Annotated in this window: 87 protein-coding genes and 2 pseudogenes; 42 read left to right on the top strand and 47 right to left on the bottom strand. The window is 65.4% G+C overall.

What is annotated here, in order from left to right; all coding sequences use genetic code 11:
* The first annotated feature begins 697 nt into the window (after positions 1 to 697).
* Together CXY78_RS21465 and CXY78_RS21460 are read left to right on the top strand one after the other, a co-directional pair.
* On the top strand, positions 698 to 931 hold the full coding sequence (locus tag CXY78_RS21465; protein WP_233197175.1) for a hypothetical protein: 234 nt from the start codon (positions 698 to 700) through the stop codon (positions 929 to 931).
* Positions 928 to 1,353, top strand: a complete 426-nt coding sequence (locus tag CXY78_RS21460; protein WP_233197174.1) for a hypothetical protein — start codon at positions 928 to 930, stop codon at positions 1,351 to 1,353. The genes CXY78_RS21465 and CXY78_RS21460 overlap by 4 nt, the downstream gene beginning before the upstream one ends.
* A 154-nt stretch (positions 1,354 to 1,507) precedes the next feature.
* Here CXY78_RS21460 and heR read toward each other — a convergent pair whose 3' ends face one another.
* The 4 genes from heR to CXY78_RS02760 all read right to left on the bottom strand — a co-directional run bounded on the left by heR (position 1,508) and on the right by CXY78_RS02760 (position 3,371).
* Positions 1,508 to 2,311 carry a heliorhodopsin HeR gene (gene heR, locus CXY78_RS02775; RefSeq protein ID WP_092341726.1) on the bottom strand — a complete coding sequence of 268 codons (804 nt, stop codon included), beginning with the start codon at positions 2,309 to 2,311 and terminating at the stop codon, positions 1,508 to 1,510.
* 265 nt (positions 2,312 to 2,576) lie between these two features.
* Positions 2,577 to 2,759 (bottom strand): hypothetical protein, encoded by a 183-nt coding sequence (locus tag CXY78_RS02770; protein WP_092341725.1) that lies wholly within the window; start codon positions 2,757 to 2,759, stop codon positions 2,577 to 2,579.
* On the bottom strand, positions 2,756 to 2,947 hold the full coding sequence (locus tag CXY78_RS02765) for a hypothetical protein (protein WP_104087927.1): 192 nt from the start codon (positions 2,945 to 2,947) through the stop codon (positions 2,756 to 2,758). The genes CXY78_RS02770 and CXY78_RS02765 overlap by 4 nt, the downstream gene beginning before the upstream one ends.
* Positions 2,910 to 3,371 (bottom strand): trans-aconitate 2-methyltransferase, encoded by a 462-nt coding sequence (locus CXY78_RS02760; protein WP_158252746.1) that lies wholly within the window; start codon positions 3,369 to 3,371, stop codon positions 2,910 to 2,912. The genes CXY78_RS02765 and CXY78_RS02760 overlap by 38 nt, the downstream gene beginning before the upstream one ends.
* 48 nt (positions 3,372 to 3,419) lie before the next feature.
* Between CXY78_RS02760 and CXY78_RS02755 the strand changes: the two genes are divergently transcribed.
* Positions 3,420 to 3,995 (top strand): helix-turn-helix domain-containing protein, encoded by a 576-nt coding sequence (locus tag CXY78_RS02755; protein WP_092341723.1) that lies wholly within the window; start codon positions 3,420 to 3,422, stop codon positions 3,993 to 3,995.
* Positions 3,996 to 4,025: 30 nt separating this feature from the next.
* Here the strand turns inward: CXY78_RS02755 and CXY78_RS02750 are convergent, their stop codons facing one another.
* The 6 genes from CXY78_RS02750 to CXY78_RS02725 all read right to left on the bottom strand — a co-directional run bounded on the left by CXY78_RS02750 (position 4,026) and on the right by CXY78_RS02725 (position 9,705).
* A complete protein-coding gene (locus tag CXY78_RS02750; protein ID WP_092341722.1) occupies positions 4,026 to 4,832 on the bottom strand; it encodes a thioesterase family protein in 807 nt (268 codons plus the stop codon).
* A 110-nt stretch (positions 4,833 to 4,942) separates the two neighbouring features.
* Entirely contained in the window at positions 4,943 to 5,941 is a 999-nt protein-coding gene (locus CXY78_RS02745) for an ABC transporter substrate-binding protein (RefSeq protein WP_092341721.1), read from the bottom strand.
* On the bottom strand, positions 5,938 to 6,801 hold the full coding sequence (locus tag CXY78_RS02740; RefSeq protein WP_092341720.1) for an ABC transporter permease: 864 nt from the start codon (positions 6,799 to 6,801) through the stop codon (positions 5,938 to 5,940). Before CXY78_RS02740 ends, CXY78_RS02745 begins: the two co-directional genes overlap by 4 nt.
* Positions 6,798 to 7,586 carry an ABC transporter ATP-binding protein gene (locus CXY78_RS02735; protein ID WP_092341719.1) on the bottom strand — a complete coding sequence of 263 codons (789 nt, stop codon included), beginning with the start codon at positions 7,584 to 7,586 and terminating at the stop codon, positions 6,798 to 6,800. The genes CXY78_RS02740 and CXY78_RS02735 overlap by 4 nt, the downstream gene beginning before the upstream one ends.
* 32 nt (positions 7,587 to 7,618) lie before the next feature.
* Positions 7,619 to 8,455 carry an NAD(P)-dependent oxidoreductase gene (locus CXY78_RS02730; RefSeq protein WP_104087925.1) on the bottom strand — a complete coding sequence of 279 codons (837 nt, stop codon included), beginning with the start codon at positions 8,453 to 8,455 and terminating at the stop codon, positions 7,619 to 7,621.
* Positions 8,452 to 9,705 carry an FAD-dependent oxidoreductase gene (locus CXY78_RS02725; RefSeq protein WP_199182568.1) on the bottom strand — a complete coding sequence of 418 codons (1,254 nt, stop codon included), beginning with the start codon at positions 9,703 to 9,705 and terminating at the stop codon, positions 8,452 to 8,454. The genes CXY78_RS02730 and CXY78_RS02725 overlap by 4 nt, the downstream gene beginning before the upstream one ends.
* Before the next feature lie 120 nt (positions 9,706 to 9,825).
* Here CXY78_RS02725 and CXY78_RS02720 point away from each other — a divergent pair, with 120 nt between their 5' ends.
* On the top strand, positions 9,826 to 10,914 hold the full coding sequence (locus CXY78_RS02720) for a LysR family transcriptional regulator (protein WP_104087923.1): 1,089 nt from the start codon (positions 9,826 to 9,828) through the stop codon (positions 10,912 to 10,914).
* Here the strand turns inward: CXY78_RS02720 and CXY78_RS02715 are convergent.
* The gene (locus CXY78_RS02715) at positions 10,812 to 11,555 is read right to left on the bottom strand and encodes a DUF429 domain-containing protein (RefSeq protein ID WP_092341715.1); all 744 of its coding nucleotides are present in this window, start codon (positions 11,553 to 11,555) and stop codon (positions 10,812 to 10,814) included. The two genes, CXY78_RS02720 and CXY78_RS02715, sit on opposite strands and share 103 nt — an antisense overlap.
* A 56-nt stretch (positions 11,556 to 11,611) precedes the next feature.
* Entirely contained in the window at positions 11,612 to 11,830 is a 219-nt protein-coding gene (locus tag CXY78_RS02710) for a hypothetical protein (protein WP_092341714.1), read from the bottom strand.
* Positions 11,831 to 11,952: 122 nt separating this feature from the next.
* Here CXY78_RS02710 and CXY78_RS02705 point away from each other — a divergent pair, with 122 nt between their 5' ends.
* Entirely contained in the window at positions 11,953 to 12,723 is a 771-nt protein-coding gene (locus CXY78_RS02705; protein ID WP_104087921.1) for a hypothetical protein, read from the top strand.
* Here the strand turns inward: CXY78_RS02705 and CXY78_RS02700 are convergent.
* Entirely contained in the window at positions 12,716 to 12,928 is a 213-nt protein-coding gene (locus tag CXY78_RS02700; protein WP_092341712.1) for a hypothetical protein, read from the bottom strand. The two genes, CXY78_RS02705 and CXY78_RS02700, sit on opposite strands and share 8 nt — an antisense overlap.
* A 571-nt stretch (positions 12,929 to 13,499) precedes the next feature.
* Between CXY78_RS02700 and CXY78_RS02690 the strand changes: the two genes are divergently transcribed.
* A complete protein-coding gene (locus CXY78_RS02690; protein WP_092341710.1) occupies positions 13,500 to 13,844 on the top strand; it encodes an HPF/RaiA family ribosome-associated protein in 345 nt (114 codons plus the stop codon).
* A 132-nt stretch (positions 13,845 to 13,976) separates the two neighbouring features.
* Here the strand turns inward: CXY78_RS02690 and CXY78_RS02685 are convergent, their stop codons facing one another.
* From CXY78_RS02685 to CXY78_RS02670, 4 genes are all read right to left on the bottom strand, one after another.
* A complete protein-coding gene (locus tag CXY78_RS02685) occupies positions 13,977 to 15,188 on the bottom strand; it encodes a Dyp-type peroxidase (protein ID WP_092341709.1) in 1,212 nt (403 codons plus the stop codon).
* A complete protein-coding gene (locus tag CXY78_RS02680) occupies positions 15,188 to 15,703 on the bottom strand; it encodes a copper chaperone PCu(A)C (protein ID WP_104087918.1) in 516 nt (171 codons plus the stop codon). The genes CXY78_RS02685 and CXY78_RS02680 overlap by 1 nt, the downstream gene beginning before the upstream one ends.
* Positions 15,700 to 16,335 (bottom strand): copper resistance CopC family protein, encoded by a 636-nt coding sequence (locus tag CXY78_RS02675; protein WP_158253249.1) that lies wholly within the window; start codon positions 16,333 to 16,335, stop codon positions 15,700 to 15,702. Before CXY78_RS02675 ends, CXY78_RS02680 begins: the two co-directional genes overlap by 4 nt.
* 153 nt (positions 16,336 to 16,488) lie before the next feature.
* Complete coding sequence (locus CXY78_RS02670) at positions 16,489 to 17,088, bottom strand: hypothetical protein (RefSeq protein WP_104087915.1); 600 nt, start codon at positions 17,086 to 17,088, stop codon at positions 16,489 to 16,491.
* A 194-nt stretch (positions 17,089 to 17,282) separates the two neighbouring features.
* Here CXY78_RS02670 and CXY78_RS02665 point away from each other — a divergent pair, with 194 nt between their 5' ends.
* The 3 genes from CXY78_RS02665 (at position 17,283) to CXY78_RS02655 (ending at position 20,926) form a co-directional block, all read left to right on the top strand.
* On the top strand, positions 17,283 to 19,640 hold the full coding sequence (locus CXY78_RS02665) for a trehalase-like domain-containing protein (RefSeq protein ID WP_104087914.1): 2,358 nt from the start codon (positions 17,283 to 17,285) through the stop codon (positions 19,638 to 19,640).
* Between the two features lie 90 nt (positions 19,641 to 19,730).
* Positions 19,731 to 20,396, top strand: coding sequence for a TetR/AcrR family transcriptional regulator (locus CXY78_RS02660; RefSeq protein ID WP_092341704.1), 666 nt, complete (start codon positions 19,731 to 19,733; stop codon positions 20,394 to 20,396).
* A gap of 11 nt (positions 20,397 to 20,407) precedes the next feature.
* Complete coding sequence (locus tag CXY78_RS02655) at positions 20,408 to 20,926, top strand: CarD family transcriptional regulator (RefSeq protein WP_092341703.1); 519 nt, start codon at positions 20,408 to 20,410, stop codon at positions 20,924 to 20,926.
* 98 nt (positions 20,927 to 21,024) lie between these two features.
* Here the strand turns inward: CXY78_RS02655 and CXY78_RS02650 are convergent, their stop codons facing one another.
* Entirely contained in the window at positions 21,025 to 22,302 is a 1,278-nt protein-coding gene (locus tag CXY78_RS02650; protein ID WP_092341702.1) for a hypothetical protein, read from the bottom strand.
* Positions 22,303 to 22,598: 296 nt separating this feature from the next.
* Here CXY78_RS02650 and CXY78_RS02645 point away from each other — a divergent pair, with 296 nt between their 5' ends.
* Positions 22,599 to 23,084, top strand: a complete 486-nt coding sequence (locus tag CXY78_RS02645; protein ID WP_092341701.1) for a hypothetical protein — start codon at positions 22,599 to 22,601, stop codon at positions 23,082 to 23,084.
* Between the two features lie 61 nt (positions 23,085 to 23,145).
* On the opposite strand, the gene CXY78_RS02640 is transcribed toward CXY78_RS02645, so the two are convergent.
* From CXY78_RS02640 to CXY78_RS02600, 10 genes and pseudogenes are all read right to left on the bottom strand, one after another.
* The gene (locus CXY78_RS02640) at positions 23,146 to 24,204 is read right to left on the bottom strand and encodes a YihY/virulence factor BrkB family protein (RefSeq protein WP_092341731.1); all 1,059 of its coding nucleotides are present in this window, start codon (positions 24,202 to 24,204) and stop codon (positions 23,146 to 23,148) included.
* A 173-nt stretch (positions 24,205 to 24,377) separates the two neighbouring features.
* The gene (locus CXY78_RS02635; protein WP_104087911.1) at positions 24,378 to 24,812 is read right to left on the bottom strand and encodes a DUF3618 domain-containing protein; all 435 of its coding nucleotides are present in this window, start codon (positions 24,810 to 24,812) and stop codon (positions 24,378 to 24,380) included.
* Positions 24,809 to 25,225: a phage holin family protein gene (locus tag CXY78_RS02630; RefSeq protein WP_104087909.1), complete on the bottom strand. Its 417-nt coding sequence runs from the start codon at positions 25,223 to 25,225 to the stop codon at positions 24,809 to 24,811. The genes CXY78_RS02635 and CXY78_RS02630 overlap by 4 nt, the downstream gene beginning before the upstream one ends.
* Positions 25,209 to 25,475, bottom strand: a complete 267-nt coding sequence (locus CXY78_RS02625; protein ID WP_104087908.1) for a hypothetical protein — start codon at positions 25,473 to 25,475, stop codon at positions 25,209 to 25,211. Before CXY78_RS02625 ends, CXY78_RS02630 begins: the two co-directional genes overlap by 17 nt.
* 83 nt (positions 25,476 to 25,558) lie before the next feature.
* Positions 25,559 to 25,732: pseudogene (locus CXY78_RS02620) on the bottom strand (CsbD family protein).
* A gap of 78 nt (positions 25,733 to 25,810) precedes the next feature.
* Positions 25,811 to 26,416: a hypothetical protein gene (locus tag CXY78_RS02615; RefSeq protein ID WP_104087906.1), complete on the bottom strand. Its 606-nt coding sequence runs from the start codon at positions 26,414 to 26,416 to the stop codon at positions 25,811 to 25,813.
* The gene (locus CXY78_RS02610; RefSeq protein WP_104087905.1) at positions 26,413 to 26,997 is read right to left on the bottom strand and encodes a DUF6286 domain-containing protein; all 585 of its coding nucleotides are present in this window, start codon (positions 26,995 to 26,997) and stop codon (positions 26,413 to 26,415) included. Before CXY78_RS02610 ends, CXY78_RS02615 begins: the two co-directional genes overlap by 4 nt.
* Entirely contained in the window at positions 26,994 to 27,431 is a 438-nt protein-coding gene (locus CXY78_RS02605) for a hypothetical protein (protein WP_158253248.1), read from the bottom strand. Before CXY78_RS02605 ends, CXY78_RS02610 begins: the two co-directional genes overlap by 4 nt.
* A gap of 2 nt (positions 27,432 to 27,433) precedes the next feature.
* Positions 27,434 to 27,628 (bottom strand): DUF2273 domain-containing protein, encoded by a 195-nt coding sequence (locus tag CXY78_RS20630; protein ID WP_134505367.1) that lies wholly within the window; start codon positions 27,626 to 27,628, stop codon positions 27,434 to 27,436.
* The gene (locus CXY78_RS02600) at positions 27,625 to 28,104 is read right to left on the bottom strand and encodes an Asp23/Gls24 family envelope stress response protein (protein WP_092341694.1); all 480 of its coding nucleotides are present in this window, start codon (positions 28,102 to 28,104) and stop codon (positions 27,625 to 27,627) included. Before CXY78_RS02600 ends, CXY78_RS20630 begins: the two co-directional genes overlap by 4 nt.
* A gap of 122 nt (positions 28,105 to 28,226) precedes the next feature.
* On the opposite strand from CXY78_RS02600, the gene CXY78_RS02595 reads away from it, so the two are divergent.
* The 4 genes from CXY78_RS02595 to CXY78_RS02580 are packed head-to-tail and all read left to right on the top strand — an operon-like array spanning position 28,227 to position 30,397.
* Positions 28,227 to 28,802 (top strand): RNA polymerase sigma factor, encoded by a 576-nt coding sequence (locus tag CXY78_RS02595; RefSeq protein ID WP_092341693.1) that lies wholly within the window; start codon positions 28,227 to 28,229, stop codon positions 28,800 to 28,802.
* Positions 28,799 to 29,446, top strand: coding sequence for an Asp23/Gls24 family envelope stress response protein (locus tag CXY78_RS02590; protein ID WP_140425635.1), 648 nt, complete (start codon positions 28,799 to 28,801; stop codon positions 29,444 to 29,446). Before CXY78_RS02595 ends, CXY78_RS02590 begins: the two co-directional genes overlap by 4 nt.
* Positions 29,446 to 29,775: a hypothetical protein gene (locus tag CXY78_RS02585; RefSeq protein ID WP_092341691.1), complete on the top strand. Its 330-nt coding sequence runs from the start codon at positions 29,446 to 29,448 to the stop codon at positions 29,773 to 29,775. The genes CXY78_RS02590 and CXY78_RS02585 overlap by 1 nt, the downstream gene beginning before the upstream one ends.
* A gap of 40 nt (positions 29,776 to 29,815) precedes the next feature.
* Positions 29,816 to 30,397: a hypothetical protein gene (locus CXY78_RS02580; RefSeq protein WP_104087900.1), complete on the top strand. Its 582-nt coding sequence runs from the start codon at positions 29,816 to 29,818 to the stop codon at positions 30,395 to 30,397.
* A gap of 1 nt (position 30,398) precedes the next feature.
* Here the strand turns inward: CXY78_RS02580 and CXY78_RS02575 are convergent, their stop codons facing one another.
* Positions 30,399 to 30,884 carry an Lrp/AsnC family transcriptional regulator gene (locus tag CXY78_RS02575; protein ID WP_092341689.1) on the bottom strand — a complete coding sequence of 162 codons (486 nt, stop codon included), beginning with the start codon at positions 30,882 to 30,884 and terminating at the stop codon, positions 30,399 to 30,401.
* A 148-nt stretch (positions 30,885 to 31,032) separates the two neighbouring features.
* Between CXY78_RS02575 and ald the strand changes: the two genes are divergently transcribed.
* Positions 31,033 to 32,148: an alanine dehydrogenase gene (gene ald / locus CXY78_RS02570; protein ID WP_104087899.1), complete on the top strand. Its 1,116-nt coding sequence runs from the start codon at positions 31,033 to 31,035 to the stop codon at positions 32,146 to 32,148.
* Between the two features lie 106 nt (positions 32,149 to 32,254).
* Here ald and CXY78_RS02565 read toward each other — a convergent pair whose 3' ends face one another.
* Positions 32,255 to 32,695 carry a MarR family winged helix-turn-helix transcriptional regulator gene (locus CXY78_RS02565; protein WP_092341687.1) on the bottom strand — a complete coding sequence of 147 codons (441 nt, stop codon included), beginning with the start codon at positions 32,693 to 32,695 and terminating at the stop codon, positions 32,255 to 32,257.
* 58 nt (positions 32,696 to 32,753) lie between these two features.
* Here CXY78_RS02565 and CXY78_RS02560 point away from each other — a divergent pair, with 58 nt between their 5' ends.
* The 3 genes from CXY78_RS02560 to CXY78_RS02550 all read left to right on the top strand — a co-directional run bounded on the left by CXY78_RS02560 (position 32,754) and on the right by CXY78_RS02550 (position 35,434).
* Positions 32,754 to 32,996: a hypothetical protein gene (locus CXY78_RS02560; RefSeq protein ID WP_092341686.1), complete on the top strand. Its 243-nt coding sequence runs from the start codon at positions 32,754 to 32,756 to the stop codon at positions 32,994 to 32,996.
* Positions 32,997 to 33,061: 65 nt separating this feature from the next.
* Positions 33,062 to 34,018: an aldehyde dehydrogenase family protein gene (locus CXY78_RS02555; protein ID WP_199181840.1), complete on the top strand. Its 957-nt coding sequence runs from the start codon at positions 33,062 to 33,064 to the stop codon at positions 34,016 to 34,018.
* Positions 34,019 to 34,147: 129 nt separating this feature from the next.
* Positions 34,148 to 35,434: an ATP-binding protein gene (locus CXY78_RS02550; RefSeq protein ID WP_092341685.1), complete on the top strand. Its 1,287-nt coding sequence runs from the start codon at positions 34,148 to 34,150 to the stop codon at positions 35,432 to 35,434.
* An 83-nt stretch (positions 35,435 to 35,517) separates the two neighbouring features.
* Here CXY78_RS02550 and CXY78_RS02545 read toward each other — a convergent pair whose 3' ends face one another.
* Entirely contained in the window at positions 35,518 to 35,982 is a 465-nt protein-coding gene (locus CXY78_RS02545; protein WP_104087897.1) for a hypothetical protein, read from the bottom strand.
* 275 nt (positions 35,983 to 36,257) lie between these two features.
* Between CXY78_RS02545 and CXY78_RS02540 the strand changes: the two genes are divergently transcribed.
* From CXY78_RS02540 to CXY78_RS02530, 3 genes are read left to right on the top strand one after another with little or no spacing between them, the layout of a single operon-like run.
* Positions 36,258 to 37,364 carry an ATP-binding cassette domain-containing protein gene (locus CXY78_RS02540; protein ID WP_104087896.1) on the top strand — a complete coding sequence of 369 codons (1,107 nt, stop codon included), beginning with the start codon at positions 36,258 to 36,260 and terminating at the stop codon, positions 37,362 to 37,364.
* A complete protein-coding gene (locus CXY78_RS02535; protein WP_104087894.1) occupies positions 37,361 to 38,251 on the top strand; it encodes an ABC transporter permease in 891 nt (296 codons plus the stop codon). Before CXY78_RS02540 ends, CXY78_RS02535 begins: the two co-directional genes overlap by 4 nt.
* A gap of 30 nt (positions 38,252 to 38,281) precedes the next feature.
* The gene (locus tag CXY78_RS02530) at positions 38,282 to 38,674 is read left to right on the top strand and encodes a VOC family protein (protein WP_104087893.1); all 393 of its coding nucleotides are present in this window, start codon (positions 38,282 to 38,284) and stop codon (positions 38,672 to 38,674) included.
* A 5-nt stretch (positions 38,675 to 38,679) separates the two neighbouring features.
* On the opposite strand, the gene CXY78_RS02525 is transcribed toward CXY78_RS02530, so the two are convergent.
* The gene (locus CXY78_RS02525) at positions 38,680 to 39,528 is read right to left on the bottom strand and encodes a LysR family substrate-binding domain-containing protein (RefSeq protein ID WP_104087891.1); all 849 of its coding nucleotides are present in this window, start codon (positions 39,526 to 39,528) and stop codon (positions 38,680 to 38,682) included.
* A 76-nt stretch (positions 39,529 to 39,604) separates the two neighbouring features.
* Here CXY78_RS02525 and CXY78_RS02520 point away from each other — a divergent pair, with 76 nt between their 5' ends.
* Positions 39,605 to 40,045 (top strand): DUF5997 family protein, encoded by a 441-nt coding sequence (locus CXY78_RS02520; RefSeq protein ID WP_092341680.1) that lies wholly within the window; start codon positions 39,605 to 39,607, stop codon positions 40,043 to 40,045.
* A 46-nt stretch (positions 40,046 to 40,091) separates the two neighbouring features.
* Here CXY78_RS02520 and CXY78_RS02515 read toward each other — a convergent pair whose 3' ends face one another.
* Positions 40,092 to 40,766, bottom strand: coding sequence for an alpha/beta hydrolase (locus CXY78_RS02515; protein ID WP_104087890.1), 675 nt, complete (start codon positions 40,764 to 40,766; stop codon positions 40,092 to 40,094).
* A 117-nt stretch (positions 40,767 to 40,883) separates the two neighbouring features.
* On the opposite strand from CXY78_RS02515, the gene CXY78_RS02510 reads away from it, so the two are divergent.
* The gene (locus CXY78_RS02510) at positions 40,884 to 41,468 is read left to right on the top strand and encodes an NUDIX hydrolase family protein (protein WP_092341678.1); all 585 of its coding nucleotides are present in this window, start codon (positions 40,884 to 40,886) and stop codon (positions 41,466 to 41,468) included.
* 36 nt (positions 41,469 to 41,504) lie between these two features.
* Here CXY78_RS02510 and CXY78_RS02505 read toward each other — a convergent pair whose 3' ends face one another.
* The 5 genes from CXY78_RS02505 to CXY78_RS02485 all read right to left on the bottom strand — a co-directional run bounded on the left by CXY78_RS02505 (position 41,505) and on the right by CXY78_RS02485 (position 46,431).
* Positions 41,505 to 42,494 carry a nucleoside hydrolase gene (locus tag CXY78_RS02505; RefSeq protein ID WP_104087889.1) on the bottom strand — a complete coding sequence of 330 codons (990 nt, stop codon included), beginning with the start codon at positions 42,492 to 42,494 and terminating at the stop codon, positions 41,505 to 41,507.
* A 100-nt stretch (positions 42,495 to 42,594) separates the two neighbouring features.
* Positions 42,595 to 43,086 (bottom strand): GNAT family N-acetyltransferase, encoded by a 492-nt coding sequence (locus CXY78_RS02500; RefSeq protein WP_092341676.1) that lies wholly within the window; start codon positions 43,084 to 43,086, stop codon positions 42,595 to 42,597.
* A 106-nt stretch (positions 43,087 to 43,192) separates the two neighbouring features.
* A complete protein-coding gene (locus CXY78_RS02495) occupies positions 43,193 to 44,803 on the bottom strand; it encodes a DEAD/DEAH box helicase (protein ID WP_104087887.1) in 1,611 nt (536 codons plus the stop codon).
* A 382-nt stretch (positions 44,804 to 45,185) separates the two neighbouring features.
* A complete protein-coding gene (locus CXY78_RS02490; RefSeq protein ID WP_092341674.1) occupies positions 45,186 to 45,824 on the bottom strand; it encodes a DUF1684 domain-containing protein in 639 nt (212 codons plus the stop codon).
* A 46-nt stretch (positions 45,825 to 45,870) separates the two neighbouring features.
* Entirely contained in the window at positions 45,871 to 46,431 is a 561-nt protein-coding gene (locus CXY78_RS02485) for a hypothetical protein (RefSeq protein ID WP_199182567.1), read from the bottom strand.
* A gap of 44 nt (positions 46,432 to 46,475) precedes the next feature.
* On the opposite strand from CXY78_RS02485, the gene CXY78_RS02480 reads away from it, so the two are divergent.
* Together CXY78_RS02480 and CXY78_RS02475 are read left to right on the top strand one after the other, a co-directional pair.
* Positions 46,476 to 46,916, top strand: coding sequence for an EVE domain-containing protein (locus tag CXY78_RS02480; protein WP_104087885.1), 441 nt, complete (start codon positions 46,476 to 46,478; stop codon positions 46,914 to 46,916).
* A 37-nt stretch (positions 46,917 to 46,953) separates the two neighbouring features.
* A complete protein-coding gene (locus tag CXY78_RS02475) occupies positions 46,954 to 48,213 on the top strand; it encodes a hypothetical protein (RefSeq protein WP_104087884.1) in 1,260 nt (419 codons plus the stop codon).
* A 17-nt stretch (positions 48,214 to 48,230) separates the two neighbouring features.
* Here CXY78_RS02475 and CXY78_RS02470 read toward each other — a convergent pair whose 3' ends face one another.
* The 3 genes from CXY78_RS02470 to CXY78_RS21455 all read right to left on the bottom strand — a co-directional run bounded on the left by CXY78_RS02470 (position 48,231) and on the right by CXY78_RS21455 (position 50,292).
* Positions 48,231 to 48,725, bottom strand: a complete 495-nt coding sequence (locus CXY78_RS02470) for a SprT-like domain-containing protein (RefSeq protein ID WP_092341671.1) — start codon at positions 48,723 to 48,725, stop codon at positions 48,231 to 48,233.
* Positions 48,725 to 49,888, bottom strand: a complete 1,164-nt coding sequence (locus CXY78_RS02465) for a sorbosone dehydrogenase family protein (RefSeq protein ID WP_092341670.1) — start codon at positions 49,886 to 49,888, stop codon at positions 48,725 to 48,727. Before CXY78_RS02465 ends, CXY78_RS02470 begins: the two co-directional genes overlap by 1 nt.
* 191 nt (positions 49,889 to 50,079) lie before the next feature.
* Positions 50,080 to 50,292 carry a hypothetical protein gene (locus CXY78_RS21455; RefSeq protein WP_233197172.1) on the bottom strand — a complete coding sequence of 71 codons (213 nt, stop codon included), beginning with the start codon at positions 50,290 to 50,292 and terminating at the stop codon, positions 50,080 to 50,082.
* On the opposite strand from CXY78_RS21455, the gene CXY78_RS21450 reads away from it, so the two are divergent.
* A complete protein-coding gene (locus CXY78_RS21450; RefSeq protein WP_233206061.1) occupies positions 50,287 to 50,625 on the top strand; it encodes a hypothetical protein in 339 nt (112 codons plus the stop codon). The genes CXY78_RS21455 and CXY78_RS21450 overlap by 6 nt on opposite strands.
* A gap of 223 nt (positions 50,626 to 50,848) precedes the next feature.
* Here the strand turns inward: CXY78_RS21450 and CXY78_RS02455 are convergent, their stop codons facing one another.
* Positions 50,849 to 51,736, bottom strand: a complete 888-nt coding sequence (locus CXY78_RS02455; RefSeq protein ID WP_092341668.1) for a spermidine synthase — start codon at positions 51,734 to 51,736, stop codon at positions 50,849 to 50,851.
* A gap of 285 nt (positions 51,737 to 52,021) precedes the next feature.
* Here CXY78_RS02455 and rpoB point away from each other — a divergent pair, with 285 nt between their 5' ends.
* The 3 genes from rpoB (at position 52,022) to CXY78_RS21445 (ending at position 60,922) form a co-directional block, all read left to right on the top strand.
* Complete coding sequence (gene rpoB / locus CXY78_RS02450; protein ID WP_092341667.1) at positions 52,022 to 55,513, top strand: DNA-directed RNA polymerase subunit beta; 3,492 nt, start codon at positions 52,022 to 52,024, stop codon at positions 55,511 to 55,513.
* A 55-nt stretch (positions 55,514 to 55,568) separates the two neighbouring features.
* Entirely contained in the window at positions 55,569 to 59,492 is a 3,924-nt protein-coding gene (locus CXY78_RS02445) for a DNA-directed RNA polymerase subunit beta' (RefSeq protein WP_092341666.1), read from the top strand.
* A gap of 257 nt (positions 59,493 to 59,749) precedes the next feature.
* A complete protein-coding gene (locus tag CXY78_RS21445) occupies positions 59,750 to 60,922 on the top strand; it encodes an ATPase, T2SS/T4P/T4SS family (protein WP_369827226.1) in 1,173 nt (390 codons plus the stop codon).
* On the opposite strand, the pseudogene CXY78_RS22025 reads toward CXY78_RS21445, so the two are convergent.
* The 5 genes and pseudogenes from CXY78_RS22025 to CXY78_RS02410 form a co-directional block, all read right to left on the bottom strand.
* A pseudogene (locus tag CXY78_RS22025) lies at positions 60,806 to 61,423 on the bottom strand (PAS domain-containing protein); the annotation flags it as partial. The gene CXY78_RS21445 and the pseudogene CXY78_RS22025 sit on opposite strands and share 117 nt — an antisense overlap.
* Positions 61,424 to 61,556: 133 nt before the next feature.
* Positions 61,557 to 62,060 carry a hypothetical protein gene (locus CXY78_RS02430; protein ID WP_092341664.1) on the bottom strand — a complete coding sequence of 168 codons (504 nt, stop codon included), beginning with the start codon at positions 62,058 to 62,060 and terminating at the stop codon, positions 61,557 to 61,559.
* A 116-nt stretch (positions 62,061 to 62,176) separates the two neighbouring features.
* Positions 62,177 to 62,680 (bottom strand): hypothetical protein, encoded by a 504-nt coding sequence (locus CXY78_RS02425; RefSeq protein WP_092341663.1) that lies wholly within the window; start codon positions 62,678 to 62,680, stop codon positions 62,177 to 62,179.
* Positions 62,677 to 63,498 (bottom strand): hypothetical protein, encoded by an 822-nt coding sequence (locus CXY78_RS02420; RefSeq protein WP_104087879.1) that lies wholly within the window; start codon positions 63,496 to 63,498, stop codon positions 62,677 to 62,679. The genes CXY78_RS02425 and CXY78_RS02420 overlap by 4 nt, the downstream gene beginning before the upstream one ends.
* A gap of 903 nt (positions 63,499 to 64,401) precedes the next feature.
* Entirely contained in the window at positions 64,402 to 64,665 is a 264-nt protein-coding gene (locus CXY78_RS02410) for a hypothetical protein (protein ID WP_134505369.1), read from the bottom strand.
* Between the two features lie 220 nt (positions 64,666 to 64,885).
* Here CXY78_RS02410 and CXY78_RS02405 point away from each other — a divergent pair, with 220 nt between their 5' ends.
* The 13 genes from CXY78_RS02405 to CXY78_RS20930 all read left to right on the top strand — a co-directional run.
* Positions 64,886 to 69,406: an FtsK/SpoIIIE domain-containing protein gene (locus tag CXY78_RS02405; protein ID WP_233206063.1), complete on the top strand. Its 4,521-nt coding sequence runs from the start codon at positions 64,886 to 64,888 to the stop codon at positions 69,404 to 69,406.
* Positions 69,407 to 69,512: 106 nt separating this feature from the next.
* Complete coding sequence (locus CXY78_RS02400) at positions 69,513 to 69,809, top strand: WXG100 family type VII secretion target (RefSeq protein ID WP_092341660.1); 297 nt, start codon at positions 69,513 to 69,515, stop codon at positions 69,807 to 69,809.
* Positions 69,810 to 69,842: 33 nt separating this feature from the next.
* A complete protein-coding gene (locus CXY78_RS21440; protein WP_092341659.1) occupies positions 69,843 to 70,085 on the top strand; it encodes a hypothetical protein in 243 nt (80 codons plus the stop codon).
* 13 nt (positions 70,086 to 70,098) lie between these two features.
* Entirely contained in the window at positions 70,099 to 71,175 is a 1,077-nt protein-coding gene (locus tag CXY78_RS20935) for a hypothetical protein (protein WP_158252742.1), read from the top strand.
* Positions 71,175 to 71,729 carry a hypothetical protein gene (locus CXY78_RS02385; protein ID WP_104087876.1) on the top strand — a complete coding sequence of 185 codons (555 nt, stop codon included), beginning with the start codon at positions 71,175 to 71,177 and terminating at the stop codon, positions 71,727 to 71,729. The genes CXY78_RS20935 and CXY78_RS02385 overlap by 1 nt, the downstream gene beginning before the upstream one ends.
* Positions 71,730 to 72,073: 344 nt before the next feature.
* A complete protein-coding gene (locus CXY78_RS02375) occupies positions 72,074 to 72,349 on the top strand; it encodes a hypothetical protein (protein ID WP_104087873.1) in 276 nt (91 codons plus the stop codon).
* A complete protein-coding gene (locus CXY78_RS02370) occupies positions 72,346 to 72,909 on the top strand; it encodes a hypothetical protein (protein ID WP_104087872.1) in 564 nt (187 codons plus the stop codon). Before CXY78_RS02375 ends, CXY78_RS02370 begins: the two co-directional genes overlap by 4 nt.
* Before the next feature lie 158 nt (positions 72,910 to 73,067).
* Positions 73,068 to 74,213: a serine/threonine-protein kinase gene (locus CXY78_RS02365; RefSeq protein ID WP_104087871.1), complete on the top strand. Its 1,146-nt coding sequence runs from the start codon at positions 73,068 to 73,070 to the stop codon at positions 74,211 to 74,213.
* Positions 74,213 to 80,221, top strand: coding sequence for an Ig-like domain-containing protein (locus tag CXY78_RS02360; RefSeq protein ID WP_104087869.1), 6,009 nt, complete (start codon positions 74,213 to 74,215; stop codon positions 80,219 to 80,221). The genes CXY78_RS02365 and CXY78_RS02360 overlap by 1 nt, the downstream gene beginning before the upstream one ends.
* A 28-nt stretch (positions 80,222 to 80,249) precedes the next feature.
* Positions 80,250 to 81,215, top strand: a complete 966-nt coding sequence (locus CXY78_RS02355; protein ID WP_104087868.1) for a MoxR family ATPase — start codon at positions 80,250 to 80,252, stop codon at positions 81,213 to 81,215.
* Positions 81,212 to 82,600, top strand: a complete 1,389-nt coding sequence (locus CXY78_RS02350; protein ID WP_092341652.1) for a DUF58 domain-containing protein — start codon at positions 81,212 to 81,214, stop codon at positions 82,598 to 82,600. The genes CXY78_RS02355 and CXY78_RS02350 overlap by 4 nt, the downstream gene beginning before the upstream one ends.
* The gene (locus tag CXY78_RS02345; RefSeq protein WP_104087866.1) at positions 82,597 to 85,206 is read left to right on the top strand and encodes a transglutaminase domain-containing protein; all 2,610 of its coding nucleotides are present in this window, start codon (positions 82,597 to 82,599) and stop codon (positions 85,204 to 85,206) included. The genes CXY78_RS02350 and CXY78_RS02345 overlap by 4 nt, the downstream gene beginning before the upstream one ends.
* Positions 85,207 to 85,830 (top strand): DUF5684 domain-containing protein (locus CXY78_RS20930; RefSeq protein WP_233206060.1); only part of this gene is annotated, 624 nt, incomplete at its 3' end.

Genomic DNA, 85,830 nt, shown 5'->3' with positions numbered 1-85,830 from the left:
CGAACCTCATCTGGGTATTTCTTGGGCATAACCGAATCCTTTCACTAGAAAGAAAGCGGCAAGAAATCAGGGACGGTTCACAGTGTCATTTGCCGGAGAGGTAGTTCACCTTGGTGTTGATTCGGCCGAAGCGCATCGTCGGGGTGCTGGTGAGTGAGCGGGTGCTCGACACTCCTACGCTGGGGCGCATGCCACATTTTGCCCACACTTGAAAAAATTCGGCGTGATTCACTAGGCGGTACAGTGACCCAAAATCGTTGATTTTGCGGGGAAGTTGACCTCTCACCAGGCGGTGATTGGGCGGGACTTTGGGTTCAAATCCCACCGGTACCGCCCTTTTTATCCCTGATCAGAGGGACTTCTGCTCACTGTGGAGTGCTGTTTTGCCCACAATTCACCCACATCATGGTGATTGACGGGCAGCCGTCCGGTCGCAATCCTTCATCCGTGAGCATCCAGGCGAGGGCTATTTGTTGGCACTGCCTCGCTCGCCATCGCGACTCAAACAAGCATTTTCCTGCTTCGCTCAAACATTCCTCGGCTGGCCCAGTTGACGTGAAACACCCTCTCCTGTCGAATGACCACAGAAGGGGAGTAATCCTCGCTCCGCACCGTCAATATGTTCCCGCCGCGGGTTCCGGTGCGCAGGGCCGCAAGGCCGATGAGACCTTCACGAAAATTTCGTGGAGGTCGTGTCATGACTGTCCCCCTGTGGGCGTGGTTCGCTGTCCTGGGTGTGATCCTGCTGATGCTCGCCGTCGACCAAGTCGCCCACCGCAGAGCTCACGTGATCGGTGTGCGGGAAGCCGCCGTCTGGTCGATCGTGGGGGTGACTCTCGGTGTCGCATTCGGCGTGCTGGTGTGGACGCTGACCACGTCCACCCCGAGAAATCCCGCATTCTCAAGGTGTTTCGTCGGTTCGTGCCGATGACCGACGCGTACCCTGCGCTGAGGTTTCTGATCCGCAAGGCAGGAATCGCGGTGGCGACCCCCTTGCTGGCCGTGCTGGTGCTGGTGGAAATCACGGACGTCATCTTCGCCGTTGACTCGATCCCGGCTATCTTCGCCCTCACTAGCGAACCGTTTCTGATCTGGGTGGGTATTAAAATGCTGCTCTTGGATGTCTTCTACATCCCGACCACGATGAGCCTGGCAGTGGTCGTGACCATCATCACGGTGTCCATGGTGGCCAGCCTCCGAGCCACCCGCGGTCAAGGCCGAAGCGAAGTGCATACCGAGCCTGCAGGGGTGTTCCGGATCGCCGCCGACGAGGAACTTGCAGCGGTCGAGCCGGTTTACCGCCGCCGTGGACGAGTGCCTGCCGGCAGCGGGAGGGATCGCTCCGATGAGTGACGCTGATCCCTCGGTGGACATGGCCCCTGATCCCCACACAGCTTCGATCAGGGGCCGGCTCGACAGTGCGGACGCCTCGGCCGACTCCGCAGGGCAGCAAGTCGCGCGCTGCGGGTACGCTCGGGCAGTGAGGCCGCTCCCGGTGTGGAGCGGCCTAGCTAGCGATCGCCGGGATGATGGCACCCGAGAAGACTTGCCAGGCCAGCGCGGTCTTCGCCACCAGGCTCAAGGTGATGTAGGTGCGTTCGCCCTGCAGGTAGCTTTTCCATTTGCCGACCTGCTTGTACTGCAGCCACTGGTTGACAGCAAAGGTATTGAAAAACAGGAACAGCGAAATCACGATGCCGACGACGAAGCCGGGGGCCGCGACGTCACTGACGCTGCCTGGACGCAAGAAGTAGATCAGAATCAGGATCCACGGCACGATGCCGACCATCGACCCAAAGATGAAGGGCAGCAGCCCGCCCGAGCCGGGCTGTTCGTATTTCTCCTGCAGAGCACCGAACAGGATCATGGCCGCGTTGACGGCGAAAACGGCGAACAACGCACCGATATCGGTGACCCCGTTGATCGCCAGGATGAGCCAGATCATGATCGACGAGCTGAGGGAGTACTCGACCCATCGAAAGTAGTTGTGGTTGTTTTGCAACCCATTCTTGTAGCGCGCAAAGAACCAGGGACTTGAGATAAGGAAGTGGAAGAAGGCGCTAAGGGCCAAGAACGCGACGACGCCGACACCGATGTTCACTTCGAAGAGGATGACCCGTTCCGGTGGAATCGGAACTCCGGGAGGGCCAGCCAGGTAGTCCGCCGTCACGGCGAACAGAACCTGCGAGCTCAGCATGGTGAGAATCACCGCAAATCCGGCGGCTTGGAGCAGGTGCAGACTTCCGGCGACAATGTTATAGATCCGCAGCCGATCGATCTGCTCGTCGGGTGAGTAGACCCTCTTGGGCATGGGGCGGCTCCTTCGTTCGTGGGGGCGAGTGCCCTTGAGAACATCCTGGCACCGCCGAATCCACTGTCGGGTTCGACGAGTGAAAACCGGGATGAGGATGGCCATTTTTCCAGCTGTGGCGTGCGCCTTCCCCGCGAGCGATCGGAGTCGGCCCCGAAGGTTAACGGCTGCTCTGCCGCCGAGCCGTGCAGGCTTCTACGCACGCGTCCAAGACCGCGATCGCTGCAATCCGGCTCACTTGTCGTCCACGACAGCACTCTGCGTGTCACCGCTCCATGAGCGACACGAGTGATGGTCGCCCGTGCGGCCGGAAGCACCGCAAGAATGCGGACACGCCGGACACGCCGGTTGCAACTCCGGACACGATGCGGATGCCATAGATCGCGGCCGCGAGGCCAGCCGGGCCGCCTCCGACCACAACGACATCGGCCTGGAGCGTGTCGGTCACCGGCTGTCTCCCTGCGCGCCGGTGTCGTGCTGGTTTGACCCCGTTGTGATCGGTCGGAAGGCGATCCAGCTGAAGCGCCCCGACGTCATCACGACCTCTGACGTTCCTGCCACGAGGGCGGTGATCGCGGCCTCGAGGGCCGTGAGATCGTCAGCGGAAAGGTCTTCGGTTAGACGAGCCAGGCTCATAGTGAGCTGCAAGGCCAGGCGCGGCCCACGCAAGGTCGGCCTCGTGGGGCAGCACGGCGGGCCAGTCGCCGTCGAGGTCGACCACGTGCGTTTCAATGCGGTCGTCGACGTCTGCGGTCGCCGCTGCTGCGGCTAGCCGGTCCAGCATCGACGGCGAGGCATCGAGGCTGTGAATTTGCGCGTTTTGAAACTGCGCCACCAACGCCAGGGTGCCGGTTCCTGTTCCGGCGCCGAGGTCGACGACGGTTCGGGGAGCGGTTCCGAGCGCACCGGCAGCGGCGTTGAGCGCCGCAGCCAAGACCGGGGCTCCGAGCACGCCGTCGAGGTTGAGGAACTCAGCGAGGTTGCTGTCATCTCCCAGCGCGGGACCGTGGCCGGGCCGATCGTGGTGCGAGTGGTTCGCGGGAGTGTGGGTCGGTGTCATGCCTACTACGCTATGCGGTTCATTCGCTAATGGCATAGACTCTTGCGTATGACGCAAGAAATAGTCGAGAACGTCGTTCGCCAACGCATTCGCAGCCTGCGCGTGGCCCGAGGGTGGACGCTGGACGCACTCGCTGCTCGCTGCTTCCTGTCGGCCTCAACGCTCAGTCGCATCGAGACGGGTCACCGCCGCATCGCCCTCGACCAGCTGGTGCCCATAGCTCATGCGCTGGGCACGACGATCGACCGGCTCGTCGAGCCCGACGGCGACGACGACGTTGTCATCCGCCCGGAGCCGGAGACGATGGCCGGATCGACCCTGTGGATCCTGTCGCGCGAGCGCGACCGCCGCGGCGTCACGATCGCCAAGATGCGCATCACGCCCAACCGTGTGATCAGCGAGACGAAGGTGCACCCCGGCTACGAGTGGTTCACGGTGCTGAGCGGCACGGTGCAGCTACGGCTCGGCGAGCGAACCATCCTCGTGCGCGAGGGCCAGGCAGCCGAGTTTTCCACGATGACCCCGCACACCATCGAGGCGTACGAGGGACCCGTGGAAATACTGACGATCTTCGACCACGACGGGGAGCGGGCGCACTTACCGGGCCACCGGCATCCGCAATGAGTCTGCCGGTGCGGGTCTGCAGGGGCAGGGTCAGCTGATCGGCCGCACGGTCAGGATCTGCTCGGCGCGGCCCACCGGCCCGGACTCATCGTGGAGCACGCTGCTGGTGATGCCGTGGCCGGCCGGCCCGAAGGTGACGGTGGTCTCCAGCCCCACCCATTTGCCAGTCGGCTGCCGGTGAAAGTGGATGGTGAGGTCGAGGTTGGGGTACGCCCAGTCCAGCGGCGACTGGCGAACGGCGATTCCGTTGGCGGTGTCCACCAGGGTGATGAACGAGGCATGGGGGCTTATTGCCTCGCCCGCGACGAGTGCGATGTCGGTGCGAAGCCACGCGCTCGTTTCTCCGGGTAGGGGAGGTGCGACGGCCTTCGTCTCCAGGGAGGCGACGTACCCTCCCGGCCAAATGTCGGTCATCGACCACGGGGTCGCCGTGTCGGGTGCGGGTAGGGAGACCGATCCGCCACCAGCGACGGCGGCGGTGTCGGCGGTCGCGATGAACCAGGCGCGAGCGAGCACGGCCGGACGGCCGGCGATGATGACGGTCGCCTCGATGAGCTCGATGGTGCGGCCGGGACGGATCGTCTCGACCCGGACCTCACAGTCCTCGGCGGCAAGGAAGCCCAGAATGTCGAAGCTGATACGCCCGAGCTCCTTGCCGTTGGCGCCACCCGCCTCGGCTGCTCGGTGCAGGTCGATGGCGTGCACGATCAGGCCGCCGAGCGGGCTGAAGTGGATCTCGTCGGCCTGCCAGGCGCCGCCGGCATGCTCGGTCGGCCGGTAGCGGCCGGGCGCGATCGGCTCGAAATAGGCATTCGCTCGAGGGGGTGCTTCGGGCATACGGCTTCTCCTTTGTCAGACGCGGGCGTTGCCATCCACCATAGGTGTGTTTGAGCGCGGCGATTCAGCCCGGGGTGCCCGATCAGGCTGGACGACCCGGGGAAGGGCGTCTAGGAGTTCTGCGCGAACGTGGCGTCCACGTAGTCGGCTTCGGGAATCGGGTCGGTGTAGACGATCGCCCCGAGTTCCATCCACATGCGTTCCATCGCGGAGAGCTGCTTCGGCAGCGGCGCAAGGTCGGGCAGCCAGCGGTACAGCGGTACCGCGGCCACCTGCTCGGCGGTCTGGCCGGTCGCGGCACCAATAATGGCAAGGTTCTCGTCGGTGTACCGGTCGTCGCCCTGCAGGTCCTGCGCGCCACGGGTCAGTGCGGTGAAGAACTTCTGCGCGAGTTCAGATCCGGCGAAGTCTCCGCCGTAGATGACCCCGGTACCGGATGTCCCGGTGGGCGTGGTCCACAGGCTCACCGCGGTTCCGTCTTCAACGGGCATGTTCCAGAACGGTGCCGATGCGAATGCGGCGTCGATGCTGCCGTTGGCCAGCGCGGTGGGCATGTCCGGGTTGCCGAGGGTGACCAGTTCCACGTCGGTGATCGAGAGTCCGGCTTCTTCGAGCGCCATCCCCACGTAGAAGGCTCCGGTTCCGCCGGCGCCGCCGGCGACCGCGATCTTGCGCCCTTCGAGGTCGGCGACGTCGGTGATGGTGTCGTCATCGACGAGCTTCTTGGCGGCAATGAGCGCCGAGGGCGGTTCTTCCTCGTCTCCGGCCGAGACTCCCATAGAGCCGACCACCTTGACGTCGAGGCCGGTTTCTACCGCGCTGAACAGGCCGGCCGAGAAGCCGGACACGACGACGTCGAGCTTGCCGCTCGCGGCAAGCGGTACGGCGTCCTGCCCCGACTTGATCGCTTCAAGCTTCAGCTCGATACCCTCGTCTTCAAAATAGCCCTTGGCCTCAGCAACATAGAGCGGCGAGAAGATCGCGAGCTGAACGTGACCCACGTTCACCGTTTGCAGTTCGCCGGACGCAGTGGGGGCATCCGCTGCTGCACATCCAGACAGCGCCAGCCCGACCAGCGACATTGCTGCGACGATTTTCAGTTTCTTCACTTTTTCGATTCCTTTTTCTTGGGGCTGTTCGAGTTGCGCCATGGCAGGAGCACCCGTTCCAGCACGATAATGAGCCCGGTGACGAGCGCGCCGATGACCGAGACGACGATAAGGCCGACGAACATCGTGGCTGGCTGAAACAGCTGCCACGAGTTCCAGATGAGGTAGCCGAGGCCGTTGTTGGAGGCCACGAATTCCACCGCGGTGACGACGATCACCGACATGCCGGCGGCGACTCGCAGACCGGTCATGATGGCTGGTGCAGCGGCGGGCAGCAGCACGTTCACAAATAAGCGGATGCCGGTGGCCTTGTAGGCGCGCGCCGATTCCAGAATGCGGGCGTCGATCTGCATGATGCCGGCCAGGGTGTTGATCTGCACGACGAAGAACACCGAGATGGCCACGGCGAGAATCTTCGGGGTTTCGGTTAGGCCGAAGATGAGCAGCAGCAGCGGCAGGATGGCGATCTTCGGCAGCGCGTACAGCGCGGTGAAAGTGGGGCTGAGGGCCGCGCGAATCGGCCGCACAACACCCATGATGAGCCCGGCGAACACACCGAGAATGGAGCCGGCGATGAAACCGAACGCGAGGCGGCCGACCGTGGCCCAGATGTGCACGAACAGGGAACCGTCCGCGACCATCTCCGCGCCACGTTCGCCGATGGCACTGGGCGGACTGAACAGGCGTGCGTCGAGCACTCCCGTTGCGGCGGCGAGTTCCCACAGGCCGAGAAGCACGATCGGCGTGAGAATGGCCAAACCGAGGTCGCGGGCGCGCAGTCGTTGCTCACGTTTGAATTCCTGGTCGATGGCTTGGTCGAGTTCGGTGACGCGGCGGGCGACGCCCTCTGTGACGGTCATTTGAAGCTCATCGAGGCTTGAACCTCATCGCGCAGCGATTCCCAGATGTCCTGTTTCATGCGTGCAAACTCCGGGCTCGCTTCCATGGCGACGCTGCGCGGGCGACCGAACGGCACGTCGATGATCTCTTTTACTCGACCCGGCCTGGCCGACATTACGACGATCTGGTCGCCGAGCAGCAGTGCTTCTTCAATCGAATGGGTGACCAGCACCACGGTCTTGCGCTCGACCTCCCACAGGCGAACGAGTTGTTCCTGCATCAGGATGCGGGTTTGAGCGTCGAGAGCGCCGAGCGGTTCGTCCATCAGCAGTGACGGCGATCCGGTCGCGAACGCCCGAGCGATGGCGATGCGCTGGCGCATCCCGCCGGAGAGCTGGTGCGGGTAGGCGTCTTCAAAACCGGTCAGGCCGACCTCGGCGATCCAGTTGCGGGCTTCGCTTTCGCGTTCCCGTTTCGACACCGACGCCATCTTCTGGCCGAACGCCACGTTCTCGAGCACGTTGAACCAGGGAAACACTCCGTGCTCCTGAAAGACGAAGGCCGAGCGCGGCACCCGGGTCTGCCTGAAGTTGATCTGCACGTCACCCGACGTGGGCGCCTCGAGGTCTCCCAGAATGCGCAGCAGAGTGGACTTGCCGCATCCGCTTGGCCCAACAATGCAGGTGAACGAGCCCTTTTTCAGATTGAGGTTGATATCGCTCAGGGCGTGCACCTGCCCCGCACCACCAAAGACTTTGGAGAGGTGGCGTACGACAAAGGCATCTTTGCCCACGGTGTCGGTCATTTCTGTTCCTGTCTGTGTAGCGAATCCCGAGGTCAAGGGCGTGGGGGATGGCCGCCGAAGCATGGTGGTTGCGGCGAGCTGAAAATGCCCCCGATGTAGGCGCGATCCCAGTCGGAAGCCAGGAGCGACGGGTCTGTGTCACTGGCAGCGAACATCCGTTCGGCGAAACGTTCGGAATCGTCCTCGGGTCTAAAGCCTATTGCAGCGCCGCCCTCCGCGCTGAGATACCCCCGGGTGTTCGCCGAAACGCCCCAGATTGTGCGATAACCCGGGCTGGGAACCTGTAGGCAGGCGTCGAACAGGCGCACGGCGTCGGCTGGGGAGAGCCAGGTGGAGAGCGTGCGTTCACCGGTCGGTTCGGCGAAGCGGGACGCGATCCGCAGGCAGATCACGTCGAGCCCGAACCGGTCGTGATACAGGCTGCCGAGCGCTTCGACGGCAGCCTTCGAAACTCCGTAGAAGGTATTCGGGCGCACCGGCACGTCGTCGGGCACGAGTGAGCCGTCGGTCGGCACCGGTACGAAACCAACAGAGTGGATGCTGCTGGCCAGCACGACCCGCCGGACTCCGAGTTGCTCGGCCACCTCGAGGACCGCCTGCGTGCCATCGATATTGGCCCGCAGAATGTCGGCCCACTCGGCCTCCAGCGGAATTCCGGCCAGGTGAATGACGGCGTTGCAGCCGCGCAGAGCCGAAAGCATTGCTGCGCGGTCGTTGACCAGACACTCCACGAACTCGCAGCCGAACGTGTCCACGGGCGCGCGCTGGTCGATGCCCACGATCGTATGGCCGCGGGCCAACAGTCCCGGAATAATATCGGCCGCGAGCGACCCGGCCGCCCCGGTGAGGGCGATTCGTCGAAGGATCATGAGATAAGGGCTCCTTGCTCGTCGAGCAGAATGCGGGTGCGGGCATAGTCGTGGGCGTTGCCGGCGGCATACACGGCGGCGGCGACTCCGCAGGCATGCCCGGTTGCAAACGAAGTGCCCATCACCCGCAGCGAGGCGTAGGCCCGATTGTCGCTGCTCACCAGACGGCCGCCAGCCCACAGGTTCTCGGTGGTGTCGGAGCAGATGGCCCCGTACGGCACGTGATACCAGCCCTTGTCGGCAATGCCGCCGTACTCGGTGACGCCGACGGTCACGTGCCCTTCCATCGGCCAGCCGCCCCTGGCGATGGGGTCGAGCGCGTTCTTTCGGCCGGTAGACACGTCATCGGCGCTCACCGACTGTCGGCCGCGCAGCCGACGGGTCTCCCGAATGCCCAGTTGCGGCCCGGTCGAGGCGAGAAAACTGTTCTCCCAGCCGGCCAGCGACTGTTGGAACGCGGCGAGGTACCGCCAGCTCAGGCGGCGTGATTGCACCTCGGCAGCGGTGAGGTCCGTCACGTCGAGGACGTCGCCGTGGTGGTCGGCGATGAGCAGCATGACCTCTCGGGAGAGCGGCATGCGCACGGCAATGCCGTTCGAACGCACCAGGGGCATCTCTGAACGGGGGCGGTAGGCATCCACTGCCCTGGTCATTCCGGCCATCGAGAGGTCAGCGTCTTCACTCACCGCGCCGACCCGCATGACGAGCGTGCTGGCGTGCCGTTCGGCGGGCACCGACACGATCGCGCCCGCGCCAGCCGCGTCGATGAGTGCTCCGTCGCCGCTGCAGTCCACGAAGGCGCGGCCGGTGATGGTCTCGATGCCGCCGCGGTGCACGACGTCGACCGAGCTGATCGCGCCGCCAGTCGCCGTCGCCGCGATCAGCTGGCTGTGCAGCAGCAGGCGCACGCCGGCGGCGGTGATGAGGTCGTCGTAGACGCTCTTGGTGGTTTCCAGATCGAGCAGCACGATGGTGTTGCCCGTCTCCGGCATCGTCTGGGTCTGATAGATATCGCGGCGTCGCAGCTGGTCGAGCACCTGCTGGCCAACGCCGGCCACGACCTGGTTCTTGTTCTGGTCGAAGAATCCGCACAGCGCGAGCACCGAACTGGTCGTCGCGGCACCGCCGAGAAAACCGTACTTTTCAACCAGACACACGGATGCCCCGGTGCGGGCCGCCCCGATGGCCGCCGCGATTCCCGCGGATCCGCCGCCGATGACGACCACATCGAATTGGGTTTCACGTGTCACGAATACACCAGCACTTTCAAGTTCACGTCGTTGTGACGGAAGTTGCCGCCGGCCCCAGTCTGAATGACCGGATGCCATAGGTAAAATGCCTAGAAAGCACGGGGGCGATACCCTGAGGTTATGGAACTGCGCCACCTCACCTACTTTGCCAAGGTCGCCGAGCTCGGGTCGGTGAGCCGGGCCGCCACGGCCCTGAACATCACGCAGCCAGCCCTCAGCCGCCAGATCAAGGATCTGGAGCGCTCCATTGGATACATCCTCTTCGATCGCGGCCCACGCGGGGTGACCCTGACGGCCGCAGGCGCCGGACTATTTCGACACTGCGAGACCGTGTTCGCGCAGGTTGATCGCATTCCCGAGGTATTGCGCACGGCCGCCCAGAACCGCCAGATGCTGCACGTTGGCGTGCCGCAGGGCCTGCCGTACGATTGGTTTCTGGCGCTGCTGCAGGCCGTCGACGCCCAGGTTCCCACGATTGCGTTGACCCTGCATGAGGCGACGACTGACGAGCAGTGGCAGATGCTGCAGAGCAAGCTGGTCGATGTTGCGCTGATTCACCGCGAGGCACCGGAGGCTGGCGGGTCGATGCTACTCATGAAACAGACCATCGGCGTGGCTGTCGTGGCTGATTCGCCGCTTGCGGGCCTGGCCGAAGTGGGGTTCGCCGAACTCGACGGCCTTTCGGTGATGGCCCACGCGGTCGGCGAAATCGCCGCAGAGGAGATTCGACTGCGTGCCGCGGCGGCGGCCGCCGGAGTCTCGATGCAGTGGGTGTTTCGACGGTTCAGTGAACACAGCGGGCTGATCGCGGTAACCGCCAAAGTGGATGCCGTGCTCCTCACCCAGTCGTCGGCCGCCCGTCACCTGCCCGACTGGGTGTGGATTCCCGTGCGGGCCGAGCGTGACCCGAGCTTCGACCTGGCCATTCGCACCTGGGCCACCTGGAACGAGCCAGGCACCCCGCACGTGCAGGCACTGCTCTCGGTTATGAGCGCGCAGGCACGCCCGCTCGGATTAGGGCGTCAACGCGATCTAAGTTCGCAACCGCGCCCGATGTGGGTGGCGGCTACGGTAACCGGCGTAGCGGCCACCGATTTCGGGCGCGGTCATCTCGCGGATGGCAATAACTCGGCGAGAGGGCCGTTCGGCAGCACGATCCAGCCCTCGCGGCGGGCACGATCGAGCATGGCCGGCGCAGGCGGTTCGTAGAATCCCAGCGCGGCGCTGCGGGCGGCGAGGGCCGCGATCACGGCGTCGAAGGCATCCGCTGAGGTGATCATGTGTGGGGCGTGCGGGCCGAGATCGAGCCAGGGTGCGGCATCCTGAATCTCGGCCAGGAGGTGCGAGCGCCTGGCGGCGTCGGTGCGGTACCCCGTCGTCGAGAACCCCCACAGGCGAAGCGATGCGCCCGGGTAGATTTCTGCGACAACTCCGGAACCGGCCCGGTCGACGGGAATACCGGCCGCGGAGATTCGGGAAAGCAGGCCGGCGCAGCGCATAGCGGTGAGTCCGAGCCGGTCGGTGGAAACGCTGAGCGGCCAGCGGCCGGTGATCTTTCGCACCTCCCGGTCGGTTTCGCGGTAGGCCAGGGTACGTCGCCAGGCCATTCCGCCGTCGACTCCGGGCAGGTCGCCGCTGGAATGCGCGACCACGAACTGCACGAACTCGTCGGGCCAGCCGAACGCACAATCGATGCCGAGCTTGTCAACGGTGCCCGCCGTGCGCACGATGATCTCGTCTGCGACGCCGAGGTGCAGTTCAGACAAGAACGCCCTGGCGCCGGTCCAGTCGATGACAGCAAGCGCGGTGCCTTTGGGCTCGGCGGCGAGGTCCACTCCGGCGGTGCGCATACGCTCAGCTTACGGTGGACCCGACTGACCGATTCAAGCGGATGCGAGAACGCTGGTCAGGTTGGTTCTTCTTCGTTGGCGACCGTCTCGATCCAGTCGACGTCGTCGTCGCTCAGAGAGACGCCGGATTGCTCACTCTCGCTGTCGGTGGCGACCCCGCCGCCGGCCCTCGTGATCTCGGTCACGAGTTCCGGCGGCACGGCATCGCCGTTGTTCTGCATCAGCCACTCCCGCGTTGACGGAGTCAGCGTGGGCCACCACAGCTCGATATCCATAGGCCGCAGTCTGCCACGCCGCCGGCTGCTGCGCGAGAGCTTGCGGGCATCCGCTTGTGCGCGTTGGACCGGCACGCTCTTCCGGCACGTCGAGGGCGGCTGGTGGTCGATAAACTCGAACCATGTCAGACCAGCACTTCGAGCAGGATGAAACCCTGCGCCTGCCGACCGTTCAGTTTCGCGTTGTTCTCGATCTGGGCCCCCGACTCGCCGCAGCGATCACTCTGCCGCCGGAACTGGCCCACCCGGATCTGTTCGCCGACCGCGACGACGAGGGCGGAGCGCTCAACCTGTCGATCGACTACGACAGCGGCCAACTGCACGTGCTGCTCGACGAAGCCGGCCCGAGCTTTCACTTTCACGGCACGATCGACCCGATGGAGAGTCCGTGGCCGGCCGACCAGACCCAGATTCTGCTGGAATGGGCGCTCATTCTGGTGCAGGAGGTCGATGCTCTCGACGAGTTGCTCGATTCGATCTACGAGGCCGCCGAGTGGTTTGAGCAGGGGTTCACCCTCTACGTTCCCGAGACCGAACCGACCCAGCTCGAGCTGATCGAGGTTGGCATCATCGGCGAGCTGCTGACCTTGCCCTGGCTCGGCTCCGGGCGCGTCGACCACGAGCACATCGACGGTGACAACCATCCGATCGCCCTGCTCTGGAATGTGAACAACGACGACCCCGACGTTCCGATCGCTCGCGCCTGGCTCGACCCGCTCACCGGCGAACCGCGCACGGTGGCTGAGCCAGGCGTGGACTGGAATGCCGTCGCCATGAGTGAAAGCGAAGTGCTGCAGTGGCTGGTGGGGATCTACACGAACCACCACGTGGCGCCGACACCGGAGGCACAGATCATGCGCGCGGCGCTCGAGCGTATTGGTGGCATCAGCTGAGCCGGCCCGGTCGTGGAGCCTGAGTGAGTGCGGCGAGCACGCGTTCGAGTGGCCCCTTGCCCAGAAAATACCGCCAGAGACCGGCACCGATGAACGTGAGCAGCAGCATCCAGAGCAGCAGCGGCCAGCCCGGATAGTCAATGTCGCTGCCATTGGCGACGGCGCCCAGAGCCAGAATCTGCACCGTGTCAACGGTGAGTGCCATTGCGCCGGTGGCACCGATCGGCCAAAGGATGCCACGCAGCGCACGATTCAGCGGTAACGCGCGGGGCGGCGTGGGCGATAAACATCCCGATGATCGCCAGGCCTCGGGCGATGTCGATGGCGACGACCCGGCTGCTCGCGTCGGATCTGATCTGCATGGAATCAAGCTCCGCGATCCGGCGGCTGTTCGGCACATTGGGGTCAGGAAGATCAACGTAGATGTGCTCGTCGCTCCGTACCCGGGCGTCCGCTGTATCGAGCAGGAACTGCGCGGTCTGACGACGGTGAGGCTGATGTGCTTACCAAGGATTCTCCAAGGGTGTCGTGGGCAACTGACACCGGAGCCGGGAAAGGCTGTTCGACGGGGTCAGCGCAGGGACTGCGGCGCGAAACCGACGAGAATCTTCACTGGTTTAAACCTCACACTGGGAACAAAATCACTTCCAGTCTCGCAGGCCGGCCGGGGGGTCGCAATTCGCCGGGAGCGGATGCCGTGGGTGCCGAACGGGCTCGCAATGGGCACGCATCCGCAAGCGGTAGCCTGAAGTTGTCAGCAATTAAGAGGAGTGATTATGCAGGTCATCGTGAACACCGACAGCAACGTCGACGGCACCGAGCGGGTTGCCGGAGCGCTGGAATCCATCGTCGAAGAGTCCCTCGCGCGCTACGGCGAACGCCTCACCCGGGTTGAGGTTCACCTCTCCGATGGCAGCGCCGGCCGCAGCAGCACCGACGACATCAAGTGCACCCTCGAAGCTCGCCCGGCCGGTGGAACCCCGGTCGTCGTCACCGAGAACGCCAACGCCGTGGAGGAAGCCCTCACCGGCGCCCTGCACAAGATGAAGAGCTTGCTCGAGACCCACTTCGGCAAGCTGGACGCCCGCAAGGGCAACCTCCCGATGGGCGAAACCGTCTAACTGCCCACGCGGCCGATGCCGGTGGCCAGCGCCGCGGCATCCGCTCTCGTGGCACGTGTTTGAGACGGTGGCCCCTGTTCAAACCAGGGCAAACCTCCTAAACACGTGCCACGAGCCGGTTCAACCGCAAGGTCAGAACAGGGTGTCGCCTATGTACCCGCCAGTGGCGCAGCCCGGCGGGATCGCGAAGACGGCCGAGCCGATCGGTGTGATCCACACGTTGAGCAGGTCGAGGGCGTCGATGCGGCGCTGAATAGGCACGAACTGGGCGTCGATATCCGCTTGAAAAGAGACGAAGAGCAGGCCGGAGTTCGACACGCTGCCGCCCGTAGGCGCGTCGTCGTAGTTGTAGCCCCGGCGCAGGATGCGTTCGTCGGGGTTTTCGCTGCGGGCCCGCCGCAGGTGCGAGAACTCCGGGATCACCGGAAAACCGATGGCGGTCTTCGCGGCAAAATCCGGGGCATCCGTTTCGTTGGTGCCGGTCAGCGGCGCGCCGTTGCTGAGAGTGCGACCAACGGATGCCTCCCGCCCGGACCGATCGAGCTTGTCCCACTTGTCGAGACCCATCGCGATGCGCCGCAGCACGAAGCCGGTGCCGCCGAGCATCCAGCCGGGGTTGCTGGCGGCGCCCCAAACCAGCCGTTCGAAGTCGGGCGTGCCCGGCACGAAATTGACGGTGCCGTCGACCTGGCCGAACAGGTTGCGCATGGTCGTGCCGGTCTTCACCGACCCCGGTGCTCGTCGAAAGCCGGTCTGCACCCAGCGCACGGTGCCGAACGAGCGACTGTCTTTCAGCAGCATGCGGGTGGCGTGCGCTACGGTGAGGGCGTCGTCGGCGGCAATCTGCAGCAGCAGATCGCCATCGCCCCAGGCCGGGTCGAGCCGGTCGACGCCGAAGGCCGGCAGGGGGCGCAGCCAGGTCGGCGCGGTGCCGCCGGCCAGGGCGACGAGGCCAGGGCCGAAGCCGAACGTCACGGTGAGCCGGGCCGGCGCGACGGCCAGCTCCGGCTCGGAGTCAGCCAACGCCGCCTCACCCTGGCTGAGCCGGGCCGCGTCGCTCGTGAGAACCTTCATGAGTCGCCGCAGGGCCGCAGCATCGGTCGTCGGGGCCAAGTCGAGCGCGATGATGGTGGCGTTGCTCTGCGGCACGGTGTCGATTCCGGCCTGGTGCACGCCGTAGAACGGCACGGTCTGCGTGCCGTTGAGCGGCTGAGCCACGACCTGCGGGCGCGCATTCGTCGCCAGTTCGATGCCGACCGCGCCGACCGCGCCGATGCCGGCCGCGGCACCTCCCAAAAGGAGGTGACGCCGGCTGAGGCGACGACCAGGCTGATCGACCAACATTATTTGTCGTAGCTCTCGTTTGCGCCCGAGTAGTCCTTGGCCGGGGCGGTGAACTCTACCGTCGACCCGTCGGACAGGGTGAGGGTGAAGGTGTTCTCGGCGCCCGCAACGATCGGCTCGGTGAGGCCCATGAGCATGAGGTGGTTGGCGCCGGGCGCGAGCTCGTAGGTGCCGTTCGCCGGAACGACGAACCCGCCCTCTTTCTGCTGCATCACCATGGCGCCGGAGTCGTCGGCGACGGTCTCGTGCAGCTCGATCATGGTCGCGGCCGTTGATTCGGCCGAGACCACGTTGATGTCGGTGTCGCTGGCATTCGCGAGTGTGCCGAACGCGGCGCTCATTCCGGTCTCGGCGCTCTTGACCCAGGGGTCGGTAATGGTGAGGCACGCGGCTGCGGTCGCCGTGCTGGTCGCCGCGGTGTCGGGGGATGCGGTGTCGGTGGTGGCGGCGCAACCGGTCAGGGCGAGCAGGCCCAGGGCGGCAACGATGAGAAGGCGGGGTGTGGTGGAGGTCATGAGTGTGTCGTTTCTGTAGTGGGGGGATTTGTGCGTTGACGAGCGGATGCTGCACGGCGCGTCAGCGCCACAACCCCGAGAAAGAGGCCGAGGCCGACGAGGGCACCGATGAGCGCGGTGACGCCGATCGGGAGCCCGCCGCCGGTGCTGGCGGCCGTGTTGGTGGTGACCACGTTCGAATCGGTCGGGGTGGTGATAACGGGAGCGGCGGCGTCCGTTGTCGGTGTGGCCACCGCGCTGGCGTCGCCGACACTGAAGTCGAAGGTGCCGGAGATGGGATGCCCGTCGGCCGAGACCACCCGCCAGCGCACCTGGTAGGCGCCGTCGGGCAGGGCGGGGTCAACGGCCTGGGTGGCCGTCGGCCCGTCGAGGGCGGGTTCGCCGGCGCTCCAGTCGGTGCCCGCTGAATCAACGACGAGCATGATCGCGCCGAGCTGCATGATGTTGTCGGTGAACCGCATCGACACGGTGGCGGGTGCCAGGTCGACGTGTTCGGTGTCGGACGGCACGGTGGACGCCACCGAATCGTGCGCGCTCGCGGCCGGTGCGACGCCGCCGATCGTGAACGCTGCGGCGAGCGCGAGGACACCGAGACCGGCGAGGAGCCGGTTTCGGGCAGGGAAAGAGAGCATGCGGTACCTCCGAGGAGTTCGCGAGAAGGATGGGTGCGTCATGGCACGTGTTTGGGCTCGGGGCACTGGTTCAAACCAGTGCCGGCTTCTCAAACGAGTGCCGCGAGCGGATGCGGCAGCTAACGTGCCGCGAGCGAGGCGCGGCGCGAGGGCTTAGAAGCCGGCGAGCGCGCGCGGCGGCCCGCGGTGTCGCATCGGCGACAGCAACACGGCCAGGTCGACTGGTTCGATCACGCGGTGCAGCGCGGCGCGCAGTCGAGCCACGCGAAGCGGAACGAGTACCAGCCCGAGCGCAATGACCACGGTCACGAGCGCGGTGCGCGCCAGCTCGACCAGCGCCCAGAAAGTGCGCTCGCCGCGGCGCAGTGCCACGATCGTCACGATCGCTGCCAGGGCGTGGGCAATCCACATCCACCCCATCGCAGGCGAGGTCAGCGAAGCGGATGCTGCCCCCACGATCACGGTTGCCGACCCGTGGTGCCCGGCCACCGTCATGGAGCCGGCCGTTCCGCCGAGCCCGAACAATAGGTGGAACAGCACCTGGCTGAACCCCACAGACACACTGAGCTTCAGCAGGGAGAGTTTCTTGCCCGCCAGAGCGACGCTGACCATGCCCGCAAAGGCGAGAGCGATCGAGACGCTGACCGGCGCGGGCGCCTGGCCGCCAGCGGCCACGTGCGAGAGGGCGGCGACGAGCACGGCCACAACGGCGGTCAGCCAGCCGCGAGCGAACCGCGCCCACCTCGTTGCCATGTCACCCACCCGACGAAAAGTTACCAACCAAAAGTGCGGTCGTGTCTTCAGGCTAGTGGGTCGCGGGGCCGCCCGATTCTGACAACAGCCCGCCGGACGGTGCGTCAGCCGCCGAGCAGCCTGTGGCAAATGGTAACGTCGCCTAGGTCTAGCAACTGGTTTGACGGCCGACGCCCTTCTGCAAGGAACCTCTAATGCCCCAACGATTGAATCTTTCCAAGAACCTTCCACGCACGTTGACGGGGCTGTCGGCTGAGATACTGCAGGATCTGCAACAGCTCGCGCGCACCCCCTCTCTCCTCGTGGCCTGCAACTACGGTGGCACCCTCTCGCACCACGTTGCGTCGAATGTGCCGTCTGTGCTGCTGGAAGAATCCGCGACGGCTTTGCGCGCCCTCGCGGCCCTGCCCAACACCCACACCGCCGTCATGTCCGGCCGCCCGCTGCGCGACCTCGCCGCCGATTCCCGGCTGCCCCGCGAGGTGCACCTGGTGGGATCGAACGGCGCCGAGTTTGACTCGGAATTCTTCGACGCCCCCGAGCCCTCCGATGAGTCGCAGGATTCCGGCGTCGCCCTCGACCGGCTGCGCATCCGTCTCGGCGTCAGCGCGGCCTTCTTCGCCGGCGACGCGGCGAGCGACGAAATGGCCATGAATACCCTGCACGGCCCCGACCTCGGCATTCGCATCGGTGACGACGAATCCGTTGCCGCGCACCGCATCAGCGGCCCCGAAAAGCTCGCCCAGATTCTGGCCCTGCTGTTCGAGCTACGCAAGGACTGGCTGTTCGGCCAGCACGTCGTGGCCATCGAACGCCACTCCATGCTCGGCGACGGCACCTCGACCGCCCTCGTGACGCCGGAAGCGCGCATCTGCTGGATGACGCATCCGCTGCCCGATTCCGGCTCGCTGTTCGCGAGCATCCTCGGCAGCGAAGAGGCCGGACACTTCTCGATCGAGCCGGTCAAGAAGAGCCGCGTGCTCGGCCAGCGCTACGTCGACAACACCATGGTCGTCGAAACCCGCTGGGCCGACGTCACCGTCACCGACTACATCGAGCCGTCACCGCTTGGCATCACCAACCTCGTGCGCAAGCTCACCGGCACCGGGCTCGCCCGCATCGTCTTCGCCCCGCGCCCCGACTACGCCGTCGCCTACTTCAACATGCACGCCGCCGACGGTGTGGTGACCATCACCGGAACCCCCGACCCGATCGTGCTGACGGCCGCCGGCGTCGACTTCACCGTCACCAGCGACGGCCGCAACGAAACGGCCACCGCCGTCGTCGACCTCTCGCAGGGCGCGATCATGCTCAACCTGCGTTGCGGCGACACCGAAGCATACATACCGGATGCCGCCGGCGAGGCCGCCCGTCGCGGCGCGGTCATGAATGACTCGCGTTCCTGGGTGAATTCACTGTCTCTGCCGAGCGTGAAGCCCTCTCTCGTCGGCCGCTCGGCCCTCGTGCTGCGGGCCCTCTGCTATGAACCGACCGGCGCCGTGCTCGCAGCCTCGACGACGTCGCTGCCCGAAGGAATCGGCGGCACCCGCAACTGGGACTACCGCTACTGCTGGCTGCGTGACGGCTCGATGACCGTGAAAGCGCTCGTCGGCCTGGGATCGACCGATGAAGCCGACGGGTTCTTGCGCTGGCTGGCCGGGGTCGTGGCGGACAGTCCCGGCGCGCAGTGGCTGCATCCGCTCTATTCGGTCACCGGCTCATCGCTGTCGACCGAAGCCAGTCTCGAATCGCTGCCCGGCTATGCCGGATCGCGCCCGGTACGCATCGGAAACGCCGCCGACAATCAGGTGCAGATTGACGTGTTCGGACCGGTCGCCGAGCTCATCGACACGCTGAGCGCCCGGCAGGGAACGCTCTCGGACTTTCAGTGGCACCTGCTGACCGAGATGGTCGACGCCGTCACGAGTCGCTGGCAGGAACCCGACCATGGCATCTGGGAGGCGCGGCGCTCGCCGCGACACCACACCTACACGAGGACGATGTGCTGGGTGACCGTTGACCGGGCCATCCGCACCGCCGAGCGGCACGGCAGGGACGTCGGGGTCGGCTGGGTGGAACTCGCCGCCACGATTCGTGACGAAGTGCTGCGCGAAGGCTGGAGTGAGGAAGCCCAGTCGTACACAGTGGCCTACGACAGCCCCGACCTGGACGCCGCCGTGCTGCACATCGGCCTGTCCGGCCTGCTCGACGTGACCGACGAGCGTTTTCAGCTCACAGTGAGCGCGGTCGAGCGCGAGCTGCGCGTTGGGCCGACGGTGTTCCGCTACCGCTACGACGACGGCCTGCCCGGCCTCGAGGGCGGCTTTCACATCTGCACGACCTGGCTGATCGAGGCCTACGTGCTCACCGGGCGCATCGACGAGGCCGAAGTACTGTTCAACCAGCTGATCGCCCTGGCCGGCCCCACCGGTCTGCTCTCCGAAGAGTTCGACCCGGCCACCGAAACCCACCTCGGCAACCACCCGCAGGCTTACTCGCACCTCGGCTTCATCCGCTGCGCGCAGCTGCTCGACGAGTACCGCGGGCGCTGAAATTCTCGGCTGACTCGGGGTTTTCCGCGAGTCAGCCGTGAAAACGTTGCCCGTCTCGGACACTTGTCCGAAAAGTGTTAGTATCAGTGGATGACTTCGTTGACTGCGCCCGCCCCGCAGGCGGCAGTGCAGCCAATTCTGCAGCCAGACGAGTCGAAGCACGACCCGCGCGCTGAACGCACCCGGCAACTCATTCTCACGGCGATCCGCACGCTGATCGCCCAGCCGGCGGCATCCGTTTCGGTGGCCGAGATCGTGCGCCTGGCCGGGATCAGCCGCAGCTCCTTCTATGCGCACTTCAACAGTCTCGACGTGCTCGCCGCCGAACTGCTGCAGGCGCAGTTCGCCGACATCGGCTCGGCCGGGCTCGATCTGCCGCGGCCGCGCACCGGCGAGAACGCGTCACGCCTCGGCTATGCCCGACTCGTCGCCCATATGGTCGAGAATTTTCCCCTGTACGCGAGCGTGCTCGAACTGCCGTTGACGCGCAGCGCGCACGACCAGATCATCGAGGCCTACGCCACCCGCATGCTCGAGTCGGTGCTCGTTTTCGACGACGCCGTCAACGCCGAACTGGTCACGACCTATGTCGCCGGCGGAGCGCTCACCCTGATCGGCGCCTGGATGCGCGGTCACCTCGACGTCTCCGACGACGAACTCGTCGACCAGCTCGTGGCCCTGCTGCCCGGCTGGCTGCTCGAACCCGAAACCTCAAGCGCAACGCCCGTTCGCGTTGCATCACCCACACAACACTGAAGGCGCATTCTATGAAGATTGAAATCGGCGAAACCCTGGTCTACCCGCACCACGGAGCGGTCACCATCACGGCCCTCGCGACCCGCACCATCAAGGGCGTCGAGAAGCAGTTCATGACCCTCAACGTGCACACCAGCGCGCTGACCATTCAGCTGCCGGTCGACAACGTCGAGCTCGTCGGCGTGCGCGACGTCATCGACGCCGCCGGCGTAAGCGCCGTCTACGAAATTCTGCAGAACGCCTTCACCGAGGAGCCGGGCAACTGGTCACGCCGCTACAAGGCCAACCAGGAGAAGATGGCCAGCGGCAGCGTCTACCGGGTGAGCGAGGTCGTACGCGACCTGTGGCGTCGCGACCAGGACAAGGGTGTCTCCGCCGGCGAAAAGCGGATGCTTGAAAAGGCCCGCCAGATCCTCGTCTCCGAACTTGCTCTGGCCCAGGGCCTGACCGACCAGGAAGCCGGCGACCTGCTGCTCATCGAGATTCAGAACTACGTCGTCAGCGACGAGCCCGTCGAGGTCTCCGTCTAGCCTGCCTTTCGCATCCGCTTGACCGCGCCCGATCCTGGTGGGCGCTACGGTAACGGTCGTAGCGCGCACCCGTATCGGGCGCGGTCGTGCGCCAAACGCTAGACCAGTGCGGCGCAGAGCAGCAATGCTGGCCAGGAAGCAACGAGCACGGCGGCCAGGTAGACCAGGTTGCGCCGTGTGAGGGTGATGCTGTCGATACCGTACCGCGCACTAAGCAGCATGGTCAATCCGGTGACTGGGCCGACCGCGGTCGACACTCCCCAGCCGATGCACGCGGCCAGCACGAACAAAGTGGGGTCGGGCGACAGGGGCTGCACGAGCGCCGCGACGATCGCAACCGACACCACCGGGTGCACCCCCACGATCGCGCACAGAATCATCGCGAGCATCATGGCCCAGGCCACGGGAACGGTGAACTCGGTCACCGGCAGCTGCAGGTCGAACAGGGGAAACAGCATCCGCAGGCCGACGGCGAGCACCCCGGCGGAGGCGAACAGCGTGACCTCACCGCGCAGCTGCGGCAGGTCGTGCCGGGCGTGGCGCGCCAGCGCGCGCAGGGCGCCACGCCCGTTCATGATCAGCAAGCCGATCAGGGTGACGCCGAGGCCGGCGAGCAGCACGATCCGCGGCACCGGAACCGTGGGAACCAGCTGGTGCGCCAGCACCACCAGGGCCACGAGGGCGAGCGGCACGCGAATGAGCTCCCAGCTGAGCGTATAGCCGGTGTACGCGGGCAGTTCGCGGCCGAAGAGGTGGAAGATGTCCCAGACGCTCAGGCCGATGGTGACGAGCGCGAGCCCCAGCCCCACCAGCACCAGCACCAGTGAATTCGCGCCGGGAACGAGCGTGGTCGCTGCCGCGGCGGCCGCCCAGAACGGCGACCAGTACGCAGCGGTCGAGTAGGCCCGGGAGATCAGCGCCGCATCGGCGAGCCGCAGGCTGGAGCGACCGCGCAGGTGGTCGCCGACAATGCCGACCGCACCGATGTTGATGATCGCGCCGAGCGCGTGCGTGGCCAGTGCGGTGCGCACGACGGCGAGTCGGCCGTGCAGCCGGGTGCGGGTGATCGGCGAGGTCGGTGTGACCAGTCGCAGAAACGACACAGCGGCGAGCATGCCGATCAGGTCCTGGTTGACCAGGAACAGGTCGCGGCCCACGATCTGTCCGCCCAAAACCAGACCGACCACAACGGATGCGATCCCCACACCGATCAGCACCCCCGCAATGATGCGCTGGGTGCGGTTGACCAGCGTTAGCCCCACCGCCGCGGCAGCGATGGTGAACCCGCCGGCGACGAGTGTCGCATCGGGCAGCGCCACCGAGAGCCCCACGGTCAGGATGATGCCGGAAAGGAGCAGCGCGTAGAGCAGTCGCACTCGTGCCCCCTGAATCGTTGACAGTGTCCGCGGTCGGACACTCTTTCCTATCCAACCAGTCTCTGAACACGTCGTGATGCGGTGGTGGCAAAGGTATCTACTAACCATAACAAGGGTATATCATGCGGCACACATGCTCGTTAGTGTACAGATCAGCGAACCGCACAGAGTTGAATTGTCGTCTTCTCTGCGCCGGCATCCGTCGTCATAGTGCCCACAGCCGCATTCGACCATGGGCGGATTCTTTCTGAAAGTGGTTCCACATGAATGTGTCCGGTCCGGACCGTCCGCCGACCATGATCAGACAACCGGATGCCCACGCCCGCCCCGCCAGCCAGGGCTCGCGCTACGCCCAGTCTCTGCGCGCCGTCACCCCGGTGATGCGCCGCACAGGGCTACTGATCGTACTCGCGCTCGGATCCACTCTGGGCACGCCGGCGTTCGCCATGGAGTCGCTGCAGGGAAGCGCGACCACAATGACGGTGACCGAGCAGTTTCCGAGCCAGGCGCGGGTGGGTCTCCGGATGGGCTTCACTATCACTCTGGACGCTGTCGAGCCCACCGGTACCATCGAGGTCTACACCGGCGCCACCTTGTTGGCGACGACCGACGCCCGAGACCGGGCGTGGACCTCCGTGCCCACAGAAACTCTTCTTCCCGGCTGCGTACCCTTGCGCTTCGTCTATGTATCGACCGGTGATTTCGAGGGGGCGGAGGCGACCATCAGTGTCGAGTTGCACATGGCATCCACTCGCGTCACCATCACGGCCAGGCGTCCGTAGAACGCCGGAGTTTGCGAGCGTGGTGAAGTTGAATGGAGAAGCGTCGGGGGTCTCCCTTCTCCTAGTCTTGCGGGGCGGCGTTCGCCTTGCGGATGCGCCGGCCGTCGGCGACGGTCTGCATCTCCTTCAGGGCGGCCTTTTGGCTCTTCTTCGTGCCGCGCGGCGGCAGCTGAATGTTCTGTTCGGCGGTAATTCCGGCCTGCAGCTGGCGCCCGCGTTCGAGTTCGGCGTCGAATTCCGCCCCGAACAGCAGGGCGAGGTTGGTCAGCCAGAGCCAGAGCAGAAAGATCACGATGCCGGCCAGCGAACCATAGGTCTTGGCGTAGTTCGAGAACGTCGTGACGTAGAACCCGAACCCCAGCGAGGCAACGACGATAGCCACCAGGGCCACGAGCGCGCCGAGCGACATCCAGCGAAACTTCGGCTGCCGCACGTTCGGCGTGAAGTAGTACAGCACCGCGATCAGCAACACGACGGCCGCCGCGAGCACCGGCCACTTGGCAATGGACCAGACCACCTGCACGGTCTGGCCGAGGCCGAGGGCCGCGCCCACGGCATCCGTTATGGGTCCCGAAATGGCCAGGATCAGCACGACGACGAGCAGCAGGGCGATGCCGATCACGGTCACGAGCAGCTGGGTGGGCTTGAGCTTCAAGAATGACCGACCCTCGTCGATCTCGTAGATGCGGTTCATAGCCCGGCTGAAAGCACCCACATAACCGGATGCCGACCAGATCGCGACCGCGATTCCCGCCACCAGCGCGAACCCGGCCGACGGCGACGTGCTGAACTGTTCGATCGGCCCGCGAATGACATCGAGGGCATCGCCGGGAGCGACCGAGGCGAGAATCGTCAGCAGGGTATCGGCCGACTGCTTGCCCTGCCCGAAAACCCCGAGCAGCGAAACCAGGGCGATCAGCGCCGGAAAGAGCGACAGCACGGCGTAGTAGGTGAGCGACGCCGCGATATCGGTGCACTGATCGGTGCCGAATTCACCCAGCGTGCGTTTGACGACGTACTTCCACGACGTCTTCGTGACGTCGGTCGGCGAGTCGGGCTTGCGGGCGTCGTCGGGCGCTGGCGCGTCGGCGAGGTCCTGGCTCTGGCCTTCGTCCACCATGAAAATCTCCTGCTCGGGTCGAGTGAGGCCGGGGGTCGCGATCCCGGCGCTGAAAATGTACTGCGTTCTCACTGATCTGGCGCTGGGTTGGCTGCCAGAAAGTGTCGATTCCTATAACGGATGCTGCGGCTCGGGCGAGCCGCAGCATCCGTTTGATGACTCAGTACCGTCAATCAGTAGAGATCGGAGTCGCTCTTGTGCTTCGCCGTCGCGGCGTCATCATGTGCCGTCTCGGTAACCGTTTCCTTCGCCGACGCAGCTTCATCCTTCACATCGCTGGCCGGAACCAGTGACGCGGCCAGCCAGCCGATACCGAACGCGATGAGTCCGACGGCCATAGGGTTTCCCTTGGCCTTGTTCGCGGCCTGGTGCGGCAGATCACCGATGGTGTGGGTCGCCGAAGACACAGCATCGCCGGTCTGCGTGGCCGCGCCCATGACGCGTTCCGATACTGAACCGAAGGCGGACTTCACTTTGTCAGTCTGGCGCTGAATGATTTTGGACGGTGTCACTTTGTCGGCGAGGGCGTCGACATCGCCGCCGAGTTCCCGCCGGGTGCGCTCAATATCAGACCGGATCTGATCGGGGGTTCGGTCGGTGTCGGTCATCGGTTTTCCTCATTTCGTTTCAGTGTGTCGGGAATTTTCTTAAGGGAATTAACGGTGCGCGGCGCACCCTTGACTGCTTTCAATTCCTTGCGGCCGATCAGGAACAGTAAGAGCCCGATGATCGCCCAGAGGCCGGCCACGAGAAGCCCGGACCAGCCGTTACCGACCAGGTAGTCAAGAGCCCACCAGAGTGCGATCGACAGGAATAGAACAGCCATGATGGCGGCGTAGCCGGCTCCACCCAGCATTCCGGCACCTTTACCGGCCCGGGTGGCCGTTTGGCGAAGCTCGGCCTTGGCCAGTTCGAGTTCCTGACGCATGAGCGTAGAGAGATCACGTGTGACTTCTCCCAGCAGATCTCCCAGCGACGTTTCCGCCGCTTTTTGCTCTGACGGACTATGCAGGTCGGTCATCGTTCCCGAACCGCCAGATCGAGGTCGTCACCGAGGAGACCCGGCTGGCCATCTGGGTCAGTTCGTCGCTGATCGAGCGCAGGCCTTCAGCAACTCTCGCCTGCTGTTCGCTGGCCTGCTCCGTAAGTTGGCTGCGGGCATCCGTGAGCAGGTCCTTCGTCTGTTTCTTGGTCTCGGCGGCGACTTTTCCGACTTCATCCTTCGTGACGTCGGCGACTTCACTGGCTGCGTGCGCGGCGGTGTCGCCCACGTTCGCGGCCTGATCGGCGGCGACGTTCGCGGTGTGCGAAGCGGCGTCCTTCGCGGGTGAAGACGTATCCGCACCGGATAGGGCTAGTCCTTGAAGACGTCCTTGACGTCTTCACCAACCTTCCTAGCGCTCGCGGCAGTCTGGTCGGCACGGCCTTGGGCGACCTTGGCGTCGTCGTTGGTGGCCTTGCCGACGGCCTCGGTGGCCTTGCCCTTGAGGTCCTACGCGGCGTTCTTGATCTTGTCGGCTGCACTCATGGTGTTCTCTCTTTCGTGTGGTGTTTCCGGGGAACGTTCGGTGCGGGGTGCGCCGAACGCGAGTTGGGGGATCGCCGATCAGCGGATGCGGGTGCTGCGACTGGTGCGCACCCGAAAGCCGCCGCTGATCTGCAGCAGTGCCGGGATGCGCAGCCCGAGCAGCTCGTCGAGGGCGATAAGGGACTGTTCGACGATGCGCACGACGTCGGTCGGGGACGTGCCGCGGCGACAGGTCACCGAGACCTTGAGCACTGCCTCTCCCACCACCTGGTAGGTGGAGACGCGCGTTGACAGAAATTCGGGGTGCTCACCGAGCGCTTGTTGCAGTGACTGCTCGGCGACGGCGGAATCGACCTGGGTGGTGCCCCAATCGGTCGTCTGATCGCTGACCAACCGGCCGGAGTGGCCGCCGCCCTGCCGCAGTATGAAACGAAGCAGCAGGCCCACGACCGCCAGCAGCAGAGCGAGGGCGACGATCCAGAGCCAGCTGTGCGTGCTTGTACCCAGCGGCGTGGCCTGGAGCCAGCCGGCGACGTTCGCACGGGTGGCGTCGGAAATGGCGCGCCAGGCATCCTGCACAGCGGTCTGGGACGCGAGCAGACCGAGCAGGCTGGCCACGGCGAGCAGCAGCAGGCCGGTCAGGAGTAGAAGGCTGCGGTTGAGCGCTCGATTGGTGTTGTTCACGCTCCGACCTTTCCGCCGACGGCCACCACGACCCGCGTCTGTAACGCCGGGCGCAACTGCAGCCCGTCGAGCTGATCGCGCACGGCCGTGAGCACCGTGTCGCGGTGCACGGCCTGGCCCGAGGCAGGCACCAGGTGCACCGTGGCGAGGCGGCGCGAGATACTCACACGGGTGTTGTCCGGATCGATCCCGCCCGTGCGAGCGGCGCGCCCCGCGAGAGCGGATGCGATGACCTCGTCATCGACGATGGTCACCGCGCGCTCGGAAACCATCACGTGCCGGGCCCTGCGTCCGGGCGAGAGCGCCAGGACCAGCAGGACGAGGCCGACGAGCGCGCAGCCGACGGCCGTTCCGATGAGCAGTGACACGGGTGCGCTCGACGCGGACGCCACGCCGTCGGCCAGATCGGCCGGCGCCGTCAGCAGCGCTGGCTGATCTGTCAGCCGCAGCACGATCTCCGTGCCTAGCCAGGCGCACAGCAGGATGACCACGATCGCCGCTGAGATGGCTGCGGCAGCCCGCGGCGAGTGCAGTTCGCGACGACGGATGCGCCCGTAGGTAGCCGATGTCGACGCACTCATCGCACGCGCCGTTCGCGAGCGACATCCGTCCCGGTCACACGCACGGTAACCCGACCGATGTCGGCACCGGTGAGCTCGCCGACGCGGCGTCGAATGTCGGTCTGCGATTGCGCGGATCGAGCCAGGATGGTTCCCCCGGTACGAGTGATGAGGGCCGCTTCGCTCGTGACACGCTGCAGGGAAACCACGCGGATTGAGGTGCTGACCGTGAGCGCGAGCATCCCATGGTCGTCGCCGAGTTCGACGCCGACCTGATTGGGCGTCACGCCGAGCGACTCCGCAGTAACCATGGACACGATCTGCCGCAACGCCCGCGGCACGATGCGGGTTCGACCACGGCTTGTGGCCGCCGGCAGTGCGGAATTCGCTGGTTCCATGGGAGTGTCACTGGGGATACCTTCGCCGAGAAACCAGCCCGGGGAGTCTGTCGTCACGCTCACGACGATGAGCGCTTTCCCTGAAAGGCTCCGATCAGTGAGCTCACGTCGAGACGGCCGTCAACCACGCGGCCAAGGAGCGCGCCGACCAGTATCGCCAGGCCCACGAACAGAAATACCCAAAAGCCCAGAATCACCCAGGTTAGCGCGAGAACCGCACCGACCAGCATTCCTGTTCGGGTTGCGCTAGTCACCGCAGTGCGGCTTTGCTCGGCTCAGCGTCGGCGGCGTCGTCGCTGGGCAGGTTAATATCGACGATCGTCACGTTGACCTCGGTAACTTCGAGTCCGACCAGGTCTTCAATGGCCCGAATGACACTCGAGCGAATGTCGTTGGCCACCTGCTGCAGCTGCACGGGGTACTCGGCGACGATCGTCACGTCTACGGCGACCTGCGTTTCGCCCACCTCCACCGAGATGCCCTGGCTCACGTCGGTGTTGTTCATCGCCTCACGAATTGCGCCGAGGGCTCGGGCCGCACCGCCACCCAGGGCGTGCACGCCGGTGACCTCGCGCGCGGCGATTCCAGCGACCTTGGCCACGACTCCATCATTGATCACGGTCTTTCCCGTGCCGGTGAGCGGCTCGCCGGCTAGAGCTGTGCCGGTCGGCGCACTGCTGCGGGGAGACTTGCTGGCGGAGGCGTTGCCGTTGGTGTCGATGAGGTCCATGATGTTGCTCCTTCATGTCGGGCCGTCGGATCAGACCGAAAGCGGATTATTACCTGTAGGACGAAACTTGTGACATATTCGTCACGCGAAGATGAGAAATATTTAGCCTCAGAGGAGGGACAATGCCCGGCTCTCTGCGTGAGCAGGTCGCGTCGCCGCTCGCATCAGCGTCGGATCAGATGCTTGCCGACCGAGCCGCCGACGGCGACCTGCGGGCCTTCGAGGTGCTGGTACGGCGGTACGGCCCGCTCATGCGGGTCTATGCGACGCGGGTGCTCGGCTCCAACGACGAGACCGATGACGTGGTGCAGGAGGCGTTCATCACGGCCTGGCAGCAGCTCGGCACGCTCGAGGACGGCAGCGCGGTGAAGAGCTGGCTGATGCGCATCGTTAGCCGCAAGAGCATCGATCGGGTGCGCGCGCGCCGTCAGCACGTCAACATCGACGACGCGGATGTCCCGGCGCCCGACGAGCACGCCCCGCACGTTCTCGCCGAGACCGAATCGCAGACCGAGGCTCTCGCCCGAGTGCTGGCCACCCTCCCCGAAGACCAGCGCCGCTGCTGGACTCTGCGGGAACTCGCCGAGTACAGCTACGGTGATATCGCGGCCGAGTTGGGCCTGCCGCTCTCGACCGTGCGCGGATTGCTGGCCCGTGCCCGAAAAACCCTGCTTCGCGAGATGGAGGAATGGCGATGACCGAACTGACGCCGGCAAACAGGCGCTTCCTCGCATTCGACCTCGGTGATACCGAGCGGGAACAGGCCGGGCTCAACGGCCAGACCATCGAGCAGCTCAGCGACTACTTGGATCGCGACCGAACGCCAGCCGACCCGAGTATCGACGATTCGCCGGAGTGTGAGATTGCCCTGCGTGGTCTCGAACGCTTGCGCCGGGCCCAACGGCTACTGCTCAATCTAGACCTCGAACGTGAATCGCGGCGGGACGACAGCTGGGTGTCGGCCATTCTCGACAACATCACCCTGGAAGCTCACGCCGGCCGGGATATTCCGCTGACCCATCCTGTCCCGACCGCGCGGCTGGTCGTGACGGAAGGCGCCGTGCGCGGCATTCTGCGAGAGTCCGGCGACCGTATGCAGAACGTGTTCGTAGGCCGGTGTGTGCTGGTCGGCGACGTCAACGTACCCGGCACGCCGATCGTCATCGAGGTCGATGTGACCGTATTCCCGGGGGAGAAAATTCCGCTGCTCGCCGATCAACTGCGCCATGCGATGTACGCCGCGCTCGGCAAATACACGGAACTTGTCGTGACGGCCATCGACATCACGGTGAGTGACCTGCAGCCCCTGCCCGATGCATCCGCTCAAGAAAAGGAGCACTGATGACCACGGTTATTCCGTTCACCGACCAGCTTGACGCGCTGGTACGCCAGGTTCCGGGGGTCGACGCGCTGTACCCGGCTCGGTCGATCGTGGCCACAGTACTCACCACCGCCCTCGATGCGGTGGCACACCACGCGCCCGCCGCGCCGCTGGTGTACACGGTTGCGCAGTCCGATGGCGTGCGGGTCACGGCGAAGATCGGCATTGGGGCCGCCGAGTCCTCGGCTGATGTCAGTGGGCGGGTACACGACGCCATCGCCGAGCACCTGCGGCAGGTGGGCAACCCGACGGTCGCGCAGATCGCCGTAATCGTGGCCCGGATCGGTTGAGCGTCTAGCCGATCGGGGTCAGCCGTGCTAGCTTGCCCCGATGAAGCAGAGAGAGATGTTCCTTCAAGCGGATGCCGCGCTGCGCTCCGTCGTAGACCAGATCACTCCCGCGCAGCTCGACCTGCCGGCACCGGCCGAGTGGTCACGCAAGTCGAATCCGACGCTGCGCGACATTCTCGCCTTGCACTCCGAGGACGAAGCCTGGCTGCCCGCGGTGCTGGAAGGCCGCACGATCGAGGAGGTCGGCGACACCTATAAGGGCGACCTGCTCGGTGACGATCCGATCGGCAATTACGACCGCCTCAACGAATCGGCGACGAAAGTAGCCAACGGCGACCTCGACCCCGACAAGGTCGTACACCTGAGCTACGGCGACTATTCTCTCGGCGAAGCTCTGCAGCACACCGCCCTCTACCGGGCCTTCCAGGCCTGGAGCATCGCCAAGCACATCGGTCTCGACTACTCGCTGCCCGACGTGCTGGTCGAAAACCTCTGGGAGCAGATCGCGCCCGACATCGAAATGTGGCGGGGTTTCGGCGTTTTTCCGCCCGAGGTGGCGGTGCCGGAGGGCGCGAATCGCGAGGTGCAGTTGCTCGGCAAGGTCGGCTACTGGCGCGCCTGAACTACTCTGGCGCGACTCCGTTGTAGAAGTGCTCGAACACCATGCTCGTTCTGGTGGAGGCGACTGCGGGGTTGGCGGAGAGGTTCTCCAGCACGAAATCGCGCACATCGTCGGTGTCCCGTGCCGACAGGTGAATGATAAAGTCCTCGGAGCCGCCGAGGAAAAACAGCTGCACCACGCGGGGCATCACCCGAATCGAATCGCGAAACGCGGGAATGTGGGTGCGGGCGCCCGCGCGAATGCTTACACTGATGAGCGCCTGCAGGCCGAGACCGATCGACTTCGGGTCGACCATGGCCGTGAAGCCGGTGACGATTCCGCGGCTGACCAGGGAACGCACCCGGGACACACAGGTGGACTCGGCGATGCCGGCGGCGCTGGCGAGCCGGCTGTTGGTGGTGCGGGAATCGGCCTGCAGTGCCGCGACCAGAATGCGGTCGATTTCGTCGAGGGTCTCGGTGACCCGAATCCTCTTCGTTTCTGCCATTGCACATCTCCAACTAGCCGCATATTTCGTGGAATATTCTTGAAGTCTGGCAGATTCTACGGATTTTACCTAGCGGGAACGAATCAATAGCAGTCTTACCTCTATCAAAGCCGAGTCGTTCGGCAGAAGTAACCGAGACGGAGCACTTATGTTGGTCGGCATTCCCACTGAGATCAAGAACAACGAGAACCGCGTTGCGATCACCCCGGCCGGCGTTAACGAGCTCACCCGTCGCGGCCACGACGTCATCATCGAGAAGGGCGCCGGACTGGGCTCGGGCATCACCGATGATGCTTTTCGCCTCGCCGGGGCATCCATTGTCGACACCGCCGCCGAAGTGTGGGCCGCGGCCGAACTGCTCCTGAAGGTCAAGGAGCCCATTGCCAGCGAATACCCGCTGATGCGTCAGGGCCAGGTGCTGTTCACCTATCTGCACCTCGCGGCATCCGCTGAGTGCACCGACGCGCTGATCAAGTCGGGCACGACCGCGATCGCGTACGAGACCGTGCAGTTGCCCGACCGCAGCCTGCCGCTGCTCTCGCCGATGAGCGAGGTCGCCGGCCGCCTGTCCGTGCAGGTCGGCGCGTACCACCTGCTGAGCGCCAACGGCGGCAGCGGAATCCTGCTCGGCGGTGTTCCCGGAACCCCCAAGGCCAAGGTCGTCGTGATCGGCGGCGGTGTCGCGGGCGAGCACGCCGCGGCCAACGCCCTCGGCATGGGCGCCGACGTGACCATCATCGACCTGTCGCTGGCCCGCCTGCGCCAACTCGAGGCCCGCTTCAATGGCGAGATCCAGACGCGCGCGTCGACCCAGTATGAGATCGCCGAGCAGGTGCGCGAGGCCGACCTCGTGATCGGGTCCGTGCTCATTCCGGGCGCGCAGGCACCCAAGCTCGTCACCGACGCCATGGTCGCGTCGATGAAGCCGGGCTCCGTGCTCGTGGACATCGCGATCGACCAGGGTGGCTGCTTCGAGGGCTCGCACGCTACGACCCACGACAACCCCACCTTTGCCGTGCACGACAGCGTCTACTACTGCGTCGCCAATATGCCCGGTGCCGTGCCAGCCACGTCGACCCGCGCGCTGACCAACGCGACCCTGCCCTACGTCGTCGCCCTGGCCCAGAAGGGCTGGAAGAAGGCCATCGCCGAAGACGCTGCCCTGGCCAAGGGCCTCAACGTGCACAACGGACGCATCACCAACGCGCACGTCGCCTCGGCCTTCCACGCCGAGCTGCTGACCGTCGCCGACGCTATCGCCTGACCCGCGTCGTCTGACCCGCGTCACCCGGGCCGGCATCCATCAGCGGATGCCGGCCCGTATCGTCCATGCGTCCTGAGGGCCTATTCAGGAAATTAGCCCGAACGTGTCAGGAGGTTGCGGCCATCACTCGGTGCAGCGCGTCGCGCAGGGTCGCCAGGTCGTCGAGGGGAATATTGAGCGCCTCGACGACCCGCGGCGGAATCGATTCGGCCACCGAACGCAGGTCGACACCACGCTCGGTCAGAGTGATATCGAGCGTGCGTTCGTCGGCCACGCGACGCTGGCGGCGCACGTAGCCCGACGCTTCCAGGCGTTTGAGCAGCGGGGAGAGGGTGGCTGGCTCAAGGCACAGCGTCTGGCCGAGGCCCTTGAGCGTGCGCGGGCTCTGGTCCCAGAGGGCGAGCATCACCAGATATTGCGGATGTGTGAGACCCAGCGGCTCCAGTATGGGACGATACAGCGCAATGACGTTGCGCGAGGCGATCGCGAGCGCGAAGCAGACCTGGTTGTCGAGAGCGAGGGGGTTCTCAAGCGTTGACGATGTCATGGGGGCGTTCCGTTCCGGCTGGTTGTTCTTCCTGCATTTAGTTAGTACACTAACAGTTATGACACACGGTAAGGATTCCCACCCGCGCATCAAGGGACCTGGCGGACTCACGGCTTGGCTCAACGGTCGGCTGTTTCCCATTCTCGGGCCGCCGCCGGTCGGTCCGAGCGGGTCCGATCTGCTGCCGGCAGCGCCCGCGCTCGTGCGCGGCTGCCCGGTCTGCGCCCAGCCGATGGACCAGCACGACATCGACCGCACCGGTGAGCGCACGCAGCTGCACTGCCCGGTCGCCCTGCACTAGCCCCGCCGTACGGAGCCTCCCTCGGCAGTTTGCCCACTAGGCTGGGCCGCAATCACGGGAGGCCAATGACGGCAGATCAGGCTGCGCTCGACCTTGCCATTACCGAGCTGACCGACGGAAGCCAGCGGTGGGCGGTGACCACCCTCGAGGCGCGCGACGAACTGCTGGAGCACACCGGGGCATCCGTTGCGGCGGAGGCCGAGCCCTGGGTGGCTGCGGCCGCCCGGGCCAAGGGCCTCGAGCCCTCGTCGCCGCTCATCGGCGAGGAATGGCTGACCGGACCCTACGGCGTGCTCACCTCCCTGACTGCGCTGGGCCGCACGCTCCGCACGCTCGCCACCGGGCGGAGCCCCCTCGCCAGCCGCACGTTCGGGCGGGCGCCCGACGGCCGGGTCACCGTTGCCGTGCTTCCGCACAACGCGTGGGACGGCCTGCTGCTGCACGGCTTCACGGCCAGGGCGTGGCTTCGACCGGGCGTCTCGGCGGCGCAGGCCCGTGCCCAGGCCGGGCTGGGCCAGCTCACACCGACAGCGCGCAATGGCGTCGGCCTCGTGCTCGGCGCCGGCAATATCTCCTCGATCGCACCCCTCGACGTGCTCTACGAGCTGATCGCGCGCAATCGGGTCTCGATTCTCAAACTCAATCCCACCTTCGACGGTCTGCTGCCCGTCTATCGCGCGGCGCTTGCCCCGCTCATCGACGCGGGACTGCTGCGCATCGTCACCGGCGGCGCCGACGTGGGCGCCTACCTCGCCCGTCACCCCGGCATCAGCCATGTGCACATCACCGGCAGCGCGGCCACACACGATGCGATTGTGTTCGGCGGCTCAAGAACTCCCAGCCTGGGTAAACCGATCAGCAGTGAGCTCGGCGGAGTCTCGCCGATAATCGTGCTGCCCGGCCGCTGGAGCGCACCGTCGTGCGTGGGCCGTTTCGGCCGTTTCCACGCTCGGTGGTGCATGGTGAGTGGGCTCTGCTGCCGAAGCCGCCGTGGTTCGTGTCGGCTCGCAGTGGCACTTTGACCGCCCGCCTGCTGACCGAATTCGCCGCGCGCCCGTCGGTGCGCAGGCTGCCCGGCATTCTCGCTGCCGCGTTTCGAGCCTGAGTGGGTGCAATAGATTGGCAGCACAACCAACAATGCGAGGTTCACGATGACTGGCTGGCGATTGCGCGATTTTCACTCCGACGACCTGGACGGCATTCTGCGCCTGTGGGAAGAACTCAAGGCCTCCGACACGGAGCCGGTCTACGGTCTCTCCGAGGTACTCGCCTCCTGCGAGAAGGACCACGCCGTCGTGGCGGTGCACGGCGATGAGGTCGTCGGTGCCGCCGTCGGCCGGGCCGCCCATGCCCAGGGCTGGATCGTTTTTCTTGCCACCGCCGAGAAATGGCAGAGCCAGGGCATCGGCACGGCCATGCTCGCCGCGCTGGAAGCCCGGATGGCCCCGCACGGCATGACCAAACTCTCGGCGCTCATGCCCGAATCCGAGACCAAGGTGGATGCCTTTCTCAACCGCGGATTCGAAGTGAAGAAGAACCTGCGTTACTTCGAACGGCACATTCCGGTGCAGCGCGAGGAGCTCAAGCTGCTCGCCGAGCTTGGCGGCCGGGTGTTGCCGCGGGACCTCTGGCAGAAGGTCGGCGGCATGGCGCACGAGAAGGAACTGCTCGAGCGCCGGTTGGTCATGCCGCTGGCCAAGCCCGAACTCGCCGAGCAATACGGGGTCTCACCGCCCAAAGCCGTCGTGTTGTTCGGCCCTCCCGGCACCGGAAAGACCACCTTCGCCAAGGCGATCGCCTCCCGCCTGGAGTGGTCGTTCATCGAAGTCTTCCCGTCGCGACTCGCTGCCGACCCGCAGGGGCTCGCGGGAGCACTGCGCGAAACGTTTCTGAAGATCTCCGAGCTCGAACACGCGGTCGTGTTCATCGACGAGGTCGAAGAGATCGCCGCCCAGCGCTCCGGCGAACCGCCGTCGGCCATGCAGGGCGTCACCAACGAGCTGCTCAAGATCATTCCGGCCTTCCGCGAACAGCCCGGTCGCCTGTTGGTCTGTGCGACCAACTTCATTCGCGCGCTCGACTCCGCCTTCCTCCGGCATGGCCGCTTCGACTATGTCGTGCCGATCGGCCTGCCGGATGTCGCCGCTCGCCAGGCCATCTGGGAGCGGTACATTCCTCAAAGCGTGTCCGGCGAGGTCGACCTCGCCGTTCTGGTCGAGAAAAGCGACGGGTTCTCGCCCGCCGACGTCGAGTACGCCGCCCATAGGGCTTCGCAGCACGCGCTCGAGAACGCGCTCTATCGTTCCGGCGACGGGCCCGTCATCAACGGCCCGAGCACCGACGACTATGCCCTGGCGATCTCCGAAACCCGCCGCACCGTGTCCGACGATGTTGCCGCCGAGTTCCTCGAGGACATCGAGCGCCTAGCCCGGCTGTAGCCGGGCGTGCCCGGGCCCACCTCACGAACGCGGGCCCAGTTTTCAGGCTGGAACCGCGTCACCGTAACGGTGAGCCCGAATGGTCAGCGCGCCTTGCGGTGGTAGACCAGCGCGGCCACGAGCGACTGCCAGATGGCGAAGAACTCGACGGCGAGTGACAACAGGCCAAGCGGTTCCAGCCAGTTTCCAATGTCGCCCGTCGCCATCGGCATGCCGACCGTGCGATTGATGACAAAGCCGACGATGACGGCCGCGGACAGCGCAGCGGCGGCGAGGAAGTCGATTCTCGATCCCACGATGAGAACCCGTTCGATCAACACGGCTGCGGCAATGATGATTCCGATGTACGCGAAGGCGAGGTAGGGAGTTTCGGCGAATTTGCTCGGAAGGTCGAGAATGTGAATCGCCCCGATGACGGCGAGCGACAGCGCAACGGTGATCCGGCGCGTGAGCAGGTGCTGGTCGATCAGACGCGCGGTCGTGCTGTCGGGATGAGCTGCAGCGGGCAGCATCCGTTCGTCAGTGGATCGCGTGGCGGTCGTAGTCATAAATACCTCTCCATGGGGTGTCTCCCCGCATGAACACTGACAGGCGTGTGGCCTGCCCGGGCGATTCATCGGCAGTGCATAGGACACTCCGTGGTCGCTGCCAGAAAGAGGCCTCCTTCCTGAGATCTTCACAGGAACAGCGGGTGGCGCGGCCGCAAAACAATGCATCGCCGAACCTCTTATGGGGAAGTGGGTTCGAGATTCGCCCGGGGACGGGGCCTGGGCCCCGACCAAGATTGGGCGGGCGGTTGTCGATGTCGGAGGGGATTACTAGCATGGCATCGAACCTGATTGCACCCCCGATACGGCAAGGATTCCACGTGATCATTGAGGCCCAGGGCCTGACCAAGACCTACCAATCCAAGAGTGGTCCGGTGCACGCGCTCGCCGGGCTCGACCTGCAGGTGCCGCGTGGCACGGTCAAGGCCCTCCTCGGTCCCAACGGTGCCGGAAAAACCACCGTCGTGAAGATGCTCACGACACTGATTCGACCGGATGCCGGCACCGCCGTCATCGACGGAATCGACGTCGTGCGCCACCCCAAATCGGTGCGCCGCATCATCGGGGTCTCCGGCCAGTATGCCGCCGTCGACGAGAACCTCACCGGATTCGAGAACCTGGAGATGGTCGGTCGGCTGTACCACCTCGGCGGGGCGGCTGCCCGCAAACGGGCGCAGGAGCTCATCGACCTGTTCGAGCTCACTGCCGCCGGTAACCGGCCGGTCAAGGGGTTCTCCGGAGGCATGCGTCGTCGCATTGACCTCGCCGGAGCGCTTGTCATCAATCCCAAAGTGCTCTTTCTCGATGAACCGACCACCGGGCTCGACCCCCGCAGTCGGATCGCCCTGTGGGATGTCATCAAGCGTCTCGTCGCCGACGGAACGACGGTGCTGCTGACCACGCAATACCTCGAAGAGGCCGACCAGCTCGCCGATGACATCGTCGTCATCGACGACGGCCGAGTGATCGCCGAGGGCACTTCGGATCAGCTCAAAGCGCAAATTGGCGGACACCGTGTGGTCGTCGCCCTCGTCGATGCCGCCGATGGCGCGGTTGCCCGGGAAATTCTCGCCCGGTACGGTTCGGGCGAACCGACGATCTCCACCGACGGACGCGGAGTCGAAGTAGCCGTCACCAACGGGCCCACCGCGCTGCAAAGCATGCTCGCCGACCTGCGCGGCGCTGAGGTCGACCTGCACGATGCGGGTATGCGCCGCCCCACGCTCGACGACGTGTTCCTCAGACTCACCGGCCACAAAGCCGATCTCGCGGCGTCGGACGACGATGATTCCAGCGGGCCGAGGCTCTCTAAGCGGGCGCAGGCCAAGCGAGCCCAACAGCGCGAATCGGATGCCACCGAAGATCTGGAGAAAGTGAAATGAGCCCCCGGCACTCCACGGACCCGGTTACAGCCACCGGCCTGGCGAGCGGAGAATCCCGTGTCGCGACCCTGCCCCCGCTGCCCACCTGGAACCCGTTGTCGTTGTGGTGCTCCGACGGCTGGACCGTCACCAAGCGCAACCTGATCAAGATCAAACGCTCACCCGACATGCTCGTCTTCGCCGTGATCCAACCGATCATGTTCGTGCTGCTGTTCAGCCAGGTCTACGGCGGGGCGATCGCGGTGCAGGGCAGTGACTACACACAGTTCCTCATGGCCGGTATCTTCGCGCAGACCGTTGTCTTCGGGGCGACGTTCTCGGGTGCCGCTATGGCGCTAGACCTGAAAGAGGGAATCATCGACCGTTTTCGGAGCCTGCCGATGAACGCATCCGCCGTGCTGATCGGACGCACCAACGGTGACCTCGTGCTCAACACGATTTCGATGGTGATCATGATGGCCACCGGCCTCGCGGTCGGCTGGCGGGTCAACACCTCCCCGCCGGAGTTTCTGGCCGGGGTCGGCCTGCTGCTGCTGTTCGGCTACGCCTTCAGCTGGGTGATGGCGCTGCTCGGCATGAGCGTGAAGAGCCCAGAGGTCATCAACAACGCGTCATTTCTCATCCTGTTTCCGCTGACCTTCGTCTCGAACGCGTTCGTGCCGAGCGACACCCTGCCCACCCCTCTGCGCCTCTTCGCCGAGTGGAACCCGGTGTCCTCACTCGTGCAGGCGGTGCGCCAGCTCTTCGGCAACCTCGGAACCGCGCCCGTGCCTGATATCTGGACCATGCAGAACCCGATTCTCACCGTTCTTATCGGCATCACCGTGATGTTGCTCGTGTTCGTGCCACTATGCATTCGCAAGTTCGCGTCGATCAGCTCCCGCTGACCGACCTTTCATCGACAAAGGAGTCACCTCATGACCGAACACGCCGTCGGTATCGTCGCCGGATTCAGTGGTTTCGCGGTCTCCGACCTCGACGCCGCGCACACCTTCTATGCCGAAACCCTCGGCCTCGAAGTCTCCGTCGGGGAGATGGGCATGCTGCGCATAGCTCTGCCAGGCGGAGCCACCGTCATCGTCTACCCCAAGCCGGACTTCGTGCCGGCGACCTATACGATCCTGAATTTCGCGGTGACCGATCTTGATGCCACGGTCGACGAACTCACCGAACGCGGCGTAGATTTTCTGCGCTACGACGGCTTTGTGCAGAATGACAAGGGAATTGCCGCCGGCGGCGGACAAGGGCCGGACATCGCCTGGTTCACCGACCCGTCCGGCAACATTCTGTCGGTGCTGAAAAACCCCTAGTTCTTCTAGTGCCCGCGGGCCTTGCCCTTGTTGGGATTCTTGGTCGGGCGGGTGCGGCCGGGTGAGCTCTCGGTTCTTTTGCGCACGGCCGGCTTGGCCTTGGCTGCCGCAACTCGGATGGCTTTGGCCGCGGCCTTGGCTTTGTCTGTCTTCTTGGGTTTGCGCGGCGGTTTTCCCGGGCGGCCATCGCTATGCACCGGTGCCTCTTCGGTGTCAGTGGATGCCGCGGCGGCGGCACCGGCATCCGTTCGCGAGCTCTGCCTGGAGCGCCCGCGCACGATGCCGATGAACTCTTCGATGTCGTCGCTGGTCTCGCGGGTGATCCAGGCCAGGGCGATCTGGGTGTCGGCGACCCCCGTCACCGGGCGGGAGACCACGTCTTTGCGACCGTACAGTCGGGCGATCGAGTGCGGAACGATGATGATGCCGACGCCGGCGGCAACCTGCTCCATCGTCTCGTCGAGATCACGCATGGGCGGCAGGGCGCGGCGGGTGCCGTCCCGAATCTCGTCGGCGATATCGCGCCATTCAGGCACGTCGTCCGGGTTCTGAAGCAGGTGTTCACCCGCCAGGTCGGCCAGGAGCACGGTCTCGGCCTGCAGGGTTTCGTGGTCCTTCGACGCGACAACGACCGGAATCTCGTTGTACAGGTTGATGACGCTGAGATTGGTGTCGTCGATCGGAAGGCGTACCAGACTGACGTCGGCCCGGCCGTCGTGCAGCACCGCGATCTGCTCCGCGGGCTCCGTGCGAAACGCGGAGAGGGGAACGTCGGGGCGGCGGTCATTCCAGATGCGGGTCCATTTGGTGGGGGTGACACCGGCGACGAAGGCGATGGAAAAGCTCACCGGCATCCTTTCTCGTAGTAGTTGAGGGCAGCAGAGGTCGATTTGCCCAAACGAGGGCCCTCTCAGGCTATACGCTTGAACAATGAGTTCCGAGAAGAAGCCCCAGACAATGAAGCCCGCCACGGCGGCCCAGAAACTCGGGATTCTGCCGGGCGCGGCACCGGCCGAGTTCCAGACCGAATTCGTCAGCCGCACCGAGCTGGCCGACCTCATGGCTAACCCGCCGGAATGGCTCACCCTGCTGCGCGCCAACGGCCCGCACCCACGCCAGGTCGTCGCCGCCAAGCTCGGCGTCTCGATCTCCGGCTTGGCCCGCAGTGACATCATCGACCCACTGACCACCGCTGAGATCGCCGCCCTGCTGCAGCAGCCGCCGGCCTGGCTCGTGTTGGAACGTTCCACCCAGGCCGGCGTGCGCGCCGACCAGATCGCCGTGAAAGACCGCGACGCCCAGCGCGCCGCTAAGAAGGCGCACGTCGAGCGTCAGGCTTCGCAGGAGCAGGCCAAGCGCGACCGCTCCTGACCCGCTGAAAGCGGATGCCGGTGACCGGCATCCGCTTTTCGTGTGTTTAGGCGGTCGGCTCGGCCGCGACTGAGGCGTACTGGGTGCGCAGAAAATTCACCACGTCGCCGAGTTCGGCCTGCGAGATCGAGTGGGGAAGTCCCTCGTAGATGCGCTCGGTGAGGGTGCTGTGGTCGGGCAACCAGGCCTGGGTGCGTTCGATCGCGCTGGGCGGAATCACGCCGTCGGCGGTACCGCGCCCCCAGAACACCGGAAGCGGCTGTTCGGCCAGCTCGGCGTCGCTGATTTGCGGGCCGGTCGCGATGAATCCAGAGAGGTTCACCGCGAAACTGAACCGGTCGGGCGCGGCACGCAGTAGTTCGAGCGCCATCGCTCCGCCCTGCGAGAATCCGAGCAGGCCGATCGATGGCGGTTGTTGCGGCAGGGCGTCGAGCCAGTCAAGCACGGCGTTGACCGCGGCGGTGACGGTGGCCGGGTCTGGGCTGCCCGGTTCGCTGATCGGAAACCAGGCCCAGCCGTCGGTGACCGGGAGCGGCGCCGGCAGCGGCGCGCGCAGGGCGGCAATCACCGGTTCGAGCGGCAGGTGCGGGGCCAGCGAGAACAGGTCGCCCTCGTGCGAGCCGTAGCCGTGCATGATGATCAACAACGGGCGGTCAGCCTGGTCGGCGCTGGTCGCCGACCAGAGTACGGCCGAGTTGTCGATGGGGGTGCTGGTGGTCATGGGTCCTCCCGGGTTCGCGGCGCCGTGTCCTCCCATACTTCCATTGCCGCGCCGGTTCTCCACATCGCGTAACGGCTCGAGTGCACGGCCGAGGCCGGCGTAGGACAGAATGGCACTATGAGCGTGCGAACCCCTGACCCAGACCCGGACTGGACGCCGAAGCCCCCCGCGGGAGCCCCGAATACGAATCCGGGCTGGCTGAAAGACGTCGAACTCGCCGAGATTCGCCGCCGGCTCCCAATTCTCTACATCGAGGCCGTGCCCGTGCGGGTCGATGGCCTCGGTCAGGTCGTCGAGGTCGGCGTTTTATTACGCGCTCGTCCTACCGGCGAGATGACGCGCACCCTGGTCTCCGGCCGCGTGCTCTACGGCGAGACCCTACGCGACGCGCTGTTCCGCCACCTCGAAAAAGACCTCGGTCCGATGGCCTTTCCGCAGCTGCCGGCCAGCCCTGTGCCGTTCACGGTCGCCGAATACTTTCCGATGCCGGGCATCACCGCCTACACGGATGACCGCCAGCACGCCGTCTCGCTGGCCTACGTCGTTCCCGTAACCGGCACCTGCGACCCCCGCCAGGACGCGCTCGAAATCACCTGGATGACGCCGGCCGAGGCCGCCTCGCCGGGGGTCTCCGCCGAGATGGAAGGCGGTCGCGGCACCCTGCTGCGCGCGGCCCTGGCCTCCGTGGGTCAGCTGTACTGACCCGCTGAGCGGATGCCGCGCGCGGCATCCGCTTGGTTACTGCTCCAGCGCCGATCCGAGGCCGAGCGTGTTGAGGAACAGGCGTACGTAGCGGTCGACGTCGACGTCGAGGGCTACCTCGGCGGCCTCCCACGCGGGCGCCAGCCCGTGCACGATGTCTTCTCCCGGGTGGATGCGCTTGTCGACCAGCGTCTGTCCGCGCCCGTAGCCGGCGAGCTGCACCCGCAGCGGCAACATCTCGATGGTGAGGGCGCAGGGATCGACGAGGGCACAGAGGGCTCCGGCGTCACCAATGAGGCCCGTGTATTCGGCGTTGCGGCCCGACCCGAGCGCGATCCGGTTGCCGAGTAGTCGACCGACGACCTGGGCGAGGTTGGAGTCGCTCTGCACGAGGGCACCGGCGACATACTCCGGGATCGACACCTGGTTGAACACGTCGAGACCGTACATGAACGTGGGCACGCCGGAGTCGAGCACGATGGCCGCGGCTTCCGGGTCGTGCCAGACGTTGAATTCGGCGACGGCGGTGGCGTTGCCGACCGTGGTGGATCCGCCCATGAACACGATGCGCTCGATGTTGTTCACGACGTCGGGGTACTGCCGCAACAGCAGTGCAAGGTTGGTCTGCGGCGCCAGCCCAACCAGGGTGACCGGGTGCGGGCTGGCCTGGATCAGTCTGTGCATGAGCTCGATCGAACTGATCGTCTCCGGCTGGCGGTCGGTCGGCGGAAGCTGCAGCGTGCCGAGGCCGCTTTCGCCGTGGACATGCGCGGCCGATCGGGCTGGTTCGAGCAAGGGGCGGCGGGCTCCGGCCGCGACCGGAATGTATGGGGCCTCCGCTACGTCGAGAATACGCAGGGTGTTTTCGACGACGCGCTCGAGGGAGGCGTTGCCGGCCACGCAGCTGATGCCGAGCACGTTGATGCCCGGGTGCGCGAGGGCAAACAGAATGGCCAGGGCGTCGTCGACCCCGGTATCAACATCGAGGATGACAGGGATCGCCTCGGGGGCTGCGGAAGGACTCATCCGCTCACCCTATTGCTTTGAATATGCCCAAAACCCCCGTTGGGGGCTTTTGGGCTGCATTCGAGCGCTGTACGGCGAACTTTGCACTTGTGAGCGGGACCTAGCGAACCAGACGCACCTCGTGCAGCTTTTCGCCGAGCACCTCCTCATTACGCTCGAGGCCGTCCGCGACGTAGCCGTTGCGGGCGTAGAAGGCGTGCGCCCGGGGGTTGTCGGCGGCGACCCACAGCGACGAGGCACCGGGGTCGACCACGGAATCGAACAGTTGCTGGCCGACACCCGAGCCGTGGTTCGCCTCCAGCAGGTACATGAAAAATAACTCGTGCGGGGTGGGACGGTCACCGTCGCGCGTCGGTCCGCTGCCGGCGAATCCGACGATCTCGCCATCGACAAGGACGACTTTTTGACGGTATTCCGCGCCCTGAGTTGTGAAACGGCGCCAGAGGGCCGCGAGGCGCTGGGGCCGCAGCTGTGATAGGGCGGCCTGGCTGAGCAGGTGATCGTACGTTTCATGCCAGCAGGCGGCGTGTACGCGGCCCAGGCTTTCGGCATCCGCTTCTTCAACGGGTCGAACGACAACTGTGGTGTTCATGATTCGACACTAACCGTGTTTGCGGGTGCCCCGTGACGCGGGGCACCCAAAACGGGCCGGCCTCCGAGGAGACCGACCCGTTTTAGTAGGCGGATGCTGCGGCGGTTTAGCCCTGCGAGCGGCGGGGAGCAGAACGGCCGGCTCCACCCGAGCCGGGTCCGCGAACGAGTCCGCCGACCTGGAGGCTGCCGACGCGGGCTCCGCCGGAGCGGCCGGCGGCCGAACCGGAGCGGGGCGCGCTGGTGGCAGCGCCGGCCGGACGACCGGTGCGCTCACGACGAGCTCCACCGGCGGGAGCCGAGTCGCGGCTGCGGCCGCCGTCGTTGCGGTCAGTGCGAGCGCCGTCGCGGCCTCCGCCGGAGCGGCTGGCGCCGGCATCGCGACCGCCTTCTGAACGGCCACCCTGCGAGCGACCGCCTTCTGAGCGACCGCCCTGTGAACGGCCACCCTGCGAGCGACCGCCCTGTGAACGGCCACCCTGCGACTGGCGCTGTTGCTGCGGCGCTTCGACTCGGGGCGCCGGCTTGACGTAGGCGGCGACATCGCCGACGAGGGCGTCGACGGCGGGGGAGGCGGCATCGACGCGCTGCGGGGTCACCTTGATGGCGGCCTTGCGCAGAAGCGCGTCAGTGTCGCGCTTTTGCTCCGGCAGTACGACGGTGACGACGTCACCGGCGCTGCCGGCCCGGGCGGTACGGCCCGAACGGTGCAGGTACGCCTTGTGCTCGGCCGGCGGGTCAACGTGAATCACGAGTTCGATGTCGTCGACGTGCACGCCGCGAGCGGCGACATCCGTGGCGACGAGAACCTTGACCGTGCCGGCACTGAAGGCGGCGAGGTTACGGTCACGAGCAACCTGCGAGAGGTTTCCGTGCAGGTCGACGGAGGGGATGCCAGCGTCGGTGAGGCTCTTGGCGAGCTTCTTGGCCTGGTGCTTGGTGCGCATGAAGAGGATGCGACGGCCGGAGCCGCTCGCGAGCTTCTGCACGAGCTCCTTCTTCGCGTCAACGCCGGAGACCTCGAACACGTGGTGGGTCATGGCCGAGACGTGGCTGTTGGCCTCGTCGACCGAGTGCATCACCGGGTCGTGCAGAAAGCGCTTGACGATCTTGTCCACGCCGTTGTCCAACGTGGCGGAGAACAGCATGCGCTGGCCGTTGCCGGGGGTCTTGTCGAGGATGCGGGTGACGACCGGAAGAAAGCCGAGGTCGGCCATGTGGTCGGCCTCGTCGAGCACGGTGATCTCGACGGAATCGAGGTTCACGAAACCCTGCTTCATGAGGTCTTCGAGGCGGCCGGGGCAGGCGACGACGATGTCGACGCCGGCCTTGAGCGCGGTGACCTGACGGCCCTGCGAGACGCCGCCGAAGATGGTGGTGGTGTTGAGGCCGTAGGCCTCGGCGAGCGGGGTGATGGCGTTGGTGATCTGCGTGGCGAGCTCGCGAGTCGGCGCGAGAATCAGGCCGAGCGGGCGACCGGGGCGACGCTTGCCGCCGGCGAGGTTGCCACCGAGGCGAGAGACCATCGGGATAGAGAAGGCCAGGGTCTTGCCCGAGCCGGTCTTGCCGCGGCCGAGTACGTCGCGGCCGTTCAAAGTGTCAGGAAGGGTGTCGACCTGAATGGGGAAAGCGGTGTCGATTCCCTGTGAAGAGAGAACCTTGACCAGGGGAGCCGGCACGCCGAGCGTACTGAAAGTTGTAGATAAAGCTGTAGACAAAGTGGTGCCTTTCGGGGCATCAGTCTCCTCGCCCGTTTGTTTACCGCGCAGCGATAATCGAACCAGGAGGATTCACATGGCGAAGGTGCCGAAGGGCACATCCGTTCGCCGTAAGAATGTTTCATTCGAAAAATCAGGTCAGCCTGGTGGGCCGCCGGATAGAGAAGAGGGCGTTCTACGACGCAGCGAGCACAACTACGCACTCGCAAGTACTCTCACTCTAGCGGATGCTGTCAAATCGGCTCCGTGCCCACCCGTTTTTACCCTCGTATCCGGGGTGCTGGACCGAACTGCGGAGCTTTTCGGAAAATTCGGACAATATCGCACCCGGAGGCGCGCGAATCGGTGAATTCTCCGCAGTTATGAGCGGGCACCCGGATAGCTAGGAGTGGTCGCCGTGGTAGAGCTCGCCGACGGGCACCGGGGTGTCGATGATGTTGCCGACCTGCGGCAACGGGCAGGCCCACATCGGGTCGTACGCGCAGGAGGGATTGTAGGCGAAGTTGAAATCGAGAATGAGGGTGTCGTCGCCAACACCCGGGCCGAGATCAGCGCCCTTCATGGTGTCGAGCAGGTAGCGCCCGCCGCCGTAGGTTCCGTCGTTTTTGCCGGCCAGGGCGTCTTTCAGCGGCAGGAAAAGTCCGCCGCCGTAGCTGGCGAGCCGCCACACGTCGAGCGAGCCGAGGTACGGCAGCCGCACGGTTCCGACCAGATCGAACGGCACGGTGCCGTCGGTTCCGGTCTCCACCTGCATGCGATACGGCTGCTCGGCGCGGTGAACCTCGACCTCGAACCGCCAGTCCGGGTCGTAGGCGGCAATCGGAAGCCCGGTGAATGCCGAGCGGTCATCCGGCAGTAGCGGCGACGACGGATGCCCGGCGAACAGTTCGTCGCGCCCGGAACGCCACAGATCATGCCCGCTCTTCGGGCTGCTCGCGCTCAGTTGCCGCACCCCGGCATACAGTCCGGTCACGCGACGGCGCCAGTCGGCGATCTGCAAGGCTCCGAGGGAAGAACTCATACGGGCTACGCTACCGCCGCCGGGCGCGGCGCACAGCAGGCATCCGCTAGTCGCGGGCGGTTTCGGCGGTGCCGGTGGAGTCCGCTGACTGCGCCGGCGGCACGAAGTTCGGGTCGTCGATGCCGACGTCGTGCTGCCAGGTGGGGGCGAGGCGCTTGAGCCGCAGCAGGCGCCACTGCCAGAACGCCCAGAAGGTGGGCCAGAGCGCGAGCGTGGCAGGCCGCCCGCGAAAGATGAGCTGGTCGCGGTAGAGCGTTTTTCCGGTGCCGGCCGGGTCGGGCGCGATGGCCATGCGGTGGTCCCACAGCGTGACCGCGCTGAGCGCACCGGATACCCCGCGGCCGGTGTCGCGCAGAATGCGCACTCCGTCGGGTCGGTGCGTGGAGTCAGCGAGTCGAATGACCTGGGTGCCCATCGGCACGAGGCCGAGCGCGGTGAACACGGCGGGGTGTTCGCCGGGCTCCCAGCGGGTGGGAAAACCGTCGGCTTCGAGGGACTCGACCGCCATGAACGGGCTGCTCACCTCCCGAAACACGGCGGGACTGTGAATGGCGTGCCAGGCGGCATCCGGTGTGCAGTCGAGGATCTCTTTCAGCAGTACGCGCATGGTTCTAGTTTGGTCTGACGACGGCATGCAGTACAACTAGACAGGTGGCAATTCGGTTCTGGCTGGGCGTTGTGCATCGCGAGCATGTGCTGCGCGGTGTTGATTTGGGAATTGCCCGCGCCAACCGTGGTGCCGGCGACATGATCGCGCAGATGGGCGAGGCTGACGGTATCGTCTACTACTCGCCGAAGACCGCGATCGAGGGCGAACCGCTCAAGGAATTCACCGCGATCGGTCGCATAGCGGATGCCTTCGCGTACCAGGTCGGCGACCCCGGTAACGAATTTCGTCCGTGGCGACGCCGGGCGGACTACGACCTGGATGCCTGGCCCACCAGCATCCGCCCGCTGTTGCCCGTGTTGCAACTGACCCGCGACAACCTCAGCTGGGGTTTTCAGCTGCGAGCCGGCGTGCTGGAGATCTCGCGGCACGACTTCGAGATGATTCGGCAGCAGATGCGCCGGCCCTCCGCCGACGACCGGTAGGGCGTTTGGTCAGTAATCCCTTATTAGACTCAAGCCCATGAATGGCGATCTCTGGTGGGTACCCTCGGTCATCGTTATCGGCCTCGTTGTGGCCGGAGTCTGGGCGCTGGTCGGCGCCTCGCGGCGGCGCACCCTGGCCAGGCTCGGGCAGGTGAGAGCAGTGGCCACCGAGCTGGAACGCAACGCGTCGAGCAGCCTGGTGCGCGCCGACGACGTGGTGCAGGACGCCACCGACGAACTCAGCTTCGCGATCGCGCAGTTCGGGGAATCGGCAACGCGGGAGTTCGCCACCACGCTCGCGACCTCGAGGCGACAGCTCAGCGATGCCTTCGCGCTGCAGCAGAAACTCGATGACGCGGTGCCGGACAGCGCTCTCGAGCGCACCCGCTGGAACCACCAGATTGTGCAGCTCGCCGACGAAGCGACCGGTCGGCTGACCAACCAGGCCCGCGATTTCACGGCCAAACGTGGTGTGGAGCGCAATGCGCCGCAGCAGATCGACGAACTGCGCCGCCGACAGGGCCGGGTGTCCGACCGCGTTGCGGGCGGAGCGAGCACCCTCACGAGGCTCGGCCTCAGCTATTCGGCCGCCGCGCTCGCGCCGATCAGCGGCAACGTCGACCGGGCCCGCACGGCTCTGGACGCTGCGCGGGCGAGCGCCGATGCGGCGGCGGCGCGCCTGGCAGCTACTGAGCCGGTCGGCGAGCAGCTGCAGGCAGCCGAGCACGACCTGTTCCAGGCGACGCAGCTGCTCGACGCGATCGAAACCGGCGAAGACCAGCTCCACCGCGGCTTCGCAAACCTGCAGAAGGCGCTGGATGCTGCCGGTACGGAACTCGCCGAAGCCCGTGCCCTGCGCGATGGCCACGAAGAGTCCGACACGAGCGCGTCGCTTAACCAGGTCATCGCCGACGCCGCCTCCGTGCACGCGTCTCTCCGCGAGCCCGGGCGGCCGAGCGACCCGGCCGCGGATCTGGTGACCCTCGAGGCCGCGATGAACGGGCTGGACAGCATCCGCTCGGAGGCGCGCAACCGCCAGCTGCGCCTCGACAACGCGCGCACCGCCCTGGCCGGGGCGCTGCTCACCGCGCGCAGCCAGATCACCGTCACTCGCGACTTCGTGGGCGCGCACCGCGGACGGGTGCAAGCTGCAGCCCGCACGCGCCTGGCCGAGGCCGAGCGGCAGCTGGCGCTCGCCGTGGCCGAAAGTGACCCGGTGACCGCGCTCGACACCGCGCGCCGGGCGATGACCCTCGCAACGGATGCCGACGCCCTCGCCCGCTACGACACGCACTGAACCCGGCCGGTGACGCACTAGGGCCCAGCGGATGCCGCGGCCCGGCGCCGGATCGCCGGTGTGATCTCCCGCCTGAGCCAGGTGATGGCGTGCGCTTGGTCGAACCGGCGGGCGCAGAGCCCGCAGGCCAGGGGCCGGGTGGGCTGCCGGTACCGAAAGTGGGTGTGCCCGGCGGGGCAGGTGCCCACCCACGGCGCGAGCTCATTGGCGATCTCACCGTCGTGGGTGCGCTTGCCGTCGTAGCCGAGGTCGTGTGCCATCTTCTTCCACCGCGGGCCGTGTCCGGCGCGCGGGCCGGCCAGGGCATGCGCGAGCTCGTGCAGCAGAATTTGGTAGACGTCGTCGTCGACGTAGCGCGAGGCGAGGTAGCGCGACACGGTGATGTGCTTCTTGCTGAAATTGCAGAGGCCCGCCCGCTTCTTCGCGTTGTCGAAGCCGAAAGTCCAGCTGGGGTCGAGGTGCAACACGATGAGTGCGTCAGCCCAGCGGCGCACCTGAGCGAGGTCGGCCATTAAGGACCAACCTGAACTTGGCGCAACTCGACTTGGTAGAGCCGGTCGTCACCGGCCGCCGGCGAGCCCCGGCCATCCGTGTTATTACTCACAAACCACAGTGTGCCAGCAGGCCCGGGCACCACGTCGCGCAATCGACCGAAACTGTGCGCAAACCACTCGGTGGGGGTGGCTGTGGAGGAGTCCGTCGTGATCGGGATGCTCCACAGCCGTTCTCCGCGCAGGCTCGCCATGAAGATGGTGTCGTTCACGATGGTGATGCCGCTCGGGCTGGCCTGGTCGGTCGACCACTGCTGCTCCGGGTCGATGTACGCCGAGTTGCCGGCCTGGCCTTCGACCAGCGGCCAGCCGTAATTGCCACCGGGGACGATGCGGTTGAGCTCGTCCCAGGTGTTCTGGCCGAACTCGCTCGCCCAGAGCTGTCCGTGCGAATCCCACGCCAAACCCTGCGGATTCCGATGCCCGAACGAGTACACCAGCGTGCCGAACGGGTTGTCGTCGGGTACCTGCCCGGTCGCGGTCATGCGCAGGATCTTGCCACCGAGGGCATCAAGGTTTTGGGCGTTGACGGTGTCTCCCGCGTCGCCAGCGGTCGCATAGAGCAGGCCGTCCGGGCCGAACGCGATGCGCCCTCCGTTGTGGTTGCCGGCCCGGGGGATACCGCTCAGAATGACGGTGGGCGCCCCCAGGGTGTGGCTGCCGGGGGAGCCGGCCAGCGGCATCCGCTCGATGCGGTTGTCGTTGGCCGTGGAGAAATAGGCGTACACCCAGCCGTCTCCGCCGGGGGCTGCTTCGTCGGCCAGAAAGGCCAGGCCGAGCAGGCCGCCTTCACCGTTCGGCTGCGCGGCCGACACTTTTCCCGCCTCACGCAGGCTGCCGTCGGTCAGCAGCTCCCGCACCCGGGTCGTGTCGCGTTCGCTGATCAGCGTGGCGCCGTCTGGCAGCCGCAGAATCGACCAGGGCGCCTCGAGTTCCGAGGCGATGACGACCGGTTCGCCGAGCGGATGCACCGGCGCGAGCGGGCCGGCGTCCGTCGCGGTCGGTGCGGGCCCGGCTGGTGTCGAGGTCGACGGAGTAGCGCTCGGCGCGTCCGCGCTGCAGGCGGCCAGCACGAGAACCAGCAGGGTTGCAGATGCGACGGCCGCCGCTCGCCCAAAAGTCACCGTTCACCTCGCCTTCGTGGTGAACACAGCATGCCGTAGAACTCGCTCGGGGGCCACTGTCTCCGGCCGACGGGCAGCACAACTCCTGCAATTTCTGGCTGAGCGCATCGGGCGCCGCGTATTTTCGGACCTGTATCGAGCGCCCGCTGCGAATTGCAGGAGTTTTGCGCGGCAGCCAAAGTGGAAGGTGGTCAGGCCGCGGACCCGCGGGCCGCAATGTGCGATTCAACGACGGCCACGGCGAGCAGCGAGCTGTCGAGTTCGTCGGCGTCGGCGCCGTCCTTCTCCCGAAGAAACACGGCCGCGGTGAAGTCAGCCAACGCGCCCTCGAGGTTGCCCTGGTCGAAGTACACCTTGCCGCGGTGCTGCCGGGCATAGGCGGCGAGGCGGGTCCACTCGTGCACCTCGGAGTCGAGTATGCAGTGCGTCAGCTCGCTCGCGGCCTCATCGAGCTTGCCCTGAAATTGCAAAACCTGCGCACGACGGATGCGACTGGCCACCGCCTGCTCCCGGTTGCCGGTAAAGCGGGACTGCCGCAGCGCCTCATTCGCGATCTCCCAGGCCTCATCGAGCCGCCCGACCAGCCGCAGCAGGGCGACCTTTTCGTTGAGGGCGGCCAGGCTGCGCAGATTGCCGAGTTCGACGAGTCGCTCGCCAGCGGCCAGCAGGTCGACTTTTTCGCGCAGGGTGATGGGATCGTAACCGATGATGAAGCTCAGGGTGTGTTCCTGTATTGACGAGGGCGGCCGCGGCCGCAGGGGAAAGAACGGGTGTGCCCAGAGTACCGCCGCCGGTGAGAAACCGGCCGAAGCCGGGGCGGTGTCGCGCCGGTGGGGGTCGCATCGGGGGAGTTATCTAGGGCAACGTTCACAACTGCGGAGATCTGGGCTGATTTGTCAAACCAAGGGGTGCGGTGACCCGAATTGTGCAGAATCTCCGCAGTTCGGAACGGATGCTCGGCTAGTGCCCGATCTGGAAGACCGTGCGGCCGGGCAGCGGCGACTGCGTCGAGGTCTCATCGGTCGCCACGAGCGAACCGGCCATGAACGCCTTCAGCTCGGCGCCCTCGATCACCTTCGCCGGGTGCGGCCCGTTAGCGAGCAGCCGCGGAATCCAGTTGAGGTCGATCGGCGTGTGCGCCGCCACGAACACGATGTTGCCAAAACGGCGGCCCTTGAGCACCTGGGTCTCGGCGAATCCGATCACGTGCGGGAACACCGCGGAGAGGGTGGCGGCCTGGCCACGCGCGAACGCGAGGCCGGGGCCATCCGCTACGTTGACTGCGAGCACGCCGCGCGGCGACAGCAGCGGGGCGGCGAGCGCGAAGAACTCACGGCTGGTCACGTGCTTGGGGGTGCGCGCGCCCGAGAAGATGTCGACCACGACGAGGTCGACCGCGCCGTTCAGCCCGGCCGGCAGCTTGCCGAGCACCTCGCGGGCGTCGCCGTGGCGCACCCGCAGCTGGGCGCGCTTGTCCCAAGGAAGAACCTCGCGCACGAGATCGATCAAATCGCTCTCGATCTCCACCACCTGCTGGCGCGAGCCCGGTCGGGTCGCCTCGACATAGCGGGGCAGGGTGAGGGCGCCGGCTCCGAGGTGCACGGCGGTGATCGGCTCGTGCGGCTCCCCGAGCAGATCGATGACATGCCCGATGCGCTGGATGTACTCGAAGAAGAGCTCGTCGGGGTGGTCGATGTTCACGTGCGACTGCGGAGTTCCGTCGACCACGAGTTGAAAGCTGCCGGGGGTGAACCGGTCCGGTTCGATCACCGCCGTGTGTCCGCTCAACTTCAATACGACAGAGGGATACCCGTCCGTCGCCACTTCGCCCTTGCGCCCAGTACTCATCCCCCCAGTCTGCGCCCTCTGTGTGTGCGGTACCGGCAACATCCGCTTTCGAGCGACGGGGAAGAGTGGGTTATACCTGAGAATCTGCTCGATCGCAACAATGAGGTGGACACATCAGTCAGGAAGGCATATAGTTGGCCCTTGCGCTCCCAGACAAACTATGCCTTCATATTGCGGTCGGCTTTGCGTGTTCAAGCCACCTTGAGGCACACCTCTTTCGAGGGTCTGCGGAGTCATCACCAATAACAGTAACTAGACCTGACGGGGTCCACGGAGGTTATTTCCTTGGCTGCTGCGCGCAACGCAACCACCAACTCACCCAAGAACGGCCGCTCCCACGAGCGTCTGTCGTTCGCAAAGATCAGCGACCACTTGAACGTTCCGGATCTGCTCGCTTTGCAGACCGAGAGCTTCGACTGGCTCGTCGGCAACGACATCTGGAAGGCTCGCGTCGCCGAGGCCCAGAAGGCCGGACGCCAGGACCTGCCGAATCGCACCGGGCTCGATGAGATCTTCGAGGAGATCTCTCCCATCGAGGACCTCGGCGAAACGATGCAGCTGTCCTTCACCAACCCGGAGCTCGAGCCGGAGAAGTACACCATTGACGAGTGCAAGGAAAAGGGTAAGACCTATTCAGCACCCCTCTATGTGAACGCCGAGTTCATGAACCACCTCACCGGTGAGATCAAGACTCAGACCGTGTTCATGGGTGACTTCCCGTTGATGACCCCCAAGGGCACCTTCGTGATCAACGGCACCGAGCGTGTCGTCGTGTCGCAGCTGGTGCGCTCCCCGGGCGTGTACTTCAACCGCGAGCAGGAGAAGACGTCTGACAAGGACATCTACTCCGCCCGTGTCATCCCGAGCCGTGGTGCCTGGCTTGAATTCGAGATCGACAAGCGCGACCAGGTTGGCGTGCGCATCGACCGCAAGCGCAAGCAGTCCGTGACCGTGTTCCTGAAGGCCCTCGGCCTCACCAGCGAGCAGATCCTTGAGGAGTTCAAGGGCTACGCGTCCATCGAGCTCACCCTCGAGAAGGACAACATCCTTACCAAGGAAGAAGCCCTCAAGGACATCTACCGCAAGCTTCGTCCCGGCGAGCAGGTTGCCGCCGAGGCTGCGCGTGCGCTCCTCGACAACTTCTTCTTCAACTCCAAGCGCTACGACCTGGCCAAGGTTGGTCGTTACAAGATCAACCGCAAGCTCGGCCTCGAAGCGCCGCTGAGTGACTCTGTACTGACGCTGGCGGACATCCTGGCCACCATCAAGTACCTCGTCGCCCTGCACGACAACCAGACCACCCTTCCGGGTCTGCGCGACGGCAAGATGACCGACATCAACATCGACATCGACGATATCGACCATTTCGGTAACCGCCGTATTCGTGCCGTTGGCGAGCTCATCCAGAACCAGGTTCGCACCGGACTGTCCCGCATGGAGCGCGTCGTTCGCGAGCGCATGACCACGCAGGACATCGAAGCGATCACCCCGCAGACTCTGATCAACGTGCGCCCCGTCGTCGCCGCGATCAAGGAGTTCTTTGGTACGTCGCAGCTGTCGCAGTTCATGGACCAGAACAACCCGCTCGCAGGCCTCACGCACAAGCGTCGCCTGTCCGCGCTGGGCCCTGGTGGTTTGTCCCGTGACCGCGCTGGCGTCGAGGTGCGAGACGTTCACCCCTCGCACTACGGCCGCATGTGCCCCATTGAGACCCCTGAGGGCCCGAACATCGGCCTGATCGGTTCGCTCGCCTCGTTCGCGCAGATTAATGCGTTCGGTTTCATCGAGACGCCGTACCGTCGTGTGCAGGGCAACAAGGTCACCGAGACGATCGACTACCTCACCGCGAGTGAGGAAGACGACTTCATCGTCGCCCAGGCCAACGCGCCGCTCACTAAGGACTCGCACTTCGCCGAGGCCCGCGTGCTCGCTCGTAAGAAGGGTGGCGAGGTCGACCTCGTTCCCGCTGAAGATATCGGCTACATGGATGTCTCGCCGCGCCAGATGGTGTCGGTCGCGACGAGCCTCATCCCGTTCCTGGAGCACGACGATGCAAACCGCGCGCTCATGGGTGCCAACATGCAGCGTCAGGCGGTGCCGCTGCTTCTCAGCGACAGCCCGCTCGTCGGAACCGGCATGGAGGTCTACACGGCCATCGACGCCGGTGACGTGCTCACCGCGCTGAAGCCCGGTGTGGTCTCCGAGGTGTCGGCTGACGTTGTTACCATCCAGCTCGATGAGGGCGGCACGCAGGACTACTACCTGCGCAAGTTCTCGCGCTCCAACCAGGGCACGAGCTTCAACCACCGCGTGATCGTCAACGCCGGTGAGCGCATCGAAGCCGGCGAGGTCATCGCCGACGGACCCGCCACCGACCAGGGAGAGCTCGCCCTCGGAAAGAACCTGCTCGTGGCATTCATGCCGTGGGAAGGTTACAACTTCGAGGACGCGATCATCCTGAGCCAGAACCTGGTGAAAGACGACACCCTCTCCTCGATTCACATCGAAGAGTACGAAGTGGATGCCCGCGACACCAAGTTGGGTAAGGAAGAGATCACCCGCGACCTTCCCAACGTGTCTCCGGACTTCCTCGCCGACCTCGACGAGCGTGGCATCATTCGCATCGGAGCCGAGGTTCGCCCCGGCGACATCCTCGTCGGCAAGGTCACGCCCAAGGGCGAGACCGAGCTTTCCGCCGAGGAGCGCTTGCTGCGCGCCATCTTCAACGAGAAGAGCCGCGAAGTTCGCGACACCTCGCTGAAGGTTCCCCACGGTGAGCGCGGTACCATCATCGGTGTCAAGGTGTTCGACTCGCAGGACGGCGACGACGAGCTCGGCTCGGGCGTCAACCAGCGCGTGGTCGTGTTCATCGCCCAGAAGCGCAAGATCACCGAGGGTGACAAGCTCGCCGGCCGTCACGGCAACAAGGGTGTCATCTCCCGCATTCTGCCGATCGAGGACATGCCGTTCCTCGCCGACGGAACCCCGGTTGACATCATCCTCAACCCGCTCGGTATCCCCGGTCGTATGAACTTCGGTCAGGTGCTGGAAACCCACCTCGGCTGGATTGCGAAGCAGGGCTGGAACGTCGAGGGCAAGCCGAAGTGGGCTGCTCGTCTTCCGGAGCACGCCTTCAGCGCCGCCCCCGGCACGAAGGTCGCTACCCCGGTATTCGACGGCGCGCTCGAGATCGAGATCGAGGGTCTTCTGGACTCCACGACCCTGACTCGCGACGGCGAACGCCTCATCGGTTCCTCGGGCAAGACTCAGCTCTTCGACGGCCGCTCCGGCGAGCCGTTCCCGATGCCGGTGTCCGTTGGATACATGTACATCCTGAAGCTCCACCACCTCGTCGACGACAAGATCCACGCACGGTCGACGGGTCCGTACTCCATGATCACGCAGCAGCCGCTGGGTGGTAAGGCGCAGTTCGGTGGACAGCGTTTCGGTGAGATGGAGGTGTGGGCGCTCGAAGCATACGGAGCCGCTTACGCCCTGCAGGAACTCCTGACCATCAAGAGCGACGATATCCTCGGCCGCGTCAAGGTGTACGAAGCCATCGTCAAGGGTGAGAACATCCAGGAACCCGGCATTCCCGAGAGCTTCAAGGTTCTTATCAAGGAAATGCAGTCGCTCTGCCTGAACGTCGAAGTACTTTCGGCCGATGGCACCGCAGTCAGCCTGCGCGACACGGATGACGAGGTGTTCCGCGCTGCGGAAGAACTCGGCATCAACATTTCCACCCGGTTTGAGTCGTCGTCCATCGACGACATCTGAGCTTGTCAAGGCAGGGCCCGCCCCGCAATCTTCGAAAACTTTCCAAGGAGAGAAATTGCTCGACGTAACAACATTTGACGAGCTTCGTATTGGCCTGGCTACCGCAGACGACATCCGTCGTTGGTCGCACGGTGAGGTCAAGAAGCCCGAAACCATCAACTACCGCACGCTCAAGCCGGAAAAAGACGGCCTGTTCGGCGAGCAGATCTTCGGACCCTCACGGGACTGGGAATGCTCTTGTGGCAAGTACAAGCGTGTTCGCTTCAAAGGCATCGTCTGCGAGCGTTGCGGTGTAGAGGTCACGAAGTCATCGGTGCGCCGTGAGCGCATGGGCCACATCGAGCTCGCTGCTCCGGTCACGCACATCTGGTACTTCAAGGGTGTGCCCTCGCGTCTCGGCTACCTGCTGGACATGGCTCCGAAGGACCTCGAAAAGGTCATCTACTTCGCCGCGTACATGGTCATCACGGTGGACGAAGACGGTCGCCACCAGGACATGCCTGGCCTCGAGAACGAGCTTCGCCTCGAACTCAAGACCATCGAGTCCAGCCGCGACTCGCGCATCGCCGATCGCCTGCAGCGCCTTGAAACCGACCTCGCAGCACTGGAGGCCGAAGGCGCCAAGAGCGACCAGAAGAAGCGCACGAAGGACGCCGCCGAGAAGGAAATGGGCCAGGTTCGCAAGTCCCTGGACGAGCAGATCGCGCACCTCGAGCGCGTGTGGGAGGACTTCCGCACCCTCAAGGTCGGCGACCTGAAGCCGGAAGACTCCGTCTTCCACGAGCTCCAGGACCGTTTCGGAATGTACTTCGAGGCCTACATGGGCGCCGAAGCCATCAAGAAGCGCCTTGAGGCTTTCGACCTGGTCACCGAGAGCGAAAACCTGCACCTGCAGATCGCTGAGGGCAAGGGTCAGAAGAAGATCCGTGCCATCAAGCGTCTGCGCGTGGTCAACGCCTTCATCATGACCGGCAACTCGCCGGCCGGAATGGTGCTCGACGTCGTACCCGTGCTCCCGCCGGAACTGCGCCCGATGGTGCAGCTCGACGGTGGGCGTTTCGCCACCAGCGACCTCAACGACCTCTACCGTCGTGTGATCAACCGCAACAACCGCCTGCGTCGTCTGCTTGACCTCGGTGCTCCCGAGATCATCGTGAACAACGAGAAGCGGATGCTGCAGGAGGCCGTCGACGCACTGTTCGACAACGGTCGTCGTGGTCGCCCGGTCACCGGTACCGGTAACCGTGCCCTCAAGTCCCTGAGCGACATGCTCAAGGGAAAGCAGGGTCGTTTCCGTCAGAACCTGCTCGGCAAGCGCGTGGACTACTCTGGCCGTTCGGTCATCGTGGTCGGCCCGCAGCTCAAGCTGCACCAGTGTGGTCTGCCCAAGCAGATGGCACTCGAGCTGTTCAAGCCGTTCGTGATCAAGCGTCTGATCGACCTGAGCCACGCTCAGAACATCAAGGCTGCCAAGCGGATGGTCGAACGCTCACGTCCGCAGGTTTGGGACGTGCTCGAGGAAATCATCCGCGAGCGCCCGGTCATGCTCAACCGTGCACCCACCCTGCACCGCCTCGGCATCCAGGCCTTCGAGCCTCAGCTCGTTGAAGGTAAGGCAATCCAGCTGCACCCGCTCGTCTGCGCGGCGTTCAACGCCGACTTCGACGGTGACCAGATGGCCGTCCACCTTCCGCTCTCGGTTGAGGCCCAGGCCGAGGCACGCATCCTGATGCTCGCCTCGAACAATATCCTCAAGCCGTCTGACGGCCGCCCGGTGACCCTGCCCACCCAGGACATGATCATCGGTCTGCACCACCTCACCACGATGAAGGAAGGTGTGGTCGGAGAAGGCCGCGCATTCTCCACCGTGTCCGAGGCCATTCTCGCGTTCGACCAGAAGTCGCTCGACCTGAACGCCAAGGTGCGCATCCGCTTGACCGACAAGTACTTCACCGAGGGCACGCAGCCCGAAGGCGTCGAGCTGGTCAACGGCCAGGCCGTCGGAACCGTTCTCGTCACCACGAGCCTCGGTCGCGCCATCTTCAACGAGGCGCTCCCGGCCGACTACCCGTACTTCGAAGACGTTGCCAACAAGGTCACCATGTCGACCATCGTCAACGACCTCGCGGAGCGGTACGTCAAGGTGGAGGTTGCTGCAACCCTCGACCGGATCAAGGATGCCGGTTTCTACTGGGCAACCCGTTCCGGTGTAACCGTTGCGCTCAGCGACATCCTCACCCCGCCGAACAAGCCGCAGATCGTTGCCGGCTACGAGAAGCAGGCCGCCAAGGTTCAGGCACAGTTCGAGAAGGGTCTCACGACCGACCTCGAGCGTCGCCAGGAGCTCATCCAGATCTGGACTCGTGCCACGGAAGACGTCGCCGCAGCGATGCAGGCGAACTTCCCGGCCGACAACACGATCAACCGCATGGTCACCTCGGGTGCTCGTGGTAACTGGCTGCAGGTGCGAAACATCGCCGGCATGCGAGGCCTCGTGAACAACCCGAAGGGTGAGATCATCCCTCGCCCGATCATCTCGAGCTACCGCGAAGGCCTGTCCGTCGCCGAGTACTTCATTGCTACTCACGGTGCTCGTAAGGGTCTGGCCGACACTGCTCTGCGTACCGCTGACTCGGGTTACCTCACCCGTCGTCTGGTGGACGTCTCGCAGGATGTCATCATCCGCGAAGACGACTGCGGAACGACGAAGGGCCTTGAACTGCCCATCGCCGGAACAGACGCCACGACCGGTGCGCTCCTGCGGGGCGAAGACGGCGGCCTCCTGGTCGACTTCAACGTCGAGAACGCGGTCTACGCCCGCAGCCTGGCCGCAGCCGCGGTCAACGCTGCCGGTGAGGTCATCGCCGACGCCGGAGACGACGTCGGAGACGTGCTCATCGCGAAGCTCATTATCGGTGGTGTCGAAACCATCAAGGTGCGCTCGGTACTGACCTGTGAGTCGGCTGTCGGTGTGTGTGCGGTCTGCTACGGCCGGTCGCTCGCTACCGGCCAGCTCGTCGACATCGGTGAGGCCGTCGGTATCATTGCCGCACAGTCCATCGGTGAGCCCGGCACCCAGCTGACCATGCGTACTTTCCACACGGGTGGGTCGGCATCCGCTGACGACATCACCCAGGGTCTGCCGCGTGTTCAGGAGCTGTTCGAGGCGCGTACCCCCAAGGGTGCATCGCCCATCGTCGACTCTGCCGGACGCATCACGATCGAGGATTCGGACAAGGGCCGCAAGGTCATCCTGACCCCCGACAGTGGCGACGAAGCTATCGCCTACCCGGTGCTCAAGCGTTCAACCCTCCTCGTTGAGGATGGCCAGCACGTTGAGCTGGGGCAGCAGATCATCATCGGCGCCGTCGACCCGAAGGAAGTTCTTCGCGTCAAGGGCGTTCGCGCGGTGCAGAAGCACCTCGTCTCCGGTGTGCAGGAGGTCTACCGTTCGCAGGGTGTACCGATTCACGACAAGCACATCGAGGTCATCGTTCGTCAGATGCTTCGCAAGGTGACCGTCGTCGAACACGGTGACACCGGACTGCTTCCGGGCGAGCTCGTTGACCGGTTGAAGTACAACGACCTCAACCGCACCGCGCTCACCGAGGGCAAGAAGACGGCATCCGCTCGCCAAGAAGTCATGGGTATCACCAAGGCATCGCTGGCGACCGAGTCCTGGCTGTCGGCCGCTTCCTTCCAGGAGACCACCCGGGTTCTGACCCAGGCGGCCATGGAAGGCAAGAGCGACCCGCTGATGGGCCTCAAGGAGAACGTCATCATCGGTAAGTTGATCCCCGCTGGCACCGGCCTTCCCCGCTACCGCGACGTCACCGTCGAGGCCACGGAAGAAGCCAAGGCTGAGCGTTACCCGAACCGCATCTTCACCGAAGATGCAACGTTCAATGAGGGTGACCTGAGCTTCGTCGACTTCGACAGCTTCTCGTCGGACGACCTGGCGCCGGGTACGTATAACTAACCCGCAGTTCTAAACGGATGGCCCCTGCTTCGGCAGGGGCCATCCGTCGTTTAAGCACTCGAGCGCGGTGCCGGGCAGCGGATGCCGCGTGCTGGCTTCGCGCGCCCGCCCCGCCGCCCGGGCCCACCGTAGGGAACCGGGCCCATGATCTATCCTGGTCCCACTTTCCGGGCCCGGGCCCGGAAAGTAGACGGAGGGCGAAGGGGAGAGGACGGGAAACGGGGTGAAGAGACGTATACTCGGGTTCTACTGCAATTGTGCCCAGTTTGGGGGAGCCGTGTGTGGCAACCCTGACTGAGATTCTCATTCTGCACGGTCTGCTTCCGATCGAAGCTCTCGACACCCTGTTGGCGGGGGATCCGGCCGATGAGGGCGCCGTTCGGCGGCTTGTCGACAGCGGAATTATCACCGAGCTGCAGTTCGCGAAGGCACGAGCCGCCCAGGCTAATCTGCCCTTTGTCGAACTGCTCGAGTATGCGGTCGAGGCGAGTGCCCTCGCCCTCGTGTCGCCGCTGGTCTGTCGACGACACGAAGTGCTGCCAATCGGAATTGAGGGCGGCCGGCTCGTGCTCGCAATGGTGGATCCCGGTAACGTGTTCGCGCTCGACGATGTCGGTGAGGCCTCTCGCATGCGAGTGTCTGCGGTGGTCGCCGAGCGCAGCGATCTGCTCGCGGCGATCGCTCGGTTCCATCGCGCCGACGACGAGCTCAGCAACCTCACGACCACGCTTGAGGAAGAACACGACTCGATCCTGTCGTCGCCTGATCCGAGCGATGAAGCCAGCGACGATGCTGCACCCATCGTGCGCTTCGTGAACCTGCTCGTGAGTCAGGCCATCCAAGACAAGGCCAGCGACATCCATATCGAGCCCGGGGAGGTCAGCCTGAGGGTGCGGTATCGCATCGACGGAGTGCTGCACGAGATGCCGAGCGCACCGAAGAGCATTCAGAACGGCGTCATCAGCCGCCTGAAAATCATGGCCGACATCGACATCGCGGAGCGTCGCAAACCGCAGGACGGCCGTATGTCGGTCAGTCACGGCGGCCGCAAGATTGACCTGCGCGACCTGTCACTGCTCGACCACAACTACGACGCCTTCAAGGCGGCTTACTCCAAGCCCTACGGCATGATCCTCGTGACCGGGCCGACCGGGTCGGGTAAATCGACGACCCTGTACACCACCCTCTATTCGGTGGCCAGACCGGAGATCAACGTGATCACGGTCGAAGATCCGGAACGCCTGGTGCTCCACCCGCGCCTCGGCCAGCCGCCGAGCCGTGACATCCTTCAACTGGTAGAGCAGCCCGGTGGCGAGTTCACCCTCGTGGATCTCGGCGATGCACACATTGACCCAGATCTCTTCGCCTTCGCTGCAGCGTATCTGCCGCTCGGAGCGTTGGCGGGCGTGCTGCTCGGCGCGGAACGGTGACGGGGCTGCATCGGGTTCCTCGATGACACAGAAGATATCCTCGACCGACTTGTTGAGCACGCTGGTGGGAGCGCCGGTCAGCTCGAACAAACGCCGATTGCCTTCCAGAACGCGGCCGTCGCGGGTCACGATGGCGGTTCCCAACGGGGATGACGCGAACGCCGCTTCGAACTTGGCCTGCATGGCTGTCACTCTCTGTTCAGCCAGCCGCAGGGCCGTGACGCTGGCCAGGTGGCCGACCAGAACGCCGTTGTCATAGGTCGGCGCTGAATGTACCTGCACCCAGTTCACCTGGCCGTTCGGTGTGCGAAACCGCAGACTGGTCTGGTACGCCGTGCCGTCGGCCGCGTGCACGGCCCATTCGCTGCCCACCCGCTCAGTGTCATCGGGGTGCATGGCAGCGGCCCATCCGGAGCCCTGGGACTGCTCGGGGGTGAGTCCGCTAAGCGCCAGCCACTGGTCGTTCGAGGTGAGCAGGCCTCCGGTCGAATCCAGCTGCACGATCCCTGGAGATCCATGGTGGCTGCCTCGTTCGTCGACGCGCACGAAGACAAGGCAAGCGTGATGGCGAGCGGGACGCTGATGGCGGCGATTCTCCCGCCGAGACTCAGAAGTGGAGCGGCATTTTGCCGCGTCAATACTCCATGCCGGGCTTGAGACCGTCCTCCATCTCGAAACAGGGCGAGAAGGAGTCGATTTTCAGAGTCTTCCCAGAGTCCCAGACCCCCGCGCTGTAGGAGTCTCCCTGTGTCGCGATCATGTCTACCCGGAGTGTGCCGCCGCGAACGGCTTTTCGTTCCACGGTCACCCCGGGCTTTTGCTCCCACGCGGATGCGATCGCTTCGATGAGCTCCTCGCCATTCACCTCACCGATCAAAGTGAGGGTCGTGAGGCCGGGCCAGGTATATCCGCCCGCCGAACATCCCATGAGGTGTGCCGTCGTGAACTGAGACTGATCGCCCACATTTTGCGCTGGGACAAGGGCCGCAGCCTCGTCCGCCATCGCCACTGCGATGCCCTTAGCTGTCTGCAGATCCATCATCGCCTCACTTTCCGGGTCCGTCGACGTATACGACGCCAACACTGCTGCCAGCGCGACAATCCCGACGATGGCCGCCCATTTTCCTGTGGGATTCATCCGTAAATCAGCTCCTCAAGATCTACAAGGACCAGTCGATTGTTCACATCCGGAGAGGCCTAGGTTGTTGCTGTCAATCGGAAAGCCCTGCCTCATGGAGGACCCGGACGACTCAATCAATACTTCATGCCAGGCTTCGTGCCGCCCTCCAGCTCGAAACACGGCGAGAAGGAGGTGATTTGAAGTTCGGTGCCAGGAGCCCAAATCGACGCACTATAAAAGTCTCCCTGAACGCCCGTCATGTCTACCCTCGGTGCGCCCTGCCTGGTCTTGCGTCGCTCCACGACCACTCCGTCCTTCTGCTCCCACGCGGAGGCAATAACATCGATCATCGCCTCCGCATCGACATCACCGACCAGAGTGACAGTCGTTCGACCAGGCCAAGCCAACGTGTCATTCGCGCAGCCCAACAAATAGGTCATCTGCAACTGAGACTGGTCGCCCACATTCTCGGAAGGAACGAGTGCAGCGGTCTCGTCCTCTAATGCCATCGCGATGCCCTTCGCTGTCTGGAGATCCATGGTCGTCTCGCTTCCCTGATTTGTCGGCGCACATGAAGTCAGCACGGCTATAAGAATGAGCAATCCAGTAATTGCCGTCGTCTTTCCCTGGCGATTCATCCGTAAATCAGCTCCTGTAGGTCCACAAGAACCTCTTGATTATTCAAATCGTCGGTGGCGACGAGGTTGTGATTGTCCAACGGTACGCTCGGGTTCAATATCAACGCCCCTTCCCTATCCATTGAGATGAAGGGCTTCGGGCCTTGGTAGAACGGCCCGGCATCGAAGGCGCCGTTGGAGCGCGGGTTGTTCCCGTCTCCGACGACGCCAAGGCCTTGCGCGGATTGCAAAATATCTTCATAGGAGAAGTCGGCGTAGTTAGTGTCGGGATGGGGCTCCCACTCTTCTGGCATCCACGCTCCGGGCAACGAGACGACCGAATCGTAGTGGGCTCCGGCGACCTCCGCCGAGGTGATGTTAGCGAGCCCCCAGCTGTGGCCGATAGCTATCGACGCGGTATCAGTGAGCCAGGGATCTAACGCCAGACCCGTTTCGAAGGCGGCGAGGGTCTTACCCGTCTTGTCTGCGAAGGCTGCGGAATTCGCGTCCGCTACCCCCACCGGTGTCCTTAACGCCGACTCTCCGAAATAGCCAACTTTCTCGCCGAGAGGACCATCCGTGTCTCCCGGAAATAGCCCGTCCTTATAGACGAATGCCACGGTGTCAGGATGACTAACGACGAACCATTGAGACAGTCGTTGAACCGAACCGTCATAGAACATGCCCATCTTGCTCATGGTGCCGGGGACATAGGTGATGCGGTGGCGTGTCTCGTCCGACGGCGTCCCCAGCATTTCCACGATACGCGACGCATCACGGTCGTACAGATACAGCTGGATATCGCCGTCCGCAGCGGCTTGCAAGTAGTCGCGCTCCAACGCAAGCTCCTTCAGGAGCGCCACGGCTTCGAAATACCCTTCGACAGACTCCAGCGAGGACCNTGATTCTGGTGCTGGCGTTGAGGCGGTTGGCGGCGACGCGGGCGAGGGCTGGTAGTCCGTTCAACGATCCGAGCAGGGCCGGGGCCCCGGCGATGAGGGCGAGCTGAGCGGGTTCGCCCAGCTGCTGCCACCGCTCGGCGACGGTTTCGGGGGTGGCGGTCAGCATCCGCTTCATCAGGTCGGGATTGGTGGCGATCAGCACGGCCAGATCGGCTTCCGACAGCGTATTCATGCGGACGATCAGATCGTCGACCGACGACCCTGCTGCCCCAGACGAGCCAAACCAGGCGGTCGCACCGAGCACCTGATCCGACTCCAGATCGCGCACGCAGACGTCATCGGCGGTGCGGCGCCTGGTCGCCAACTCGTCCCACACCACATCGATGGCGGCGATCGCCGCGTAGGCGACCTCGAACGCTTCCTCCCGGCGAGTCTGGAGAACTGTGGTGGGCATGAAGATGAAGGTGTCACCCGGCTGGGCGAAGTCGGTCTTGCCGAATTGCAGGTCGTAGAGATCAGTGTCGGCGGTAATCCGCCGCGCTTCCAGCAGACGCTGCTCGCCCTGAATCTCATCGACCGTGACGGAATACGTTTGGAGCGCGGCGGCCTGGGCGTCCAACCCTCGAATCAGCAGGTCGATCTCCGGTACCAGCGCCACGAGCCGGTCAACAAAAGCGTCACGCGAGAGCGCGGTCCACCCGGTCGTTTCGGCGCAGGAATGCGCGCTGGTCAGCGTCGTCTGCAACGTGCGCAGATTCGCGGCCTTGGCGGAGCGAATTCTGGACTCGGACAGGATACTGTCCGGCTCGCCCAGCCCCGGATTCGCGACGGTCCACACGGTCAGTTCAACTTTCGGCCGAGGGCGCTGTCGGTGGCCCGAAACGTCTCGGCCACGGTTGCCGGAAACGCGCTCAACTCGGTCAGCGTGAGCGCGGCGAGTTCGGCGCGCTCAACCTGTTGCGCTGTGCCATCGCGCAACGCGGCTGCGACAGCGTCGCTCTGCAATCCGCCCTGTGGCCACCGAAAAGTCCAGTCTGAAAAGCTCAACTGCCCGGCCGCCCCCGACAACGTCGACGACAGATCGTCGAGCACCGAATCAGTCACGCGTAAAGCCGCCATCAGCATCCCCCGGCCAGATTCGACATGCCCCTTGTTGAACCGTACTGGTTCGAGCTTAGCGGCGGAAGGCGCTGACCTCGGTGGCCGGGGATTTGCTGACGCCTTGCCGTGCAGGCAGACCCGATTGCTGGATCGCCTTCCGCTTGGCGTTCCCACCGTAGAGGTCTGTCACGCGGGGTACGCTCGAGGAACGGGTTTGTCGCCGATGCGCCTGAACTCGATCCTGGGGGCGCACGTGCGGTTGAAAGTTACGTTGGCTCGGTCCAACGGTCAGAATGACGACATCGTCGTCACAACGGATGCCGCGGCCAGCATTTCCGACGTGGCCGGCACGATCGCTCGGGTCGATCCGCGATCGCCGCTGACACCGGGAACCACCGCGCAGCCGCTCACCCTGCGCACCGTCGCTCCCGGCGGCACCGACTGGCTGCTGCTGCCTCCCGACGCCCTGATCGGTGAGGACTGGGTCGGTTCCGGCGCCAGCGTTGCTCTGGCCGACTCGGATTTGTTCTACCTGTCCCAGGAGCACGGTGCCGCTCCGACGCTGGCCGTGATCCACGTGCTGACCGGGCCCGACGCCGGAGCCCAGATCGCTCTTGGGCGCGGTACGACCATCATTGGTCGCGGCGCCGACTGCGACGTCGTGCTCAGCGACAAGCTCGTCTCGAAACGCCATGTGCGTCTCGAAGTCGCTGCGGGTATCGACCTGATTGATCTCGGTTCGGCCAACGGCGTTGTCATCGACGGCGGTCTGGTGACGCGGCTGCGCATCGAGCAGAGTGAGATCGTGCAGATCGGCGACACCCAGCTGCGCATCACCGTCGTGGAGACGGTGGCCGCGACCGGCGACGAACACCGCGACGGTCCGGTGTATTTCAACCGGTCGCCGCGCGTGGAAGGTCGGTATGCCGGGCAGGAGTTCGCGGCGCCCGAGGTTCCGACCGAGAAAGACGACCAGCCGTTCCCGTGGCTCGCCATGGTGGCACCGGTGTTGCTGGGCGTGAGCATGTGGCTCATCTTCGACCGCCCGGCCGCCCTGTTGTTCGTGTTGATGAGCCCGATGATGCTCATCGGCAACTTCTTCATGAATCGCTCCAAGGACAAGCGGCTGCTGAAGCGATCGATCGGCCGGTTCGACACCCGTCTGGCCGCGTTGAGCGCCCAACTGCTGACCGAGCGCACGCTGGAACAGCAGGCCCGGCTTGGAGAATCGCCCTCGACCAATGAGACCCTCACCCAGTCGCTCGAGCGGGCCGCGCTCATGTGGACGCGCCGACCGGAGCATTGGTCCTTTCTCAACGTGCGGCTCGGCCTCGGTACGATGCGCTCACGCAACACGATCGACGCTTCCCTGCGCGGCGAGCTGCTGCCCGAGTTTCAGGAGCGTCTCGACGCCGTCATCACCGAACACGCCACGGTCGATCAGGTACCGCTCATCGACAACCTGTTCGATGCCGGCGCCCTGGGGATCGCCGGCAGCGCCCCCGCCTGTGTGGGCACCGTCAACTCCCTGCTCGTGCAGCTCACCGCACTGCACTCGCCGGCAGAATTGGCCGTCGCGTCGCTCGTTACCCCGCAATGGTCGAACGAGCTGGAATGGCTCAAATGGCTGCCGCACACCTCGTCGCCGCAGAGTCCACTGGCTGGCGGCCACCTGGCCGACAGCGCGTCGAGTGCCGCATCCGTTCTCGCTGCCCTTGAAGAGGTCATCGCCCAGCGGAATAAGTCCACGAAGTCTGCGCGGCGCGGCGCGATGGAGCAGGAGCGTGCCGCCCTCGAGCGGGGCGAAGAAGTCGGGTCGAGTAACACCGGCGAGGGCACGAAATCGCCCATCCCGGCGATCATCGTGGTCATCTCCGACGACGTCGCCGTTGACCGGTCACGTCTCGTTCAACTCGCCGAGAACGGTGCGGATGCCGGTGTCTACCCGGTCTGGATCGCTCGCACCGTGGCCGCGCTGCCCGCCGCCTGTCGGACCGCTGTCGAAATCGACGAGAGTACCGGGCTCGGCACCGTCTCGTTCGTGCGACTCGGTGAGACGATAACGGATGTCGCGGTCGAGTCGGTCGATTCGCCTACCGCCCTGCACTTCGCCCGCCGCCTCGCCCCGGTCATCGATGCCGGCGCCCTGATCGCCGACTCGAGCGACCTGCCCCGCTCGGTGTCGATGGTCACGCTGCTCGGCCACGACCTGGTCGAGGCACACGACGTCGTGATCGATCGGTGGCGCCAGAACGCTTCGATGCACGATCGTACCCCCGGTGCGGTGCCGCGCTCCAAACGCGCCGGAACCCTGCGCGCCATTGTCGGGTCCACCGGGGTGCAGGCGATGCACCTCGACCTGCGCACGCAGGGCCCGCACGCCCTGGTCGGCGGCACCACCGGCGCTGGCAAGAGCGAGTTCCTTCAGGCCTGGGTGCTCGGCATGGCCGCCGAATACAGCCCCGACCGGGTGTCCTTTCTGTTCGTCGACTACAAGGGCGGCTCAGCGTTCGCCGACTGTGTGTCGCTTCCGCACTGTGTGGGGCTCGTCACCGACCTGAGCCCGCACCTGGTTCGGCGGGCGCTCACCAGCCTGCGGGCCGAACTGCGCTACCGGGAACACCTGCTCAACTCCAAAAAGGCCAAGGATCTCATCGAACTCGAGAAACGCGGCGATTCCGACAGCCCGCCGGCGCTCGTTCTCGTCATCGATGAATTCGCGGCCCTGGTGAGCGAGGTGCCGGAATTTGTGGACGGCGTCGTGGACATCGCGCAGCGCGGTCGATCGCTCGGCATCCACTTGATCATGGCCACGCAGCGCCCCGCCGGCGTCATCAAAGACAACCTGCGGGCGAACACCAACCTGCGCGTGGCGTTGCGCATGGCCGACGAATCCGACAGCAACGACGTCGTCGGGGTCAAGGATGCCGCCCACTTCGACCCGGGGCTGCCCGGCCGCGGCATCGCCAAGACCGGGCCGGGGCGGTTGCAGCAGTTCCAATCCGGATATGCCGGCGGTTGGACGTCGCGTGAACCCGAAAATGCCGAAATAGGCATTGCCGAGTTGCGTTTCGGTGGAGAAACCGCGTGGGAACCGCCGAGCGACCCGCTCGCCGGGCAGGAGCGTGAGCTCGGCCCGACCGACCAGCAGAAGCTCGTTGCGGCACTGGTCGGTGCCGCCGGTGCGGCGCAGATCCCGCCGCCTCGGCGCCCGTGGCTCGACGAGCTGCCCCTGCTCTGCGATCTGGGCCCTATTCTTCAGCAAACGGATGCTGCACTCGTGCTCGGCCTGGCCGACGCACCGACCGAGCAGCAGCAACGCCCGGTGCGTTTTCTGCCGGACATCGACGGGCACATCGGCATCTACGGCACCGGTGGCTCCGGCAAGAGTGTTGCGTTGCGCACCCTCGCGATCGCGGCCGGCAGTACGAGCGACGGCGGGCCCGTCGCGGTGTACGGCCTCGACTTTGCCGCTGGCAGCCTGCGCATGCTGGAACCGCTACCGCACGTGGGCAGCATCATCGGTGGTGACGACACCGAGCGCATCATTCGGCTGTTCCGGCTACTCAAAGCCGAGCTGGAATCGCGTGGCAACCGCTTTGCCGAGGCCACCGCATCGACCATTGCCGAATACCGCACACTGGCGAACCGCCCGAACGAGCCGCGCATCCTGCTGCTCATCGACGGGTTTGGGGCGTTTCGCGAAGACTGGGAAGTGGCCAGCGGCCGGTCGAATTGGTACGACGTTTTTCGCAGCATCCTCTCCGACGGTCGTCAGCTGGGCATCCACGTTGCGTTCACGGCCGACCGTTCCGGCACGGTGCCCAGTTCCGTGCGTTCCAGCGTTCAGCGCCGCGTGGTGCTGCGGCTCGCTGACGATACCGGTTACAGCCTGCTCGACGTGCCCGGCGACATCCTCAACGCCAAATCGGCGCCCGGCCGCGCCATTTTCGACGGACTGGAGACGCAGATAGCGGTCTGGGGCGGTTCCGCCGTCGCCGCAGAGCAGGCCGCAGCGGTGCGTGTGCTGGCCGACACTTTGCGGGCGCAGGGCATTCAGGCCGCCCTGCCCATCGGAAGCCTGTCGCGAGATTTTCCGGCGAGCGAACTGCCTGACCGAGTCAAGACCCGACCCGCTCTGGGCCTCAGCGACGAGACGCTGTCCCCGGTGGGTTTCGAGCCGCGCGGCACGCTGCTCTTGTCTGGGCCGCCAGCCAGCGGGCGCAGCAACGCTTTGCGCGCACTCGTGCACGCCTTCGAACGCTTTGACCCCACGATCGCCCGGTACTACATTGGCAACGCACGGTCAGGGCTGGCCGGGCTGCCCGGCTGGGTGGCGACCGCGACGACCGTCGCCGAGGCCGTTGACCTGGGCAAAGAAATCACGCTGGCGGTGAGCGCCGACCTGGCCACACCCAGAATCGTGATCGTCATTGAAAACCTCGCCGATTTTCTGCAGACCCCGGCCGATGCAGTGTTGGTCGAGCTCATCAAACAGGTCAAGCGCAGCGACCATTTTCTGGTCGCCGACGGTGAGACCGCGTCGTGGAACTCGTCCTGGCCGCTGTTCGCCGAGATGAAGAACACGAGGCGCGGTCTGCTGCTGCAGCCCGACACCATCGAGGGCGACATCCTGCTGAAGACTCCGCTGCCGCGCCTGAACCGCGCCGAATTTCCGCCCGGCCGCGGCATGATGGTATCCGGCGGCAAGGTTGTACGCGTGCAGCTGCCGCTCGTGGAGTAGTTGGGACTAGACCGAGGGTTCACCCCCCCACTCGACCCGACGGGGTATTGCAGCTAGGTTAGGATCACACGCAGCCCGTTCGGGCTCATATCTTCTGGGGGACATCATGGCCAATCTCAACGTGACCTATTCCGACATGACGGATGCCGCTGGTCGGCTGACCTCGGGCAAGGACGACGTCATCACCAAGCTCGGCGAGCTGCAGACGCTCGTGAACAACCTGGTCGGCTCCGGCTTCGTGACCGACTCCGCATCCGGCGCCTTCCAGACCGCCTATGACGCTTTCACCCAGGGCACGACCCTCGCGGTCAACGGCCTTGATGGCATGAGCCAGTTCCTCTCCGCCGCTGCCGACGCACTCAGCAACGCGGACACCGAGCTCGGCAACGCAATCCGCGGCTAAGCATCCGTCGCAGCACAGGTTTGAAAGAGAACTATGTCTGATTTGCTGGTTGATACAACCCTGCTCCGAGACATGGCGAGTGACGTCTCGCTGATTCGAACCGAGTTTGATACAGCGAAGACGACGAGTCAGAATTTAGCGGATGCCGTGGGTCACGCCGGTCTCGCCGACCGCGTGACCGCGTTCGCCAGCAACTGGGATCACCGCCGCAGCGAACCTGCGTGCATTGTCTGGCTGCGAGGGTATGGTCAGCGAGGCTGTGTCGGCTCTCGCTGAGCAGGCTGACGCCGTGGCTGAGCGCATTGAGCGCGCCCAGGAGCGCTATGAGGGTGTCGGCCTGGCGCTGATCAACTATGTGACCCCACTCAGCGAAGCGCAGGCAACGTCGGTGCAGGCGCTGAGCAATGCGAACACGGCCGGTCAGGCCAAAGCGGATGCCTATGCCGCCCAGACCAAATATCAGTATCAACTCTTTGATCCCAGCCTTAGCGCGGAAGACCGCCGCGACTACGAAAAACAGCACGACGACGCTGAGACTGACTGCGCCGACGCGGCCGGCCTGCTCGATGCCGCCGTCGCGCTGCTGCAGACTGCCATCGACCAGCGCGATGTCGCCGCGACCGTCGCCGCCGAGGCCATCTCTGACGTCGAGAACTCCGGCGACCTCAATGACACATTCTGGGACAACGTCGACCAGGTCTTCGACCAGCACGCCGCATTGATCGACAACTTGATTCTTGCGGCGGGGATCCTCGCCGCTGCCTTAGTCCTCGTCGCGCTCGCCATCCCCATCGCCGGGTGGGTGATCGCCGGCGTGGTCATCGCCGTTACGACGGCCACCATTGTGAATGCTGCCGCTCAGACCGCCACCGGGCACAAATCACTCACCGAGGGCATCATCGAGGTCGTTTTTGCGATTCTCCCGCTCGGGATGGGCAAGATCGCCGGAAGGCTGATCAGCCGGCAGGTGACGGCCGTGCACAGTGCCACCGCAGACGCCGCGGCCAACGCGCTCATGAAGAGCAAGGCCGGCCAGGGGATCTCCGGGTACACCAAGGCTGTTGCGAAAGCCGAGATTGATCAGATCGCAGCGAGCACTGCGCCGCGACTGCTCGCCCCTCCCGTAGTCGAATCACGTTCGGTGCCCCGCGCTCTCGCAGAGTGGGACGCAGTGTCCCGCCTCGAGTTGAAGTCCGGCCTCGTCTCCGAAAAGGTCATCGCTGCCGCCCAACCCGGAAAAATGTGGACACTCGGCGGCGCGTGGGCCCTTAACGAATTCGGAGCATCCTTTGCGGAAGAGGGCGTCAAAGCCGTCGCCAAGCCGTCGTACGTCGAAACATTCACGGTTCGGAATGAGGATTGGTGATGAGTCTCGCGCAGATCGAAGAAAAAGCACGTGACCGACTGATCGCCGTGCGCAGTTCGTATGCCCTCGTGGTGACGCTGTTCGTGATGGTCGCTGTTATTCCGCTTGGACTCGCCTTCAACGTGATCATGGTGGTCGTGCTGAAGATTCCCGGGAATATGGAGCCGGGTCCCGGTGTGACTAATGTTGATCGCCTCGCGGGAACTTTGCCATACCCGATACCGGCGTGGACGGCCCTGCTGTGTGCGCTCTCTCTTGCTGCGCTTCTGAAGATCTGCTGGAAGCGGAGTCGGCAACAGATGGTTTCCGCCCCCGGTGCCAAACTCATCTTGCAGATCTCTCCGATGTTCATCGCCCTGCTGTCGATCATCGGCTCCTTTGGGTCCGCAACGTGCGCAATGTACTATCCACCTTCTGACGGATGGTTCTCCTGGTGGTGGGTCAACATCGCGGCTTTCGCCGCGGTGGCCGCGGTCGCCTTCTGGCACGGTAATCGTCGGCCGCAAAAGAAGAAGAAACGTCGTGGCGCCCCACGAAAGCCGCAGAATGCCTGACCTCGTCGACTATCTTCTGGTGCTTCCGCCGGGATGGGCCAGAATTCCCCTGGACGAACGTGCGAGCGCCGCGAGCAGCGCGATAGTGGACCGCGCCGTTGCCAACGCCCCCGCTGACGCCCAGGCCAACGTGCGTCGGTTCGTGACTGCACGACTGCGTGAAGTGGTGCGCGGTGCCCAGATTGTTTCGGGAACCGACCTGTACCTTCCGACGGAACTCATCCACGGTGCGCCGGTACCGCTGTCGATCATCGTGTCAGCCCCCCCAGCTCGCCGCTGGCGAGAACTCGGCGGCAGACGCCCTTCTGGCCTTTGCGGCTCGTGGCGGTGCGACGGCGGTCGAGGTGGGTGGTCGACTCGCCGTACGCCAGGCCGGTGACGTACCCGTCGTCCTCACTGCCAACGGTGAGCTGCAGATTCCCGCATCGCGGCGCATCAGCTACGCCATCGTTCCCCCGACCGGGGATCGATTGCTGGTCGTGACGGGGAGCATGCTGCGGATGGACACACCGGAGGCCGACGATTTGCTGGATGCAGTCGAGCAATTGTTCGACGCGATGGCGCTGACGATCAGGTTCGCTCCGACGGCTGCGCGAGCCGCAGTGGCCGGAATGTCATGAGCATCTTCGTCGACCATCCGGATGACTGGATCGGGGTGCCGACCTTCGGCGTGGACGACCGCTGGCAGCGCCGGGAGGACTGGGCCCGAGAACTGGTCGACGCGATTGCTGACGGCGAGGGCGTTTCTCGTGAACAACGCGACCGCATCGAGAGCGTCTTCGCGATGCTTGCGAAATCCGTGGAGGAGCGCGGGGCCTCAGCATCGTTCCTTCGCCTCGGCGACTGGGACGGCCCGCTCGTTCTGGCGGACCTTCGGGTCGAGTCACGCCGGTCGGCGGGAACGATCTCGGTCGAGGACTATGCCGGCGCAGCGGACCCCGACGCCATCGATCCCCCCGTGGTCGAGCCGTTCGTCACCACGAGCGGCCTGGTGGGAGTTCGGTGCACGCGGTATCTGACCCCGGACACGTCCGTTCCGGGGGTCGTCGCGACCCGGGACTACGCCTGGGAGGTTGGTGAGACCCTGGCGGCGTTGCGCACAGCGACCTACGACCTGATCGAATTCGAAAAGTCCCTGCCGCAGGTCGCTGCCCTTGCCAAGACCGTCTATTCCCAGTGACGCGCACGACTACTTAGCTAGGCACCCCCATTTTGGGGGTGTACCATTTGCCCCAGTGTGTGGCGGGGTCGAGTGTCGCCGTTAAGATTGATCGTGAGACCAGCTGCGTCTTTGCGACACAAAGACGCCACATAGGAACAATGCAGGTCGGGGGAGTAATGGGCAGGCGACTTCCTTCTGCTCCGCCCGTTTTGTCGGGCTACACCTACGTGCGCCCCCTCGGCACCGGTGGATTTGCCGACGTTTTTCTGTTCGAACAGAACATGCCCCGCCGTTCCGTGGCGGTCAAAGTGCTGCTGCAGGACATCGTCGACGCCGACGTACTGCGTTCCTTCAATGCCGAAGCAGACGTCATGGCGCGCCTCAGCTCGCATCCGTCCATTCTCACCGTCTACAACGCGAGCATCTCGGCCGATGGCCGCCCCTACCTGGTTATGGAATTCTGCCCCGGCTCCTATTCATCCCGGGAGCGTACCCAGCCGCTGCCCGTAGCCACCGTGCTCAATATCGCCGTGCGAATTGCCTGCGCCCTCGAGACAGCGCACCGTTCCAAGGTGCTGCACCGCGACATCAAACCGTCCAATATTCTCACCACGACCTTCGGCGGCCCGGTGCTCGGTGACTTCGGCATCGCCGCGTCGCTGGCCAGCGGTGCCCGCGACGAGCTGTTCGCCATGTCGCTGCCGTGGAGCGCTCCGGAGATCGTCGACGAACGCACCACCGGTACGATCGCCACCGAGGTCTGGTCGTTCGGTGCCACGATGTATTCGCTTCTGGCCGAACGGGCGCCGTTCGAACTGCCAGCCGGTTCCAATGGGTCGCGGGTACAGCTGAAACAGCGCATTGGCCGCGCCAAATACACCAGCATCGGGCGAGCGGATGTTCCCGCCTCCTTTGAAAGCGCCCTCGCCCGCATGATGAGTCGCGACCCGGCAGCCCGCCAGGGGAGCATGCTCGAGTGTGCCTACGACCTGCAGCGGGTGGAACGCGACCTCGGCCTGCCCCTCACCGCGCTGGAGGTCGCCGACGAGGCCTGGGCATCCGCTGGTGCGCCGGTGGATTTTGATAACCACGAATCGCGTGGCGCTGTCATCTCGAATGTCTCTATTCCCACCCTTCGCCCCGGCCCGCGGCGCAGTACCCGCCGCCCCGCCTCGCAGACCCGCGAGGGCACCCTGCCGGACTCGAGCGACACGGCTCGCACCCGATTCACCCCGCTCACACTGAGCCTGCTCCTGTCCAGCGCTGTCATCGTCGGGATCGGCGCCACCGTGGGCGTGCTCGTGATCACCGGGCTGCTCTGATGGCCGGCAAACGGACTCGCCGCCGCCTGCCCGTGCTGTCAACGGCTCGTCTCGGCGTCATCCGCATTGCCGCTGTGTGCGCGATCGGCGCGCTGTTGGCCACCGTGGCGATCGTCGTCGATGGTTTCGACGTGAAGCAGACGCCGGTGAACGCGAGTTCGATCTGGGCTTTGCAGAGCGGCGACGGCAACCGGTACGCCCGCGTCAACACCGACCTCGGCGAACTCGACACCGTGAAAACCGTGCCGGCGCCGAGCGAACTGGTGCAAACCGATTCCACCGTGCTGCTCTACGCGCAGAACAACGAGAAGGTCGTCGACGTGAGCCTCGCGGCACCGATCGACCTCGGTGACGACGCCGGCGACTACGACAGCACGCCGGCCGGCACCCGAACCATCGTGTCGTCGGGTTCCTGGGTCGGTTATCTCACGAGCGCCGGAACGGTCTTCGCCGGAACCGTGGGCGCCGCGGAAGCACCGCGCGCGGTCAATCCCTACGCCGACGACGAGATAGCCGAGGGCGACACCCCGCGCGTCTACCGCTCCGACGCCATCGCGATCACACCGGACGGGGTGCTCTACAGCTACTCCAGCGAGGCCGCAAGCGTGCTGCGCTATTCCATCGTCGGCGACAAGATTCGCAATAGTGACGACGTGACCGACGGCCCGGCCGAGCCCGGAAGCCAACTGAGCGTTGTCGGCGACAGCTGGGCGCTGCTCAGCGTGGTCGGCGACGAACTGTGGCTGGCCGGGCAGAACGCTCCGACCCCGACCAACCTCAGCGAACTGGCCGTGCTGCAACGCCCGAGCACCACCGCCGACGACGTGCTCGTCGCCGACCAGACCGGCCTGATCTCCTTCGCGCTCGCCGACGGGGCCCGCACCGAACTGGTCGGCAACTCTGAAACCGTGCTCGGCGCCCCCGCCGCGCCGACCCCTTTTAAAGGAGAACGCTACGCCGCCTGGCTGCCCGCCTCCGGGGTCGGCGGCACCCTGTTCAGCGAGAGCGACGGCGAATCCGCCCTCAGCTACGGCGCAGCAACTCCGACCGGCGACGCCGCCCCCGCCTTTCGCGCCAACGAATCGCTCATGATTCTCAATGACACCCGGAGCGGATGGGTGTGGACCGTTCCGGGCGGCGCCCTGGTCGCCAGTTCCCAGGACTGGACCCTCGCCGCGGCGGAAGAACCCCAGCGCCAGGACGACGTGGAGGAAGCTTCAGAGGTCGTTGAACCCAAAGCACCCATTGCCGTGCCCGACGCCTTCGGTGTGCGCATCGACCAGCTGGTCACGCTGCCGGTACTGCTCAACGACCACGACGCCAACGATGACGTGCTGAGCGTCGTGCCCGCCTCGGTCACCGGCCTCGACCCCGATTTCGGCACCGTCACCGTCACCGATCAGAACCAGGCTCTCGCCGTGCAGGTGGCTCCCGGCGCTCGTGGCTCTGCAACGTTCAACTACGCCATCACCGACGGATCGCGCGCCGACGGCCTCGACTCCGCGCCGACCACGGTCACCCTCACCGTGCACGGCGACGAGATCAATTCGGCCCCGGTCTGGTGCGGCACCGACGGCTGCCTGCAGGACTGGCCGAGCCCCGAGGTACAGCCCGGCGGCACCGTGACCATTCCGGTGCTGCCCGGCTGGGTCGATCCCGACGGCGATCCGATCTTCGTCGCATCCGCTCTGAACACCACCGCTATCGGCTCGGTCAGCGTGACGCCAGCCGGCGTGCTCGTCTACAAGCACCCGAACGCGGCCGAACAGGCCGCCCAGTCGGCCACGATTCTGGTGCGCGTCTCGGACATTCACGACGCTTCGACCGAGAAGGTGCTCACGATCGTGGTCACGCCCACGCCACGGCTCACCGTTGAACCGTTCGCACTGCTCGCTTCGGTGAACGAGCGCCTCACGGTGAACCCCGCCGAGTACATTTCGGGCGCTGCCGGGCTGTACCGCATCACGTCGGCGACGACACCGTCGAGCACCGAGGGCGGGGCCGTGAGCATCACGGCGAACGGTACTGCCTTCGACTTTTCCGCGACCGTCGTCGGTAACTACACCGTCAGTCTCACCATCGCCGACGACGTGAGCGAGGTCGTCACGCTCGCGCGCATTTCGGTGGTGTCAGCGGATGCCCAGGCACTCACGACCTCCCCCGTGACCGTTTTCGTGCGGCCCAAGGCCGACACCAGCGTTGACGTCTTCACCGCCGTCTCCAACCCGGCCGGCCGGGTGCTGCTGCTCGGCGAAGCCATCCCGGAGACCGTTCTGGGCGCCTCGCTCAGCGTCGATGTCGTCGGGCAGAACATTCTGCGCGTACGCGGTTCCACCGCTGACGAACGACCGGGCAAGCTCGGCACCGTGCGTTACACGGTGTCGGACGGCACCGAAAACCCGCTGTACACCGTGCGCGGTGAGGCCACCGTCTACCTGCTTTCGGCATCCGTTCCGCAGACGCCGATCGCCATGAACGACAGCGTCTCGGTGCGCGTTGGCGCCCAGATCGACATCCCGGTGCTCGCCAACGATGTGGCCCCCGACGGCAACATCGTGATGCTCAACGCCGAATCGGTGCAGAACCGCAGTGACCGTGGCCTCGCTTTCGCGGCCGGCGCCGAGCTGCGCTACCTCGCCCCCGACGAACCGGGCAGCTACGAGGTGGCCTACAGCGTCTACACCGCCGGCTCGCCGGAACTCATCGACTCGGCCGTGGTCTCGGTCGAGGTGCTCGCCGACGGGGAGAACACGGCGCCCCAGCCGCACACCCTCTACGGTCGGGTGCTGTCGGGCGAGACCATCGAGATTCCCTTTGACAGTTTCGGTACCGACCCCGACGGTGACACCGTCGTGCTCGACCGGGTGCTCACCCAGCCGGCCCGCGGAACGGCCTCGCTCAACGCCACCGGCGACGCCGTCGTCTATTCCAGCCCCCGCGACTATCACGGCGCCATCGAATTTCAGTACCGCGTACGCGACACCGCCGGAACCACCGGCGTCGCCCTCGTGCGCATCGGCGTACTTGACCAGCGCTCCAATCCGAGCCCGATCACCTTCAGCGACTACGTCGAGGTGCAGGCCGGGCCCGACAACCAGGTCGTCGTTTTTCCCGCCGCCAACGACATCGAACCCGGCGGCGGCAGCCTCACCCTGAGCCAGGTCACCCCCGACGCCGCGGCTGGCACCGCTGAGTACGACGCGCTGGCTGGGCGCATCGACTCCGTCACCGACGCGCGCGTGGTGTTCACGGCCGGCGACGAGCCGGGCCTGCTCACCTTCGTCTACTCGGTGACCAACGCCAACGACGACGTCGGCCAGGGACTCATCGTGGTCAAGGTGGTGCGCACCTCGGTTCCCGACTACCCGGTCGTGATCGATACCACCCTGACCCTCGACGAACGAGACGGGTTTCCCAAGGGCATCGACGTGGTCACCGACAAGGTGTCCTGGAACTCCGGGGATGTCTCCGATCTCACCCTGACCCTGTGGGGAAACCACCCCGGCCTTGACGTGTCGGGCTGGAAGATCCGCGGCGACGTCCCCGACGAGGGACTACTCGCCCCGTTCGCCCTGACCGGCCCGAATTTTCAGGGTATCGAGGTGACCACCTACGGGTTCCTGCGCATTCCGGCCAAGGATGCGATCATCATCGCGCTCAAGAAGGGGAACGTCGACCAAAACGTGCGGGAAGATGCCTCGGTCAGTTTCGATCTGACGAGCCTCGTGTCGATTCCCGCCGGGACCACGCTGGAACTGCAGCGCACGGGCATCCGTTCGTCGGGGGAGCGCGGCAAGGCGACCTGCACCTTCGACTCCGGCACGACGGTCACCTACACGGCCGGTTCCGATGCGCCCTGGACCGACTCCTGCACGGTGCCGGCACGCATCGATGGACAGGAGGACTACACGCAGCTGGTCGTACCCATCGTGGTCGAGCCGCTCGACCCCCAGCCGGAACTGCGCCCGGCCGCGCTGACCGAGAGCCCGGGAGCCGACGCCGTTCGCTACGACCTCAGCCACATGGTCGAGTGGCAGGGCAAGGGCGACGTGCCGGCGCTGACCTTTGCGATCGAGTTCTCCTCCGACCAGTTCACCGTCACGCAGGACGGCTCGATTCTCACGATCTCTGTCGCCGACAACGCCGTGGCCGGCCGGGAGGCGGCGGTCACCGTGAGCCTGTCGAGCCACCGCGAGGCGATTCCGGCGGTGCTCGCGCTCAAGGTAGGCCCGGCACCGAGCGAACTGCCCAAGGGCGGCACCGTCGCGACGACCTGCACCCAGTCGTCGGGATCGAGCTGCTCGATTGCCGTCGTCGGCACCCCCGGCGAGGTCAACCTGTACCGCGGAACACCGCTTGAATTGGTCTCGGTCACCGCCCCGAGCACCTGCGTTGGGGTGTCGTTCTCGGTCGAGAATTCCAAGAATGTTCGAGCCAGCTGGTCGGGCGACACCGCCGGCGGTGTCTGTGAGGCGAGTTTTGTGGTGCGCGACGCGCAGGGCAAGCTCAGCGCCGGCACCCGCAATGGGTCGATCACGGTTGACCTGCAGGGCTACCCGAAAGCGCCGAACGCCGTGGCCCAAATCGCCTACGACGACCGGTCGGTGACTCTCTCGGTGAGCCCCGGCGGCGCTAACGCGGCCTACCCGGCCCTCGAAGGCTTCAACCTGTACCGCAACGGCGCTTCGGTGGCGAGGTGCGACACGTCGGGCGACTGCGGCAACATCACGACGTCGGCGAACGGTGACAAAGCTGACTACGAGGCCAAAGCCTTCAATGCGGTCGGGGAATCGCGCACCGCGGTGAGAGTGACGGCCTGGTCGTATGACACTCCGGGCATGGGCACACTCACTGCGGAGCCGGTCTTCGACGAACGAACGACGACGGCGCAGGGCGTTGTGACGGTGACGATCGAGAACGACGACCCGTCAACCAACCGTTACAGCGTAAACGGTACCGAAGAACCCGTCGCCGTTCCCGGCGTGGGGACGACAGAATTCAGCCGCACGCTGCCCGTCGGCGAGCAGACGATCACTGTCACCCCGCTCAGCAAGGATGACCAGCCGGCGGGCAGCGGGCCCACCAACCGTTCGGTCGATCAGACGGTGACTGTAGCGGGAAGTCCCTCGATCACGGCTGGCACCCTAACCTCCGAGAACACCTCGATCACGGTGTCGGGCACCGAGCCAAACAAGAACTTCAGCGCAGAGCCCGAACACATTCTGTACGTGGCATCAACCACGCCGGATCCTGTCTGCACGTTCACTCGCGCGGCAATCACTTCGGCCGGCAACCGCACCTCACCGGACTCCACGATCGGTGGCCTTACCAAGCACACCAGGTACTACGTGACGGTCTGCTATTCCAACGGATACGGCGAGGCGGTGGGCAGCGCGGGCTCCGTCACAACGTGGGTGAAGCCCTCCGCTCCGGGCGACGGCTCGTACACCTACGGTATGGCGACGCCAGCTAACGGACAGAGCACTGGCCAGTACCTGCTCACGACGCCCACGTCGAAGGCAACCGTTCCCGATGATTTCGTGGTCGACTTCGATGCCTACGACGTTTCGACCGGCTCGACCGTCTTCGGCGCCGACCCGGGCATCACGGTGCGGTACTGCACCGACAACGATGACTCGCTCTGCAGCGACTGGTCGGCGGTCAAGGCAGCGGATTCCGGTCAGGCGTGGCAAGTCAAGTACGAGGTCACCGCGCTCACCAACACAGGGTGCGTCATCGGCGGCACCCTGAAGGTCGCAGTAGACGCCACCTCGGTCGGACTCGCTGAGGGAACTGTGACGAGCGCCCAGTACGACGTGTCCGACGGAAACGGCGGACGCACGTGGGCTTCCCGCGACGGAGCAGCGGTTCCCGCCGACGCGACCCAGACCAGAAACGTGAACTGGACCATCGCCTGGACCGCAGCCGCAACCAAGAACCTCCCCGCCGTCTCCGGTACCCTCGCTGGCCCCTTCGGCTGTAGCGCAGCATCCGCTCCCACCAACTAATCTTCGCCCCACTGAAAGAGCCACACACATGACAATCACGACGGAGCAGTCAGACTGGTTTTCCGCGACCTTCGCGATGATGGTCGACAATGTGGAGCAGGTCGTTCTCGGCAAGCGCCACGTGATCGAACTCGCCTTCACCGCGATGGTCAGCGAGGGCCACCTGCTGCTCGAGGACTACCCGGGTACCGGCAAGACCTCGCTCGCCCGCGCCATGTCGCAGACCGTGCAGGGAGTCTCCACGCGCATCCAGTTCACCCCGGACCTGCTGCCCGGCGACGTCACCGGCATCACCGTCTACGACCAGAAGACCGGCGAGTTCGAGTTTCACAGCGGACCGATCTTCGCCAACGTCGTGCTCGCCGACGAGATCAACCGCGCCAGCCCGAAGACCCAGTCCGCGCTGCTCGAAGCGATGGAAGAGGGCAACGTGACCATCGACGGCGTCACCCGCTCAACCGGTGTGCCGTTCCTCGTGATCGCCACCCAGAACCCGATCGAGCAGGCCGGCACCTACCGGCTGCCCGAAGCGCAGCTCGACCGGTTCATGATGAAGGCGTCGCTCGGCTACCCCGACCTCGCCTCGACCATTCGCATTCTCGAGGGCACCGCCGACGTGCGCCACGAACTCGCCCCGGTGATCACCCCGCAGGCGCTCGTGAGCATGAGCGACATCGCCCGCGGAGTGTTCGTGAACCCCCTGGTCTACGACTACATCGGCCGTCTGGTCGGGGCCACCCGGGATGCCCGCCAGGTGCGCATGGGCGTCAGCGTGCGTGGCGCCCGCGCCCTCACCAAGGCCGCCAAAACCTGGGCCGTCGCCCACGGCCGCACCTTCGTGACCCCCGACGACGTCAAGGCCCTCGCCGACCAGGTGCTCGCGCACCGCATGGTGCTCGACCCGGAGGCCGAGTTCGACGGCGTCACCGCGAGCGCCGTCATCGGCCAGATTCTGCTCGACGTCGTACCGCCCAGTCGGAGTGACCTGGCGTGAGCTTCCACACCGAATCGCGGCGCTCCCAGACCTCAAATCTGGCGCGAACCAGCACCCAGACCAGGTCTGCAACGCACACCCGGTACAGCACCACGCGCACGAACCAGTCAACAACGTTGACCCTCGTGGGCGCCGTCGTGCTCTGGATGCGGGTTTCGCGAATTGTGCGAAACGGTGCGCGGGTATCCGTCGAATGGGTGGGCGAAACGGTCACGCCGGCCGGCTGGGTCGTCGTCGCCACGGCGATCGTGCTGCTGCCGCTCGGCCTCGTTTTCGGCTGGACCGAACTGATCGTCACCGGCTGTGTGGCGGTCGCCCTCATTCTCATCTCCCTGCCCTTTCTGGCCGGCGGGCGCGCCTACAGCGTCGACTTCGTGCTGCCGGTCGACCGGGTGGTGGCCGGCTCCGAGGTTTTGGGCACCCTCACCGTCACCAACGTGTCCAAACGGCTCGAGCTGCCGGGTCGCGTCGACGTTCCCATTGGCAAAGGCCTGGCGGATGTCTACGTGCCGCTCCTCCGCAGCGGTCAGGTTCACGAAGAGCACGTTCGCGTGCCGGCCTACCGCCGCGGTGTGATTGACGTGGGCCCGGTCACGACCGTGCGCAGCGACCCGCTCGGTGTGCTCGGCCGTGAAGTGGCCTGGGCCGACGTCAACCGCCTGTTCGTGCATCCGGTGACCGTATCGATTCCGAGCACGAGCGCCGGGTTCGTGCGCGACCTCGAGGGCAACCCCACGAGTGACATCGTCGACTCCGACATCTCCTTTCACGCCATTCGCGAGTACGCGCCGGGTGACGGGCAGCGGCACATTCACTGGAAATCCACCGCGAAGACCGGCAAGCTCATGGTGCGCCAGTTCGAAGAAAGCCGCCGCTCCCGCCTGGCCATCGTCTTGAGCCTCAACGATGCCGAATACGCGTCGGAGGACGAGTTCGAGATGGCGGTCAGCGCCGCCGGTTCGCTCGGCGTGCGCGCCATTCGCGACGGCCGCGATTTGGCCGTCGTAGCGAGCGAGGAAATCCCCGATATCGTGCGGAAGAGCATCCGTTCGGTACGCAGCCTGAGCGTCGTGTCGACGCGCACTCTGCTCGACGACCTCACCGCCATCGAAACCAGCTCGCACGCGATGCACATCGAAGACGTCTGCGTGCTCGCAGCGCAGGTCGTGCCCGACATCTCCATCGCCTTCGTGATTTGCGGTTCGGCGATGACCGCTCGGCGTCTGCAGGCTCTCACCCTCAAATTTGCCGGCAACGTGCAGGTCGTCGCCGTATTGTGCAACCCCAACGAACAGCCGAGCTTTCGTGACCTGGCCGGCACCAGCGTGCTGACCATCGGTGTGCTCGACGACTTGCAATCCCTGCTGAGTCGACGAGCAGCATGAGCGCGCCCGAAGTTCAGCCCATGCGACCTGCGACCGGTGCCGTGCCGACCACCCGCCCGCGCCGTGGGCCGGTCCCACGCCGGCGTGCCTGGGTGATCAACGCCGTGTTCATCGTGGCGATGATGCTCGTTGCCGTGTGGGCGGCCTGGCCGATCTACCAGGACGTGAGCTACCTGATCATGGCGGCCGGAGCGATTCTCACCGGCCTGGCTCTGGCCTGGCTCGGCGCCCGTCGAGGCTGGAGCTGGTTCACCGTGCTGCTGACCGTGCTGGGCGCTTACCTGCTGCTCGGCGTACCGCTCGCGGCGCCGACCGCCCTCACGAGTGTGCCGAACGCCGTCGGCGGGCTGCTCGACCTGGTGACCGCGACGGTCTTCAGCTGGAAAGAACTCGTCACCATCCAACTGCCGGTCGGCTCCTATCAGTCGCTGCTCGCCCCCGCCTTTCTGCTGTTTCTCGGCGGCACCACTGTGGCACTCTCGCTGGCCTGGCGCGGCGGCCGGCTCATGGCCCTGGCCGTGCCGCTGATCTTTGCCGTGCAACTGTTCGGCCTCGTCTTCGGGTCGAGTGCCGTGAGCGTTCCGCTGACTTTTTTTAGTGTGAGTTTGCCAGCACCACGCGAAAGCCTGATCGGCCTGGCCGCCCTGCTGCTGGCCTTCGGCTTTCTGGCCTGGCGCACCCACCTCGCCCGCAGCGAGGCACTCGACCTGGCTGCCCGCACCACCGGGGTGCGGCGCACTCCCGGCGGCCTCGGCGGTCGCCTGCGCCGGGCCATTCTCGCCGGCGGGGTGCTCGTTCTCGCCATCGGCGTCACCCTCGGCGGGCTGTCGGCCGTTGCCGCGACGCCGACCCGTGAGGTGCTGCGGAGCAGCATCGACCCGGCCGTCGAACTGCGCGAATACGTCAGCCCGCTCAGCCAGTACCGCAGCTATTTCAGCGCCGAGCAGTACGACGCCGAGCTGTTCACGCTATCCGGCCCGGCCATCGACGACGGCACCGACTCCCGCGTGCGCCTCGCCGTGCTCAGCTACTACGACGGAGAAGTCTTTCGGGTCGTCGACCCCGCCGCGGGCGAGAGCGACCAGGCCACCGCCTTCGCCCGGGTGCCGCACGCGCGCGGGGCGAGCGCGGACAGCGTCACGACCCGGTTCGACATTGCCGGCTACAGCGGCGTCTGGATGCCGGGGGCCGGCGCGCTGTCGAGCATCCGCTTTGCCGGTGATCGCGCGGCTGACCTGAGCGACGGCTTTTTCTACAACGCGGGTACGGCATCCGGAATTCAACTCAAAGCCCTCGAGCGCGGCGACCGCTACACGATCGTCTCCGACTCACAAGCGGATGCGACGGACCTCGCCTCTCTCGCCAGCCCGGCCGGTGACGCGATCGATGAAACGCTGATTCCGCAGAGCCTGGTCGACTGGGTCGACGCCCAGGCCGTCACACGCGATGGCACCGGCCTGGCCGAACTCGTCACCCGCCTGCGCGAGCGCGGCTACCTCAGCCACTCCCTGACCGTGCCGGCGGTGGACTCCTGGACCGCCGACCTCGGCGACTACCAGTTCTCGCCGAGCTTGTCCGGACACTCGGTCGCCCGCATCGACGCTCTCTTCACCGCGCTGCTGGAGAAGCAGAACAGCACGACCGCCACCGAGAATTCCCAGCTTGTGGCAGCTATCGGCGACGACGAACAGTTCGCCGTCGCTACCGCACTGCTCGCTCGTCACCTCGGCTTTGAGTCCCGCGTGGTGCTCGGATTCACCCTGGGATCCGGCGCTGATTCGGGCGCACCCGGGGCGTGCCGGGGCGGAGTCTGCTCGGGCCAGAACCTCGCGGCCTGGGTCGAAGTGGCCAGCGGCGACGGCGGCTGGATCACCCTGGACGCGACCCCGCAGTTTCAGAACCCGCTGTCACCCATCGACGACACGACCCGCGACCCGCAATACAATACCGAGGTCATCGCCGAAGGTGCAACCGAGCAGCGCGCGCCCGAGGCGAACCCGACCAACGGTGAAGACCAGCCGGAGCAGGACCCGGTCACCGGCACCGATCTGGCCTGGCTGTTCGCGATCCTGAAGGTCGGCGGCATCAGCCTGGCCGCGCTGCTCGCGATCAGCACCCCGTTCCTGGTCATTCTCGGTGCCAAATTCAAGCGTCGACGTGACCGGGCCCGCGCGGCCGACGTATCGGCCAGGTTCGCGGGCGGCTGGGACGAATACATCGACGCCGCCGTCGACCGCGGTTTCAGCGACCAGGGCAGCATGACCCGGGTCGAGACCGCCTCGTACTACGAATCGGCGGGCGGTGCCCAGCTTGCGACCCTCGCCGACCGGGCTGTCTTCGGGCCGGTGTCACCTCAGGTCGACGAGAGCGACGCCTTCTGGGCGCTCGTCACGGCCGAACGCGCCGGCCTCGCTGCCAGTGGAACCCGGCGGCAACGCCTGCGCGCAGCCATCTCGCTGCGCTCCTTTTCTCGACTGGCGGATGCCCGCCACCTGTTCACTTTTTGCCGACGCTCAGCTCGATACGACGTCATCACCGTTCGCCCGAACCGGCGCGACACCAGCAGATTGGGGGAGCGGCCGCCGATCAGCGGCCGTGAAGCATAAATGGATGAATCATCTGGAGCGGCGATAGCCGTAGTTGTGGTGGCCGTGCTGCTCGGCCTCGGCCTGTATGTGTTCTCGTCGATCGCCCTCGGCAAGGTCTTTCTGAAACTCGGCGAGCAGGCTTGGAAGGCCTGGGTGCCGATCGTCAACACCATCACCCTGCTTGAGCTCGGTCGGTATTCGGCCCTGTGGGTGATTGGCATGTTCATTCCGGCCGCGAACCTGGTAGCCCTCGTCGTGTTCATCATGGCGGTCAACAACGTCAACCGACGTCTGGGGCACGGCGGCGGGTTCACCCTGCTCTACCTGATCTCCTTTCCCATCTGGGCCGGCGTGCTCGGGTTCGGAAAGTCGGTCGACACCGGCTGGATGCCGGGCATAGCCGCGACCGGATACGTACCGTTCGCCCCCGTGACGCTGCTGTCACTGGCGCCGGCACAGCCGGCCGTTCCCACGCCGGTCGGCCACAACGCTGCACCTTCGATGCCGCTGGCCTCCATGCCGCCGGCGCCCCCTGCACCGGCGGCTCAGTTTGCCGGACCACCACTGCCACCCTCCCCGCCCGCAGCGTTTGCGGCGACCGCCCCACCGGCCCCACCGGCCCCGCCGGCCCCGCCGGCCCCG

Origin of the sequence: Cryobacterium sp. N19, from assembly GCF_002929595.1 — a bacterium.
GTDB classification, from domain to species: Bacteria; Actinomycetota; Actinomycetes; order Actinomycetales; family Microbacteriaceae; genus Cryobacterium; species Cryobacterium flavum.
The sequence above is the reverse complement of the archived record's forward strand: the minus strand, read 5'-3'. Positions and strand labels throughout refer to the sequence as shown.

Excerpts from the sequence above, each read along its gene's own strand:
- CXY78_RS21465 (WP_233197175.1), top strand. The coding sequence starts at position 698 with ATGACTGTCCCCCTGTGGGCGTGGTTCGCTGTCCTGGGTGTGATCCTG.
- CXY78_RS21460 (WP_233197174.1), top strand. The coding sequence starts at position 928 with ATGACCGACGCGTACCCTGCGCTGAGGTTTCTGATCCGCAAGGCAGGA.
- heR (WP_092341726.1), bottom strand. The coding sequence starts at position 2,311 with ATGCCCAAGAGGGTCTACTCACCCGACGAGCAGATCGATCGGCTGCGG.
- CXY78_RS02765 (WP_104087927.1), bottom strand. The coding sequence starts at position 2,947 with ATGAGCCTGGCTCGTCTAACCGAAGACCTTTCCGCTGACGATCTCACG.
- CXY78_RS02760 (WP_158252746.1), bottom strand. The coding sequence starts at position 3,371 with ATGACACCGACCCACACTCCCGCGAACCACTCGCACCACGATCGGCCC.
- CXY78_RS02755 (WP_092341723.1), top strand. The coding sequence starts at position 3,420 with ATGACGCAAGAAATAGTCGAGAACGTCGTTCGCCAACGCATTCGCAGC.
- CXY78_RS02750 (WP_092341722.1), bottom strand. The coding sequence starts at position 4,832 with ATGCCCGAAGCACCCCCTCGAGCGAATGCCTATTTCGAGCCGATCGCG.
- CXY78_RS02740 (WP_092341720.1), bottom strand. The coding sequence starts at position 6,801 with ATGACCGTCACAGAGGGCGTCGCCCGCCGCGTCACCGAACTCGACCAA.
- CXY78_RS02735 (WP_092341719.1), bottom strand. The coding sequence starts at position 7,586 with ATGACCGACACCGTGGGCAAAGATGCCTTTGTCGTACGCCACCTCTCC.
- CXY78_RS02730 (WP_104087925.1), bottom strand. The coding sequence starts at position 8,455 with ATGATCCTTCGACGAATCGCCCTCACCGGGGCGGCCGGGTCGCTCGCG.
- CXY78_RS02720 (WP_104087923.1), top strand. The coding sequence starts at position 9,826 with ATGGAACTGCGCCACCTCACCTACTTTGCCAAGGTCGCCGAGCTCGGG.
- CXY78_RS02715 (WP_092341715.1), bottom strand. The coding sequence starts at position 11,555 with ATGCGCACCGCCGGAGTGGACCTCGCCGCCGAGCCCAAAGGCACCGCG.
- CXY78_RS02710 (WP_092341714.1), bottom strand. The coding sequence starts at position 11,830 with ATGGATATCGAGCTGTGGTGGCCCACGCTGACTCCGTCAACGCGGGAG.
- CXY78_RS02705 (WP_104087921.1), top strand. The coding sequence starts at position 11,953 with ATGTCAGACCAGCACTTCGAGCAGGATGAAACCCTGCGCCTGCCGACC.
- CXY78_RS02700 (WP_092341712.1), bottom strand. The coding sequence starts at position 12,928 with ATGGCACTCACCGTTGACACGGTGCAGATTCTGGCTCTGGGCGCCGTC.
- CXY78_RS02690 (WP_092341710.1), top strand. The coding sequence starts at position 13,500 with ATGCAGGTCATCGTGAACACCGACAGCAACGTCGACGGCACCGAGCGG.
- CXY78_RS02685 (WP_092341709.1), bottom strand. The coding sequence starts at position 15,188 with ATGTTGGTCGATCAGCCTGGTCGTCGCCTCAGCCGGCGTCACCTCCTT.
- CXY78_RS02680 (WP_104087918.1), bottom strand. The coding sequence starts at position 15,703 with ATGACCTCCACCACACCCCGCCTTCTCATCGTTGCCGCCCTGGGCCTG.
- CXY78_RS02675 (WP_158253249.1), bottom strand. The coding sequence starts at position 16,335 with ATGCTCTCTTTCCCTGCCCGAAACCGGCTCCTCGCCGGTCTCGGTGTC.
- CXY78_RS02670 (WP_104087915.1), bottom strand. The coding sequence starts at position 17,088 with ATGGCAACGAGGTGGGCGCGGTTCGCTCGCGGCTGGCTGACCGCCGTT.
- CXY78_RS02665 (WP_104087914.1), top strand. The coding sequence starts at position 17,283 with ATGCCCCAACGATTGAATCTTTCCAAGAACCTTCCACGCACGTTGACG.
- CXY78_RS02660 (WP_092341704.1), top strand. The coding sequence starts at position 19,731 with ATGACTTCGTTGACTGCGCCCGCCCCGCAGGCGGCAGTGCAGCCAATT.
- CXY78_RS02655 (WP_092341703.1), top strand. The coding sequence starts at position 20,408 with ATGAAGATTGAAATCGGCGAAACCCTGGTCTACCCGCACCACGGAGCG.
- CXY78_RS02645 (WP_092341701.1), top strand. The coding sequence starts at position 22,599 with ATGATCAGACAACCGGATGCCCACGCCCGCCCCGCCAGCCAGGGCTCG.
- CXY78_RS02640 (WP_092341731.1), bottom strand. The coding sequence starts at position 24,204 with ATGGTGGACGAAGGCCAGAGCCAGGACCTCGCCGACGCGCCAGCGCCC.
- CXY78_RS02635 (WP_104087911.1), bottom strand. The coding sequence starts at position 24,812 with ATGACCGACACCGACCGAACCCCCGATCAGATCCGGTCTGATATTGAG.
- CXY78_RS02630 (WP_104087909.1), bottom strand. The coding sequence starts at position 25,225 with ATGACCGACCTGCATAGTCCGTCAGAGCAAAAAGCGGCGGAAACGTCG.
- CXY78_RS02610 (WP_104087905.1), bottom strand. The coding sequence starts at position 26,997 with ATGAGTGCGTCGACATCGGCTACCTACGGGCGCATCCGTCGTCGCGAA.
- CXY78_RS02600 (WP_092341694.1), bottom strand. The coding sequence starts at position 28,104 with ATGGACCTCATCGACACCAACGGCAACGCCTCCGCCAGCAAGTCTCCC.
- CXY78_RS02595 (WP_092341693.1), top strand. The coding sequence starts at position 28,227 with ATGCCCGGCTCTCTGCGTGAGCAGGTCGCGTCGCCGCTCGCATCAGCG.
- CXY78_RS02590 (WP_140425635.1), top strand. The coding sequence starts at position 28,799 with ATGACCGAACTGACGCCGGCAAACAGGCGCTTCCTCGCATTCGACCTC.
- CXY78_RS02585 (WP_092341691.1), top strand. The coding sequence starts at position 29,446 with ATGACCACGGTTATTCCGTTCACCGACCAGCTTGACGCGCTGGTACGC.
- CXY78_RS02580 (WP_104087900.1), top strand. The coding sequence starts at position 29,816 with ATGAAGCAGAGAGAGATGTTCCTTCAAGCGGATGCCGCGCTGCGCTCC.
- CXY78_RS02575 (WP_092341689.1), bottom strand. The coding sequence starts at position 30,884 with ATGGCAGAAACGAAGAGGATTCGGGTCACCGAGACCCTCGACGAAATC.
- ald (WP_104087899.1), top strand. The coding sequence starts at position 31,033 with ATGTTGGTCGGCATTCCCACTGAGATCAAGAACAACGAGAACCGCGTT.
- CXY78_RS02565 (WP_092341687.1), bottom strand. The coding sequence starts at position 32,695 with ATGACATCGTCAACGCTTGAGAACCCCCTCGCTCTCGACAACCAGGTC.
- CXY78_RS02560 (WP_092341686.1), top strand. The coding sequence starts at position 32,754 with ATGACACACGGTAAGGATTCCCACCCGCGCATCAAGGGACCTGGCGGA.
- CXY78_RS02555 (WP_199181840.1), top strand. The coding sequence starts at position 33,062 with ATGACGGCAGATCAGGCTGCGCTCGACCTTGCCATTACCGAGCTGACC.
- CXY78_RS02550 (WP_092341685.1), top strand. The coding sequence starts at position 34,148 with ATGACTGGCTGGCGATTGCGCGATTTTCACTCCGACGACCTGGACGGC.
- CXY78_RS02545 (WP_104087897.1), bottom strand. The coding sequence starts at position 35,982 with ATGACTACGACCGCCACGCGATCCACTGACGAACGGATGCTGCCCGCT.
- CXY78_RS02540 (WP_104087896.1), top strand. The coding sequence starts at position 36,258 with ATGGCATCGAACCTGATTGCACCCCCGATACGGCAAGGATTCCACGTG.
- CXY78_RS02535 (WP_104087894.1), top strand. The coding sequence starts at position 37,361 with ATGAGCCCCCGGCACTCCACGGACCCGGTTACAGCCACCGGCCTGGCG.
- CXY78_RS02530 (WP_104087893.1), top strand. The coding sequence starts at position 38,282 with ATGACCGAACACGCCGTCGGTATCGTCGCCGGATTCAGTGGTTTCGCG.
- CXY78_RS02525 (WP_104087891.1), bottom strand. The coding sequence starts at position 39,528 with ATGCCGGTGAGCTTTTCCATCGCCTTCGTCGCCGGTGTCACCCCCACC.
- CXY78_RS02520 (WP_092341680.1), top strand. The coding sequence starts at position 39,605 with ATGAGTTCCGAGAAGAAGCCCCAGACAATGAAGCCCGCCACGGCGGCC.
- CXY78_RS02515 (WP_104087890.1), bottom strand. The coding sequence starts at position 40,766 with ATGACCACCAGCACCCCCATCGACAACTCGGCCGTACTCTGGTCGGCG.
- CXY78_RS02510 (WP_092341678.1), top strand. The coding sequence starts at position 40,884 with ATGAGCGTGCGAACCCCTGACCCAGACCCGGACTGGACGCCGAAGCCC.
- CXY78_RS02505 (WP_104087889.1), bottom strand. The coding sequence starts at position 42,494 with ATGAGTCCTTCCGCAGCCCCCGAGGCGATCCCTGTCATCCTCGATGTT.
- CXY78_RS02500 (WP_092341676.1), bottom strand. The coding sequence starts at position 43,086 with ATGAACACCACAGTTGTCGTTCGACCCGTTGAAGAAGCGGATGCCGAA.
- CXY78_RS02490 (WP_092341674.1), bottom strand. The coding sequence starts at position 45,824 with ATGAGTTCTTCCCTCGGAGCCTTGCAGATCGCCGACTGGCGCCGTCGC.
- CXY78_RS02485 (WP_199182567.1), bottom strand. The coding sequence starts at position 46,431 with ATGCGCGTACTGCTGAAAGAGATCCTCGACTGCACACCGGATGCCGCC.
- CXY78_RS02475 (WP_104087884.1), top strand. The coding sequence starts at position 46,954 with ATGAATGGCGATCTCTGGTGGGTACCCTCGGTCATCGTTATCGGCCTC.
- CXY78_RS02470 (WP_092341671.1), bottom strand. The coding sequence starts at position 48,725 with ATGGCCGACCTCGCTCAGGTGCGCCGCTGGGCTGACGCACTCATCGTG.
- CXY78_RS02455 (WP_092341668.1), bottom strand. The coding sequence starts at position 51,736 with ATGAGTACTGGGCGCAAGGGCGAAGTGGCGACGGACGGGTATCCCTCT.
- CXY78_RS02430 (WP_092341664.1), bottom strand. The coding sequence starts at position 62,060 with ATGAATCCCACAGGAAAATGGGCGGCCATCGTCGGGATTGTCGCGCTG.
- CXY78_RS02425 (WP_092341663.1), bottom strand. The coding sequence starts at position 62,680 with ATGAATCGCCAGGGAAAGACGACGGCAATTACTGGATTGCTCATTCTT.
- CXY78_RS02405 (WP_233206063.1), top strand. The coding sequence starts at position 64,886 with ATGCGCCTGAACTCGATCCTGGGGGCGCACGTGCGGTTGAAAGTTACG.
- CXY78_RS02400 (WP_092341660.1), top strand. The coding sequence starts at position 69,513 with ATGGCCAATCTCAACGTGACCTATTCCGACATGACGGATGCCGCTGGT.
- CXY78_RS21440 (WP_092341659.1), top strand. The coding sequence starts at position 69,843 with ATGTCTGATTTGCTGGTTGATACAACCCTGCTCCGAGACATGGCGAGT.
- CXY78_RS02385 (WP_104087876.1), top strand. The coding sequence starts at position 71,175 with ATGAGTCTCGCGCAGATCGAAGAAAAAGCACGTGACCGACTGATCGCC.
- CXY78_RS02370 (WP_104087872.1), top strand. The coding sequence starts at position 72,346 with ATGAGCATCTTCGTCGACCATCCGGATGACTGGATCGGGGTGCCGACC.
- CXY78_RS02365 (WP_104087871.1), top strand. The coding sequence starts at position 73,068 with ATGGGCAGGCGACTTCCTTCTGCTCCGCCCGTTTTGTCGGGCTACACC.
- CXY78_RS02360 (WP_104087869.1), top strand. The coding sequence starts at position 74,213 with ATGGCCGGCAAACGGACTCGCCGCCGCCTGCCCGTGCTGTCAACGGCT.
- CXY78_RS02355 (WP_104087868.1), top strand. The coding sequence starts at position 80,250 with ATGACAATCACGACGGAGCAGTCAGACTGGTTTTCCGCGACCTTCGCG.
- CXY78_RS02345 (WP_104087866.1), top strand. The coding sequence starts at position 82,597 with ATGAGCGCGCCCGAAGTTCAGCCCATGCGACCTGCGACCGGTGCCGTG.